The organism is Pseudomonas serbiensis (genome assembly GCF_030580745.1).
GTDB classification, from domain to species: domain Bacteria; phylum Pseudomonadota; class Gammaproteobacteria; order Pseudomonadales; family Pseudomonadaceae; genus Aquipseudomonas; species Aquipseudomonas serbiensis.
In genome coordinates, this window is sequence record NZ_JAUQOO010000009.1 from 1 (window position 1) to 112,950 (window position 112,950).

Sequence of the window (112,950 nt, forward strand, 5' to 3'; positions counted from 1 at the left end):
CAACATTTCCATGCTGATCACCCTGTGTTCTCCTGCTCAAAAAGTGAGCAGAAGCAGTTGAACACCTGGGTCAGTTTTCAGTCGGCAGAACAGCCTCTACTGGGTCAGTTTTCGGTCAGCGGCAACACCGCGTTTTCCGATCCTGATCGAAGAGATAAAAAACTACGTGGAGCAACATGCGGAGGCGCGACCTCCTTCGTCAAACCAGTTGAATCTTCTCGCACGCCAAAAAAGTCGCGCTATGCGTGATCGGATCGAGCAAGTCGCTAAGCAGCGCGACCACCTCGCGAGTTTATTGAGCGAAGCGGATGCGAAAATTATTGAGCTGTATGACCGTATCGCAGAACTTGAGCAGCAGTTGCCTGCGTCCAACATAATCTCGTTAGATCCACGTGGGCCAAAAAGGCTCTAGGAGCAAGCCTACTGCCAGCAGCTTCTCGAGCTGCCTGCCTCAATTCAGACTTTACGGCCTTGCTCGTCAATAACAACTTGGCCGTCCTCTTTGACGAAGCGTCCGCGCTGATCCTGTGAGAGCAGGTCGAGCACGGTTTCTGAAGGGCGACACAAACGTGTGCCCAAAGGCGTCACAACGATGGGGCGATTAATCAAGATGGGGTGGGCCATCATGGCGTCGATGAGCTGTTCATCTGTGAGTGTGGAGTCCGCCAGTCCTAGCTCTTCGTATGGCGTGCCTTTGATGCGAAGCAATGCTCGCACTTCGATACCCATATCCCCGATCAGACTGACAAGCGTGGCGCGGTCGGGCGGTGTTTTCAGATACTCGATAACCGTTGGCTCTTCTCCGCTGTTGCGGATCAGTTCCAGGGTGTTGCGAGAGGTGCCGCACTGCGGGTTGTGGTAAATGGTGATCTGACTCATACGATGAAGCCTCGCAGAAGGAATGCGTTAAATAGAGCGTTGGTTTACCCGCTTAGATAGCTCTTCAGCGGACTCCTTGCGCTCGGAATAACGGTCAACCAGGTAATCTTGACGATCACGTAACAGCAGCGTGAACTTCATCAGCTCTTCCATCACGTCCACGAGACGGTCGTAGTACGAGGACGGTTTCATTCGGCCTGCCTCGTCGAATTCGGTAAATGCCTTGGCAACAGATGACTGGTTCGGGATGGTGAACATCCGCATCCATCTACCCAGCACACGCAGTTGATTGACTACGTTGAACGATTGCGAGCCTCCACAAACCTGCATCACCGCGAGCGTCTTGCCCTGGGTGGGGCGTACGGCGCCTATAGCTAAAGGAACCCAGTCAATCTGCGCTTTGAACACGGCACTCATGGAGCCGTGGCGCTCCGGGGAACACCACACCTGGCCCTCAGACCATTGCATAAGATCCCGCAATTCCGCGACCTTTGGGTGGGTGTCAGGAGCGTCGTCAGGTAGGGGGAGCCCAGAGGGATCGAACACTCTGGTTTCGGCTCCAAACTCTTCCAGTAAGCGAGCTGCCTCCTGAGTTACCAGGCGGCTAAATGAGCGCTCTCGGGTGGATCCATAGAGGAGAAGAATTCGAGGCTTGTGCAGTGACCGTGTGTGCGGCTCCAACTGCCCCAACGATGGAATGTCGACTAGGTCGGCATGAACGTTTGGCAAGGTATCTTGCATATTAACTCCTACTGCGATGCCGCGCGGACACCGCCTTTGTTGAGCGTCAAAGCGTACCGATACGGTTCAATTGCGCTTTAAGTTCTTCAGCACCCATGGTCTTTAGCGGCAGCTCAAGAAAAGCGCTTACACGTTCACGAATTTTGGCGAGCGTGGCTTCAAACGCGGCTGTAATTTCAGCCTCAGATCCTGAGGCTTCCGAAGGGTCGGCCAAGCCCCAATGCGCCTTCAGCGCAGGCCCGAAAAAGATGGGGCATGCTTCTCCCGCAGCTCGATCACAGACGGTAATCACGATATCGGGAGGCGAACCTTCAAAAGCGTCAGACGCTTTGCTGCTCAAGCCGGCCGTAGCGATGCCCGCTGCCTCCAGTGTTTGTAGCGCCCGTGGATTAACACGGCCACTTGGAAAGCTTCCTGAGCTGACTGCCTCAACTCCTTCAGGAGCAAGATGGTTGAACAGCCCCTCGGAAAGGATGCTGCGGCAGCTGTTGTGTGTGCACATGAATAAGACTTTCATCAGGCGATCCTTGATTCAAAAACTGAGGCGTATAGCTAGGGCGCAGAGGGTGACGACGAGAATAGGCAAGGTCAGCACGATCCCGGTTTTGAAGTAGTAACCCCAGCTGATCTTGATGTCCTTCTTGGCTAGCACGTGCAGCCACAACAAGGTGGCTAAGCTGCCAATAGGTGTGATCTTCGGGCCTAGGTCACAGCCGATGATGTTGGCGTACACCATGGCTTGCTGGACGACGCCTTCGACTCCAGAGGCGTGAATAGACAGGGCGCCTACCAGGACGGTCGGCATGTTGTTCATGATCGAGGAAAGGAACGCGGTCAGAATCCCTGTGCCGAGTGAGGCTCCCCAGATGCCGTGGCCCGCGAATACGTTGAGAATTTGCGCAATGTGATCCGTCAGGCCCGCATTTTTTAACCCGTAGATGACCAGGTACATCCCCAAAGAGAAAACCACTACCTGCCACGGCGCGCCTTTGAGCACTTTGCCGGTGTCGATGGCATGACCACGAGCTGCGATCACATACAGGATGACCGCACAGACCGCCGCTACCGCGCTGATCGGAACACCCAGTGGCTCAATTACGAAGAAACCCACCAACAGCACCGCAAGGATCCACCAACCGGCGATGAACGTCGGGCGGTCGCGGATGGCTTCTTCCGGGTGATGCAGTTGTGCAATGTCGTAGGTTCTGGGTAATTCCTTTCGGAAGAACCACATCAGCATGCCCAGCGTCGCCGCCACACTAACCAGATTCACCGGCACCATGACGGATGCGTACTCGCTGAAACCAATGTTGAAGTAGTCGGCAGAAACGATGTTGACCAGGTTCGATACCACCAAGGGCAAGCTCGCGGTATCGGCAATAAATCCTGCTGCCATCACGAACGCCAAGGTTGCGGCGGGGGAGAATCGCAGTGCTAACAGCATCGCAATCACGATGGGCGTGAGAATCAAGGCCGCACCGTCATTCGCGAATAGTGCCGACACAGCGGCGCCGAGCAGGATGATAAAAGCGAACAGCTTGCGCGTGCTGCCTTTCCCCCAGCGCGCAACATGCAGCGCCGCCCATTCAAAGAACCCGGCTTCATCGAGCAGAAGGCTGATTATGATCACGGCGATAAACGTCGCCGTGGCGTTCCATACGATGTGCCAAACCTCGGGTATGTCGCCCAGTGTGACTACGCCAGTCAGCAGGGCGAGGACAGCGCCAAAGGTGGCGCTCCAGCCCACGCCTAGACCTCTAGGCTGCCAAATAACCAGGACGATAGTGGCGATGAAGATCAACACGGCAATAAGCATTTCGGTAATCCAGATAGGAAGTGAATCAGTTGCAGACAGCTCGACTGCTAGGACGACCATCCATGCTGCATAAGCGCTTGGCCTCGGTCTGAAGCCAGTGCTGATTGGCGTCCACAACGTCTTTTAAAACGGCGGTCACCCACGCGGGCAGTTCAGGATGCAGTCGGTAGTAAACCCATTGACCTTGGCGGCGATCCATTAACAAACCGGCCGAGCGAAGTAGCGCTAGGTGGCGTGAAATCTTTGGCTGACTCAGGTCGAGAGCGGCGGTTAACTCGCACACACACAGCTCTCCTTCGCTCACAACGAGGAGGGTGATCTTGGTGCGTGTGTCATCCGCCAGGCACTTGAACAATGCGGTGGGGGTCATGAGTTCTGTCATAGATTCTCCGTGATCCACTAACATATGGATAATCGAATATATGACTTTGCGGATATTCAGTAAAGCAAATATGGTGCTGTGAGCGTCTTCTCGCGCCGGCGAGGTGCTTAGGACAAGGGTTAAGGAGGCGGTGTGACAATCCAGGCAATACCAGTTGCTCAAGGGCGATGGCCGCGTCTTCGAGACGCGTTGAAATCCAGCAATTTACCTTCGGACGATATCGAGCTTCCGGGCCGAACCTTTTTTGAGTTCCAGCAAGACGGTCTGACAGTTGGGTGGGGTGGTTTTGAGAAGCACGGTGCTGACGGATTACTACGATCCCTGGTCGTCGAGACAACCCTCCGGTCGAAGGGGATCGGTGTGGCAGCGCTTCAGCTCATTGAACGGATCGCTTCCGAACATGGAATTGATCGACTGCACCTGCTGACGACTACAGCTCCAGGCTTTTTCCAGCGCTCCGGGTATGAGGTTTATGAGCGCGGCTCCGAGCCTGTGCTGATCTCGAAAACCGAGCAGTTCATGCGGCTTTGTCCGGGTTCTGCTTGTTACATGAGTAAGCTGCTCCATATCGTCTGACATGGCAAAAAGCGCAAAATATGAGCCGTGGTCGCATTGTCTGGCATGGCGATCATTACGCTTGCCCCTCGTGCCTAAGGGGGCACTGTGATTTCTTAACCACTCCAATTTTCCTGAGTATGGACGTGACCACAAATAAGCTGCTATTTGCGGAGGTTGCCATGGACGCGAACCTATCCCTTCGAGCCCAGAGTTATGTAAGCCCCAATCGATGTCCATGGGTTGACATCTTTCCCTTACATCGATGAAGCATTCGCAGATCTGACCGGTATCCCGGGCGATTTGACAGTCTTTGGCAGACAGATCCGGGCCACGGTGAATCGTACTACGGGCATCCCTGTGGGTGTGGGTATTGCCCATACAAAGACATTGGCCAAGCTGGCCAACCACACCGCGAAACGTCTGCAGACGCACACCGGTGGTGTTGTCGACATCTGTGACTCAGCCAAGCGGGACTGGGTGCTGCGCAACACCGATGTCAGTGAGGTATGGGGAATCGGGCGGCGTATGACAATTCACCTGGAAGGGTTGAAAATTAAAACAGCAATGGACCTAGCCCGGGCCGACCCATCGATGCTCAGGCAGAAATTCAGCGTCGTGATCGAGAAAACAGCACGTGAACTCGCAGGTGCTTCATGCCTTGAGCTGGACGAGCCGGATCCCCCCAAACAGGAGATCTGCTGTAGTCGCATGTTCGGTAAGCGCTTAAGCGACGCTCAATCCATCAAAGAGGCTGTGGCCACATACATGATGCGTGCCTCGGAGAAGCTTCGTGCTCAAAAATCGCTCTGCAAAAAAATCCGTGTCAGCATCCGCACTGGGATGTTTAATCCCGACGAAGCGAAGTATGCGAATGGGGCCATCGTTGAATTGCCTTACCCAACGGATGATGTCCGGTTGATGACGAAGATGGCAACTGAGGCGGTTGATCGGATATTTCGTCCGGGTTACCGATACAGCAAAGCTGAGGTACTACTCCTTGGGCTTTGCCAGCATGGCGAGTACACCGATGACTTATTTGCAGAATCTCAGCCCGAAGCCTCACAGCGCGTGATGAGGGTTCTTGATAGCATCAATGGCCGCTGGGGTAGAGGAACTCTGCGTACAGCAAGCGTGCCGGCCAGCCCTGACTGGCATATGAGACGAGATCTCATGAGTCAGAGCTACACGACACGACTGGATCAACTCTGGAAAGTCTCCTGCAGTTAACCGATCAGACTGATAGCCGTTTGTGTTCTTGAGTCGAGCAAAGGGGAGACAGAGCAAGAAGAGCCCTTCACTCATTGATACGGTTCAACTGTTTGTACTCATCCCAGGGAATGCCCAATGTGTCAGCCATTCTGCGATGGTTCTCCAAGCGCCATGCGTGGGCCTGCTCTGGCGACTCGGCCATCAAACGAATCACGAACTCACCGATCTCCAAGCCACGCGCCTTAGCGGCTTCCGCAAAAATGCGATGGCGTTCAGTCTGCCTCCACTCTTCCATCGTAATACCAAGATGTTCAATCATCTTCTGACTAACTGATTCGATCTCGGCCACAGCTTGTGGGTTATTGCCAAAATACTTTTCATACGCAGCTTGGTATCGACTTCTCATATCTATCAGTTTTTCCTGCTCAAAAATGCCAGCGCCAATGCTGGTCGTATAAGCCATTCTATTCGCGTTTAAAGACGTCTAAAACCCTACGGGGTTCAAAAACGGTTTAGTGCTGCATCCCAAAATAGCTTCTGCGAAGGTGCCTCAGGAGGACCTGCTGACAGCGGATTGGTAGCTGATCAAGTATCACCCCGCACAGCAGGAAGGAAGAGAAACTCCTCGTGAGATAGCTGAGGCGAATTCCATAGCCTTGGCGCGCACAAACTATTTAGACGTGGAGAACACTAACCAATGCAGCGTAATAGCCTTAAGCACTACTGGCATGTAGAAGTACTCGGCGGCCTTGATAAACCTTTTTCTTGGATTCGGCTATACCGTAGGATTCGCAGAAGTCGGCAAAGCCATTATTTATTCTGGTTTCGACTGGCCGATCATTTGTCCCGCACTAAAAATCGTACTTTGAAATCGTTGGCAAAAGGGATAAACAACAACCTTATCAGTCAGCATGGAACAGAAATAATGTTAGGTGCTGATATTGATGAGGGCCTGATGGTTGGCCATGGCCTTGGAATTGTGATTTCAAAAAGAGTAAAGATTGGCAAAAATTTTTCAATTCGCCAGAACACCACCATTGGCATTGACCACAAAGGCGATGCACCAATAACTATCGGTGACAATGTAGACGTGGGTGCCAACAGTTGCATCATTGGTACGGGATTAAATATTGGCGACAATGTAACAATAGGCGCGATGAGTTTTATTAACAAAGATATCCCCGCAGATCATACTTACATCACAGAAAAACGCTCCAGACACATCAAAAAATCAATGGCACCTGCCTCAAGCATTCTCGACCAGCCTGACCTGGGAAAATCATGAATGGATCGTCCACTGAGTATCGTACTCGCTGACGCCTTTGATAGCGCAGCACATGATGTTTTCGTTGCTCCGCAGGTCCATGCCGCCTGTGGAGATCTGGCTCCGACTGCATGGGATAACTGGGTGTACTGGTGCCGAGGGTTTGTAGCTGGGCTTGCCGGTGACAACGACTCAAAGCCTCTTTTGATGCGAATATCAACTCTCCTGAGCAATATCCTCGATCCCCCGCCATGACCAAAACCTCCTGAATTAAAACCCCATTTGATTCAAAAACGGTTTACTGCTGCGTCCCCGAATATCTTCTGCGAAGGTGCCTCACATCATGAGTGAGGTCCTCCATGAAGCTGCCATTACACCCATCATTATCACCTGCAAATGCTTGGAAAATCCTCGGTGCCTTGGGCATCGTCGGCATGTTCGGCTTCTTGCAGTTCCAGATTTACAAGGTCAACGGCGGGCTATCTCAAACAGCCGACAAAGAAAGCATTAACAGCTTTGCACAGCGCATCAGTCGGGTTGAGGAACGCCTGGATGAGAAAGCAGACCTAAAGCTGGTAAGCATGGACGATTTTAGGGCAAGCCAGCAGGCAATGTCGAAGCGGCTAGATGATGCTCAAGCACAGATAAAGCAGATCGCGCAAAGCATACCTGTAGCGGTATCGATGTCAGATGTTGTCGCGCTTGACGCAAAGATAGAAAGCCTACAGGTGGCCCTGCAGGAGATCCGCAAAGCACATGTGGCGACCCCATCCTCTCCTGCGCCTGTAAAAATCAAAACACCCGCTGCCCCGCGTAAAGCTGAAGCCATTGCCAAACCCATCGAGAGCACTCCGCCCTTCACTGTGATCGGTGTTGAGTACCGGGGCGGTGAGCGGTTTCTATCTGTGGCTCCTCCTGGAAGCACACAACTCAGCCAGCTCAACCTTGTACGCCCCGGCGACAGCATTGCGGGGAGTAATTGGCGGCTCAATAGCCTCGACGAATCACGAGCGTTGTTCAGCATCAACGGCACACAACGAACCGTCTCACTCAAACCTTAGGGTGCTCCATGCTCAACAAACTTCTACACATTGCCCTGGCGTTGGCGGGCATTTTCATTACCACGGTGCAAGCTGCTGAACCAGGCTCCCTGACATACCGCAACTCTGCGAATGCTGGCCTCAACACTCAGAATGTCCCCAGTGAGGCACGTGCACGAGAATGGAATCTGGATGAGAAAGAATGGGACCGGTATCAAAGCCTGATGCAGGGCTCTCGCGGCATCTATTCACCCGGCCTCGATCCGCTTACAGCGCTCGGCATTGAAGCCCGCACAGACGAAGAGCGCCGGCGCTATGCCGAACTGCAGGTGAAAGCCGAGGCACAAAGAACAGCCAAAGAACTGGCCTATCAACGGGCTTATGACGATGCCTTTAAACGTCTATACCCCAATCTGCTCCCTATTCAACCTGATGGAAGCGTTGATACTGGGTCTTCCGCCGGTGTGAAAGCTGCAGTGCGAGGGAATGGCCGTCTGGCAGTGTTTGTGAAGGATGGCTGTTCAGAGTGCTCGATCCGGATCAAGTCGTTGCTGTCACAGAACCAAGAGTTTGACGTGTACATGATCGGCAGCCAGGGAGATGACGCACGGATCCGCAACTGGGCAATCCAGGCTGGCGTGGACGTGGCGGTTGTTCGCAAGCGTCAGGTCACCCTGAACCACGATGCCGGCCGCTGGCTGAGTCTCGGCCTCGGAGGTGAGTTGCCGGCAGTCGTACGTGAGGTCAACGGTCAATGGCTGCGTCAGTGACGACACGGCTGATGTCGGCTCTTTTCGGGACGTGCCTGCCTTTGCTGAGTCAGGCCGTTGAGATTCCACCTCCCGCATACCAGCTCGCGGCCTATGCAGCAGGCATTCCCTCCGAAGTGCTCTACTCCGTCGCACTGCAGGAGAGCGGGACGTTCCTCCGGGGACAGAAAAAACAGCTTGTGCCGTGGCCCTGGTCATTGAACGTAGCAGGGGCAACTTATCGATTCGCTACACGCGACGATGCGTGCAAAGCACTCGTTCTCGCAATCGCCAAAGTTGGTCGTAAGCAAGTTGATGTGGGCCTTGGCCAAGTCAATATGGGCTGGAACGGTCATCGCTTTTCTTTCCCCTGCGAAGCGCTAAACCCCTACAAAAACCTCCAGGTAACATCACAGATCCTTGTCGAAGAACGCGCTAAATCCAAGGACTGGATAACCGCAGCCGGCCGCTATCACCGTCCTGCTGGTGGCGCTCCGGCCGAGCGCTATCGAAAGCTGTTCGCCAAACACCTCAGCCGTGTAACCGGCATCAACCAACTGGTAGCTGATAATCCATGACCACTGTACTAATTCGAGTCCTGGGCATCTTGCTCAGTTTGATGGTGCTGCCTGCCTACGCGGCGCAAATAATTGTCGTCGATGATAAGGGTGGAGCCTCAGCACTTCCCTATTACCGCTCGCTCAACCCTCAACCGCAAGCTGCTACAGCGCCACTCATAGCGCCAGATCCTCGCGCTGCTGAAGGCTTGCCTATCCGATCCAAAAATCTCACACCCGGGCAGATCCAAGGCCGCGTCATCAACGCACCCGGTTTGCAGCCATTGTTCATTGTTGGAGACGACGAAGCCTCCCGCCTTTGGCTGCTGAAGCACAGCGACCAACTTAGAAATATTCAAGCCGTTGGACTGATCGTGAATGTTGCATCGCACGAGCGCCTGGCGGTGATTCGGAGCTGGGTGGAGGGTGTAGTTATGTCTCCGGCGTCAGGTGACGATTTGGTACAGCGCCTGGGGCTGAATCACTACCCGGCCCTGATCACCGCAACCGCTATCGAACAATAGGGTGGCTTGATGTCGAGCGAATACGCGATTGAATCTCTCCTCCGGCCGGCAGTGGAGCTCTATACCGTACTGGTCTGTGCTGTTGGCGCGTTTCTATGTGTTTTTGCCCCCTGGGCGTTCGCGTTGACCCCTCTGTTTGGGGCTGTGAGTGCTCTGGGTTTTCTGGTACTCGGGTGGATAAGGCTGAAGCAGGCATGGCGGGTACTTCGGTACCGACGAAATATCCGGCGATTGCCTCATTACAAGATGACCAGCAAAGAAGTCCCTGTCAGCAATGAAAGGCTGTTCATCGGTCTTGGATTCCGCTGGCAGCAACGGCACACGCAGCGCCTGATGGACACCTACCTGCCCAAATATGCAGGTTACATCGAGCCCACACCGTTGTTTCGTGCAGCTCGCAAGTTCGAGGAAAGAACAGAGTTTGCAGCTTGGCCGGTCAAGGTACTTGCCCGGGCAACGAGCTGGGATGTGCCGATCAATCCTCTCCGGCCACTCCCGCCAGTCGGCGGGTTACCGCGATTGCACGGCATCGAGCCCTACGAAGAGAACGTCTCTTTGCCGCTTGGAGAGCGGGTGGGACACTCTATTGTGCTGGGCACAACCCGAGTAGGAAAAACGCGCCTGGCTGAATTGTTCATCACGCAAGACATTCGTCGCAAGCGCAATGGCCAACATGAGGTCGTCATTGTATTTGACCCCAAAGGCGATGCCGACTTGCTGAAGCGTATGTATGTGGAAGCGAAACGCGCTGGTCGTCTCGGCGAGTTCTACGTGTTCCATCTCGGATGGCCGGATCACTCGGCACGTTACAACGCTGTGGGACGATTTGGTCGGATCTCGGAAGTGGCAACACGCATCGCTGGCCAGCTCTCCGGTGAAGGCAACAGCGCGGCGTTCCGCGAGTTCGCTTGGCGCTTCGTCAACATCATTGCCCGAGGCCTTGTTGCTCTGGGCCGTCGCCCCGATTACGCGCAGATCCAGACACACGTGATCAACATTGAAGGCCTGTTTCTTGAGTACGCGCAAAAATACTTCGCAGAGCATGATCCTAAGGCCTGGGAAACAATCGTTGCGATTGAAGGCAAGCTGAACGACAAAAACATCCCATTCAACATGAAGGGTCGCCCTCTTCGTGTGATTGCCATCGATCAATACCTGTCGTCCACACGAGTCGCTGACCCGGTCATGGATGGCCTGCGCTCAGCAGTACGCTACGACAAGACCTACTTCGACAAGATCGTCGCCTCCCTGTTGCCGTTGCTGGAAAAGCTCACCACCGGCCGTATGGCCGAGCTGATCTCACCGGACTACCAGGACGTTAACGACCCAAGGCCGATCTTCGACTGGATGCAGGTCGTCCGTAAACGTGCTGTCGTCTATGTCGGGCTGGATGCTCTTTCTGACACCGAAGTGGCTGCTGCCGTCGGTAACTCGATGTTCTCTGATCTGGTGTCGGTTGCTGGCCACATCTACAAGTTTGGTGTTGACGATGGATTGCCCGGTGCCGTGGCCGGCTCAAAAATCGCAATCAACCTGCATGCGGATGAGTTCAACGAACTGATGGGTGAAGAGTTCATCCCGATGATCAACAAAGGTGGCGGTGCCGGCATGCAAGTGACTGCCTACACACAGACCTTGAGCGACATCGAGGCGAAGATCGGTAACAAGGCAAAAGCTGGCCAGGTGATCGGTAACTTCAATAACCTGTTCATGCTGCGTGTACGCGAAACGTCAACAGCCGAGCTGCTGACCAATCAGTTACCTAAAGTTCAGGTCTTCACCTCGACCCCGGCCAGTGCGGCCACAGACTCGGTATCCGGCAATACCGCATTCACATCCAACACACACGACCAGGTAAATGCCGTCAGTGTGCCAATGATTGAGCCAGCCCACGTGGTCGGGCTACCCAAGGGGCAATGCTTCGCCCTGATCGAGGGTGGGAACCTGTGGAAGGTGCGTATGCCACTGCCTGCCAATGACCCTGATGAAGTTCTGCCTGCAGATCTGCAAGAACTCGCTGAGAGCATGAGACAGACCTACCAGGTAGGAAAAGTCGGTGACACTGGATGGTGGGAGGCACCTGGTTATCGCGCCTTGAATGAGTCACTGCCAGCAGATCTGGTAGAGGGTTTCCAACAGATCGCAACGTCATCAGACGTGGCATGAGGAGATGCTGACTCATGGCCGACGTCGCTGATAAAGCCAAACAGCAACAAGAGAAGGAGCAAGGCTGGTTCGGCTCGATGCTGACCCTCCCCTTTCGGTTTATCGCGATCATGTTTCTGTCGCTGGGCGGGGCGATCATCGTTGAATGGATCTGCATGTACTTTTTCTGGCCTGAAGCAGGATGGAAGCATGCACAAGGCATGCTTGATCATGAGCTTGGATGGCTGTCACAGGGCTTCATGCAAAGCGTGATTGTCCAGGAACCTGGAAAAACAGCAACTTGGCTGGTCCAGAGCACATATGACTGGCTGGTAGTAAAAACCGGGATGCTCGACTGGATAGGCGCAATGCAGATCCAGGCCGCACGAGGCCCGCGCAACGGCGTAGATCTGAGCTACCAACTTGCATGGGCATTTACGAAGTTCCAGGACTATGGCCTCGCTGCCCTATACACGCTGTTGGTGTTCTGTGTTCGCCTCGTGATTCTAACGTTGACGATACCTCTATTTGCCATGGCCGCGTTTGTGGGGTTCGTCGACGGACTTGTCAGGCGTGATCTGCGTAAATTCGGCGCGGGCCGTGAGTCGAGCTATCTGTACCACAAGGCACGCTCGACGATGATGCCTTTAGTGATCATGCCCTGGACGCTTTACCTGGCTCTGCCATTCAGCGTCAGCCCTTTACTTGTGCTTCTCCCCTGCGCTGCCCTGCTCGGCATCTCGGTGAGCATTACAGCATCCAGTTTCAAAAAATATCTGTAGGTATCAGCATGCAATGGACTCACGAACAGTCTCCGGCGATTCAATCTGTCGCCAAGAAAATATTGGTCCAGGCCTTTGCCGGCACCGGTAAAACCACAACGTTGGTCGGCTATGCCGAACATCACTCTCGGTTGAAGATCCTTTACCTCTGCTACAACAAGGCCGTAGAAATGATGGCCAAAAACCGGTTTCCACGTAACGTGACGTGCAAGACAGCGCAAGGCCTTGCTTACGCAGTCTACGGATCCCAGTACCAGCACAAGCAGGCTGGCAATCTTCGTCTGACCGATATAGCCAGGACGATTAACACGCAGGATTGGGAGCTCGCACGCGACGTTGTGAATATCTTGAATGCATTTATGGCCAGCAATGACTATGAAATCGGCCAGGGTCATTTGGGACGCTTCCAAAGCAACAGCATGCTGACATCTGCCCAACAGCAATACCTGGTAAAAACTCTACGCCTGGCGGGAGTTGTCTGGTTGCGAATGGTTGACCTCAGTGACCGGCAAGTGCCCATGACCCATGACGGATACTTGAAGCTCTATCAATTGAGCCGGCCAGATCTGAGCCAGCGCTTCGACGCTATATTGCTTGATGAGGGACAAGACGTGAATCCGGTGATAGCTGATCTGGTCCAGATGCAGACAATTACTCAGGTGACCGTTGGCGATCGCCACCAACAGCTTTATAGGTTCCGGGGTGCAGTGGATGCATTGAGCAGTGAATGGATGGATGATGCTCAACGACATTATCTGACCCAGAGCTTTCGTTTCGGCCCAGCTGTAGCCCACGTGGCCAACATCATTTTGTCGTTCAAAGGCGAAAAGATTCCGCTGCTTGGCCTGGGACCACAGACTCAGGTCAAGCGGGCGTTACCTGACAACCTGCCACACCGCACCTACTTGCATCGCACAGTCAGCGGAGTCATCGAGAATGCGCTGCGCCTGGTTGTCGATAAACATCGCATTCACTGGATCGGTGGCATAGACAGCTACTCGCTGCGCGACCTGGAAGATCTCTACTACTTCAGCCGTAGCAGAAAAGAGGAAGTGCAAAATCGAAAACTGCTCAACGATTACCGGGACTACGACCAATATGTTGAGATAGCCAAGGCAACGCAAGACTCCGAGATGCTTCGCTCGATCAAGATCGTCGAGGCATATCCAGATCTGCCGGCACGAATTGATGAGCTCCGTCGCAGCTCCGTCAGTTCTGAACTCGATGCCACTGTAACGCTCACGACGGCACACCGAGCCAAGGGGCTGGAATGGGATTTCGTCTGCTTGTCTGAAGACTTCACTTCAGATCCACTATCACCTGAGATCGATCCTGGGGCACGGGACGATGAGCTCAATCTGCTTTATGTCGCAGTGACGCGAGCCATGAAAATTCTGGCTTTGAACTCGTTGGTCATCGATATCATGATGCGGTTCAAAAACAGCAAAGCGGTGATTAATTATCCGGAAATTCCTGCTTGATGGATCGTTGAACCATGAATCATTTTGAATACACACAGGCTTTCGTACCCCTTCCTTACAGAACCAGAACTGCAGGGCTGCTGTTCAAGTCCACAAATGACACAGCCGAACCAGACATAGATACATTCCTGAACTCGGCGCAAGCGCTTGGCGTGATGAATCAGCACGGCCGCGAAGGCTGGGAACTGGTGAGTGTTCAGCAGATCTTTCGTGGCCACGACCAGGTAGGGAACCAGAATGCTCAGAGCCTGGCGTATGTCTACACCTTGAGCATGGGCTTTTTGTTGTTCTTCAAACGCTCAATAGCGGCCGCACAACCGATGCTGTAAGCCATCTTGAAACCCTGTCAGACCTGATAAGGGTTTACTGCTGAATCCAGCCGCCCCTCTGGGCATGCTGTGGACATTGCCTCCACAGTACCCAGGGCCGTGAAGTGAACACGAATCTCCCCGCGAAGAAGAATACGTCCTCCCTGAGGTTGATCAGGCATCTGGTCGCCTCGGCTCTATGTAGCCTCCTGATCGCTGCTCCCGTGTATGCCGCCGGAACCGCTTCTGAACGGACGAACGTCGAAATCATGGTTCGCGAGCTCAACGCCCTGGAAGCAGTGGCACGCCGCAGTGCGGAGTTGCCAAGTGATGACGCTCAGCGCTATCGCTTCGACTACACGCGCCTGGCAGGCGATATCGCACGCATTCGCCAAGGCCTGCAGGACTACTTGTCCCCATCGCGGGCACAGCCGCGTGACGCGACCGATATCTCGGGCAGCTATAGCAGCGACAGTCACCCATGACGATGACATCTGATCAATCCAGTGCATTTCAGACTGCCGGAGGATTCTCGGTGGCTGAAAGCAGCACGCTCTGGATTGGGGTGGCAGTCGTGCTCCTGACGCTCTGGGGGGTATGGACCTTTCAAAGCATCTATCGAGGGTGGGCTACCCAGAAACTCGATAGAGCAGCAGCAACCGGTGGGGTCATCCGCTGGACTGTCCTGTTCATGATCATGACTTTCATGCTTCTACATTGATCCTCAAGGAGATGCACCCATGTTGTTCCGTACCCAGTCAATTACACCACTGGCATTACTCGCTGTGCTGCCAAGCCGTGGATTTGCCGCACTTCCCAGCGCACAAGCACCAACACGCGGAGCTGGCAACAGTTACATGCAAACATTCCAAAACTATGCATTTGACGGTTTCACACTTCTCGGTTTGATCCTCTGTGCTTTCGCTCTGGTCATGGTCGGACGTCACGCGCTTGGGGTTTATCACGAGATTCATGTCGGGAAAGCGAAATGGGCAGATCTGGGCGCTACGGCTGTAGTCGGAGTAAGTCTGATCGGCATCACGATTTACCTGGTGACCCAAGCGTCCACAATTCTCTAACAGGATTTCAGTGATGAGTGACCAGCAGGATCAGTTTGAAGACGGAACACTTCGCTTCCTCCCAAGCCGCCTTAATACACAACCCGTCGTCATCGGTGGACTCACTGCTGATGAAATGTGGATGACTATCTCGGGCTGTGCCGGCACTGGGTTCATCGTAGGCATACCGTTGGCATTTTTCACAACACCGGCAATGCCAGTAATTCTCGCATTGGCAGGTGGCACCGTGGGGCTGCTTGTGGCCGCACGGATACTTCGGCGCTGGAAGCGCGGTCGACCAGAAACCTGGCTGTACCGGCAGGCGCAATGGTTGATCGCGCAACACGGTCCAAGGGCCTTGAACGCCGGGAAGCTGGTCGTCAGGTCAGGAGCCTGGACAAGCAAACGCATGGTGCAACGATGAGCAGATTCTGGAAACAAACAGAGGCGCAGCGGGCTCATATTCTGAGCCTCCGCATTGCCTTAATTCTCATTGGCTTACTCTGCTTTTTGTTTGCTTACGGCTGGTGGTCGGCCCCAAGAGATCTGAATGTCCATGTGCCCCCAGACCTACGATCAGGTAGCACGAGGAAATGGTGGGACGTTCCTCCTGAGTCGGTATACACGTTCGGCTTTTACATTTTTCAGCAAATAAACCGCTGGCCCGTGGATGGTGAAGCAGATTACGAGCGCAACTTGTTTGCGCTCGCAAGCTACCTCACGCCCTCATGTGCAGCCTACCTGCAGAGAGATTTTGAAGTCCGGCGGAACAGCGGCGAGCTACGCAGACGAGTGCGTGGGGTATATGAGATCCCGGGCAGTGGGTATGGCGATGCTCCAACGCTACGTGTTGTTCAGCTGTCACTGAATGACTGGACGGTGAACCTGGACATCACTGCAGACGAATATTTGGGCGGAGAGCGCGTGAAGCGAGCATTAGCGCGCTACCCACTTCACATTATTCGCCAGGACTTTGACCCTGAAAAAAATCCCTTTGGGCTCGCATGGGATTGCTACAGCGGGACACCTCAGCGAATTGAAGCCCCCGATCTCCCAGGCATCCAGGGAGAGGCAAAATGACAAGGGCAATCCAGCTCACTCTCGCACTGATCACCAGCCTCTACTGCTCAATGTCCTCAGCGATTGAGATTATGCGTTGGGTACGTCTGCCGCTGCCCGTGCCATTGGTGGTGGACCAGGAACGAATAATTTTCATTGACCAGAATATCCGCGTTGGTCTGCCTCAGTCGCTGAAAGAGAAGCTGCGGGTGCAAAGTATTGCCGGCGCGATCTACTTGCTTGCAAAAGAGCCAATCGAGCCGACTCGCCTACAACTGCAGAATGCTGAGACTGGGGAGATCATTCTGGTTGATATCGCGGCACAGCCAGCCCAGAAGGATCAAGTTGCGTTGGAGCCGGTGAGGATAGTTCCAGGAGAGACTACCTCCACGCAATATGGAAGCAAAAGCATAGCGGCATCGAGCACCACAGAAAGAGACGCCGCTAACAACGAGGAGTCCGAAGAGGATGAGGCTCCGAAGAAACGTGAAACTCCCATACCGGTCGTGTTAACGAGATACGCAGCACAAATGCTGTATGCCCCTCTACGCACAGTAGAACCCGTGGAAGGCATCACCCAAGTCAAACTGGATCGCCGAACCGATTTATCCACTCTGCTCCCAACATTGCCCATTGAGGTTTCAGCGCTTGGGGCCTGGCGGCTGGAAGACTTTTGGGTGACTGCTGTGAAATTGCGCAACCAGACACAACAGCGCATCACACTGGACCCTCGGGAGCTGATCGGGGACTTCCTCACAGCGACCTTCATGCATCCGTACATTGGGGCCAGGGGCGATGCAACGGATACAACAACCATCTACCTCGTGACTCGAGGGCATAGCCTTAGCCAGGCAGTGATCCCAAGCATAGGTCAAGCAGATCCACGTGCGACCAAGAAGGGGCCAGCGAATGAAAGGTAATCCTCTTCTGAAATTTCTGGTCATCCCGGCTGTAATCCTTGCTGTGGTTATGGGCATCAAGCTTTTTGGTGGCCAACCAAAGCCCGAAGCAACACAGGGGGACCCCGTTGCCCCGAAACTCAGCACAGAACAGGCAAAGGCCTTGGGTGTTACAGGTGATACAGCAAGCGATACTTTACGCACCATGGCCGCTGAAGGCCGGGAACTCAAGCTTCAAATCGCCCAGGTAATCGCCGAGAACAAAACCCAAAAACAGGAAAATGACACACTCAAGAACAAGCTGAGTACGATTGATCAGACCGTCGAAGCGCGTTTAGAGGCAGCTCGAATCAAGCTTGAGCAGGAAACAACCAAAAAACAGCAAGGCCTTCAGGATCTGCTGAAAGACAAGCTCGACCAGCTGTCCAAGTTGGGCACCCCAAATGCAGTTGGGGGAAACAACGAAATGCCTATCGGGTTTGGTGTACAGTCTGGTGACGGCCAAGAGTTCAAGAATGCCCAGGACGACATCATATGGGTCGAGCCGCGTGACGCAAAGTCAGCGCCACCAGGCAGCACCGGTGCCGGACTGGGGACCGATGTCACATTCCCATCGTCATTTGGCAATGCGATAGAGAAAGGACAGAAAGCTCTCAGCGCCGGCACACAGCAAGCCAGCGCTGCAATCAGCCCCCAGCAAGAAGCCAAGAAAGTACGCCGTGTCTACACGCTTCCTCAGAACTCAACTTTGATGGGATCTGTGTCCATGTCAGCCCTCGTAGGCCGTGTCCCCGTCGATGGCACGGTCAACGACCCCTACCCGTTCAAGGTATTGATCGGCCCCGACAACCTGACTGCCAATGGCATCGACTTGCCTGACGTCGCCGGCGCTGTCGCATCCGGGACTGCATCGGGGGACTGGACCCTCTCGTGCGTGAGAGGGCAAGTCAAAAGCCTGACCTTCGTATTCACTGACGGCACGGTTAGAACACTACCCGCACCGGCAAAAGACGGACAGCAGAACAACAGCAACCAAAACCAGAACCAGACCTCAGGTGAAAATCAGCCTGTACAAGGTGGAATGGGCTGGATCAGCGATCCCTACGGTATCCCGTGCATCGCAGGTGAGCGCCGTAGCAATGCAGCGGAATACATCGGCTCCCAAGCACTGGTAACGGCCGCTGGAGCAGGTGCTGCATCGCTTATCAAATCAGATAGCACGAGCTCTTCATACGTATCGACCTCAAGCGGAACTCTGGGCACGACAGGTATCAGTGGTAACCAGGCCATGGGCCAAATCTTGAACCAAGGTGTCAGCGATATTTCAACCTGGGTGAACAAGCTCTACGGTCAGGCCTTTGCGGCCGTGTATGTGCAGCCCGGTGCAAAGGTCGCCCTGCATCTGGACCAGGAGCTCGCGATTGATTACGAAATCAAAGGCCGGAAGGTCAACTACGGCACAACTGGAGCACGTCATGCTGCCAACCTGGATTGATTCACGCATCACGATTATCAGTCTTCTACTGATCATGTCGGGCTGCTCGACCGATAAGGAAAAGCTTCTACCTCATGGGGAAAACACCATGATGGATGTCTGGGACAATGGCACGTCAGGTTCTGGCGGTAGCGCAAGCAATCGACAAATGCTCGATGCTCGCGCTCAATTGCGTCGCCCCGTGGATCCGCTTTCACAGTCGGTTATGCACGAGAGCAAAACCTACACGCGAACAGCGCAGAACGAGATTTACAGCCAATTCAAACGGCTTCCCAACCCAGATCTGGTTATGTACGTGTTCCCCCACTTGGCCGGGTCCGAGCCAGCACCAATTCCGGGCTATACAACCGTCTTCCCCTTCTACCAGCGCGTGCAATACGCGATGCCGGGTGAACGAGTGGAGGATTACTGATGGGACTCCTGGAAAGCTTGAAGCAACCGCAAACCTTTTCTTCTGAGTCAGTTCCAGAGTCTTCAAAGATCGCAGCAACCGAACCAATCGCGTCCCGGCAAGAGCCTGTCCAGGCCGACGCAAGACCCTTTGATGAAGGCATGGAGCGTTACCTTGCGCGCCTGGCTGAACAAGGCATACCCGCTCCTGGGCATTGGCAGAACAGTAATAGCAAACCGGCGACCGTCGCAAACGTTGCTGCGCTCTATGATGTGAACCCAAGCTTTGTGGATCTACTGCCCTGGGTAGAATATCTGCCCGATGAGCAAGCCATGCTGCTTGAAGATGGAAAGTCGCTGGCCGCATTTTTTGAAATCATCCCGATCGGCACAGAGGGCAGAGATCCCGAATGGCTGCGAAAAACCCGGGATGCACTTGAAAATGCCCTGCAGGACAGCTTCGATGAGCTTGATGAGTCGCCCTGGGTCGTTCAGTTCTATGCAAAAGACGAAACCAGTTGGGATGACTACTTGCAGCAACTGCAAGACTACATTCAGCCTCGGGCTCAAGGCACCGCGTTTTCAGAAATGTATCTGCAGTTGTTCAAACACCACCTGGCTGCGATATCCAAGCCCGGTGGGCTGTTTGAAGACACCAAAGTATCGCAACTACCATGGCGCGGCCAGCAACGCCGTGTCCGGATGGTCGTCTACCGACGCAGCACTGGTGCTGGAGACGGAAGCTTCCGAGGACAAACACCGTCGATGTATTTGCGCAACATCTGTGAGCGCCTGGTCGGGGGCTTGGCTAACGCCGGCATTAAGACCAAGCGTATGGATGGCCATGACATTCGTGACTGGCTTCTACACTGGTTCAACCCACATGCAGATCATCTCGGCACGACGCGCAAGGACATTGACCGCTTTTTCGAGCTGGTGAATGCGCGCCCAGACGTTCCAGAAGAAGATGAACTCCCGCTGGCCAGCGGGGGGGACTTCTCCCAGGGGCTGTTTTATCGGGAGCCACGATCCAATGCAGAGAAAGGCTTGTGGTACTTCGACGGGCTACCACACAGAGTTGTTGTGCTCGACAGGCTTCGAGAGTCACCGAAAACAGGTCACTTGACCGGTGAAACACGTAAAGGTGGCGATGCTCTACATGCGCTTTTCGACAAGCTGCCCGAAGACACCGTGCTCAACATCACTCTGGTCATTACGCCACAAGACGTGCTTGAGGCCCACCTCGAAAAACTCGCCCGTAAATCAGTGGGTGACAATCAGGCGTCGGCCCTGACCAGAGAAGCCGTGGATGACGCCCGAAAACTGATCGGACGCAAGCACAAGCTCTACCGCGGCAGCGTTGCGTTCTATATGAGCGGCCGGGACGAGGAAGAGCTCAATAAACGCAGTATGGAGCTGAGCAACGCCTTGCTTGGGGCCGGTATGGAACCGGTTTCGCCCAGCGACGAAGTCGCGCCGCTCAATAGCTATCTGCGCTGGCTGCCGGCCAATTTTGATGTGAACCAGAAACACGCTCTGGACTGGTACGCGCAGATGATGCTCGCCCAGCACGTCGCCAATCTGTCGCCAGTCTGGGGGCGCTCCAGCGGCACAGGGCATCCAGGGTTGACGCTGTTCAATCGCGGTGGGGCTCCACTGACCGTAGACCCTCTCAACAAGCTCGACAGGCAGATGAATGCCCACATGTTCATCTTCGGCCCAACCGGTGCCGGCAAGTCAGCCACACTCAATAATCTGATCAATCAATTGATCGCCATTTACCGACCGAGGCTTTTTATTGTTGAGGCTGGGAACAGCTTTGGCCTGCTCGGTGACTTTGCTCGCAAACTTGGTCTTACAGTTAACCGCCTCAAGCTGGCACCGGGCTCAGGGGTGAGCCTTGCGCCATTCGCTGATGCAATTCGCCTGGTTGAAAGCCCTGACAAGGTCAAAACACTGGATGCTGATGACATTGAGGTTTCAGACGAACATACGGCTGATGCAGCGGATGAAGAAGGTGAACGTGATGTCCTGGGCGAAATGGAGATTGTCGCCAGGCTGATGATCACGGGTGGAGAAGAGAAAGAAGATGCTCGACTCACCCGCGCCGACCGGAGTGCCATTCGACATTGCATTCTTGCAGCGGCTCGGACCTGTGCTGCTGCAAGACGCACGGTCCTGACCCAAGATGTCCGTGATGCATTAGCTGAAGCAGGAAAGAATGATTCGATCCCGGAAAAGCGCCGTGAACGCATGCTTGAAATGGCTGAAGCCATGGATATGTTCTGCATGGGGGCCGACGGGGAGATGTTCAACCGTGAGGGCACTCCATGGCCCGAGGCAGATGTGACCATTGTCGATCTGGCCACCTATGCGCGTGAAGGCTACAACGCCCAGCTCTCTATCGCATACATCTCCCTGATCAATACGGTCAACAACATCGCAGAGCGTGACCAGTTCAAGGGGCGGCCTATCGTCAACATTACTGACGAAGGACACATTGTTACCAAGAACCCACTGCTCTCCCCCTACATCATCAAGATCACAAAGATGTGGCGAAAACTGGGAGCCTGGTTCTGGCTCGCCACTCAAAACATCGATGACTTACCACCTGCAGCAGCTCCGATGCTCAACATGATCGAATGGTGGATTTGCCTGAACATGCCACCAGATGAAGTAGAGAAAATCGCCAAGTTCCGTGAGCTTACGCCGGCACAGAAATCATTGATGCTCTCTGCACGCAAAGAAAGCGGCAAGTTCACCGAGGGCGTCATTCTCTCAAAGTCCATGGAAGTGTTGTTCCGGGCGGTACCGCCGAGCCTCTACCTGGCGTTGGCCATGACTGAGCCTGAAGAAAAGAAACATCGCTACGACTTGATGCAATCGCTTGGAGTTGACGAACTCGGTGCCGCATTAGCTGTAGCAGAAGATCTTGATCGAAAACGCGGGATTGAACCGCCAAAATTATCGTTTCCGGAGAACCAGGCATGAGAGCCATGGACGCACTGACCCAAAGCCTTATCGATCATCTCACTCAACTATTGCATTCGCCCCAGGAAGACTCACTGGCAACACTGCAGATCTGCGCACCAGTGCTGATCGAAAATCTGAGAGTTGTGAAAGACAGTGCAGTTGATCGGCGGGAAATCGTTCAGCAATTGCGAAAGGCGGTAGACAAATGGCTGGCACAGCATCCACAACCGGATACCGCTCAGCAGGATCTGCTTGTGGTACTGGAGCGTGAACTACTCGGAAAGTCGGCATCATGAGGTATCTGAAGCTGATCGCGGTAGCTTGGCTTGCGATTTTGGCAGTTGCATTTCTCGTTATGGAACGTTTTGTGGATGCTCCCCAGGTTGAGGGGCCATGGATTTATGGCTCTAGCCATGCTCGCTTCACACTCACCGAATATGCAGATCTGGAATGTCCCTACTGCAGAGAGTACTTCCCTCTCCTCAAAAGCTGGATAGATCGGAACCCCGAGGCAAACCTGAAGTGGCACCACCTGCCGCTATCGATCCATGAACCAGCAGCGAGCAAGAATGCTCAACTGGTGGAGTGCATCGGAGCGAGAAACGGGAACAACGACTTCTGGAAGACAGTGGAACTGGTTTACCAGCAAACACGTGGGAATGGTGCTGGTCTTGCGGGAAAACTGAATGTATCAAGGCCAGATGAGCAGCGACTATTGGGCGCTGTGGAGCAATGCATGACCTTCAATGAACAAGCTGCAGAACGGGTTAGAGAGCAGGCTCAGCAGGCTGCTGTTCTTGGGATCAATACGACCCCAACGATTGTTATCACCGACAATAAAACCGGACGTTCGGTCAAACTCTCAGGACAAGCTGATGACAATGCGCTGTTGTCTGCAGTAGATTGGCTTGCAAGCCAGTAGACCTTCGGTACGGGTGGACACCACGGCGGTGTCCCTCTCCGGCCTTGGCCCCAGTTTTGGGGACTTATTCCCTCATATCATCATCCGCCTCATCACGAGGTCTTTTTTGCGCAGGTGCCTCCACAATATAAACCACATCATCCCAGAGCGTTTCGCACATATAGTTAACCCCATATGGATCATCGCTCTTTTTTTGCGCGAGCGCCTTCTCGACATTAAGTCTAACCGTAGCAAGCAGCTCCTCCATACGGTACTTTGTAGGTATTCTATCCTTACTTCCCTTACCCTGAGCAACCATATACCAGGTCATAGTTGCTTTTTTACCGCTATCTTTGTCCGCCTTGAATAAATGATCATCATATTTGACCGCCTCTGGTTTCAAAGGCCAAGCATCAACAACAACCCACTTGCTCGGATCATCCTTCCCGTCGCCTAATAATTTAGTAGTTTTAATGGGACCAATAATACAGAACGCATGTCCCATAACAGAATCAGACTCAACGCCAACCCAAGCTGAAAAATACTCTGGGCTTAAATATTGCCGGCACAGCACATAAGCAATTGCACCTAAATGATCGCAAACACCTGCTCCAGTTGCATCAACGACTTCAAGAACCCGCCGAGGCCGAGACGAAGGTAGATTTTTTCCCAAACCAATATATTTCATGCCCTTATCTGGATCTACACGCCCTAAAGCACGATTATCCCGATACTCCTTGGTCCATTTAGACTTTAGTTCTTTCTCCCACGCCTTTCCGTGCTCAGCGAGAGCATAATCAGTTTGTGCAGACGTCAACTTTATAGTTTTAGCAGCTTTACCACTCGCTATAAAATTATTACCGGCCCCCACTGATCGTAACTGTAAGACCTGTGCAATTACAGCATTCCCAACCAATAACATATGCCAGATATCGGCAGACACCACAACATCCCTGGGCATAAAAGCTCCTTCTTTAGGTTTACTCAGAAAACTCAAAAGGCAAAAACAGACGAGGAACAGCCAAGATTCGTCTCTCTCTTACTGCTCGAAAAGGCTGGTCGGCATGTTTGGCGAGTTCTCGAAGTCGATGCTTACATCGGGAAGTTTTTTCAGGTCTGAGACGTTGGCCAGCTCGCTTACAACCTCCCTTGCATCGCCGTTCGCGGCTACCCACAAACCGTCTCGCTCCAGCCAAGCGCTGGCTGGAGCGTTATTTTCCTTGAAGCGGCACGCCCCCCAGCGCTTACCGTTGATTTCCTCGATTTTGCATTTCACGTATCGACCTGTCCTATCGCTAACGCGCTCGAGCGCATACACGTCTTTGTTCAGCATGTCGTATGTGAATAGCGCCGCCAGGACAACGGCTACTGAGACGCAGATTATCTTGTGCTTGGCTTTCATACTGCGCGGAGCTCCTTTTGGTTTTGGTTAAATTGCTCAGCATAGCAAAAAGCCAGCCTATTAACTGAAACCCACTATTACCTGGTAATGGTTTCTGGCTGACGTACTGATCCTTATAACGTCTTCTGTAGCTGAATCCCCTATCAGGTACAGCCTTATGGCACTCCCATCTCTGCCCTGGCCACGTCAATCAGCTTGTGGCCCGTGCTTCCTAATGCTTATAGCCTCAATGGCACCGATGCTGGCATTTGCCGATATCTGGGTCATCACCGACTCCCATCACCCAATTCAAACACGCCCGGGTGCCAGGGTGATCCTCCTCGATGACACACAGCGCCTGCAGGAAAAACTTTCAGACGGGCTTCCGGCTGATCCTCAGCAGGCTATGGCCATCGTCAAACAACGTATGCAATCCAAGGATGGCCAGCGACTGCAGAAAGAGCTCGTCGATGCGCAACAAGGCGTAGCTGACAGTTGGTCGCTCGGTATCACAAAACTGCCGGCAGTCGTTGTCGATCGCAAGTACGTTATCTACGGTGAACCGGATGTCGACGCGGCCGAACGACGAATTGCCCGGTACCGGGAGAGCAATCAATGACTACGCTCCCGAAACGCAAGCTGCGGCTACGGGTACTGGCTCTCACACTGGCGACTTCCATGCCAGCATTCGCAGCCGTGAATACAGCCACCATTGTCGCTTCGACGCTTTCACCTGAATGCCTGGAATACAAGGTGGTCGGCATCTGCTACTGGCTTCTGTGCACACCCTTTGGCTGCAAAGTGAAAACCTCAGCAAAGGTCCGCCATTTTGTACCCGACGCCGTTGTGTCGAGCTATTCCAATACCGGTGAGACCCCCTGGATCGAAGTTGCACCAATGAGCGCCTCTACAACCTTCGCACAGTCAGGAGGGGATGGAACCACAAACCACAACAATGAAAACAACATGGCCAAATTCAAAAATGCTGACGTGATCGGCCATCCAGGTGGTGCAACCTTCAGCCAGTTTGCAAGTGGGTCCGGATATGTCTGCAAAGGCGCAGCGACCCCCTTGATGCCCTACATGCTCAGCACGCTCGACACCATCGCCTGGCGATACGGAGTACCTGAATCTGTCTATCCGGAAGCCCTCATACCAGGGCACAGGGAAATCGGCAGCATGGCCAGCGCCAACCTCTGGGGCAGCGTCTACCCACGAAACGGTTTCCTGCATCAAAGCGACGACTACAAGGCCGGTGCCGTTGTCGCTCAGCGGGCTGGCGATGTGGTGACCCGCTCCGGGCAGCTCCATGTTTACCAGTCATTGCTTGCACAACCGGAAGACGGTTACTGGCCGGCGGGTGAGCTGGTTGAAGGCGATGCATCGACCGGCAAGTGGCAAGAACTCACTCCGACCCTCAGCCAAAGCTGTGCGGTGTTCCCAAATGATTCCCCCCGTGTCCAAGCCCAAGACGCTGGCTATGCATGGGCACTGTGGCGGCCGTATTCATGCTGCAAGCGCGAAGGCCAAACATTTATCGGCAGCACGGATTTCCAATGATGAATATCAGGAGCTCAACCATGCATCGCGTACTTGCAACAACCTTGTTTGGCATGCTGCTCAGTACTGCAGCATCTGCTGCGGACACAGCAATCAACGCTTCCACGTCAGGCAGCGTCATTGGGGATGATGTGCTGTACAGCGTCGGCGGGGGCAATGCCGTGACCATGGGCAGTGCCGGCAATATGGATAGCATCGAGATCGGCGGTGGCTGGAACAGTAATCTCATCTGCGGAAACATGAGCCTCAATAACACACTGCAAAACCAGCTAAACGGTGCCAGTCAGGGGTTTCAAACCATCATGGGCTCGATGCTGACGAACGCAACAGCCGCCGTTTCATCACTGCCCGGACTGATCCTGCAGCGCTCCAACCCTGCCCTCTACAACTTGCTCACCAACGGCATCCTGCAGGGACGTCTGGACTTTGATCGGTCCAAAGCAACATGCAGGGCAATCGCAGACAAGATGGTCGACGTCGCGGGTGGGCAAGTCGGCTGGAACAAGATTGCGGAAGGCCAGGCAATGACTGAAGCCGTCGCAAATAACACCGATGCTGTAACAGCTATCTCCAACGTAGAGAAGAAAAACGGCAATGACGGCATCACCTGGGTAGGTGGCAACAAGGCCGGTGGCTCTGGCCAGCAACCGATCAAGGTCGTGGGTGATGTGACAAAAGCGGGCTACAACTTGCTGAATGGCAGAAAACCTACCGACACGTCATCGATCAGCGCATCGAGCTGTGGTAACGGCATGGTATGTGGAACCTGGGCCTCGCCGCAGGCTGCAACAAGCTTTGCAAATCGTGTGATAGGGGAACAGCAGCAGCAAACCTGCGAAAGCTGCACAAAGACCACATCCAGTGCCGGCACCGGGTTAACACCGGTTATCCAGGAGACCTATGACACCAAACTGAAAGCGCTGAATGAGCTCATATCCGGCAGCAAGTCATTGACCGCTGAAAATCTTGCGTTGGCCAGCAGTGATTCATTGCCGGTCACCCGGGGCGTTGTAGAGGCTTTGCGCACTGAACATGACCAAGACGTGCTTGCGAAAAGGCTTGCGTCCGAAGTCGCACTTTCCGACGTGCTCGGTAAAGCGTTGCTGCTCCAGCGAACACTGATTACTGGCAGCAAAGAGCCGAACGTAGCGGCAAACAGTGTGGCTACACAGGCAATCAGCGAGGCAAACAACGGCCTGCAACAGGAGATCAACAATCTGAAGACAGAGCTGGAACTTCGCCGCAGCCTGGCAAGCAACTCTCCAACGCAGATCATCGAGCGTGCAAGCATACGCCGTGAGGGATCAAAAGCGGTTTACCAGGGCGATCCTGTACAAAATCGCCTTGACCGGCTTCAGAACTCTGGCTCAGGGCAATGACCATGGTGACCTTCAAGTCAACAACGCAACTTGTGCGCAGATCCGTGGTGGCCACGTGGTCTTTCTCATGGCCGTTTCTGATGGCCCTGGTGCTGGCCATCACCCTCATTTGGGTTGTGAAAGCGGTATTCGGAGACTTTGAAAAGCTCAAGGCCTGGCAGGAAAGTCATTACGGTTACCTGCTGGCCTGGCGCTTACTGATTTACGTACTTATCGGCTTCGGCTGGCTCAGGCTGTGCTCTCGTCTCATGAAGGCCTCTGACGGAGAACAAGCACGTCCACCGATCCGGCGCTGTGAAGTTATGGCCATCGCCATGGTGCTCATGTTTGAAATCAGCCACTCGGGATTACTGGGGAGCTCGTCATGACATTGCACACCAACGATTACCTTGAGTATTACCTGACCCTGGTTGGCTGGATCATCAACAGTGGCATCTGGGAGATAATTTCGGGCACAGGACTCTTCGCTATTCCTTTCGCCGCAATCGTCGTCCAGGAGTGGCTGAAGGCTCGTGGCGAAGGTGCTGACGAGGGCAACAAAGGTGTGCTGGCACTTGCCCGGGTTGAGAACCGACTCTACGTGGCCATTTTCGTGATTTTTCTGGGCTGCATGCCTTTAGCGACTGTGAGCTTTGACACCTTGTCATTCGACAGAACACGATCGTCTCAATGCCAGTACTCAGTGCCTCAGCCCTCTGAGACGGGTTGGAATACGTCCTTCAGCACCTTGAACGGCAAAAGCGCCACAGTGCCGGTCTGGTGGCTGCTGGTTCATTCCCTTTCAAAAGCGGTGACCGCTGCCTCAATCGTATCGATCCCTTGCGGTGTAGATCTGCAACAGGTCCGCATGGAAGTAAACAGCAACCGCATCAACAACCCGCTCCTCGCCCAGGAGGTTTCTGATTTCACAAGCGACTGCTACGGCCGGGCAAGAGCAAAGCTGTTCATGACCCAACCACAACTCAGTGAAGAGCAATTGAACGATGTGAACTGGATCGGCTCAACGTTCTTCCTCAACACGTCGGGGTACTACAGCGATGGGTTCTCAGGCTTCCGGTCACATACGCCCAGGACGGCATGGCCGTATGACACAACCAGGGATGCAGGCCTGGCTCAGACAACGGGCGGCGGCGGTTACCCGACTTGTACGCAGTGGTGGAGTGACTTGAGCATAGGTCTGCGCGCTCGGTTGCTTGAACAGGTGGATCCGGATCTGCTGACCAAAATCGCTGCATGGGCAAAGTTCATGACGCAAAACCAGGTCAACGACGCGATCATCAGAGACCTGGTGTCGCCTCGCAAGCAATTGCTGACTCAGGGTCAAGTCTATGGAGACTACGGTGGCCAAGTCGATGGTTCAGTTGCGAATGGAATCACACGGGTTGCTGCAACAGTTGGCCAAGCCGTTGGGTCACTTGCGATGTACCCAGCGATAGATAGCGTCAGGCAGGCCCTGCCAATGGTCATGGCTTTTTTGAAGATGGCTCTGATCATCTCGATTCCCTTCGTGCTGACCATCGGCACGTTCGACCTGAAGGTGGCAATGACGATCACGTTCGCGCAATTCGCATTGATCTTCGTCGACTTCTGGTTCCAGCTCGCACGCTGGGTGGACAGCACGATCCTGGATGCACTCTACGGTAATGGCATAGGGAGTAACGTACCGCACAGCAACTTCGATCCCGTATTCGGTGCGATTAACACCCAAGGAGACCTACTGTTGGACTTTGTGATGGGTACGATGTTCATCATCCTGCCAAGCTTTTGGGTTCTCGCCTTAGGATGGACCGGAATGAAGTTCGGAAGTTTGGTAAACGGTCTGACTACGGGTACAAGCTCTGCACAAGATGCAGGTGGAAAAGGATCACAAGCGATAATATCTGCAGTAGCGTCTAAAGGAAAATAACAAAATAAAAAGGTACCAGGCATACCTAATGCTTGGTACTTCTTTAGTCTACACGCTGACCACGTATATAAGTCCCGAACCCTTCCAAACCTTCACGCAACTCAGGTTTTCCGTTAGTTGAGTAAAAATCATTGTCCCGTGCCATCGCCTCATTCAATACATCTTCAGCAGACACATGATTTGCAACACCAATCAAAACCGCCATAAAAACCACGACTGGAACAACATAAAGTGCTCCCCAGAGTGCAAGGACGGCCGCGCCTAAACGAGCCGCCCACTTCAAAGCGGTAACTACCACTGCTGGCATACCAGCCTTGGACACACCAGCCCATAGAGCACGCTCCATACGCAACATGCCAGCGGCACCGCGACCCAGCGTTTGCCCGAGGCGCATTGCGAAGCTACCTTGCTTGGTTGTATTGGTAGTCATGGTCACCTCCTTTGACACCGACAAGATGTCGTTCTGATGTTATTTATAAACCCAACTCATGAAACTTTCAACTCACTTTACACTTCCAGACACATAACCGACGAGATGCACAATTTAATTTATGCCTCACCCAATTAACCAATCCTCAACAACTATATCTGGAACATAACTGAATGCTTTATCACTCGTAACCACAACAGCACCGACACTTACGCCATGAGCAGCAATAAGCAGATCCAGTGTGCCCGGTGTTTTACCATTAGATTCTGCCTCAGCACGAATGCGGCCATACGTTTCAGCAACATCACTGTCCCAGGGTAGTACATCAACGCGCTTCAGGAACTCGGTAACCAGGCCTTTAAGTTTGAGCGCTTGCGGACGCCTAGCCAGCCCATACTTCAATTCTGCCTCAGTAATTGCAGAGATACATACTGCTGACATCGGCACTTGCTGAACACGGTTGATGACGTTGGGATGTCCTCTCAAGAGCTGGCTCACGGTATTGGTGTCCAAGAGATATTGACTCACTCCTCGATCCCCGCCAGAGGATCACGAGCACCTGCCTCAGCATGATATCGCTCATCCCCACCCAGGAAGTCATCAGGCACCTCAGTGTCTTGCACCAGGCTCAAGAAGCCCTCCCAGGACTCAGGCTTGCTTGAAAGGATCACGTCACCGGTTAGCGGGTCACGACGGATGAACACCTCGTTGGAGTCGAACCTGAACGATGCCGGCAGACGTACAGCCTGGCTCCGGCCATTCAGGAAAACCTTGGCAGTTTGGCTCATATCTCATGCTCCCTCGGAAAGGTATATACCAAAGTTTATACCATCCCCAACTGGTTGAGTAGCCACCCCGATCCACCCCACGCTAAAAGGGACAAATGGCTCAAGCAAAGGGGTTGGAAGGGTTTGAATGGAATGGGGGTTCAAGGGTAAGTGCCTTACCAGAAAGGGGCCTGCGGCTGCCAAAGGGGATAGAGCGGCGAAGCCCTAAAGCGCTCAATCATTCAGATACGATCGAACTGACAAACATCAGGCCCAAAGCAGACTCACTGGCTATCAAAGAATTTAACCACGCAACAGATTCATACTTTCCGACGACGACAACTGAGAGCTGACCACAGTAGGAATTTATTCGGTAACAGACACCCCCGCAACCTAAAGCTACTATCGGTTTACCAACGAGCAAAGCTCGCTTGAAAATTCGTTTACCTGACGTAACACAAAGACCAAACCCTTCTAACTGATCGGAAGTGTCAACATCAGAAAAGCGCGCATGTTTTTTTTACATTAGCGACCTTGGTAATTATTCGCAAATTATGTTCGACATGTAGGCCACAGACATTTTTTGCCTGAATCGGAACGATGTGATCCACTTCATGCTTAACACCAGTTTCCAAAGTAAGCCTACGAGCCTCCTTGTAAAAAGCACGGATAGCTTTTTTATTGCGCCATTGAGGGCTTGCGAGACTGAGTGCAGACGAACGTTTTGCATGGCCCCATTGGAGTACTTCGAGACGGCGATCAACACGTAACTGAGCGTCTGGATCACCGGCAGCAGCCTTAGCTATGTCATCTATTTCAAACTGCCGCATAGCTAATGAGCCTCATATATTCTTGAAAACAGTAAAACATTAGAAATATTGATAAAGCAGACCAAAATCATTCACTTGACTTCAAACAGTAAAACCCAATAACGAAAGCATAGTCGACGTATTGAAAAATTAGTATACTTTCAACGTAAAGAATCCGACACCCACAGTTACCCAAGATAATGATTTTGGTAGCCATCTCAGTTATAATCGTCTTGCACCACAGTCTCGATATATAGCGAAGCGAACCATCTAAAAGGAATGAGTAGAAATGCTAAGTCTGATTACAAAGCTATTTCAAAAAATCACCGACAAAAAAACAAAACCGACTGAAATCGAAAAGTTCATGTCGGATCATGCAATGACATTTCACGGGTACGGCGGCCTTAATATCAACCGGCTAGTTGTTCACGAGTTTGGGTATCTCATCAGATACCTCACGGATAAAAAACTGGATTCGTTCCGTGACTTCAGAGCTATTTCAAAAAGCGCCTTAGCGATTAACCAAGAAATTAATGCCGAGCTATCGAAGGAAATACTCCGAGAGTCTGAAGCCCTCGGCGTGTCTCGTGAGACTGCCGTTGGAAACATGCAGAGGCTTCAGGGCATAATCAACACAATAGCTCAGTATACGGCTCTCTGCGACAGACTAAATGTTGATTTGTATGCTGCAAGAGACTTGCAAGGTAAAGCATGACTATCTAAAAACTTCAAGGGCACCTGCTTTTGTGATGCCCTTGAAAAACACGCCTTTCCGCCTGAATGATTACCGAATCAAAGACAAATTCTTCTTATCCGGCAGGCAAAAAGAAGCCCGCACCGTGGGCTTCTTGGAGTTTCAGGGCAAACCTCAGGGCAACTTTGCGATCACCAGCTTTTGAGCCTCCACCGCCTGGCGCGCGTGATAAACCGCGTCACGCAGTCTCCGGCCTTCTTCTTCGTGCATCTGGTCTTGGCGCATGCTGCCGTCGCTGCGATGGTAGTCATAATCCTGCCAGTCTGCTAGGTCCTTTTCGGCTGCTGCCAGGATCTGCTCCAACTCCAGCAGACGAGCGATCGCTGCTTTTTTCTCGGGTGAATCGGACATAACGACTCCTTGGCTGCGCGTCTGCGCATAGGTATTCCACTTCAGGCCAGGCTCTCACGCCTGGACACGGTATATATACCCCTGACCTTCAGGTGTAAAGCGTAAGAGTCACTCTACAGACACAGGGGCCTGTGCTGGAGCTGTAGCAGATGCCTGCTCCACAATCCCCAGCTCGGCGTAGTAGTTGACCAGTTAAGTCCTGCTGCTCTTGCTCGTATTACTAGGAAATATCCTAAATCGATTCAATTTCACGTGATTTGCGCTCGAAATTATGGCGAATGTCTTCTATGGCCATGTCGGTAATATGGTCAGATAGCTCTTCTGCCAGCAGGTCTGCATATGCCATTTCGTCGTATACCGAACCGGAAACCCAAACGGCTCCGTACTCACTGGCAAGCGCGTTCACTTCGGCTAGGAATTTTTTGCGAGCGACTTCATCATCAGGCAACATGAAAACTTGTGTCGTGATCTTGTTCGCGCTCATGTGGTAACTCCTTGATCCGTGATTCAGTTAGTGATGTAGCAGGCCTGCATCAACTTTCCGCAAAGTGTTACGCAAACCACCAACCCAGCAGCTCGGAAGGAAACCCGGGAGATTCCGAACCATATGTACTGAGGTTACTGAGGTAGTCTGACCGATTAGCTTTGTTTGAAAACAGCAGCGCAACTCGATTTCCAGTCCTATACAACCCGCGATTGCAGCCACCTATTTCAGCCCCGATATCGAAGCCGTAATGTTGCAATTGGTGCTCGCATACGGCGTCTCTAGCGAAGCTGATTTGGCCTTTCGTAGATATCACAACATAAAAACTAAGAGCTGCTGCATGATCGGTCATTGAAGAGCCTTAGCTCTTTTCAACTGATCGGTGAGCTGCGTGGGCAAGTTTTTGATTACAAGCGTACCCGCATCCTCGTCGTACTCAATCTTGTCACTGAGCAGGTGAGCTTCAAAGCTGATCGACAGTCCCTCAGCGCGGCCAGTAAAACGGCGGAACTGGTTCAGGGTGCGCTTGTCTGCCGGGATCTCCGGCGACAGGCCGTAATCCTTGTTGCGGATGTGATCGTAGAACGCACGCGGGCGGTCTTCGTCGATCAGCTCGGACAGCTCTTCCAGGCCCATGGGCTCGCCCAGTTTGCTCTGGCTGCTGGCGTAATCCACCAGGGTCTTGGTTTTCTCCCGTGCCGACTCTTCCGGCAGGTCTTCACTTTCCACGAAGTCGCTGAACGCCTTGAGCAGAGTGCGGGTCTCGCCGGGGCCGTCCACGCCTTCCTGGCAGCCGATGAAGTCGCGGAAGTACTCCGAGACTTTCTTGCCGTTCTTGCCCTTGATGAAAGAGATGTACTGCTTGGACTGCTTGTTGTTCTGCCATTCCGAGATGTTGATCCGGGCAGCCAGGTGCAACTGGCCCAGATCCAGATGGCGTGATGGTGTCACGTCCAATTCGTCATTCACCGCCACGCCTTCGCTGTGGTGCAGCAGGGCGATGGCCAGGTAATCGGTCATGCCTTGCTGGTAGTGCGCAAACAGCACATGACCGCCCACCGACAGGTTGGATTCTTCCATCAGCTTTTGCAGATGTTCCACCGACACACGAGAGAACGCCGTGAAGTCGTTTGCGCCGTCCAGGTATTCCTTCAGCCAGCCGCTGAAAGGGTGCGCGCCGGATTCGGCATGGAACAGTCCCCAGGCCTTGCCCTGTTTGGCGTTATAGCTCTCGTTGAGGTCCGCGAGCATGTTCTCGATGGCCTGGGACTCGGCGAGTTCGGTATCGCGAGCATGGAGAACAGCGGGCGTACCGTCGGGTTTCTTGTCGATCAGGTGGACGATGCAATGACGAATCGGCATTTGGCATTACTCATGAATGTGGCTTGTGGAGTCGATCATGCCCAACGATGCTCCAAGCAGTCCCTTACAAACCCTTCCCCAATCGAAAATGGTTAGCTACTGACTGACCCAGCCGCCTTAGGGAATGCTCTTTCCTTTCTCACAGGAGAGTAAGTATGCCCACACCCAACGGCAGCTCTGTACCAGATGAAGTGAAGATTCTTTGCAAGATTGGCCCCAGCACACGCACTATTCTTCCTGAGATCGAACAATGGGCTGATGCGGTCGCAAACAACGTGAGAACAAGCACCACTGGAACTGTCACAGCGTTGATCTGGCCCTACAGACAAGGCATGACCGAATACCTCTCAGTTGATATCAATGGCGCAACTGGCTCTTGGAGCCTGACCATCACAACTGGTTTGCCTCACGACTTCGGCACATCAGACCTCCAAGCTCCGGATATGACTGAGGCGTTGGCAATGACTTTAGTTTTACTGAGCAAGATTAGAGCTGAAGTGAATTTTCTAGTATGACAAACACTTCAACCATTAGCTTACAGGCCAGGACAACCCGTAGCCCTCGGCATTCCCGGAATGACAGGCCGGGCTTACACACTCGAATCGGATTTTTCTTGACCTTTAAAATAAAGAGTGCAATATAGATAAAAACTGAAGGTGCATTAATGAACAAAATCATATACAACTTTCAGCACTCGCTTAACGGCCTATTTAGAGAGTATATTCTGGGTTTGGCGACCCATGACATTGGCATACAACTTCTTCAGAAAGACCGTAGCGCATCAATTTCAATAAAGCTCTCTGGTGACTCCCAATCAGAGCCGATTTATGCCTCTGAACTTTTCGACAAACGAATAGCCGTTCGCAACGCAGTTTCCGAGCTTTTTCAAGCAAAGGCTGTGGCGGTATGGGCTGACCTGCTTCAGGACATATATCGCGCCCTTGTAAATGAACACGTTACAGGCGTAAGAAAGCATCACTTACCGAAGAGCAAAAGCTTTGCATATGACTTCTCCTCTACAGAAACCGCTGAAGCTCAAGTAGTAAGAAATGCTGTGAATGGGTTTAGCTTTCTACCTTATAAGGAGAAGTATAAAATCATTTGCAAATTACTAAAATTGCAAGCGATGACTTCCCAAGCAGATTTTATACATAAGCATGTAGAGATTAGAAATGCATTTCAACATCATGGAGGTAAGATTCACAGTGGGGGCCTAGACGCGCTAAACCTCTCAAGCATAACCATTCTTGATGACGATAGCCGCCCCTATATGATTAGACTTGGGGATGAAATCCACCTTTCATCTATTGAGATTGACATTCTTAAGTCAAATCTTTTTGTACTCACCAGTTTTATGGAGAAAAGCTTTGAAAAGAATTAAACTCGAAGTTATTCCAAGCCCAAAAAACGGAACCGCATCAGTTATAGCCGCCAAACCTTCCTTTATAAAAATCAACCCTTATGTTTGCATTAAAAGCTATGATTTCGATGGTTCAGATTATCTTTGTGGCGCTTGCGGTGTTATCTTAGCAGAAAGTACTAACCGCGGCCGCATTTCTAATTTAGTTATCAAATGTTCAAGTTGTGGATGTCATAATTCAGTAAGAGGTAGCTGAATCAGCTAATACTCAAGGGATAACCTCAAGTAGTCCGAATCTTTATTACCCTGAGAAATTACGGATCCAATCGCATCCCACAACAGAGTCTGTAAACCGAATAGAGGCATTCCTTCAGATACCGTATAGCTTCCTAAAATATAACTGTTGCCAGGCTATGAATGACGGCGTTGACTTTGATCAACCCTTTGGAGGTCAATTATCGTTTAACCATTGCCATCAAGAATAAGAGAAGGGAAAAGACATCCCTATGACCTTCTCATGGGCAATGCCATGCTTTCTTTTCTTCGACGCAAACCAACAAAAACCAAATCATCCGGAACAAATATTGAGGGCTTCATACCTCCCGAGTCCTCAGATAGCCTACTTAGTACCCCGAGGAGGCGGAGCCTGCTCGAAAATATATGGCAACGAACATCCCTGTCACGCAAGCAGTTCGGCGCACTGTATCTCACCCCACTGCAACGCTATGCCTCGCTCGTGCAACAACTGCCGGCATCCGAAAATCATCACCATGCCTATCCTGGAGGAATGCTGGACCACGGCCTAGAAATTGTCGCTTACGCTTTAAAAGTTCGTCAGACATACCTTCTCCCGATCGGGGCACCGCCTGAGTCGCAAGCAGCCCAAGCTGAAGCCTGGTCAGCTGCTGCCGCATATGGCGCGCTGATGCATGACTTGGGGAAAATCGCGGTCGATGTGAGAGTGGAGTTGCAGGACGGAAAAGCGTGGCATCCTTGGTACGGCCCCCTGACACAGCCCTACAGATTTCGGTATGTGAAAGGCCGAGATTACCGATTGCATGGTGCGGCCTCTTCACTGCTTTACGCACAGGTGCTTCCCAATGAAGCTTTGGACTGGCTCAGTGGGTTTCCCGAGTTGTGGGCACAGTTGATCTACACCCTGGCCGGTCAATACGAACATGCCGGCATCCTGGGAGAAATCGTCACTCAGGCCGACCAGTCATCTGTCGCACAAGAGCTGGGCGGAAATCCCGAACGAGCGATGTCAGCACCAAAACAATCTCTGCAACGTCAGTTGGTCGACGCATTGCGGATGTTGGTGAAAGAGAAATTTAAACTGAACCAACCAGACGGACCTTCAGATGGATGGCTGACCCAGGACGCCTTGTGGCTGGTAAGCAAGCCCACGACTGATCAACTCAGAGCTGCGCTACTGACCCAGGGCATTGAGGGAATTCCTAACTCTAATGCTCCGATGTTCAACATGCTTCAGGACCAGGCCATCATCCAGACCAACGTCCAGGACAAGGCTATCTGGAGTGTCACAATCGACAATGGGCAAGGATGGGTAAAGACATTCACAGTATTGAAAGTCGCCCCTGCCCTCGTTTGGCCTCAGGCAGACCAGCGCCCACCGAGCTACAGCGGCACTCTGACGGTAGACGCAGCGCCGGCAGAAGATAATGCTGCTACCGATCAAGGTGCTGATACTCAGAATAGCGGTTTAGACACATCGCCCAATAGCATAATGCTATCTAAATCAAGCACTCCGACTCAGAATGCTCTGCCATCCACACAGAAAACCACGCAGAGCGACACAGATCACATGGACGATTTGCTATCTCTATTTGAAGACATACCCCAAGGCAAAATCACTGTTTCTACCAGCACTGAGGAAGATGTATCTGTTCCACCGGTGGCCACACAGAAACCAAACAAGCTGAGACAACCCAAGCCGCAACCGGCTTCTGAGACAGATCTGAATGTCCCCCTTCCGGCGGAGCAAGAAGATTACGGTACCGAGTTTCTTTCATGGCTCAGGGAAGGTGTGCTCTCACACAAACTCGTAATTAATGACGCTAAAGCTCGAGTTCACACAGTTGATGGAACTGCGTTTCTAGTGAGTCCTGATATATTCAAACGCTACGCGCTAGAACATCCAGACATCCAAACAGCGGCAAAAGCCAAGGATTTGGAGCCTTGGCAGTTGGTGCAGCGAGCGTTTGAAAAGTTGAAATTGCACCGCAAGACCAGCGCGAATCTCAACATTTTCACATGCGAGGTAAAAGGCCCACGCAAATCCAAGGAACTGAGAGGGTATCTGTTGAAATCACCAACGACTGTGTTCAATGAAGTCCCATACGACAACGCAATTGTGAAGCTGGTCGGTGCGGATGCTAAGGACGCAACAGAATGATGACCATTTTGGAACTGACCAAAGAGTATGTCAGTGCACACAACTTGCGTCCCGCTTCGGTGAGCATTTACAACGCAGCAACCCGGGCTTTGATTCGGCATTTTGGTGACGGTCCAGCCAACGAGATTGACGCCCGACAGGTTCTTTTGTGGCGCAAGTCACAGCTCGAACGTGGACTGTCAAAGCGAAGCTGGAATACGTACTCCAGCCACCTTAGGACAATTTTCGGATTCGCCGTCAAACACGGGATTGGAAATCTGGCCATCAACCCTTTCAGTCGCACCCAGGTGATTCCTCCGAAAAAACCTAAGAAGACAGTGGTCGTTGATGCGATATCACGGGGTAGGAGCTGGTTGCTGGCTCTCATTGACGAGGAACAGAAAAACCAGAGACGAGCGAAGATCACACCGGCCTGGTTCTGGTTAACCGTGTACGAGACGTTTTACTACACCGGCGTTCGGCTGAATGCATTGCTCTGCGTGCAGCTCTCTGATGTTGATCTGAAAAAACGCCTGATCCGTGTTCAGGGTGATCTGGAGAAAACACACCGGGAGTTCATGATCCCGATCCCTGACGGGCTTATGCCTTATCTAATGACACTGATGCAGTCAGCTGAAGCCCTACGCTTTGCCAAAACGGATCAGTTGTTCAACGTGAACCGCTTTTCGGTGTACTACCGGAGCAAATACATGAACTCAGATCAAGTCGAATCGATGTACAAGAAGCTTACAAAAGAGACCGGTGTGAGGATGACCCCACACCGCTTCAGACACACGATTGCAACTGATCTGATGAAGCAGCCAGAAAGGAACATCCACGTCACAAAAACGCTGCTCAACCACACCAATATTGCGACGACCATGGATTACATCGAGCCCGATTACGAATTCATGCGAGTTGTCTTGAATGAGCGCAGCCAGGCTCCCGCGCAGATTTCACACAAAGCGCGCATCGATCTGGGCACGGTTTTGCACAGGCTGTCAGATCACACTACTGCGATGATCGAATCTGCTCGTGAAAAACCGGTGCTGCAAAAAATCGACATGACTCCACCGGTACAACCAGTTACTCGATGCGAGATCCTGTCTGCAGAAAACCACTCTCCCAGATCCAGCAGATTTGAGGATGAGCACATTGAAGACGCAATTGTGATCAGGCCCGAGAAAATCTACCAAGCAGAGCTGTATCCACGTGAAGAGATCACTGCAGAAGACATGGATAGCCTCCTAGAGCACCTGCAGGATTGGTTGAAGCAAAGAAAAGGAAAAGGCTCAACGTCGGTTTCAGCTAATGCGCACGACCGGAAAATTACAGATCAGCTAAATGACCTGGTTCAAAACTCACCACGAGCGCTCAACTGGAACAGGTGAAACAGCAAGACCAGCCTAGGGATTCATGAGATGAGGTAGAGGGACGTGATGCGAAGGATCGCTGACCAACAGCGTTGTTGGAAACAGAAAAGTCATGTTCCAATTTGACATCACATCAGGACAAGGATATGTTTCGCTGCAGACGGCTGCTTGCTCTGGATGTTGATCACCTCAGGTTACAAGCTCCGCTTTTTTGCTGATGCTAACTCATCATACTTGATCACCTTCAGCTTCGATCTCTGAACACATGAGTTCAGACACAGAACGAATTGATGGATTCGATCAAGAGAAAAGCTTCAAAAAGCTATTTGAAGCTAGAAAATGGTGGGTCGTGTAGGATTCGAACCTACGACCAATTGGTTAAAAGCCAACTGCTCTACCAACTGAGCTAACGACCCTCTGTTGTGTGGCGCGTATATTACTGATTTTTATCAGTAATTCAACACCTTTCTGTAAAAAAATTAAAAATAACGTGTCGGGTCCGCTACACCGGCGGCTGCGAAGCCTTCTGCACGCAGGCGGCAGCTGTCGCATTTACCGCATGCGCGGCCTTCATCATCAGCCTGATAGCACGAAACGGTGAGCGCATAATCGACGCCCAGAGCCACGCCAGCCTTGACGATGTCTGACTTGCTGAGGTTTTGCAGCGGCGCACGGATGGTGAACCCCTGCCCCTCAACACCCGCCTTGGTCGCCAGATTGGCCATGCGCTCGAACGACTCGACGAACTCGGGGCGGCAATCCGGATAGCCTGAATAATCCACGGCATTGACGCCGATAAAGATATCGCGGGCTTCCAGCACCTCTGCCCAGCCAAGAGCAAGGGACAGGAACACGGTATTGCGTGCAGGTACGTAAGTAACCGGAATGCCTTCAGTCGGCGACTCAGGGACAGCGATGGAGCTGTCGGTCAATGCAGAACCACCAATCCCGTTGAGGTTGAGGCCGATAACCTTGTGCTCGATGGCGCCCAGATCCCGTGCAACACGTGCAGCAGCGTTCAGCTCGGCACGATGGCGCTGCCCATAGTCGAAACTCATGGTGTAGCAGGCGTAGCCTTCGGCTCGGGCCATGGCAACTACAGTGGCTGAATCAAGGCCGCCGGACAGCAGGATTACGGCTCGTTTTTCGGTCATGGTCAATTCACTCATTTCAGCGCCCCGGCTCGTCATCCCAAAGAATTTTGTGCAATTGCATCTGCAAGCGGACAGGCAGGTTGTCTGCAACGATCCAGTCCGCCAGGTCCCGCCCTTTCAATTCATGGTGGCTGGCAGAGAACAGTACTTCGCCAGCCCGCTTGTCCAGCCCGTACTGGATCAGCTTGGAAACCGCCCAGTCGTAGTCGTCCCTGGAGCAGATCACAAACTTGACCTGATCGTTGGGAGTCAGCAATTCCATGTTTTCGTAGCGGTTGCGCGCGACTTCCTTGGAGCCCGGAGTCTTCAAGTCGACCACGCGGCTGACACGAGAATCGACAGCCGATATGTCCAGGGCACCACTGGTTTCCAGCGAAACCTGATAACCGGCATCGCACAGGCGCTCAAGCAAGGGAATCGCATTGGGCTGGGCAAGCGGTTCACCACCGGTCACACAGACATAGCGCGGGTGATAGGCAGCGACCTGCTCAAGGATGTCATCCAGCGTATGGATCTTTCCACCGCTGAAAGCATAGGCACTGTCGCAATACTGGCAGCGCAGGGGGCAACCAGTGAGGCGCACGAATACGGTGGGCAGCCCAGCCGTACGGGTTTCACCCTGTAACGAGTAAAATATTTCGGTGATGCGTAATGTGTCTTGCATATAAGCCACGGGCGTAACAGCTAAACAGGCCGTCCGCCTCCGTCAGGCACTTCAAAGCACCCTGCAATCGCAGAATCCAGCGAAGCGTAATAATTACCGGAATTTCGGGTGCGAAATTCTAACGAAAAAAGCCGCGACAAGCGCGGCTTTCTTGAATAACGGGTCTGCGCATCAGAGACGCTGAAGATCCCGCTGTGCCAATTGTGCAGCGGAACTGCCCGGATATTGGGCAACGACTTGCTGCAAAATGCCTTTGACCTTGTCTGTGTGACCGAGGCGACGCTCAACATCGGCCAGCTTATAAAGCGAATCAGGCACCTTGGAATGCTTCGGGTACAACTGGCTGACCTTGGCAAATGCCTGGCCAGCGCCCTGAAGGTCACCCTTGGCCAGATTCACTTCGCCCAGCCAGTATTGGGCATTGCCCGCATACGAGCTGTTTGGGTACTTGCGCAGGAAAGCGGTAAAAGCCTGACTGGCCTTATCGAAATCCTTGGCTTTGATCAAATCGAAGGCCGCTTCGTAATAGAGCTTTTCCTTCGCCGGATCAGGAGGCTCTGTGCCTGCTGCCGGAGCCTGGGCCGCTGGGGCCGAAGGCGTCCCGCTGGCGTCGATACTGCCGCCAGAAGGTTGGGAATTATTGGTAGCTGCAGCGGCTGCGCCACTGGAGATACGAGAATCCAGATCCTGATAACGCTCCAGCGCTTCCTGCTTCATGCGCTGAATATCGTTCTGCTGGACTTCAACGAGACCACGCAAGCGCGCGATTTCTTCCTGCATTTGCTGCAATTGCATGAACAGCTGACCATTTGCCGAGGTCGGGGTCGAAACCCCTCCCCCGGCATAGGCGCCGGACGTGCCATAACCCGCTGGCGGATAACTGCTGCTACCAGAGCCAGAATTGTCATCGACCACAGGAACCGCACCCCACGCTGAAAGCGGGAGGGTGAGGGCCAAAACGGTTAAAGCACGTCGGCACGTTCGCATGTCAAATTACTTACGCAGTTCGACGCGACGGTTTTGAGCCCAGGACTGCTCGTCGTTGCCGGTAGCAACTGGACGCTCTTCGCCGTAGGAAACCAGCTCCAGCTGAGCTGGGGAAACGCCTTGCAGAACCAGGTAGCGCTGAACGGCTTTCGCACGACGCTCGCCCAGGGCGATGTTGTACTCACGAGTACCACGCTCGTCGGTGTTGCCTTCCAGAACGACGCGAGCGCCGTTTGCTTTCAGGTCTTTAGCATGCACGTCCAGGGAGCGCAGTGCTTCTGGCTTCAGATCCGAACTGTCGTATTCGAAGTAGAAGGTGGTGATTGCACGCAGAGCAGCTTCTTCGCTCAGGCTGCCATCTACAGCGCCAGTGTTGGCACCGTAACCAGCGTTAGGGTCAACAGCGCCAGCGCCAGCATTATCACCGCCTTTGGACGAGCAACCAACAGCTACAGCCATGGCCAGAGCCAGCGCAGCAAACTTACCAAACTTCAACATTTCCATCTTGAAACTCCTAATGAACCCCAGTGTGTTAAGCAAATCGTGTAGCGCCGCGTCAGTTCAGGTAAGGGGACCAGGAAGGTTCTCTGACTTCGCCTTGAGCGGTAGGAAGCGGGAGCCTTACGCGTCCGTTAATGGACACGAGCATCAAGACTCCCCGGCCCTGCTGGCGGGTGGCGTAGATTACCATGGTGCCGTTGGGCGCAACAGTAGGCGACTCATCAAGGTTGCTATCTGTGAGGATTTTTACACTTCCGCGAGCCAAATCCTGCACTGCGACCTTGAAATTAGTGAAGCCGTCCTGCCGGTGAATCATTACCAGCGTCTTTTCATCAGCTGACAATTTCGGGTTGGCATTGTAGTTACCCACGAACGTCACACGCTCGGCACCACCGCCATTGATGTTTGTCTTGTAGATCTGTGGCTTGCCGCCACGGTCCGACGTGAAGTACAGCGTAGAGCCATCCTTGCCGAAAAACGGTTCGGTATCGATGGACGAATCGTTGGTCACGCGGCTCAGCTGACGAGTCGCCAGGTTCATCACGTAAACCTCAGGGTTGCCGTCCTTGGACAGCACGAACGCCAGCCTGCTGCCATCAGGCGACCATGCAGGCGCGCCGTTGAGGCCTTCGAAGTTGGTGATCTGCTCACGGCGACCGGTATCGATATGCTGAACGAAGATACGTGGGCGTCTCTGCTCGAACGATACATAGGCGATGCGCTTGCCATCAGGAGCAAAGCGTGGCGACAGGATCGGCTCGCGCGATTGCAGCAGCGTCACGGCACGGGCACCGTCGTAGTCCGAACGTTGCAGGGTGTAACGGGTGTTGCTTTCCGAGAAGCGCTCGGCAGTCACGTACAGCATGCGGGTGGAGAACGCGCCCTTGATGCCGGTCAGTTTCTCGAACGACTGGTCGGCAATGTAGTGCGCCATGTCCCGCAACTGGTCGTTGGTACCCGACACGCTACCGGTCAGAACCTGCTGCTCGGTGGCAACGTTGAACAGCGCGTACTGGATCTGCAGACGACCGCCCGCCGGGACAATGTTGCCGACCATGACGTATTGCGCATTCAGGGCCTTCCAGTCACGGAAAATGATTTCGCTGGCCTGGGTCGGCAGGCTGATCATGTTCTGTTTGGGAATCGGCGAGTAGTAACCCGAGTTACGCAGGTCGTTACTGACGATATCGGCCATGTCTTCCGGCAGCACGTTGCCGCCCTGCCAGCCAAAAGGCACGACAGCAATCGGAGTGGCGCGGTCACTTCCGCTGGTGACCATGATGTTCTTTTCTTCTGCAACGGCTAAGCCCGCCGCGCAGCAAAGAACCAAAAGCAGTCCTCGAAGAAGGTTAATCACAAGGCTAGATCCTCAGGTGTGAATGTCATCTTGAATGAACGATAGGGAGCGAAGTCCGCTGGCTTCAAACCCTGCATTTCTGTCAAACGACCAATATTCTTGACCGCTGCCACTGCCGAACTGTCGAACGGACCGTCACCACTAGACTTGGAAACAGTCACCGAAGTCACTGTACCGTCCGGCAACATGCCGATCTGCAATACCACTGCCATGCCCTTGCGCGCCGATGGTGGGCGAGCCCAGCCTTCGGATGCACGCAGACGAATCAGGTCATCGAAGTTACCCGCAGTCTCGTCGCCAAGTTCATCGGCCAGAGCCTGTTGCCGCTGTGGCTTGTCGGAAAGCAGGTCGGCCAGGGCCTGTGCCTTCTTGTCCTCTGCAGCCTTGCGTGCAGCTTCCTGTGCTTTTTTCGCAGAGTCGGCAGCAGCTTTCTTCTTGGCGTCCTCGGCAGCCTTTTTCTTCGCGTCTTCAGCCGCTTTTTTCTTCGCTTCATCGGCAGCCTGTTTCTTGGCTTCCTCGGCGGCGGCTTTCTTCGCGTCTTCCTCGGCTTTCTTCTTCGCTTCTTCTTCGGCTTTCTTCTTGGCTATATCAGCCAATTGTTTCTCTTCAGCCTTTTTCGCATCGGCAGCCTTCTTGGCCTCATCGGCCTTTTTGGCTTCCTCGGCTTTCTGCTCGGCCTTTTTCGCCTCGTCAGCAGCTTTCTGCTCTTCGGCCTTCTGTTCTTCGGCTTTTTGAGCAGCCTCTTCTTTCTTTTGTTCCGCAGCCTTTACAGCTTCCTGTTTCTGCTGCTCGATCTTCTTCTGCTCCAGCTGCTCGACTTCAGTCTGTCGTGCAGCGGCTTTCTTTGCCTCGCCCGCAATCTTCTGGTTGGTCTGGGTCGTCGCCTGGCTCTTGGACTTGAGTTGGTACAGCGTAGCCTGAACAACAGGTTTAGCCTCCGGCAACTCAGGTGTCATGGCAAAGCTCACGAAAAGCATGCCAAAAATCAGGATATGCAGCGCCACAGCCCAGACAGAGGGCCAGAAGTAGCTTTCCGAGGCAGACGGCTCTCGAATCGGCTGCATCAGGGGGCCTCAGTAATCAAGCCAACATTTCCTACCCCAGCCTTCTGCAGCCCGCCCATCGTGCCCATCACAGAACCGTAATCAACGGTCTTGTCGCCACGAATGAAAACCTGCGTCTGCTTGCCGGCATCACGACCGGCTGCGACGATCTTGGTCACGGCTGCAGTCAGTTGAGGCAGTGTCATTGCCTTGTCCATCTGCTTTTCGGTATCGACTTCGCTGCCAAGGTTCCAGTAGTAGGTCTTGTCAGCCTTGATCGAAATGGTCAGGACCTGATTGTTGTTGTCTTGCGGCAAAGCCTCGCTGGAGACCTTGGGCAAGTCGACTTTCACGCCCTGGTTGATCATGGGAGCGGTCACCATGAAGATGACGAGCAGCACCAACATCACGTCGATGTATGGCACTACGTTCATTTCGGCGACCGGCTTGCGTTTTCTGCGACGATCTCGAGCGATTAAAGCCATGGGGAATTACCTGCTCACTCTTCGCTGGTATGCACTTTACGGTGCAGGATCGCCTGGAACTCATCAGCGAACGTGTAGTAACGGCCGATCAGAGTCTCGCTGCGAGCGGCAAAACGGTTGTAAGCGATAACCGCAGGGATTGCCGCGAACAGACCGATAGCCGTTGCAATCAGGGCCTCGGCAATACCGGGAGCTACAGTGGCCAGGGTCGCCTGCTGCGCAGTCGCCAGACCGCGGAAGGAGTTCATGATCCCCCAGACCGTACCGAACAGGCCGATATAAGGACTGGTGGAACCCACGGTTGCCAGATACGGCAGACCGGCTTCCAGTTTTTCTTCTTCACGGGAAATGGCAACGCGCATGGCACGAGCCACGCCTTCCATCACCGCATCTGGATCGACGCCAGCCTGCTGACGCAGACGGGAGAACTCCTTGAAGCCGGCACGGAAGATCTGCTCGACGCCGGAGTCCGGGTCAGGGTTGCTGCCCGCCTGACGATAGAGCTTGGAAAGATCGATACCGGACCAGAAACGCTCCTCGAAGCTGTCCAGGGCACGCCGACCGGCACGCAGCATGTTGCCGCGCTGAAAGATCACGATCCACGAAGTGACTGAAGCAGCCACAAGCATCAGCATGACCAACTGAACAACAATGCTGGCATTGCTGACCAAACTCCACATGGAGGAATGGTCGACGACGTTAGCTTCCACGCTTTATCTCCTGCTCTGAATGTATGCCCGCGCCGCTCTGGTCGGCAAAGGCCGCTCGCAAAGCTTCGGGAATGGCCCGGGGTTTCAAACTATCGGCGCGTACACACGCCACCAAAAACTGCCCCTCACAGAGCAGCGTTGCATCCGCAGCCAGCCTGACCTGCTGTTTGAAACGCAGGCTGACACGGTTCAATTCGATTACTTCAGCGCTTACCAGCAGCTCATCGTCCAGTCGCGCCGGCTTGTGATAACGAGCCTCACTGGAATGCACGACGAACAGCAGGTCCTCCTTCGCCAGCTCGGACTGGGCAAAACCCAGCGCTCGCAGCTGCTCGGTACGAGCCCGCTCCATGAATTTCAAATAGTTGACGTAGTAGACGATGCCGCCTGCATCGGTGTCTTCGTAATAAACGCGACAGCGATGTGCGAACGACGGAGCCCCGTTTTGCGCGCGCATACTCTAGTGCTTACTCCTCAGGTTGCCAATCGGGTCAGGCAACTGTTTTTCATGGTTTTGCCACTTATTGATGGCTTCAGCCATCACGCTGGCAATCTGACCACCAAAACTACAAATAAATCGGCGGTGGCCACTATTAATCGGTCGAGTCATCCACGAAATCCTCCGACGCAGACATCTCGCTCATTCTCGAAGGAATGTTCAGCCCAAAGTGCAGGTAGGCGTGCCGGGTAACGACTCGTCCACGCGGCGTACGCATGATATAGCCTTGCTGGATCAAATAGGGTTCCAGCACGTCTTCAATGGTGTGCCGCTCCTCACTGATGGCCGCAGCCAGGCTGTCTATGCCAACAGGACCGCCATCGAACTTCTCGATCATGGTCAGCAGAAGACGCCGGTCCTGATGGTCGAAACCATGTTCGTCGACATCCAGCAGGTTCAGTGCCTTGTCTGCCGTTTGCCGGGTGATCTGGCCATTACCGCGTACCTGGGCAAAATCCCGTACGCGCCGCAGCAAGCGGTTGGCAATACGCGGCGTTCCACGAGCACGACGGGCTATTTCAAAGGCCCCCTCAGGCTCGATGACCAGCCCGAGAATACCGGCGGAGCGCGACACGATAGTCGACAGGTCGGCCGTGCTGTAGAACTCAAGGCGCTGAACGATGCCGAAACGGTCGCGCAACGGATTGGTCAGCATGCCAGCGCGGGTCGTCGCCCCCACCAGCGTGAAAGGCGGCAGATCAAGCTTGATCGAGCGAGCGGCAGGCCCCTCACCAATCATGATGTCGAGCTGAAAGTCTTCCATCGCCGGGTACAGAACTTCTTCGACGATAGGCGACAACCGATGGATTTCATCGATGAACAGCACATCATGGGGTTCGAGGTTGGTCAGGATCGCGGCCAGATCCCCGGGACGCTCCAGCACGGGGCCGGACGTGCTTTTGATCGAAACCGACATTTCCTGGGCAATGATATTGGCCAGCGTGGTCTTGCCCAGCCCCGGCGGGCCGAAGATCAAGGTGTGATCCAGCGATTCATTGCGCCCACGGGCGGCCTGGATGAACAACTCCATCTGCTCGCGCACGGTCGGCTGACCAATGTAGTCAGCCAGACTCAGAGGGCGAATGGCGCGGTCCAGTTGTTCTTCACGATCACGACCACTGCTGGCGGTAATCAGGCGATCAGCTTCAATCACTTACGCCATCCCCTTCAAAGCACGTCGGATCAGATCTGCACTGCTCAAGCCTTTTTCCTTGATCGCAGAGACGGCCTTGCTCGCCTCTTGAGGTTTATAGCCCAGGGAAATCAGCGCGCTGACCGCATCGGACTCGGCAGACGCCACCGGCTCGGGCTGATTCGGGCCACTGGATACCAGCGTAAATGTGCCAGGCAGAGCCTCCCAGGCCTTGAAGCGGTCCTTGAGTTCGACCAACAGACGCTCGGCAGTCTTCTTGCCGACCCCCGGAATCCGGGTCAGGGCCGAAGTATCCTGCGCCTGAACACAGCGCACCAGCTCATCGACCTCAAGGCCCGACATCAAGGCAAGAGCCAGCTTAGGGCCGACACCATTGAGGCGAATCAGCTCACGAAACAGCTCACGCTCGCGTTTCTCGTAAAAACCATAGAGCAAATGCGCATCTTCGCGAACCACCAGATGGGTATGCAAGGTCACTGGCTCACCCACATGCGGCAAGCGGTAAAGCGTCGTCATGGGTACTTCCAGCTCATAGCCGACGCCATTGACGTCCAGCACCAGATGCGGTGGCTGTTTCTCGGCGAGAAAGCCACGTAAACGTCCAATCACGTATCAGTTCCTTTCGTCTTGCCCATCGTTGGCATCGCCAGCGCGAAAAATATGAACACCATCATCACAGGAGTCGCCAGACCTGCAAGTAAAAATATGCATGCGAATGATGCAGTCAGAGACGCAACCGGCCACCGCGGCTGCGCGCAGTCCCCAGACCATGTGGAATCAGGCTTGAACGTGTGTGCGCATGACACAGCGCAATTGCCAGGGCGTCGGATGCATCGATCTGGGGTTTCTGGGTCAGCTTGAGCAAATGCATGACCATCATCATCACCTGCTCCTTGTTGGCGCCACCGGTTCCGGCCACCGCCTGCTTGACCTGAGTTGCCGTGTACTCGGCGATCTCCAGCCCTTCCTCGGCACCCGCCACAATGGCCGCCCCCCTGGCCTGCCCCAGCTTCAGTGCAGAGTCGGCATTGCGGGCCATGAAGACCTTTTCGATTCCCATGGTGACCGGGCCATAGGTCTGGATGACCTCCCGCACACCGCGAAACACAATCTGCAACCGCTCCTGCAACTCGCCAGCCCCCGTGCGAATGCAGCCCGAAGCCACATAGACACAACCACGCCCGGTATCACGCACAACGCCATAACCGGTGATTCGCGAACCGGGGTCGATACCAAGAATAAGAGTCATAACACCCGCAGCTTGAGAACTAACGCAAAACAATGAATGCAGCATAAAGGCAGAAGCCGGAGGCCGATAGCGGCGTGATGATCACCGCTTCCTGCCCCCGGCCTCCAATGTACAACCGACAACCCTTGATCAGCCAAGCTGTTCCAGGACGTCATCGGGAATTTCCGCATTGGAATAGACGTTCTGCACGTCATCCAGGTCTTCAAGCATGTCGATCAGCTTGAGAACCTTTTCTGCGGTTTCCAGATCGAGCACCGCACTGGTCGTCGGCAACATGACGATTTCTGCGTCGGATGCCTTGAAACCAGCTGCTTCCAGCGCATTGCGAACCGCGTAGAAACCGGCGAACGACGTAAACACGTCGATGGAGCCATCTTCATTGCTCACGACGTCATCGGCATCAGCCTCCATCGCCGCTTCGATCAGTGCATCTTCATCGACACCGGCAGCAAACGAGATCTGCCCCTTGCGATCGAACAGATAAGCTACGGAACCGTCAGTACCCAGGTTGCCGCCACACTTGGTAAAGGCATGACGAACGGCAGCGGCGGTACGGTTACGGTTGTCGGTCATGGCCTCGACCATGATAGCGACACCGCCAGGACCATAGCCCTCGTAACCCAGCTCCTCGACATCATTGCCATCGTCCGCACCGACACCACGCGCAACAGCACGGTCGATGGTGTCACGGGTCATGTTGGCGCCAAGGGCCTTGTCCAGCGCCAGACGCAGACGCGGGTTGGAACCTGGATCACCGCCACCCTGACGGGCAGCGACAGTCAGTTCACGAATCCACTTGGTGAAGATCTTGCCTTTCTTGGCATCCTGACGCTCTTTGCGGTGCTTGATGTTCGCCCACTTAGAATGACCTGCCATTTCTCGCTCCAGATTCTTTTTGAAACACCTTCACCTTTCACCCGCACACACGGGCAAAAGGCTTTTTACTCGACAAGGCACAGCCTGGAAAACCTGCAATGCGGGACGCATCAAGAATGCGCCCCGCCCCGCATCACTCGGCCTTCTGCTGCTCGCGCAGACGAATGTGCAGCTCACGCAGAGCCTTGGCATCCACGACACCAGGAGCCTGGGTCATGACGTCGGCAGCGCTCTGGGTTTTCGGGAAGGCGATCACTTCACGGATCGACTGGGCACCTGTCATCAGCATCACCAGACGGTCCAGGCCGAAAGCCAGACCGCCATGAGGTGGTGCGCCGTACTTCAAAGCGTCGAGCAGGAAGCCGAACTTCTCTTGCTGCTCGTCTTCCTTGATGCCCAGCAGACGGAATACCGCTTGCTGCATTTCCTTGCGGTGGATACGGATCGAACCACCGCCCAGTTCGGTACCGTTGAGCACCATGTCGTAAGCGCGGGACAGCGCCTTGCCAGGGTTGGCTTCCAGCTCTTCAGGGGTACACTTTGGTGCCGTGAAGGGGTGGTGCAACGCGCTGAAGCTGCCGTCGTCGTTCTCTTCGAACATCGGGAAGTCGACGACCCACATCGGAGCCCACTCGCAGGTGTGCAGCTTGAAATCGTTACCAACCTTGATACGCAGCGCACCCAGGGCCTCGCTGACGATCTTGGCCTTGTCCGCGCCGAAGAACACGATATCGCCATCAACCGCGCCAACGCGATCGAGGATCACATTGAGGTTGGCTTCCGGGATGTTCTTGACGATTGGCGATTGCAGGCCATCAACGCCATTGGCGCGCTCGTTGACCTTGATGTACGCCAGGCCCTTGGCACCGTAGATGCTGACGAACTTTGTATAATCGTCGATCTGTTTACGCGGAATACTTGCACCGCCTGGAACGCGCAATGCGGCAATCCGGCACTTCGGATCGTTGGCAGGACCGCTGAAAACCTTGAACTCGACTTCCTTGAGCTGATCGGCAACATCGACCAGTTCCAGAGGGTTGCGCAGGTCCGGCTTGTCGGAGCCATAGCGACGCATGGCTTCTTCAAAGGTCATGTGCGGGAATTCACCGAATTCCAGATCCAGCACTTCCTTGAACAGCTGACGAACCATTTTCTCGGTCAGACCGATGATGTCTTCTTCATTGAGGAAGCTGGTCTCGATGTCGATCTGAGTGAACTCAGGCTGACGGTCGGCACGCAGGTCTTCGTCACGGAAGCATTTGGCGATCTGGTAGTAACGGTCGAAGCCAGCCACCATCAGCAACTGCTTGAACAGTTGAGGCGATTGCGGCAGGGCAAAGAAACTGCCCGGGTGTGTGCGGCTTGGCACCAGATAGTCGCGAGCGCCTTCAGGCGTGGCGCGAGTCAGGATAGGCGTCTCGACGTCCAGGAAGCCGTTGTCGTCGAGATAGCGACGGATGCTGGTGGTGATGCGCGAGCGCAGACGCAGCTTCTCGGCCATTTCCGGGCGACGCAGATCGATGAAGCGATAACGCAGGCGCGTCTCTTCGCCGACATCGGAATATTCGTTCAGCGGGAACGGCGGAGTCTCAGATTCGTTCAGGACTTCCAGCTCGTAACCCAGCACTTCAATGGCACCGGAGGCCATATTGGCGTTGACGGCACCCGCCGGGCGGGCACGCACCTTGCCGACGACCTTGACGACATATTCGCTGCGCACACGGTCGGCAGCGGCAAAGGTATCGGCACGATCCGGATCGAACACCACCTGGGCCATGCCTTCACGGTCGCGGATATCGAGGAAGATAACGCCCCCGTGGTCACGACGACGGTGGACCCATCCGCAAAGGGTAATTTCCTGACCTTCCAGACTTTCGTTCAGTTGGCCGCAATAATGGCTGCGCATCATGATGGTGTGTTCACTTCTCGTAATTCGAAATTCGGTGGGGCATTCGCTCCTGGCCTGCGCTCGATAGTGCAATGCACCGGCACCCGGTTCAAGCCAGACCCTGCAACGCAGAGCCATGCCCGCCAGCAAGGCGAAGGATTATATAGAGTTAATCGAGGCCGTGCAGCCGAACGAACTCATCCTGTCTGGATAAGTTCGTATTCGTGCCGGGCAACAGGCTTGCGACACCGCTCGAAAGGCCCGCCAGAGGCGAACCCGAAGAAACATCAGGCCTGAGCCTCAAGACGATCGGCCTTCAAAAGGTGAGCGACGCAGACAACGCGGATCAGCCCGCTAAAGTTCTTTACACCGCCGTAACGCAAGTGAACCTCCCTGTCGATATAGGAGAGCACTGCATTCACGGAGCAATTATTGGATCGGGCAATCGCCGACAGTATGTTCCAGTAGACCTTTTCCAGACGCAGGCAGGTCGCCAACCCATTAAGCCGCACCGATTTGGAGTGCGGCTGTGCCAGATTCATATTGAAGTCTTCGACAAAAGGATCATTGCGTATAGACGAATGCCTGCTTAAATCTTTGACCTCACGTTCAACACCTCTAACCATGGCCGATCCACCTTCTAAAAAATCAACTCGAACACTAATAAGAAACATTTAAAAATAAATAAATGCGACTCCTATAAGGCCCGATTAAAGATCTTATATCCAGTAGAACCAACACCTTGACGTTGTAGGAGATGACTACAAGAGAACAAGGAAGAAAGAATTCAAGACAGCGCTATAACTTAAGTGCGACAACCAAATGCGTTTAATATTTATATTTTACATTTGCATAACAAGCGACGAGAACACACGGCGCAGGGTTGGCCAAAGGCCCGATACAGGCCGAATGCCCTGACAGAATGATCGCCGCAAGACGCGCGTCGCCATCTGCAAAAACGGCAACGCGCCCTGAGACGAGCAGCAGGCAGGCGCTGCTGCTCTTCAGCTGTTACCTGGACTCAAGCATCGAACGCAACATCCACGCAGTTTTCTCGTGAACCTGCATGCGCTGTGTCAGCAAGTCGGCAGTAGGCTCGTCACTGGCTGTCTCCAGCAGAGGAAAAAGGCTACGTGCTGTGCGGACAACAGCCTCTTGGCCCTGAACCAGACTTTTGATCATATCTTCAGCACTTGGCACACCTTCTTCTTCCTTGATCGAAGACAGGCGAGCATAAGTCGAATACGTGCCCGGCGCCGGGAACCCGAGAGCACGAATACGTTCAGCGATGGAGTCTACCGCCAGTGCCAACTCGTTATATTGCTCTTCAAACATCAGGTGCAGTGTGCGAAACATCGGCCCACTGACATTCCAGTGAAAGTTGTGAGTCTTGAGGTAAAGTACATAAGTATCTGCAAGCAGATGCGAAAGACCGTCTACGATCGATTTGCGATCCTCTTCACTGATACCGATATCGATTGCCATGTTTCATGCCCTTTTAGATGAGGATTGGAAAGCAGTAACAGCGCTACTTTATCAAGAGACGCCAACGGGCGCAGCCTTCTATTGGTGCACTCGCTCAAATAGGCACATCCATACAGGAAAGTAGCACCTGAATCGTCAAGCCTGTCTGACTCCCTGACGGCAAAACGAGTTCCATGAATTCGCCAGAACCCGGCCAGAGGCTCTATCTCAAGGCTATCGAAGAGGACGCTTTATTGGCGCCAACAAAGCAGCAAGGCCGCACAGGTACTTGATTTGAGTAGACTTCGGCTTTGCTGTTAAATACACAACGTGTCGCTACCGATCCTGCCATCCGGCTGTAGCGCATAGGCTGGACCATCGCTCGTGCATCACGCCTCCACTTTTTCAGAAGCGTACCGGGCGCTACCAGCTATTTCCTTGTGATCCTTCTTAATGTGAGCTTTTTAAAATGTTGAAAATCGTCCACCTGGTAACGGGAGCAGCAGCCTTGCTGCTTTCCTTCATACCCAGCCTGCGCAGTGAAATGCTGCAACCCGATGCGCTTTATCTGGCTTTCTTCGGGCTTCTCAACCTGGTGCTTGCTCCAGTGATTCCCTATTGGAACCGGGGACCACGTCACAACCTGCAAAATCTGGTCAGTGCACTGCTTGTTCTTGCCGTCATCATACAAATCCTTACCCTGCTCGTTCCGCTCGATAAAATCGCTGGTCAACCGGCAATCATCATCAGCCTGATTGTCGCCATAGTTGCCGTTGCACTTCATCTGGGAGTCAGCTTCTACAGATCCTCGCCTTCACCGGCACCTCAAAGCCACGACCTGGGCAATCGCGATACAGGCACCGTGAAGTGGTTCAATACCTCCAAGGGCTTCGGTTTCATCTCGCGCGATTCCGGCGACGATATCTTCGTACACTTTCGTGCCATCCGCGGTGAAGGTCACCGCGTACTCGTCGAAGGTCAGCGCGTAGAGTTCTCCGTGATGAACCGCGACAAAGGCCTGCAAGCCGAAGACGTCATCGCCGCATTGCCGCGCCGCTGATTTCTGCCGCCCCATAAAAAACCGCGCCTTCCTCAGGGAAAGCGCGGTTTTTTTATTGCTGCAAACATCAGTAATGAGGCGGCGGAGCGTCCTCTACGAACGTATCGAACTGGCTACCCATTTCTTCCTGACGCTTGAGCATCGCGGTCATTTGCAACTGCAATCGATCCAGCTCACGTCGCTGTATCACCAGCACATCATTCAACGCCTGAAGCGTATCCTCCTGAAAAGTCAGGCGGCTTTCCAACTCCATGACTCGCTCATCAAGGTTCATGATCACTCACCCTCAAATCGGAAATCTTGCGTCAATACCGGCCTCAATCGCTCGAGAACGGCTGCGAACTGTTCGTCTGTATAAGGAAGGGCCGGATGCTTGCCCCACACAGGCGCGGGCCAGGCTGCATCATCACGCTTGCGAACGATGACATGCATGTGAAGCTGACTGACGACATTACCCAGCGCCGCAACATTGAGTTTATCAGCGTCGAATGCACTCTTCAGGATTTGAGACAGAGCGGTGGTTTCCTGCCACAACTGCAATTGATCCTGAGCCTCAAGCTGAAAGACTTCGCTGATATCAGCGCGACGCGGCACCAGGATGAACCATGGGTAGCGCGAGTCATTGGACAATAAAAGCCTGCACAACGGGAAATCACCGACAGGCAAAGAGTCCTGCTTGAGACGCGAATCCAGAACGAACACGATAAAACCCCCGATTTGCCAGGTTGAATGTCTAACCTGCCCCGCAAGAGTGCGGCGCCTCGTATAGCCCGGCAGGATACGCAGGATCGGACAGCGCTTCACCCTTCTGAGCATATTTCATCACGATCCGCCGATACGCCCCCCGGCAAACCGGCGCACCACCCTGCCCCACCTCCAATGAAAACCGCACCAGTTTGATACCGGAAGCCACTCGTCAGCCGGCGAGGCACTTGCAGGTGAAGGCAGAAGAAAACCGGCAAAAACCGGCACATGAACATAAAAATGAAACAACGTCGTGCCAACCCTATTGGCAGGCAAAGACCGGGATCCATGTTATGGCAGCCTTTCGGAGCGGCGCACCAAAACGAAACACTTTGGTATACCAAAAAGAGCGCTGATCTGCGATTTACTCAAATCCCGGTGCAGTCAGTAACATTTCCTGACTTCCCGACACCTCAACCGGTCATTGATCGGTCCGCAAAGCCCGTTTTTCACAGAAAAAATAAATCAATCAAAATCATATGCTTACGACAAAAACCCCAAGTAAAAACTGAAATCTCACATTTTTTTTCAAATATTTTGAACTTTGTGCACGCTTGTTGCTTCAACACTCACACGACCTGAATGACTCTGGCGGAAAACAGGGACATCAGGACCAAGGGAATAGCAGTTCACAGCTTTGAGCACCTATCCTGAAAAGCGATCTGTAGCTGGATCATTTCAACGCGGATACAAGGGCCTGAAGATAGCAAAGCTGGATACATGATAAGGAAATGATGCATTTGCGACCTGCGTGAAACTTTTAGCGACAACGCCATAAAGATTCTGGAAAGACAGGGCAGCAACTATCGTAACTACCGTCAGCGTGAGATAGATTTTCGCCGACAAAAAAAGAAAGAGCCGCCCAGATAAAAAAACAGGTGGGACGGCCTGAATCTTCTTAAAACCAAAGGAGCAATCACGATGAGAGTGATGAAGTGGAGCGCAATCGCACTGGCAATTACTGCAGCCAGCGCCCAAATGGCAACAGCAGCACCGTTCGTCAGTGACCAGTCTGAAGCCAAGGGCTTTGTAGATGGCAGCACTCTTGACCTGAAGTTGCGCAACTACTATTACAACCGCGACAAGAAAGAAACCTCTGTCGACGATCGTGACTGGACCCAAGGCCTCTGGGCTAACTACAGCTCTGGTTACACCCAAGGCACAGTTGGTGTCGGCGTTGATGCATTCGGCTATTTTGGCCTGAAACTCTGGGGTCCTGACAGATACTCGGGCTCAGGCAACCTGGTAACCGACAGCCAGGACAGAAACGAAAACACCCAGGGCAAACTCGGTGGTGCAGTCAAATTCCGCATTTCCAAGACCGAGTTGAAAGTCGGCGACATGCAACCTACCAGCCCGGTGTTTGCAGTTGGTGGTAGCCGCCTTCTGCCTCAGACCGCCAGCGGCATCAGCTTGCAAAGCAGCGAAATCAAAGGCTTGGATCTGGAAGCAGGTCATTACTACTCCGGTACCAGTCAGGATGACACCAACCGCAGCGGCAAGATTTTCGCGAACTACGCCAGAAATGGTAATGGCGTAGAATCCAATAGCGCAGACTTCGTTGGTGGCAAATATGCAATCACCGATAGCCTGGGTGTTGCATTCTATGGTGCCAAGCTGGAAGACATCTGGAACCAGTACTACGCCAACGTGAACTATGCCTTGCCTCTAGGCGGCGACCAGTCCCTGGCCTTCGATGGCAACATCTACCGCACTACAGATGAAGGCAGCGCTCAAGCAGGTTCGATCAATAACACCACAGCTTCCGGCTCCGTCGCATACTCCTTCGCAGCAGCCCACACCGTGACTCTGGCCTTCCAGAAAGTCGACGGTAACACTCCGTTCGACTACATCGGTATCGGCGATAACAACCGCGGTGGCGACTCGATCTTCCTGAACAACTCCGTTCAGTACTCCGACTTCAACGCCCCTAACGAGAAGTCCTGGCAGGTTCGTTACGACCTGAACATGACTCCTTATGGCGTTCCTGGCCTGAGCTTCATGACTCGCCACGTTCGTGGTTATGACATTGATGGCACCAAGACTCCAACTGGCAGCGCATATGCTGGCATGTATGGTGACAACGGCAAACATCAGGAAACTGACTTTGAAGCCAAGTACGTGCTGCAAAGCGGCCCGGCCAAAGACCTGTCGTTCCGTCTGCGTCAAGCATGGCACCGTGCTAACGCAGGCAACAGCTATGACGGCGACGTCAACGAGTTCCGCCTGATCGTCGACTACCCGATTTCGGTCCTGTAATCACAGGCCGGTCTCTGCTACTTGAAAAAGCCCGGCTCGATTGCCGGGTTTTTTCATATCGCCACAAAAGTACTACCCTGAGACTCACCGCCAGCCGTGCGCTGTACGCGACCGGCACACCACCGTACAATGCCGGGTCATTTCCAGTCCCAGCAACAGACAACGGCCAACCATGCGCACCAGTCAATTTTTGCTCGCCACACAGAAAGAAACCCCTTCAGATGCAGTCGTGGTCAGCCATCAGCTGATGCTGCGTGCTGGCATGATCCGCAAGCTGGCTTCCGGCCTCTACACCTGGCTGCCCATGGGCCTGCGCGTATTGCGCAAGGTAGAAGCCATCGTTCGTGAAGAAATGGACGCTGCCGGCGCACTCGAAATACTGATGCCGGGTATCCAGCCCGCAGAACTGTGGCAGGAATCCGGTCGCTGGGAGCAATACGGCCCCGAGCTGATGCGCCTGGTAGATCGCCACAACCGTGATTTCTGCCTGGGCCCGACCCACGAAGAGGTCATTACCGATCTGGCACGCAACGAGCTCAACAGCTACAAGCAGTTGCCGATCAACATGTACCAGATCCAGACCAAGTTCCGCGACGAGATCCGCCCACGCTTCGGCTTGATGCGCGGTCGCGAATTCGTCATGAAGGACGCCTATTCGTTCCACGCCGATCATGCTTCGCTGCAGGAAACCTACGACCGCATGCATCTGGCCTACAGCAACGTATTCACCCGTCTGGGCCTGAAGTTCCGCCCTGTCGAGGCCGATAACGGCTCCATCGGCGGCGCTGGCTCCCACGAATTCCACGTGCTGGCAGACTCCGGTGAAGACGACATCGTCTTCAGCAATGGCTCCGATTACGCAGCCAACATCGAGAAGGCCGAAGCAATACCACGCGAGAAGTCCCGCGGTGCTGCAACTGAAGAGCTGCGACTGGTCGACACCCCGGATGCAAAGACCATCGCGCAACTGGTCGAAGGCTTCAACCTGCCAATCGAAAAGACCGTCAAGACACTGGTCGTCCACGCTGCCGAAGAAGGCAAGCTGGTCGCGCTGATCATTCGTGGCGACCACGAACTCAACGAGATCAAGGCCGCCAACCTGGAACAGGTCGCCAGCCCGCTGGTGATGGCATCCGAAGCCGAACTGCGTGACGCCATCGGCGCAGGCGCAGGCTCCCTGGGCCCACTGAATCTGCCACTGCCCTGCATCATCGACCGCTCTGTCGAGCTGATGAGCGACTTTGCCGTTGGCGCCAACATCGACGACAAGCACTACTTTGGCGTCAACTGGGAACGCGACCTGCCTGTACCTGCCGTTGCCGACCTGCGCAACGTTGTCGCCGGCGACCCGAGCCCGGACGGCAAAGGCACGCTTGAAATCAAGCGCGGCATTGAAGTCGGCCATATCTTCCAGCTGGGCACCAAGTACAGCGAAGCGATGAAGTGCCAGGTACTGGGCGAAAACGGCAAGCCAGTCAACCTGACCATGGGTTGCTACGGTATCGGCGTTTCCCGCGTTGTCGCAGCTGCCATCGAGCAGAACAGCGATGAAAACGGGATCATCTGGAACGACACCCTGACGCCTTTCCATATTGCACTGGTTCCATTGCGCTATGAGACGGAAGCCGTTCGTGAAGCGACAGACAAGCTGTATGCCGAGCTGACCGCCGCGGGCTTTGAAGTACTGCTCGATGACCGCGACAAGAAAACCAGCCCAGGCATCAAGTTCGCCGACATGGAGCTGATCGGTATTCCGCATCGCATCGTGGTCAGTGATCGTGGTCTGGCCGAAGGCAATCTGGAATACAAGAGCCGAATCGAGTCGCAACCACAAGCCATTGCGGTCGCCGACGTGCTGTCGTTCATCCAGGGCCGTGTGAAGCGCTGAGTCACAGGTGCGCCCGTTCATGCGGGCGCGCCACTCATCACATGCCCAATCCGCATCAAGAGATCCCATGTTCAGACGAAGCACCCTAAGCCTCGGCAGCGCCGTTCTATGCGGTACTTTCCTCGTCAGCGGTTGTGCCAATCAGTTGTCACAACGCAGCGAGCACGAAGAACGCATAGAGCGCAAACTGCTGGAACACACTCTGCAGATCGATATCGGCGAGCCCAAGACGCTTGAGCTGCCACAACGCCGGGTGCGGATTCACGAGCATAAGTCCTTTGAAGTCACTGACTTTGAAGTGACCCGTCATTACGACCGCTACACCCCCTATCAACCCTGGCGGGAAATCTACGAAATTCCGCTGGGAGCCGTTGCCGTGGTGGCTGGCATCGGCGCCAACGTGGTCAATGTCTTCGCTCTCGGCACACTGCCCGACAGCGTGACCAAAGACTGGATCAATTACGGCGTTGCCGGCCTCAATCCGTTCATGAACGCACCGTCCCATGGCCGGGCGCAGCAGAACCTGGCCAGCATCGATGAAGTCCAGAAGGACAAGAGAATCGAGAACTCCACCCTGCCCTGGAACGAACGCCCGGTCATGGTGAAGGCAGGCAACGAAACCCACGAGCTGAACACGGATCGCAATGGGGTTCTGCGCCTCAACCTGCTCGACAGCCCGTTTGCCGAACAGGATCTGAGCCGCGTCACTCGCCTGTACCTCAATATCGAGGATGATCAGGACAACGCGCATGCCAATGCCAGCCTGCCTATCAGCCAGTCACTGCGGGGCAAGCTGCTGGAAGCTCATGAGCTGATCTACGACGATCTGGAAGACGATGAAGTCAAACAGTGGGTCCATCGGGTCAAGCGTCTTTCGGAACTGGGCCTTGAAGAAGAAGCCAGCGAGCTGGAGCAGAGCCTGATCGAGCTGACACGCAACGATCCTCAACTGCAAAACGAGTTTCTCAAGTCCCTGGCCAAGGATGCTGGCCGCCTTGTGGCACCTGCCACAGACCCGGATAGCGAATGACGAACAGGCTCCTTGCAAGGAGCCTGCAACTATCAGGTAAACAGCTCCAACTGCTCATGAGCGCCGCGCAAATCATGCAGGCGCACACCGATCCCCAGCAATCGCACCGGCTTGGCGCCACGCGCAAAAGCCTGGGTCAGCAATTGCTCATAACTGCCCAGATCCCGCCCGGCTCCCGACTGCTCCAGTGTGGTCTGGGTAAAGTCATGGAACTTCACTTTGACGAACGGCTTGCCGGGACGATATTGACCGGCCATTCGCTCCATGCGTACGCCCAGGGTTTCCAGTAAGGCTGGCAATTTCTCCAGGCAACTGGCCAGATCGGGCAAATCCGTGTCGTAGGTATTTTCGACACTCACAGACTGGCGCCTGCTGTCATTCTGCACCGGACGATCATCGATCCCGAACGCCAGATTCCAGAGCCGCTCGCCAAAACTGCCGAACTCACGTACCAGCGCCAGCTTGCTCCAGCGACGCAAGTCCATACAACTGAGGATGCCCAGCCTCCCCAGCTTGTCAGCGGTTACCTTGCCGACACCGTGCAGCTTGCTGACCGGCAGCGAGGCGACAAAATCCTCGACCTGATCGGGCGTTATCACAAATAGCCCGTTGGGTTTCTTCCAGTCACTGGCGATCTTGGCCAGAAACTTGTTGGGTGCTACGCCAGCCGAAACCGTGATGTGCAACTGGTTCGAGACCCTGCGCCGGATATCCTGAGCGATACGAGTCGCACTACCGGAGAAATGGCTGGCATCGGACACATCCAGAAAAGCCTCGTCCAGCGATAGCGGTTCGATAAGGTCGGTGTAATCGCGAAAAATGCCCTGGATTTCCCGAGAAGCTTCTTTATAGGCATCCATGCGCGGCTTGACGATGTTCAGGTCCGGGCACAGCGTCAAAGCGTGACGCGAGGACATCGCCGAACGCACCCCATAAGCACGGGCTTCATAGTTGCAGGTCGCAATCACCCCTCTCTTGTCCGGCGACCCACCGACAGCCAGCGGCTTGCTGGCAAGGCTCGGGTCGTCTCGCATTTCGATGGCTGCATAAAAGCAGTCACAGTCGATATGGATGATTTTGCGCTGAGTCATGAAAGGCGATTTTGCAATCAATGGCCGTGCAGTATCGCATTGGTGTCAGGAAGTGACACTCATGATGCCAAATCAATGCATCGGAAAAGCGGCCCCACACTGGCACACAGAGCTTTCAGCCCGTCAGACAAGCCTCCATATCCGATGTACCGCAAGCCTTGCATCGCTAACCATTTGAAGAAAAAAGCATTTTTTGAAACTAATGATTGACAGCCATGCGTTCCCCTGTAGAATGCCGCCCTATCAGACGCGGGATGGAGCAGCCTGGTAGCTCGTCGGGCTCATAACCCGAAGGTCGTCGGTTCAAATCCGGCTCCCGCAACCATATGCAGTACCGTAAAAGGCCCGCCCACAAAGCGGGCCTTTTGCATTGCGGCATCAGTGTGTTTTGCAGTTAGCAAGCTAACGCCCGTTAACTGGCAGCAAACAGGATTAATTTTCGGGTTTTCTGCATTAAAGGTTGACACATCTGGATTCGGCTGTAGAATGCCGCCACACAGACGCGGGATGGAGCAGCCTGGTAGCTCGTCGGGCTCATAACCCGAAGGTCGTCGGTTCAAATCCGGCTCCCGCAACCAAACATCAAAAGAGGCTAATCGAAAGATTGGCCTTTTTTGTGCCTGATGAAAAAGCATGCGACCAACGATGCTAACTGTCTGACAAAAAAAGACTATTTCTCCCGCCCCCTGAAACCCTATCATCACGTACGTAACGTAATATTTCCGTGTCCGACAGTTTTTCTATGTGCTGCCGATAGAATCATTACGAGACGCTGTAGGAAAAATCGGCTACGGCACGCTTCAATGCGGCATGACACAACGTAGTCATTTTTGTTACATACGCCTAAGCTGAATCAAAGCTGAACGGCACCCGCTCAAGCCATTCGCAGTTCGCCCATGAGACGTTGACGCGATAACATCTCGAAATATTTTTTGCGTAGGGATTGGTAACTTGGCTGCATACCTCCATCCTGTCGCGCACGATCCAAGGAGTGATTGATGCGCGACAACCCGTCAGATACCAACGAAGCAGTTGCTGCAAATAGTTCGATAAAAACTGTCCGCTTCCGCTGGCTGGAACTGCTCAGCAAGTACCGACAACCCATAGGGTTGGCAGTCATGCTGATACTGTTCGGCATGGCCTTGATCGCCTGTCGCCACATGCTGATCGAGATGGACTTCTTTGCTCTGCGCGACTCGCTGTTCGCAGTGCCCCTGCCCTCTTTGGGCGGCGCTCTGCTGGCTGCTGTAATCGGCTTCGTCATTCTGATGGGCTACGAGCTGTCCGCCAGCCGCTATGCAAACGTCAACCTGCCGACCCGCACCTTGTTACTCGGCGGCTTTACCTCATTTGCAATTGGCAATGCCGTAGGCCTGTCAATGCTCTCGGGCGGCTCGGTACGTTACCGGCTGTATTCTCGCCATGGCATCGGAGCGATGGAAATCGCCCGCATGACCCTGTTCGCCAGCCTGTCGCTGGGCTGCGCCTTGCCTCCCCTGGCGGCAGTAGCGACCCTGAGCAACTTGTCCGGCGCTTCCCTGGCACTGAAACTTCCAACCGATGTACTGGCAGTTATCGCTACCGCAGTCCTGGTCGGTAGCGTCTTGCTGGCGATTGCGGTCTATCGCCGTCGCCTGCCGGAACAGACCATCCCGCACAATATTCTGGTCAGAGCCGGCCGACGCACCTTGCGTCTTCCAGACCTGCGCCTGACGCTGATCCAACTGGTCATTACCGCTCTGGACGTGGTCGCCGCAGCAATGGTGCTTTACCTGCTGCTGCCGTCAGCACCGCCACTGGGCGCTTTCATACTCATTTACCTGCTGGCCCTGGCCGCAGGCGTACTGAGCCATGTACCGGGCGGCGTAGGGGTTTTCGAGGCGATTCTACTGGCAGCTTTCGCCAACGAACTGGGCGCCGCGCCATTGGCAGCGGCCTTGCTGCTGTATCGCCTGATTTATGTGGTGCTGCCTCTGCTGCTGGCCTGCCTGACACTACTGTTTACCGAAGCCCAGCGCCTGCTGCCCACCCGCCAGGCCATGCGCGTAGCTTCGGGGCTGGCCGCACCGATCCTGGCGCTGCTGGTGTTCCTGTCCGGTGTGGTCTTGCTGTTCTCAGGTGCCACACCGGAAATCGACACCCGCCTGGAAAACGTCGGCTTCATGATTCCACATCGCCTGATCAATGCCTCGCACTTTGGCGCCAGCCTGGTAGGCGTGCTTTGCCTGTTATTGGCCCAAGGCCTGCGGCGGCGATTGTCGGCGGCGTGGATGCTGACGGTCATTCTGCTGCTTGTGGGCGCAGTCCTGTCGATGCTCAAGGGCTTCGACTGGGAGGAAGCAAGCCTGCTGCTGCTGACGGCAGGCCTTCTGGCCACCTTCCGCCGTTCGTTCTATCGCCCAAGCCGTCTGCTTGAGCTGCCCTTCTCGCCGCTTTACCTGATTGCCAGCGCCTGCGTTGTAGGGGCATCGATCTGGTTGCTGCTGTTTGCCTATCAAGACGTACCTTATAGTCACCAGCTCTGGTGGCAATTCACCCTCGACGCCGATGCGCCACGGGGCCTGCGCTCCGCACTGGGCAGCGCGGTGCTGCTGGTGGTGGTTTCCCTGACCTGGCTGCTGCGCACGGCACGTCCGGTCATCAAGTTGCCGAACGCCGCAGAGCTGGACAAAGCCGCTGCAATCCTCAAGGCCTCCAGCCAGCCCGACGGCGGGCTGGTCCTGACCGGTGACAAGGCGATTCTGTTCCACCCGAACGACAACGCCTTCCTGATGTATTCCCATCGCGGACGCAGCCTTGTTGCGCTGTATGACCCGATCGGTCCGACCCAGCAACGCGCCGAACTGATCTGGCAATTCCGTGACCTGTGCGACGTCCACCACGCCCGCCCAGTGTTCTATCAGGTACGTGCAGAAAACCTGCCGTACTACATGGACATCGGCCTGACAGCGATCAAGCTGGGCGAGGAAGCTCGGGTAGACCTGCGGCGTTTCGATATCGACGCCAAGGGCAAGGAGATGAAGGACCTGCGCTACACCTGGAACCGGGGTGGTCGCGATGGCCTGTCGCTGGAGATCCACGAAGCAGGCCAGGCGCCGCTGGATGAACTCAAAGCCATTTCCGATGCCTGGCTGACCGGCAAGAATGTCCGCGAAAAAGGCTTCTCTCTTGGCCGTTTCAGCCCTGAGTACCTGAAGTATTTCCGCATTGCCATCATCCACTTCGAGGGTAAGCCGGTGGCTTTTGCCAACCTGCTGGAAACCAACAGCCTCGAACTCGCCAGCCTGGACCTGATGCGCTCGCACCCGGATGCACCGAAGCTGACCATGGAATTCATGATGGTCGGCCTGATCCTGCATTACAAACAGCAAGGCTATGCACGCTTCAGCCTGGGCATGGTGCCGTTGTCAGGCCTGCAGCCACGACGCGGTGCGCCTTTGACACAGCGTCTGGGGTCAATGGTGTTCCGCCGCGGCGAACAGCTTTACAACTTCCAGGGCCTGCGCCGCTTCAAGGACAAGTTCCAACCGGACTGGGAACCTCGCTATATGGCCGTGCCTGCCGGACTCGATCCGCTCGTGGCACTGGCTGACACCGCCGCCCTGATTGCGGGCGGCCTGACTGGATTGGTGAAACGCTGATGATTCGACGCTTTTCGCGCTATTTGCTCGCTGCCCTGGGTGTTGTGCTTCTGGTAGCACTCGGACTCTGGTTATGGAATCGCCCCGCTCCACCTGCCAGCCTTGAACGCCTGAGCCTTGACGATGGCACGCCACTGATCAGCGTGACACCGGCGACCAAGGTCAAGACCCGGATAGCCCTTGCCGTTACCGCCGAAGAGCTGTTGAGCGACAAACAACTTCTGGCTATCAGCAAGGACGCCTCGGCGCGTATCGTCCAGGTGGTCCTGCCAAAGGATGACTGCGTTCTGCAACAGAAGACCTTTCAGGCCGCTCTGCAAAAACTCGATGGTGCGCCTCTGGTCGTAGGCGGCATTGGCCCGGGCGCCACCCTGGCATGGCGCTGGCTGGCCGAACAGAAGGATGACAAGGCCCAGGCCATTTCGGTCGGTTTTGCCCTGGAGCATGTTTCCAACCCTCCTCCGGTGGTGGAGCAGGATGAAACCCCGCCACAGATCTGCGATGTTCCACTGCCGCAAAAGGCGCCACACGGTCACTGGCTGGCCGCCTGGAACGACGCCCCGGACGATCCGAGCGCCGCTTTCGTACGCGATCAGACGAACGCCGAAACCAGCATCAGCGATTACGACATCTCCCTGCCTCAAGTGCTCAACACCGAGCTTCGCCACCTGCTGCTCGGTGAAAACGACGCAGGCGGCCTGGGCATCCCGACGGTTGAAGTGCCTGTGGCCGCCAACCAGAGCGCCGACACCGTGACCCTGTTCATGTCCGGCGACGGCGGCTGGCGCGATCTGGACAAGGTCGTGGCGGGCGATATGGCGAAGATGGGTTATCCGGTGGTCGGCATTGATGTGCTGCGCTACTACTGGGAACACAAGACCCCGGAACAGACCGCCATCGACCTCACCGACCTGATGAATCACTACCGTCAGAAATGGGGTACCAAGCGCTTCATTCTGGCCGGTTACTCCTTTGGAGCCGATGTCATGCCTGCGGTCTATAACCGCTTGGCACCGGAAGATCAGAACCGCATCGACGGGATCATTCTGCTGGCCTTCGCACGCTCCGGCAGCTTCGAGATTCACGTAGACGGCTGGCTCGGCAATGCAGGCAAGGAAGCGACTACAGGCCAGGAAATGGCCAAGCTGCCAGCTTCCAAAGTGCTGTGCGTCTATGGCCTGGAAGAGAAGAAAACCAGCGGCTGTACCGATACCACCGCGGTCGGTGAAGTGATCGAACTACCGGGCGGCCATCACTTCGATGAAAACTACCCGGCACTGGCCAAGCGCCTGATCAATGCGATCAACAAGTGGCAAGGCAAGCCTGCCGCTCAATAAGCACTGATCTGTAGAAATGAAAAATCCCGGCACCGCGAGGTGACCGGGATTTTTTGTACGCCAGGAGAAACGCTACATCTCGACCTGGGTTCCCAGTTCGATCACCCGGTTATAGGGCAGCTTGAAGAAGCGCAGGTTGCCGTTGGCGTTCTTGAGCATGAAAGCGAACAGCGCTTCACGCCAGCGCGCCATGCCCACCATCTTGGAAGGAATGACTGTTTCACGACTGAGGAAGTAAGTGGTGCGCATCGGGCTGAAATCCAGATCATCCAGATGACACAGCGTCAGCGCAGCCGGGACATCCGGCTCGTCGATGAAACCGAAGTGCAGGATCACCCTGTAGAAACCTTCTCCGTAACACTCGACCTCGAAACGCTCATGGGATGGCACACGCGGCCGGTCCTCATAAACCACTGTCAGCAATACCACCTGCTCATGCAGCACCTGGTTGTGCAACATGTTATGCAGCAGCGCATGAGGCACAGCGTCGCTGCGTGCGGTCAGGAACACGGCGGTGCCCTGAACCCGGTGAGGCGGCTGCACGCGAATGCTGCCAATGAAGATCGGCAATGGCAGGCCACCTTCATCGATACGGTCGGCCAGCAACTGTTTGCCACGCTTCCAGGTCGTCATCAGGATGAACAGCGCCGCGCCCGCCAGCACCGGGAAAGCACCGCCCTGCACGACCTTCGGCACGTTGGCGGCAAAGAACAGACCATCCACCAGCAGCAGCCCCAGCAGCAAGGGGACCGCCAGCACCGCCGGCCACTTCCATAGCAGAAGCATTACCGACGACACCAGAATCGTGGTGCAGAGCATGGTGCCAGTCACGGCAACGCCATAAGCCGAAGCCAGCGCGCCGGAAGACTCGAAGCCGATCACCAGCATGACAACGCCCACCATCAACGCCCAGTTCACGGCACCGATGTAGATCTGGCCTTGCGCATCACTGGAGGTGTGCTGGATATACATGCGCGGTATGTAGCCCAGTTGAATCGCCTGCAAGGTCATGGAGAACGCACCGGAGATGACCGCCTGGGAAGCAATGACTGTCGCCAGTGTCGACAGGCCGATCAGCGGCAACAGCGCCCAGCCCGGCGCCAGCAGGTAGAACGGGTTACGCACTGCTTCGGGGTTTTCCAGCACCAATGCGCCCTGCCCGAAGTAGTTAAGGAGCAGCGCTGGCAACACCAGAATGAACCAGGCCCTTGAGATAGGCTTGCGCCCGAAGTGCCCCATGTCGGCGTACAGCGCTTCGGCACCGGTCAGCGCCAGCACGACCGCACCGAGAATCGCGACACCGATTCCGGGATGCAGGATGAAGAAACGGATCGCCCACATCGGGTTCACCGCATTCAGCACCTCAGGCGAATGCATGATGCCATAGACACCCAGCGCGCCCAGCACCACGAACCAGGTGACCATTACCGGACCGAACAGCACACCGATACGGGCCGTACCGTGCTTCTGGATCAGGAACAGGCCAACCAGCACAATCAGCGCCATCGGCACGATCCAGTGCTCAAGCCCGTCAAAGGCAAGCTCCAGCCCTTCCATCGCTGAAAGCACCGAAACAGCGGGGGTAATCATGCTGTCGCCATAAAACAGAGCGGCACCAAACAGCCCGAAAACCACCATCAGCATCTGCAACCTGGGGTATTTGGTCGTCGCACGCCTGGCCAGTGCCGTCAGGGCCATGATCCCGCCCTCGCCCTGGTTGTCGGCGCGCAGGATAAAGGCCATGTACTTGAACGACACCACCCAGATCAGCGACCAGAAAATCAGCGACAGGATGCCAAGTATCGCGTCATGGGTGACTTCAACCCCATACCCTCCGTGAAACACTTCCTTGAGCGTATACAGCGGGCTCGTACCGATATCCCCATACACCACGCCCACGGCCGCGATCAGCAAACCCAGAGGTTTTGCAGTGCTTCCAGTCTCAGCATGACTGCTTGCTTGACTCATCCAATACTCCTGAAACCAGACTTGAGGTTCAAAGCACTTTGAACTTCACACCACGTAACAATTCAGATCGCACCAATTATTGACATGCGTTGGCGCAACGCCGCGAAGCATAGCGCAGCACTCGTCGTAATTCTCTGTTTAACACTGGTCATCGCACTCACTCATCGCCAGGGCTGCGCTTTTTTGACCAGACACACAGCACGCGCCCAACTGGCACTTGCGCCTATTGAGCAGCACCTTTTGCCTATCGCCACAACACCTGAGGCCCCTGATCAGGTTGCTCATATTTGAGCAACGGCCTAGAATTCAGCTACGCCAATGACGCACCCAAGGGATTGCATGATCTTCATCGAAACGCCGATATTTACCTCGGACCTGAAAGAGCATTTGAACGATGAAGAATACAGAGCACTTCAGCAGCATCTAGCTCAGCAACCGGATACCGGTGCCCTTATCGAGGACACTGGAGGTTTGAGAAAAATCCGCTGGGGCGCGCATGGCAAAGGTAAGAGCGGTGGAGTACGAGTGATCTACTATCACCTGATCTCCGCAAGCCAGATACGACTGATATTGATCTATCGGAAAGGGATCATGGATACCTTGACCGATAAACAGAAGGCTCAGCTTCGAGCACTCAACAAAGGGTGGAAATGATGGAAAAGGATCTCTTCAATCGTCTTGTGGAAAGCATGACTCAAATGGATGAGATTGATCGTGGTGAGCGTCAGCCATCGCGTGAATTCCACATTGATGCGCTTCAGGTCAAAAAGATCCGTCAGGCAACGGGGCTCTCTCAGGCCTCCTTCGCCAAGCGCATTGATGTTGCAGTTGGAACTCTACGCAACTGGGAACAGGGTCGCCGTGAGCCTGAAGGTCCGGCTCGTGCGCTACTGCGTGCGATACACAACGATCCTGAACACGTGCTTGCCGCATTGAGCTGATATTTTCAGCGTGCAACGGCGCGCAGCACTCGTCGTAATTCTCTGTTTAACACTGGTCATCGCACTCACTCATCGCTAGAATTGCGCACTTTTTGATCAGAGGCGCACCAAGCGCCCAACCGGTGCCCGCGTATTGAGCCAGGCACCCTTCACGCCGAGGTTTGCCATGTCCACCGTCACCACGCCGTCCGCCCCCAAGGTAGGCTTCGTTTCCCTGGGTTGCCCGAAAGCCCTGGTCGATTCCGAGCGCATCCTGACCCAACTGCGCATGGAAGGTTACGAAGTCGTTCCGACCTATCAGGATGCGGACGTCGTTGTCGTCAACACCTGCGGTTTCATCGATACCGCCAAGGCTGAATCGCTGGAAGTGATTGGCGAAGCCATTGCCGAAAACGGCAAGGTGATCGTGACCGGCTGCATGGGCGTTGACGAAAACGTTATCCGTAACGTACACCCGAGCGTGCTGTCGGTCACCGGGCCGCAGCAGTACGAGCAAGTGGTCAATGCGGTACACGAAGTCGTGCCACCGAAGCTGGACCACAACCCGCTGATCGATCTGGTACCGCCACAAGGCATCAAGCTGACGCCACGTCACTATGCCTATCTGAAGATTTCCGAAGGCTGCAACCACAGTTGCAGCTTCTGCATCATCCCGTCGATGCGCGGCAAGCTGGTCAGCCGTCCGGTAGGCGATGTGCTCGATGAAGCCCAGCGTCTGGTCAAATCCGGCGTGAAAGAGCTGCTGGTGATTTCCCAGGACACCAGCGCCTACGGTGTCGACATCAAGTACCGCACCGGCTTCTGGAACGGTCAGCCGGTCAAGACCCGCATGACCGAACTGTGTCAGGCTCTCAGTTCGCTGGGCGTCTGGGTTCGCTTGCACTATGTCTATCCGTACCCGCACGTCGATGAGCTGATCCCGCTGATGGCCGCAGGGAAAATCCTGCCGTACCTGGATATTCCGTTCCAGCACGCCAGCCCCAAGGTGCTCAAGAACATGAAGCGCCCGGCCTTTGAAGACAAGACTCTGGCGCGTATCAAGAACTGGCGCGAACAGTGCCCGGACCTGATCATCCGCTCCACCTTCATCGTCGGCTTCCCGGGCGAAACAGAAGAAGACTTCCAGTATCTGCTGGACTGGCTGACCGAAGCCCAGCTCGACCGCGTCGGCTGCTTCCAGTACTCGCCGGTCGAAGGCGCGCCAGCCAACCTGCTGGATGCCGAGATCGTGCCGGACGACGTCAAGCAGGATCGCTGGGATCGCTTCATGGCCCATCAACAGGCCATCAGCGCCGCCCGTCTGCAGATGAAGATCGGCAAGGAAATCGAAGTTCTGATCGATGAAGTCGACGAACGCGGTGCCGTGGGTCGTTGCTTCTTCGACGCACCGGAAATCGACGGCAACGTCTATATCGGCCTCGAAGACGACAGCCCGGTCAAACCCGGCGACAAGATCATGTGCCGCGTGACCGATGCGGACGAATACGATCTGTGGGCAGAAATCATCGACTGAGGTCGAAGTTAAAGCCAGATCAGCCCCGCCCTTGAAAACGGCGGGGCTTTTTTATCTGCCTGGGTTGTCTACTCATGCACATCACGCAAAAGAGCCCATCGAAATGGACCTGTACACGCCAGACCAAAACGATTTTCAAGAACTGGCCAATCTCTGGGAACGCTCGGTACGTGCGACCCACGACTTCCTGCCGGATACTTACATCGCCACGCTCAAGGACCTGCTGTTCACGCATTATCTGGGTTCGGTCACCCTGTTCTGCACCCGCGATGAGCAACTGAACATCACCGGCTTCGCTGGCGTCAGCCGATACAAGCTGGAAATGCTGTTCATCGCACCCGAACAGCGTGGCCAGGGCCAGGGCAAGCAGCTACTCGAACACGCCATCGCGCATTTCCACATCAGCGAACTGGACGTCAACGAACAAAACCCGCAGGCCCTGGGGTTTTATCTCAAGCATGGTTTCGAGATCATCCACCGCAGCGAACTCGACGGGCTGGGGCATCCTTATCCGATCCTGAGAATGCGACTGCCATCTCGCGAATGAATTCGCGCCCTGATGCTGATCAGTCAAGGTCATGAATTACTTTGTGGGAGGCAGCTTGCTGGCGACTTCACCTTGACTGATCGGCATTGCCCCTGCACCCGATGGTGTGAACCCGTTAATTATTCGCACCGATTATCAGGCGTGCGCAGGTACAATGGCGCCTTTCCCATCAGTAACGGCTTCTTTTCATGACAGACCCCATTCGCCTTTCCAAACGCCTTATCGAACTGGTCGGCTGCTCCCGTCGGGAGGCTGAACTGTATATCGAGGGCGGCTGGGTGACCGTGGATGGCGAGGTGGTCGAAGAGCCGCAATTCAAGGTAGGGAACCAGAAGGTCGAACTCAGCCCCGACGCCAGGGCCGAAACCCCTGAGGCAGTCACGATCATTCTGCACAAGCCCGCCTCGGCCAGTGTCGAAAGCGCCCTGCAACTGATTACTCCCGGCACCCTTTCCCAGGAACACAGCTTCGGCAAGCGCCCGCTCAAGGGCCACTTCCTGCGACTTGAAGCGATCTCGACCTTGCAAGCCAATGCCAGCGGCCTGATGGTGTTCAGCCAGGACTGGAAAATCCTGCGCAAGCTCACCGACGACCGCAGCAAGATAGAGCAGGAATATATCGTGGAAATCTCTGGCGAGATGGTTGCCCATGGCCTGAATCGCCTGAACCACGGCCTGACCTACAAAGGCAAGGAACTGCCCGCCGTCAAAGCCAGCTGGCAGAATGAGAACCGCCTGCGCTTTGCCATGAAAAACCCGCAACCCGGCATCATCGCCCAATTGTGCGAAGCCGTCGGCCTGAAGATCGTTTCGATCCGGCGCATCCGCATCGGTGGCGTCTCCATGGGCAAGTTGCCTGAAGGCCAGTGGCGCTACATGACCGCCAAGGAAAAATTCTAACCCTCCTTTTTGCAGCGCACGACACGACTCGTGCGCCGTTACAACGACTTACCAGGACTCACGCCTCATGATGAACAACGATGTACTGCGCAGCGTGCGCTATATGCTGGATATCAGTGACAGCAAGATTGTCGAAGTCACCCGGCTCACCGGCTTCGAGATCACTAAAAACGATGTGATCGCCTTTACCAAAAAGGAAGAGGAAGAAGGCTACCTCGATTGCAGCGATGAAATCATGGCGCACTTCCTCGATGGCCTGGTGATCTTCAAGCGCGGCAAGGACGACAGCCGTCCACCGCAACCCATTGAATTACCGATCACCAACAACATCGTCCTCAAGAAGCTGCGCGTCGCCTTCGAACTCAAGGAAGACGACATGCACGCCATCCTCAAATCCGTGAACTTCCCGGTATCCAAACCGGAACTCAGCGCCCTGTTTCGCAAGGTTGGCCACAACAACTACCGCGAATGCGGCGACCAGTTGCTGCGTAACTTCCTCAAGGGCCTGACCTTGCGCGTGCGCGGCTGATTCGTGACTTACAACGTCTCCCCTGTCGGGTTCGTGCGTTCCTGCTTCAAGGAAAAATTCGCGATCCCGCGCCAGCCACAACTGGCACCCGCCGCCCGTGGCTGCCTGGAGCTGGTTGCCCCTTTTGATCAGGGCGATGCGGTACAGGGGCTGGAACAGGTCAGTCATGTCTGGTTGCTGTTCCTGTTCCATCAGGCACTGGAAGACAAGCCACGGCTCAAGGTGCGTCCGCCACGCCTGGGCGGCAACCAATCCATGGGCGTGTTCGCCACACGTGCGACGCATCGCCCCAATGGTATCGGGCAATCGGTGGTCAGGCTGGACAAGGTCGAGGCTGGCAAGCTCTGGATCTCCGGCATCGATCTGCTGGACGGCACGCCGGTGCTGGATATCAAGCCCTACGTGCCTTACGCCGACGCCCTCGCGGATGCAACCAACCTCATCGCAAGCGCAGCACCGGAACTGATCCCCGTCCACTGGCAGGACAGCGCATTGGCGCAAGCCCGCCAACACGGGCAGCGTCTGGGCGAGCCTCTGGTCGAACTGATCGAACAATGCCTGGCCCAGGACCCGCGCCCGGCCTATCAGGTGCCTGCGCCGGAACGTCGCTATGGCGCGCAGTTCTGGGATATGGATGTGCGCTGGCACTACCCGCAACCGGGGCTGATCCGGGTGCTTGAGGTTGTTCCGGCAACAAATCCCGCCCAATAAAAAACCGCCTCGCTCATGAAGAGGGAGGCGGTTTTAATCAAACCGGCTTACTTCTCGACGAATGCACGCTCGATCAGGTAATCGCCTGGCTCACGCATACGCGGAGACACCGTCAGGCCGAAGCTGTTGAGCACTTCGCTGGTTTCATCGAGCATGCTCGGGCTGCCGCACAGCATGGCGCGGTCGTCCTGAGGATTGATCGGCGGCAGACCGATGTCGCTGAACAGCTTGCCGCTGCGCATCAGGTCGGTCAGGCGGCCTTCGTTCTCGAAAGGCTCACGAGTAACGGTTGGGTAGTAGATCAGTTTTTCGCGCAGCGCTTCACCGAAGAACTCGTTCTGCGGCAGGTGCTCGGTGATGAATTCGCGGTAGGCGACTTCGTTCACGTAACGTACGCCGTGGCACAGGATGACCTTCTCGAAACGCTCGTAGGTTTCCGGGTCCTGAATGACGCTCATGAACGGCGCCAGGCCAGTGCCGGTGCTCAGCAGGTACAGATGCTTGCCAGGCTTGAGGTCGTCCAGCACCAGAGTACCCGTAGGCTTCTTGCTGATGATGATCTCGTCGCCTTCCTTCAGGTGCTGCAACTGCGAGGTCAGCGGGCCATCAGGCACCTTGATGCTGAAGAATTCCAGATGCTCTTCCCAGTTAGGGCTGGCAATCGAATACGCACGCATGAGCGGGCGACCGTTAGGCTGCTGCAGACCGATCATCACGAATTGACCGTTCTCGAAACGCAGACCTGGGTCGCGGGTGCACTTGAAACTGAAGAGAGTGTCGTTCCAATGATGGACGCTGAGGACACGCTCGTGGTTCATGTTGCTCATGTACGTGGGAACTCCTGAAAAATTCGTCTGCGCTGGGCATAAGCGCTATTGCGCGACATTCTAGTGGCAGACACAATATCTGTTAAATTAATTATCAAGATATGGGTTATCGGTTATATAGATATGCGATTTACTCTCCGTCAGCTTCAAGTCTTCGTCGCCGTTGCCCAGCAGGAAAGCGTGTCCCGTGCGGCCGTCATGCTTTCGCTCTCGCAATCGGCAGCCAGCACCTCTATCACCGAACTGGAGCGTCAATCCAGTTGCCAGTTGTTCGATCGTGCCGGCAAGCGATTGAGCCTCAACGCGACCGGACGCCAGCTATTACCTCAGGCCGTTGCCCTGCTCGATCAGGCCAAGGAAATCGAAGACCTGCTCAATGGCAAGTCCGGCTTCGGCTCGCTGGCGGTCGGCGCCACGCTGACCATCGGCAATTATCTGGCGACCCTGCTGATCGGTGGTTTCATGCAGCGTCACCCGGAAAGCCAGGTCAAGCTGCATGTCCAGAACACAGCGCATATCGTGCAGCAGGTGGCGCATTACGAAATTGATCTGGGTCTGATCGAGGGTGATTGCAGCCATCCCGATATCGAAGTGCAGTCGTGGGTCGAAGATGAGCTGGTGGTGTTCTGCGCACCTCAGCATCCCCTGGCCAAACGGGGTCACGCCAGCCTGAAGGAACTGACTCATGAAGCCTGGATTCTGCGCGAGCAAGGCTCAGGTACACGCCTGACCTTCGATCAGGCCATGCGTCATCACCGTAACGGATTGAATGTGCGTCTTGAGCTGGAACACACCGAAGCCATCAAGCGGGCGGTGGAATCGGGGCTGGGCATCGGCTGTATTTCCCGGCTGGCCCTGCGCGATGCGTTTCGGCGTGGCAGCCTTGTGGCTCTGGATACGCCGGAGCTGGATCTGTCGCGGCAGTTCTACTTCATCTGGCACAAGCAGAAGTACCAGACCTCTGCCATGCGTGAGTTTCTTGAGCTGTGCCGCGCTTTTACCGCCGGGGTCCAGCGCAGCGACGAGATCGTGATACCGAGCCTTTATTGAATATTGCGGCGGGCTCAGCCCAACAGGATCAGCCCCCAGACCACCGCGATGATGGCCAGCGCGACAAGCTGCGCGGCGCTGCCCATATCCTTGGCATTCTTGGACAGGGGGTGCAGATCGAGAGAAATGCGGTCAATGGCCGCTTCAACCGCCGAGTTGAGCAATTCGACGATCAGTGCCAGCAGACATACGGCAATCAACAAGGCTTGCTCGGCCCTGCTGACGTTGACCACGAAAGACAACGGGATCAGCACGACATTGAGCAGCACCAGTTGACGGAAAGCCGCTTCGCCCTTGAAAGCAGCCGTCAGACCGTCAAGAGAATAACCAGCAGCATTGAGGATACGTTTCAGGCCAGTCTGGCCCTTGAAGGGTGAAGGCATGGATAGACTACTGTGTCGAAAAGATGAGGAAAGCTAAGGCAAGACAGGTCAAAAAAGCGTGAACCCGATTAATTGGCTGAAACAGACTCCAGCTGTTGCAGCAACAACGCAGCCTGGGTTCGTGTGCGGACCCCCAGCTTGCGGAAAATCGCCGTGACATGCGCCTTGATCGTTGCTTCAGAGACACTGAGCTCATAGGCGATCTGCTTGTTCAACAAGCCTTCACAGACCATGGTCAATACACGGAACTGCTGTGGCGTCAGGCTGGCAAGGCCGGCACTGGCCGCCTTGGCTTCATCCGACACACTGACCACTTCGTTGACTTGCGGCGGCCACCAGACATCGCCATCAAGAACAGTACGCACTGCCTGCTGAATGGTTTCCAGAGAGCTGGACTTGGGAATGAAGCCACTGGCGCCGAACTCACGGGAGCGCACCACGATTGAGGCTTCTTCCTGAGCGGAGATCATGACCACCGGGATTTGCGGATACTGACCCCGCAGCAATACCAGCCCGGAAAAACCGTAGGCCCCCGGCATGTTCAGATCCAGAAGGACAAGATCCCAGTCGGTCTTCTGCGCCAGATGAGATTCGATCTGGGCAATGCTCTCCGCCTCGACCAGCCGTGCATCAGGCCCAAGGCCAATGCTCAACGCCTGATGCAACGCGCTACGAAACAGCGGGTGATCATCGGCGATCAGGATGTCGTAGGTCATTTTTTGATCCTGTTTTTATAGTGCGAGCCGACAGGGCAGATTCACGCCAAGCCAACAAGTTCAGCGCTCAAGCGGCGCCAAGCATGCCCAGCCAGGCAAGAGCGGTCAAGCTTGATACGGCCTTGATTCCAATCTGAACTGGCAATCAGCCTCTATCTGGAGCGCAGACTCCTGCGCCATCAAAGAAAAGCCTTCAGATAACTGTGGGCCGCATCATCCGGGTCGATTGGCCTTTGGAACTTGGCCCCGAGATAGTGGGCGCTGAATACATCCAGATAAGCATCCAGCACACTACTGGCGCTGGTATCTTCAGCCAGTTCCAGGCACAACGCAGCAACCTCGGCCGTACAGAAATGGTCATCGCGCCGGGAACGGCGCAGCCGATAACGCGAGATCTGCTCCGGCTCCAGACTCAAAACCGGGAACCGCTCAAGATACGGGCTCTTGCGGAACATTTTGCGCGCTTCCGTCCAGGTCGCATCCAGCAGAATGAACAACGGACGCTTGCCTTCTTCACGCGCAACCCGGGTTACAACCCGCTCCCTGGCGACGAATTCACCCGGAAACACAATATAAGGCTGCCACTGCGGGTCATCCAGCAAAGCCAGCAGTTGCTCGTCGACTTCGATCCGCGACCAGCCAAAGGCGTGGGTATCCTGAATGACATCGGCGATCAGCCAGCCGGTATTGGTCGGCTTCAGCGGCTCGGTGTCATACATCAACAGGCACATGCCAGACGTTGCAGCGACCTTGGGCCGCCAGGCACACAGGCAATAGCTGGATATCACCCGGCAATCCGTACAGCGCGGCGCTCGGGAACCACGGGCAATGAAAGGCTTGGTGCTACGGGCCAGGCGCTGATCGCGCAGGCGGGAAACAGCATGGCTCATTGAAAGACACGCCCGCTGAAGAAAGGCATCGACACAGCAAAAACTCGACAGGGGTAAAAAGTCTGCGCAGTTTACCAGAGCCCTGCCGGTTCAACCTGCTTTCGAGCCAGTTGGTCCTGACCTATACTGGCGCGCCACTGGAAACGCGCCGTGGGCGGGTTATTCTGAACACACGTTGAAGTTGCTGGTCAAACCGGCCAGCCACTGAATCAGGAGAGTTTGATGCTGCGCCTCATCGCCCCAACCCTTACGCTTTTACTCGTCGCCCCGTTGTGCGCGCAGGCAGCGTCAAAGCAGGAATTCGAGCTCAGCAGCATGCTGGAAAAAGTAGCCAAGGAAAGCAGTATCGGAACGCCAAGGGCAATCAACGAAGACATTCTGGACCAGGGCTACACCGTCAACGGCAAGGAGCTGATCAACCACCTGAGCGTGCGCGAAGGTCAGGCCCGGCAAATGCGCGCCAACCCGGACGCCGTACGCAGCCAGTTGGGTAACAGCGTTTGCCACAACAACGGCTACCGCCAACTGATGACCAAGGGTGCCGTACTCAAATACCAGTTCACCGAGTACAAGACCAACCGCCCGATCATCAGCCAGACCTTCCAGGCCTCGGACTGCGCAGTAAAGAAATCTGGCAAATAAGCAGCATCCCTCGCTTCACCACGCGCCGTCACTCAGGCGGCGCGCTCCTCTTTGTATCCCTCCTCCCAGCCCTTGAGCAGATAGATAATCGATAGCCTTTTAGAGGAAAGCGAGACATTTTCGGGCCATCATATAACCTGAAGAAAGCTTCTATCATCGGCAAAGTACGATGTTTTGTGATCCTGACGGGAGTCTCGCCCGGATCAAGCCATTCTGCAGGAGGAGAAATCTTGAATGCCGTATGTACCTAACGATGTTCTATCGCAACATTTTCAGAGCAATGGCCTGGATATCACCAGCAAGATCGAGGAGCACATCAATCAGGTCGCTCCTGACAGCCCCAACCTGCCTTTGTACCGAGACATGATCCTGACCGTCCTGCGCATGGCCGAAGATGGCCGTAACCGCTGGGACGCCAAGATAACGCTGCAAACACTGCGCGAGCTGGACAGAGCATTCCGGGTGCTGGAGCGTTTCAAGGGACGCCGTAAAGTGACGGTGTTCGGCTCGGCCCGTACGCCAGTGGAACACCCTCTTTATGCGCAGGCCAGGGATCTTGGGGGAAAACTGGCTCGCTCCGACATGATGGTCATCACCGGTGCAGGTGGCGGCATCATGGCTGCTGCACACGAAGGGGCCGGTCGTAACAACAGCCTGGGCTTCAATATCACCCTTCCCTTCGAGCAGCATGCCAATGCGACCGTGGAAGGGACTGAAAACCTCCTGCCATTCCACTTCTTCTTTACCCGCAAGCTGTTCTTCGTCAAGGAGGCCAATGCTCTGGTGCTATGCCCTGGAGGCTTCGGAACACTGGACGAAGCCCTGGAAGTACTGACACTGATCCAGACCGGCAAAAGCCCGCTGGTGCCTATCGTGCTGCTGGATACGCCGGGCGGAAACTTCTGGCAGAGCGCACTGGACTTCATCAAGAACCAGTTGGAGGCCAACCACTACATTCTGCCAGCCGATATGAAACTGATGCGGCTGGTTTACAGCACCGACGAGGCTGTCGAAGAAATCAACAGGTTCTACAGTAACTTTCACTCCAGCCGCTGGCTGAAGAACAAGTTCGTGATTCGCATGCATCACCCGCTCAACGAGCAGGCACTGGCGCACATCCAGAAAGCCTTTGCCGATATCTGCAGCAGCGAAGACTTCCATCAGCACACTTATCAGGGAGAAGAACACGACGAAGCGCAATTCAGTGACCTGACACGCCTTGCATTTTCATTTACAGGGCGTAATCAAGGCCGGCTTCGCGAGTTGATCGACTACATCAACCTGCCAGAGAACCTTGTCAGGAAAGCCTGATATCCGCACTGGATACCTGGCTAATCATCCTCGCCACGGCCGCTCAACAAGCGGCCGATCATATCCAGCGGATACCCGCGATAGCTCAGGAAACGGCCTTGCTGGGCGCGCTCGCGTGCATCGGCAGGCAACCTGCCGGCAAATTTGCGCTGCCAGGTTTCGTACAGACGGGCTTGCCAGTCGACACCGCACTCCCTGAGCGCTTCTTCAATATCGCCTCGCTGCAAGCCACGCTGCCCCAGCTCTTCACGAATACGCAAAGGGCCATAGCCCGAACGTGCCCTGGAGGAAACGAAGCTTTCAAGATAGCGGGATTCAGAGAGCAGCCCTTCCTCGACCAGACGGTCAAGGGCGGACTCGATATGCTCGGGAGAAGCGCCGCGCTGACGCAGCTTGCGCGTCAGCTCGACTCGACCATGCTCGCGTCGCGCGAGCAGGTCCATTGCGGTTCGTCGTACGGCGACAGTGGTATCGAGCACAACAGGCATGAGGCTTGATCAGATATCTGCGTCGATTTCAGCCATGTCATCGGCATCGGCCGATTCACGGGAGCCAACAGCCTTGGTGTCGACACCTGGAGTCAGAAGTTTGTCGCGGATCTGCTTCTCAAGTGCAGCGCCGATTTCCGGGTTATCCGCCAGGAACTTCGCCGAGTTGGCTTTACCCTGACCGATCTTGCTGCCTTGGTAGCTGTACCACGCGCCGGACTTCTCGACAAAGCCATGCAACACAGCCAGGTCGATGATCTCACCGTTGAGGTAGATGCCCTTGCCGTAAAGAATCTGGAACTCTGCCTGACGGAACGGCGGAGCCACCTTGTTCTTCACGATCTTGACGCGGGTTTCACTACCCACCACTTCATCGCCTTCTTTCACGGCGCCGGTGCGGCGAATATCCAGACGTACCGAGGCGTAGAACTTCAGAGCGTTACCACCGGTGGTGGTTTCAGGGCTGCCGAACATCACGCCGATTTTCATACGGATCTGGTTGATGAAGATGACCAGACAGTTGGCGTTCTTGATGTTACCGGTGATCTTGCGCAGCGCCTGAGACATCAGACGTGCTTGCAGACCAACGTGCATGTCACCCATTTCGCCTTCGATTTCGGCCTTGGGTACCAATGCGGCAACGGAGTCGACGACGATGACGTCGACGGCATTGGAGCGCACCAGCATGTCGGTGATTTCCAGGGCCTGCTCACCGGTGTCCGGCTGCGAAACCAGCAGGTCGTCGACATTGACGCCCAGCTTGCCGGCGTATTCAGGGTCCAGTGCGTGCTCGGCATCGACGAACGCACAGGTTGCGCCTGCTTTCTGGGCTTGAGCGATGACCGAAAGGGTCAGCGTGGTTTTACCCGAAGACTCGGGACCGTAGATTTCAACGATCCGGCCTTTAGGCAAGCCGCCGATACCCAGTGCGATATCCAGACCCAGCGAACCGGTAGAAATAGAAGGAATAGCCTGACGATCATGGTCACCCATGCGCATTACGGCACCTTTACCGAATTGACGCTCGATCTGACCCAAGGCCGCAGCCAAGGCTTTCTTCTTGTTGTCGTCCATTGAAGTCCTCACGTAATCAAATTCAATTTAGGGCCTGAGCGATCAGAACACCTGTATAAGTAGACAGTATTATTCCACAGCGATGAGCGCTCGCCTACCCCTGTTTTGGCATTTCTCCAACAGCAAGCTGTATCAGCCCCTCTAGCGCGGCCTTAACCGTTTGTCGGCGCACTTCATCGCGGTCGCCGTCGAACTGTCGACGCTGAGCGACAAGCGTCTCTCCCATGCCCCAGGACAGCCATACCGTGCCGACCGGCTTTTCAACCGAACCACCGCCAGGCCCTGCCACGCCACTGACGGCAACGGCGAAACGAGCGCCACTTTTCTCCTGCGCACCACGCACCATGGCTTCCACGACGGGCTGGCTGACTGCTCCGTGTGTCACAAACAGCTCGGCAGGCACATCGAGCTGCCGGGTTTTCTGAGTATTGGAATAGGTCACATAGCCTGCTTCGAACCAGGCAGAGCTGCCACCAATGCGGGTAATGGCTTCGGCAATCCCGCCGCCCGTACAGGACTCTGCGGTAGTGACCTGAGCATTGATGGCTTTTAGATGCTTGCCGAGCGATTCGGCAAGCCGGGTAATTTCATCCACGATCTTTTCCTGTAACAACCGAACGGAGCGAGCCAAAGCGGCCACCTGAGCAGCCGCTCGCTCATGGGGCAACTATGACTCTTTTTTCTTCGGACAGGGTTTGCGGATCGTCTCAACGGTTGTTTCTTTCGGGCGGCGCCTGGCCTCTTCGACAGGAATGAAGCGCCCGCTACCAGAATCCCGTGCTCGTTTGTTCGCCATATAAAAATCCTTTTTTATAAGGTGCCGCCCGTCATTGGGCGACAACGATGAAAGTCTATACAGCCGATCCACATCACGGGTCGTCTGGAAACCTTCGGTGACGAAACAGGAAGTGTCGGCCATGCCTGCGCTATGAGGGTGTGCGTGGTAACCTTGCGCCCATCGCAAAAACACGGCAGACAGCCCTCGGCACGAGAGGGGTTACATGTCACACCCTGAAATTTGCCCCACCCTTCCAACGAACTTGCCTAACCTACTGATGAATAAAGCAATTTCCGATCTCTCTTCGCACACCCCCATGATGCAGCAGTACTGGAAGCTGAAGAACCAGCATCCCGATCAGCTGATGTTCTATCGCATGGGCGACTTCTATGAAATCTTCTACGAAGACGCCAAAAAAGCCGCCAGGCTGCTGGATATCACCCTGACTGCGCGTGGCCAGTCGGCCGGTCAAAGTATCCCCATGTGCGGCATTCCGTACCATGCAGCCGAAGGGTATCTGGCCAAGCTGGTAAAACTGGGCGAATCGGTGGTGATCTGCGAACAGATCGGCGACCCGGCGACCAGCAAAGGGCCGGTAGAGCGTCAGGTCGTGCGTATCATCACACCGGGCACCATCAGTGACGAAGCCTTCCTTGACGAGCGCCGGGACAACCTGCTCGCGGCGGTCCTGGGTGACGAGCGTCTGTTTGGTCTGGCGGTCCTGGATATCACCAGCGGCAACTTCAGCGTGCTTGAAATCAAGGGCTGGGAAAACCTGCTGGCAGAGCTGGAACGTATCAACCCTGTCGAGCTGCTGATTCCCGACGACTGGCCTCAGGGCCTTCCGGCAGAAAAGCGCCGCGGCTCGCGTCGTCGTGCGCCTTGGGATTTCGAGCGCGATTCAGCGCATAAAAGCCTGTGCCAGCAATTCGCGACTCAGGATCTCAAAGGCTTTGGCTGCGAAAACCTGACACTGGCCATTGGTGCCGCAGGCTGTCTGCTGAGCTATGCCAAGGAAACCCAGCGCACCGCATTGCCGCACTTGCGCAGCCTGCGCCACGAGCGCCTGGACGACACCGTGGTGCTGGATGCCGCCAGCCGCCGCAACCTTGAGCTGGACACGAACCTGGCTGGCGGACGCGACAACACGCTGCAATCGGTCATGGACCGCTGCCAGACAGCCATGGGCACGCGCTTGCTGACCCGCTGGCTCAATCGCCCACTGCGCGACCTGACAGTTCTCCAGGCCCGACAGACTTCGATCGGCTGCTTCCTGGAAAGCTACCGCTTCGAGAGCCTGCAACCGCAGCTCAAGGAAATCGGTGACATCGAGCGCATCCTGGCGCGTATCGGCCTGCGCAACGCCCGTCCGCGGGACCTTGCACGCCTGCGTGACGCTCTGGGCGCGCTGCCGGAGCTGCAACAGGCAATGACCAGCCTGGAAGCACCGCATCTGCAACAGTTGGCCCGGACCACAAGCACCTACCCGGAACTTGCAGACCTGCTGCAACGGGCGATCATCGATAACCCGCCCGCCGTGATTCGCGACGGCGGCGTGCTGAAGACCGGCTACGATGCCGAGCTGGACGAGTTGCAGTCGCTGAGCGAGAACGCCGGCCAGTTCCTTATCGACCTGGAGGCACGGGAAAAGGCCCGTACCGGCCTTGCCAACCTGAAAGTCGGCTATAACCGCGTACACGGCTACTTCATCGAGCTGCCCAGCAAGCAGGCCGAGCAGGCGCCAGCCGACTATATCCGTCGCCAGACCCTCAAAGGCGCAGAGCGCTTCATTACGCCCGAACTGAAAGAGTTCGAGGACAAGGCGCTGTCAGCCAAGAGCCGCGCCCTGGCACGAGAAAAAATGCTCTACGAGGCCTTGCTGGAAGACCTGATCGGTCATCTGGCACCGCTGCAGGACACCGCTGCGGCTCTGGCCGAGCTGGACGTCTTGAGCAACCTGGCCGAACGCGCACTGAATCTGGATCTCAATTGCCCGCGCTTCTCAAGCGAACCGTGCATGCGCATCGATCAGGGCCGTCATCCGGTGGTCGAGCAAGTATTGTCCACACCGTTCGTGGCCAACGACCTGTCTCTGGATGAAAACACCCGCATGCTGGTGATTACCGGCCCGAACATGGGCGGTAAATCGACCTACATGCGCCAGACCGCATTGATCGTATTGCTCGCTCACATTGGCAGCTTTGTTCCGGCCGCCAGTTGCGAACTGTCTCTGGTCGACAGGATCTTCACCCGTATCGGCTCCAGCGATGATCTGGCGGGCGGACGCTCGACATTCATGGTGGAAATGAGCGAAACCGCAAACATCCTGCATAACGCAACCGACCGCAGCCTGGTGCTGATGGACGAAGTCGGACGCGGTACCAGCACATTCGACGGTCTTTCGCTGGCCTGGGCTGCGGCAGAATGTCTCGCCCAGTTACGCGCCTACACCTTGTTCGCCACCCACTATTTCGAACTGACGGTGCTGCCCGAGAGCGAGCCGCTGGTGAGCAACGTGCACCTGAACGCGACCGAGCACAACGAACGGATTGTCTTCCTGCACCGGGTTCTTCCCGGGCCGGCAAGCCAGAGCTATGGCCTGGCAGTGGCACAACTGGCGGGGGTTCCAGCCAAAGTGATCACGCGCGCCAAGGAACATTTGCTACGACTGGAAACCACCAGCCTGCCCCATGAGCAACCCCGACCAAAACCCGGAAAACCGGCAGCGCCCATGCAAAGCGACATGTTTGCAAGCCTGCCCCATCCGGTACTGGAAGAGCTGTCGAAGGTAAAAGTCGACGACCTTACACCTCGTCAGGCACTAGAGTTGCTGTATTCATTGCAAACTCGGGTCTGACGCGAAGCGTTACAAGCTGTTAGAATCCCGCGCGGTTTGGGATGCTCCCAGCTTTTAGCCTGGTTGGGCAGCTATCGAGCCGCGTGAAAACGCAGCGAACCAAGGGTCGAGCGGCAGGCAATGCAGTCCATCTGCCTCAAGGCCGCTCACTCCATGCACGTGTTTTCATAAGGCCGGGAAACGCCCCGAACCTGGCAATCCCTATCTGGAAGGGCAATGCCGCAGCCGCCTGAGGAGAGAATTAGAAATGACCTTCGTCGTCACCGACAACTGCATCAAGTGCAAGTACACCGACTGCGTAGAAGTCTGTCCGGTGGACTGCTTTTACGAAGGCCCGAACTTCCTGGTGATTCACCCGGATGAGTGCATCGATTGCGCGCTTTGTGAGCCTGAATGCCCTGCTCAAGCCATCTTCTCCGAAGATGAGATTCCTGCTGGCATGGAAAACTTCATCGAGCTCAACGCCGAACTCGCAGAAGTGTGGCCCAACATCACAGAAAGAAAAGATGCCCTGCCCGACGCAGAAGAATGGGACGGCAAGACAGGCAAGATCGCAGATCTGGAACGCTGAGTTCCAGGATTGCCAGAAAGGCCCTTCGGGGCTTTTTTTGTGAGCGCAAAACAGGTTTTACAGGCAAAAAAAAGGGGCGGTATGACCCGCCCACATTTTTTCCCTAGTCCCTGTAATCCTTTTCATCATCCTGATGAATCGCTTCTTGCGATGTCCTTGACGGTCCTCCTTGACTGCCTGTGCCTGTCCGTTGGCACAGTTCCGATATTAGTGATTTTCAGGCCGTGGGCAACACCTGAAAATACGCCAGAAAATTTCTTACCTTGCTGTTTAAAAAATAAAATGCCTTTCAATTCATTCAGTTAAAAAATTGCAGTGCAGAAAAATCTTTTATCCCGCCCAATAAGCCCCTGATAGCTTACGAAACGGGTAAGCAAAGGCTTACGTATCGCGCACATATCACCGCCAAAAAAGTCTGTCAGGAATTTCAGACATGCGCAGCCGACTTTATAAGATGGTGATCATGTAAAAGGCCGATGTAAACATTTGATGTTTACATCGGCCTTTCGCACGCAGGGGGGATGCTTATTGGAAGAGGGACTCGCTCGAAAGACCATTCTTTTCGAGGATTTCACGGAGACGTTTCAGACCTTCGACCTGAATCTGGCGAACACGCTCACGGGTAAGGCCAATTTCAAGCCCTACGTCCTCAAGCGTACTGCTTTCATGCCCGCGTAAACCGAAGCGGCGTATCACCACTTCACGCTGCTTGTCGGTCAGCTCGGACAGCCATTGGTCGATACTCTGGGAAAGATCATCATCCTGCAGAAGCTCGCAAGGGTCTGTAGGACGATCATCCGTCAGGGTATCGAGCAGCGTCTTGTCCGAATCAGGCCCCAGAGAGACATCAACCGAAGAAACACGCTCGTTGAGCCCAAGCATGCGCTTGACCTCGCAGACGGGTTTTTCCAGCAGATTTGCAATCTCTTCAGGAGAAGGTTCGTGATCAAGCTTCTGCGTCAACTCACGAGCGGCACGCAGATAGACATTCAGTTCCTTGACGACATGAATCGGCAACCGGATGGTCCGGGTCTGATTCATGATGGCACGCTCAATGGTCTGACGAATCCACCATGTCGCGTAGGTCGAGAAACGGAAACCGCGTTCCGGATCGAACTTTTCGACAGCCCGGATCAAGCCCAGGTTGCCTTCTTCGATCAAATCAAGCAATGACAACCCACGATTGACATAGCGCCTGGCGATTTTAACCACCAGCCGCAGATTGCTTTCAATCATGCGCTTGCGTCCAGCCGGATCCCCACGTTGCGACAATCTCGCAAAGTGGACCTCCTCTTCCGGGGACAACAGGGGAGAAAACCCTATTTCATTGAGATACAACTGGGTGGCATCGAGCGCCCGAGTGTAATCAATATATTTATGTTGTTTGAGCGATGAGTTGTGCTTGGCCTTGGTTCGATCCGAGGCGGCAGTAGACGGCTGCCTCTCGTTCGAGTTGTCCTCCAGGACAATGCCGGTTTCCATGAGGAGCACTTCATCATCGATGTCAAACTCCGGCGCTTCGCTGCTAAGAGCCATTGTTATAGTCCTTTGGTGAGTTCGACCTCAAGCTCAGCGTCGCCTATATCCATGGCAACGTTTGAGCCCATTCCCTCTGCGTCAGGAACAGGCTGACAACTATCAGCGACGTGGCAAAAACTGCAGCGGATCTACAGGCTTTCCTTGTCGGCGAATCTCAAAATGCAGCTTCACCCTGTCAGTTCCTGTTGACCCCATCTCGGCAATTGTCTGCCCCGCCTTGACTTGTTGCCCCTCCCGAACCAAGAGCCTGCGGTTGTGACCGTAGGCGCTGACGTAGGTATCGCTGTGTTTGATGATTATCAATTCGCCGTAGCCCCGCAATCCACTTCCGGCGTATACAACTGATCCATCAGACGCTGCCAAAACAGGCTGTCCCAAATCACCTGCGATATCAATTCCTTTATTCAAACTGCCGTTTGAGGAAAATTTTCCTATCAAAGTGCCACTTGCAGGCCATGCCCAACCTGTAGGGGACTTCCCGGCAGCGCCCGCAGAAGTATCGCCAGCGGGAGGTATTACCACAGGTGTAACTGCGACCGGCCTGGAAATGAGAGTGGTCTTGACCGAGCCGGAGGCGCTTGTACGGGTGGATGTAGTGGCGGTAGCCGGGGCCGGTTGTACTACGACTGGAGCGGAAGCCACAGAGTCGGATGTTGAATTTGAACGCCCGTCAAAGCGAATCGTCTGACCGGGTTTAATCGTGTAGGGCTCTGGGATCTGGTTGCGCGAAGCCAGTGCTTTCCAGTCCCAGCCGTAACGAAATGCAATGGAAAACAGGGTATCGCCACGTCGCACGACATATTGTCCGGTCGTGACCGCAGGACGTTGTGACGTTACGTTACCGTTGCGATCAACGACACGAACACCGCCCGAAGGAGAACTGGCGCAGCCGACCAAGAGGACACTGAGTGCAATGCCAATCACCAGACGCTGATAACTTGCTGAAAACTTTAGCTGCCGAATGACTGTGTGACTCACCCGCCACTCCCTTTACTGGTGACTGAATTCGAAAGATGCCTATTGTGCCGCAAGAACGGCGGGCAGCCAGTGATTAACTGTGCAAAGCCCTCATCATGCATGAATCATGTATGCGAAATGATGCCATGCTGCCACATATCGCCCTGATCAGCAGGGTGAGTAGACCGATGAGTGCGGTCAGAATTCACTTGAAGCTCCATTTACATGTCAGGCCAGAGGCCCGTTGAGCAATGGCACAAATCGCACGGCACCCAGCACATGCCGGGAAAATCCATTTTCTTCACGAACGATCAACATCAGTTGCTGCACTTCTCCGGAACCGACCGGGATGACCAGCCTTCCGCCGGGAGCCAGTTGATCGAGCAACGCTTGCGGTACATCAGTCGCCACGGCTGTCACGATGATCCCGTTGTAAGGCGCCAGCGCAGGCCAGCCTTCCCAGCCATCGCCCCAGCGAAAGACCACGTTGCGCAGGTTCAACTCGACCAGACGCTCCTTGGCACGGTCCTGCAGCACCTTGATGCGCTCTACCGAGAATACGCGCTCCACAAGCTGGGCCAGCACAGCCGTCTGATAACCCGACCCGGTGCCGATCTCCAGCACCTTGTCCAGCGGACCAGCCGCCAGCAGCAGTTCACTCATGCGAGCGACCATATAAGGCTGGGAAATGGTCTGGTTATGGCCGATCGGCAAGGCCGTGTCTTCGTAGGCACGGTGCGCGAGGGCTTCATCGACGAACAGATGCCGGGGCGTCTTGCGAATGACGTCCAGCACACGGGTATTGGACAGGCCTTCTTCGTACAGGCGCTGTATCAGTCGCTCGCGAGTACGCTGCGAGGTCATGCCGATGCCGCGACGTAACAGATCATCTTGCTCGCGTGACATCAGATCAGCCCCTCCAGCCAGGTGTTCAGGCTACTGAAACCGTCCTGATAAGTTCGATCCAGTTGCAACGGGGTAATCGATACATAACCCTGCATGACCGCATGAAAATCCGTACCGGCACCACCGTCCTCCGCATCGCCAGCAGCAGCGATCCAGTAACCGGCGCGACCACGGGGATCGACGATTTTCACCGGCGCAGCGGCGCGGGCGCGATGGCCCAGGCGGGTCAGTTGAATCCCGCGAATATGATCAAGCGGCAGATTCGGGATATTGACGTTCAGCACTGTGCGCGGCGGCAGGTCCAGTTGCTCGTGGGCCTCAACCAGCAGGCGCGCATAATGCGCCGCGGTCGCGAGGTTGTCCGGCTGACGCGACAGAAACGAAAAGGCAAACGAAGGCCGCTGTAGAAACCGCCCTTCGAGCGCGGCAGCAACCGTGCCGGAATACAGCACATCGTCCCCGAGATTGGCGCCCAGGTTGATGCCCGAGACCACCATGTCCGGCTCGTACTCCAGAAGGCCATTGAGCCCCAGATGCACGCAGTCGGTCGGCGTGCCATTGAGGCCGATGAAGCCATTGGGCAGCGTATGCGGGTGCAACGGCCGGTCGAGCGTCAACGAGCTGCTGGCGCCGCTTTTATCTTGATCGGGAGCGATAACCGCACAGTCGGCATAATCCGCCAGCGCCGCATACAGCGCCGCGAGACCGGGTGCAGTTACCCCATCATCGTTTGAAATCAGAATACGCATGGGCTGTCCGTCTGCCCAACCGGCACCAGATCAACGAGTTCGCGCACCAATACAGTGGCAAAGCATCCGGGCGGAAGGACGAATTCCAGTTGCAAAATGTCAGGCTCGGGATAATGCCACGTCAAACGGCCAATGGGCAGCCGCAGTATGCGACGTTCGTGCTCCATTGCGGCCTTTATCAGCCATTCGCACAGCACCGACTGCTCGGCGGCAATGCGGTTTTCCAGTTCAGCGGTCGCGCCGGACGCCGGAGAAGCCCCTTCACCCCACTGCGGACCGGTCGGATGCAGGTCCAGAATATCGAGCCTGGGATCACTGCATTCGGCAACACCGGCCGGGAAAAAACTGCGGCTATCGGTAAAGGCCAGCAGATCGCCTGGCTGAGCACGCTCCCAACTGCCATCGGCTACACGTGCAGCCAGCACGCGGTTGAACAGATAGCTGCGGGCCGTCGATAACAGCCGCGAACGGACATTGCGCTGCTCCGGCAAGGCCTTGCGCTCGGCGTAAGCGCGAGCCTCACCCAGATTGCCACCTTGGTAGCCAAAGCGCTGGGCACCGAAATAATTGGGGACTCCCTTGCGGGCGATGGACTCCAGACGCTGATTCAGCGCGTCATGATCGGCATTCAATTGGGTCAGACGCAAGGTGAAGCCATTGGCCGCATGGGCGCCGCGCTGCAACTTGCGCTTGTGGCGGCTGCTCTTGAGGATTTGCAGCGTATCGTCCTGCGCCGCCGAAAGATCGGGATCGGCCTTGCCCGGCAATTGCAGGCTGAACCACTGCCGCGTGAGGGCCTGACGATCCTTCAGGCCGGCATAGCTGACGGTGCGCAACGGCACGCCAGCGGCACGAGCCAGACGACGGGCCGCTTCCTCGGTGTTGAGACCGCGTTTCTCGACCCACAGCCACAGATGCTCGCCATCCCCGGACAGCGGAATATCGAGCACTTCATCGACCTGGAAGTCTTCAGCCGTTGCCTTGAGAACAGCGCTGCCCAGCGCCTCACCATAGGCCCGCTGGCCCAGAAGCTCCAGTTCAGTCATGCGCGCAGCAACAGCGCGACGGCATGCACCGCGATGCCTTCTTCACGGCCGACAAAGCCGAGTTTTTCAGTAGTCGTGGCTTTTACGTTCACCTGATCCAGCTCAACCTGAAGATCTGCGGCAATCAGAGCCCGCATGGCATCGATGTGCGGAGCCATCTTCGGCGCCTGGGCCACAATGGTGGCGTCGACATTGCCGACCTTCCAGCCTTTGCCTTGAACCTGCTTGAGCACATGGCGCAGCAGTACACGGCTGTCCGCCCCCTTGAATTGCGGATCAGTGTCTGGAAAGTGCTTGCCGATATCGCCCAGTGCAGCAGCTCCCAGCAAGGCGTCGCTCAGCGCATGCAGCAGAACGTCGCCATCGGAGTGAGCCAGGAGGCCGAAACCGTGTGCAATCCGCACGCCGCCCAAGGTAATGAAATCGCCCTCAGCGAAACGGTGCACATCATAGCCATGGCCAATACGCATAGAAAAACGCCCTGAAAAAAGTCAGGGCGTGATTCTACCTGCTTTGGCGCAAGTTAGGGCCTGTCAGAAATGTCCGAAAAGCGGACAGTCATTCGCTCAGGGCCGCTGCATGGTGGCGCAAGTGATCTTCAATGAAACTGGCAATGAAAAAGTAGCTGTGATCATAGCCAGGCTGCATCCTCAAGGTCAGCGGATGCTGCGCAGTCCTGGCGGCCTGAACCAGGGCTTCGGGCTTGAGTTGATTGACCAGGAAATCATCCCGGTCGCCCTGATCCACCAGGATCGGCAGTTTTTCAGTCGCCTCGGCAATCAGCACCGTGGCATCCCACTCACGCCAGCGTGAACGGTCCTCTCCCAGATAGTGGGAAAAGGCCTTCTGCCCCCAAGGGCAATCGATCGGATTGCTGATCGGCGAAAACGCCGAAACCGACCGGTAGCGCCCCGGATTGCGCAAGGCACAGACCAGAGCCCCGTGACCGCCCATGGAATGGCCGCTGATCCCACGGGCCTGAGAAGCAGGAAAATGCTCCTCGACCAGAGCCGGCAGCTCATCGACCACGTAGTCGTGCATCCGATAGTGCTTGGCCCAGGGTTGCGCGGTGGCATTCAGGTAAAACCCGGCCCCCAGCCCAAAGTCCCAGGCGCCATCGGGATCATCGGGTACATCCGCGCCACGCGGGCTGGTATCAGGTGCAACCAGGATCAACCCCAGTTCGGCGGCAACCCTTTGGGCCGCCGCTTTCTGCATGAAGTTTTCGTCGTTGCAGGTCAGGCCGGACAACCAGTACAGCACAGGTAACTTGCCGCCCTGCTCCGCCTGTGGCGGCAGGTAAACCGCAAACACCATGTCGCAACCCAGCACCGCAGAGTGATGCTTGTAACGCTTGAGCCAGCCGCCGAAGCTTTTCTGGCAGGAAATATTTTCCAGAGTCATAGTCGCACGCTCCTGAGCTTCAAGTTTCAAGCTTTAAGCTGCAAGAAGAGGCCGTACGCTCACTTGCAGCTTTTAGCTTTCAGCTTGAAGCTGCCCCTCAAAAATGAATGACAGAACGAATGCTTTTGCCTTCGTGCATCAGGTCGAATGCCTTGTTGATGTCTTCCAGACCCATGGTGTGGGTGATGAAGGTGTCCAGCGGGATTTCGCCGGTTTGCGACATGTCGACGTAGCTTGGCAACTCGGTACGACCACGTACGCCACCAAATGCCGAACCGCGCCAGACGCGGCCGGTCACCAGCTGGAATGGACGGGTGGAGATTTCCTGGCCGGCACCGGCCACGCCGATGATGACCGACTCCCCCCAGCCCTTGTGGCAGCATTCCAGGGCTGCACGCATCAGTTGCACATTGCCGATGCACTCGAAGGAGAAGTCCACACCGCCATCGGTCATGTCGACGATCACTTCCTGGATCGGACGATCGAAGTCTTTCGGATTGACGCAATCGGTTGCACCCAGCTGTTTGGCGATTTCGAACTTGGCCGGGTTGATGTCGATGGCAATGATGCGCGCAGCCTTGGCCTTGACCGCACCGATAACCGCCGAAAGGCCAATGCCGCCCAGGCCGAAGATCGCTACGGTGTCACCCGGTTTTACCTTCGCGGTATTGAGTACCGCACCGATCCCGGTGGTGACGCCGCAACCCAGCAGGCAGACTTTTTCCAGCGGTGCTTCTTTCTGGATTTTGGCTACCGAGATTTCCGGCAGGACTGTGTATTCGGAAAAGGTCGATGTGCCCATGTAGTGGAAAATCGGCTGACCTTTGTAGGAAAAGCGTGCAGTACCATCCGGCATCAGGCCTTTGCCTTGAGTCGCACGGATCGACTGGCAGAGGTTGGTTTTACCCGACAGACAGAATTTGCACTGGCGGCATTCCGGGGTGTACAGCGGGATCACATGATCACCCACGGCAACCGACGTCACACCTTCACCGATGGCTTCGACAATGGCGCCGCCTTCATGGCCCAGAATCGCCGGGAAGATGCCTTCCGGGTCAGCACCGGAGAGCGTGTAGGCATCGGTGTGGCAAACGCCGGAAGCCACGACACGCAGCAGCACTTCTCCCGCCTTGGGCATGGCGACATCGACTTCAACGATTTCCAATGGCTTCTTGGCTTCAAAGGCAACAGCAGCACGCGACTTGATCATCGATCTTCTCCAGCGAGATAAAAACAAGGTCTGGAGTGTAGTACAGTGCCGTTCAGTTAATAATCCAGACAAAAGCAAAACATTATTGCTGCACAGGGATAATCGATGTACACGAATCGCTGGGAAGGTCTGGATGAATTTGTCGCGGTAGCGGAATGCGGGCAGTTCACTGCGGCAGCCCAACGCCTTGGCGTCTCCTCCTCGCACATCAGTCGCCAGATCGTGCGTCTTGAAGAACGCCTGCAAACCCGTTTGCTGTACCGCAGCACAAGACGTGTAGCCTTGACCGAGGCCGGTCAGACATTTCTGCATCATTGCCAGCGCCTGCAGGATGGGCGTGAAGAAGCACTGCGCGCCGTGGGCGATCTGACCAGCGAGCCGAAAGGCCTGTTACGCATGACGTGCGCCGTGGCCTACGGCGAGCGCTTCATCACACCGCTGGTCACACGCTTCATGGACCTGTATCCGCAACTGCGTGTCGATATCGAGCTGAGCAATGACACCCTGGACCTGGTTCACGAAGGGATGGATCTGGCCATTCGCCTGGGCCGACTACAGGACTCGCGACTTGTCGCCGTGCGGCTTGCGCCACGGCGCATGTACCTGTGCGCGTCGCCGTCTTATCTGGAACGTTACGGTCGGCCTCATAGCCTGTCGGAATTGAGCCGCCATAACTGCCTGATTGGCAGCAGCGACACCTGGCTGCTACAGCAGAACGGGAGAGAGTTTTCGCAACGCATTCAGGGAAACTGGCGCTGCAATAGCGGGCAGGCCGTGCTGAACGCAGCGCTGCATGGCGTCGGCCTGTGTCAGCTTCCGGATTACTACGTGCAGGAACATCTTAAAAGCGGCAGCCTGATTTCCCTGCTGGAAGCGCATCAACCACCCAACACCGCCGTCTGGGCGCTTTACCCGCAGCAGCGCCACCTGTCACCCAAGGTGCGCAAGCTGGTCGATTATTTGAAGGAAGGGTTGGCGATGCGTGAGGAATACAACGCCTAATTGCCCATGGGCCTGCGCTGACGCAACCATTCAAGGTCTTCGGGGCGCGTAACCTTGATGTTATCGGACCGCCCTTCGATCAGACGCGGCGACTGTCCTGCCCACTCGATGGCCGAAGCTTCATCGGTAATGCTGACATTCGACACCTTGCTGTCGGCCAGCGCCCGATGCAAGGCACCCAGCCGAAACATCTGTGGCGTGTAGGCCTGCCAGATCAGGCTACGATCAACGGTTTGCGCGACACGACCATGCTCATCCGCACGCTTGAGGGTATCGCGAGCCGGCACCGCCAGCAGGCCACCCACCGGATCGTCCGCCAGTTCGCCCAGCAGGTTGTCCAGATCGCTGCGCGCAAGGTTCGGGCGCGCTGCATCGTGGACCAGTACCCAGTCGTCATCGCTGGCTCCCTGGGCATGCAGGTGCAACAAGGCATTGAGTACCGAGTCCGACCGTTCCTTGCCGCCATCCACCCGCTGGATACGGGAATCCAGCGCACACGGCAAGGTTGGCCAGTATGGATCGTCCACAGCCAGGCTGATCACCATGCCCTTGAGGCGTGGGTGATCGAGGAAACAAAGCAGGCTGTGTTCAAGAATAGTGAGGCCGCCCAGTTGCAGGTATTGCTTGGGACGGTCTGCTGCCATGCGAGCACCAACGCCCGCCGCAGGAATCACTGCCCAGAAGGCAGGAAGAGAATCTTTCATTGCACCAACGTCATTGCGCCAACTGATAGAGGGTTTCGCCATCCTTGACCATGCCAAGCTCATGGCGGGCACGTTCTTCAACGGTTTCAAGGCCCTTTTTCAGTTCCATGACCTCAGCATCCAGAACGCGGTTTCGTTCAAGCAGAACTTCGTTTTCGGCATGCTGCTCTGCAATTTGCTCGGTCAGGCTGGCCACTTGCGCCAGACTTCCATTACCCACCCACAGGCGATACTGAAGACCACCTAGCAGCAGGATCAGGATGAGGAACAACCAGTTAGGACTGCGCATGAAATATCAGGTACCCAGTAAAAAAGACTGCAGAGCCAACAATATGAACAATCGACTGAGGGCATTGAGCCTGACATAAGCCAGGCTCAATCACTCCTGATTACAGCGGAGCGTCCGCATCAGGGCTGCAAATATGTCGGCATGGCCGGCTTTTTCTACAGCACCCGCTGTCTTTTACCATCTACGACTCAGCCGCGAAACTCTGCACGACCACGGTAAACGGCCTTGCTGCCCAGTTGCTCTTCGATACGCAGCAACTGGTTGTACTTGGAAACGCGGTCGGAGCGGCACAGCGAGCCGGTCTTGATCTGACCAGCCGAAGTACCGACGGCCAGATCGGCAATGGTCGAATCTTCGGTTTCGCCGGAACGGTGCGAGATCACGGCAGTGTAACCGGCAGCCTTGGCCATCTGGATGGCTTCCAGGGTTTCGGTCAGGGTGCCGATCTGGTTGAACTTGATCAGGATCGAGTTGGCGATCTTCTTGTCGATGCCTTCTTTCAGGATCTTGGTGTTGGTCACGAACAGGTCGTCACCGACCAGTTGAACCTTGTCGCCGATCTTGTCGGTCAGGATTTTCCAGCCAGCCCAGTCGGACTCGTCCAGACCGTCTTCGATGGAGATGATCGGGTAACGGTTGGCCAGGCCAGCCAGGTAGTCTGCAAAACCGGCTGCGTCGAAGGAGTGACCTTCGCCCGACAGGTTGTATTTGCCGTCTTCGTAGAACTCGCTCGCTGCACAGTCCAGCGCCAGGGTCACGTCGGTGCCCAGTTTGTAACCGGCATTGGCCACAGCTTCGGAGATGGCGCCCAGGGCGTCTTCGTTGGAAGCCAGGTTAGGTGCGAAACCACCCTCGTCGCCGACTGCAGTGTTCAGGCCACGGGCCTTCAGAACAGCCTTGAGGTGGTGGAAGATCTCGGTGCCCATGCGCAGCGCGTCGGAGAAGGTCTTGGCGCCAACCGGCTGAACCATGAACTCCTGGATGTCGATGTTGTTATCGGCGTGCTCGCCACCGTTGATGATGTTCATCATCGGAACCGGCATCGAGTAGACGCCCGGTGTGCCGTTGAGGTTGGCGATGTGAGCGTAGAGCGGCAGATCCTGATCCTGCGCAGCGGCCTTGGCGGCAGCCAGGGAAACAGCGAGGATGGCGTTGGCGCCCAGGCTTGCCTTGTTCTCGGTACCGTCCAGCGCGATCATCGCCTGATCCAGTGCCTTCTGGTCAACCGGGTCCTTGCCCAGCAGCAGTTCGCGGATCGGACCATTGATGTTGGCTACGGCCTTGAGAACGCCCTTGCCCAGGTAACGGCTCTTGTCGCCATCACGCAGCTCAAGCGCCTCGCGCGAGCCGGTTGAAGCACCCGACGGCGCACAGGCGGTGCCGATGATGCCGTTATCGAGGAGCACATCTGCTTCCACGGTGGGATTGCCACGGGAGTCGAGAACTTCACGACCTTTGATGTCGACGATTTTTGCCATTGTTGTAAACACTCCAAGATTGACGAAAACGACGCAGCTGGGAAAAAACGATTACCGCTGTCAGGCAAGAAACGAGGCAGGCCTGAATGAGACAACCCCCGACACATGGACGGGGGAACGGCACTTTACCGGAGATCCGGACTCAAGCGGTCTCGACTGTCGGAAAACTTTTGACCAGTTCATCCAGAGCCTTGAGCTGAGCCAGAAACGGCTCCAGCTTGTCCAGGCGCAAGGCACAGGGGCCATCGCACTTGGCGTTGTCAGGATCGGGATGCGCTTCAAGGAACAGCCCGGCCAGATTCTGGCTGATGCCGGCCTTGGCCAGCTCCAGAACCTGGGCACGACGGCCACCGGCGGAATCGGCGCGACCACCCGGCATCTGCAGGGAGTGGGTCACGTCGAAGAACACAGGGTAGTCGAACTGTTTCATGATGCCGAAACCGAGCATGTCCACGACCAGGTTGTTGTAACCGAAGCTGGAACCACGCTCGCACAGGATCAACTGATCGTTACCGGCCTCTTCGCACTTGGTCAGGATATGTTTCATTTCCTGAGGCGCAAGGAACTGGGCTTTCTTGATATTGATCACTGCACCGGTCCTGGCCATCGCGACGACCAGATCGGTCTGGCGCGACAGGAAGGCCGGCAACTGGATGATGTCGCAGACTTCGGCAACCACTGCCGCCTGCTCAGGCTCATGCACGTCAGTGATCAGCGGAACATTGAAGGTCTTCTTGATCTCTTCGAAGATCCGCATGCCCGCTTCCAGGCCCGGCCCACGGTAGGACGTTACCGAAGAGCGGTTGGCCTTGTCGAAGCTGGCCTTGAACACGTAAGGGATACCGAGCTTTTCGGTAACCCGTACATATTCCTCACAGACCTGCATGGCCATGTCCCGTGACTCAAGCACGTTCATGCCGCCAAACAAGACCATTGGCTTGTCGTTGGCAATCTCGATGGAGCCTACGCGGATGATTTTCTGAGCCATGTTCTGATATCCCTGTCAGGCGTTCTTCTGATGTTGAGCCAGTGCGGCCTTGACGAAGCCACTGAACAGCGGATGGCCGTCGCGAGGCGTCGAAGTGAACTCCGGGTGGAACTGGCAAGCCACGAACCATGGATGATCCGGTGCTTCAACCACTTCGACCAGCGCGCCGTCACCGGAGCGGCCGGAAATTCTCAGGCCGGCTTCGATCAATTGCGGCAGCAGCTTGTTGTTCACTTCATAACGATGGCGATGGCGCTCGACGATGACGTCTTTGGCATAGCAATCGTGAACCAGGGAGCCGGCTTCAAGCTGGCATTCCTGCGCGCCCAGACGCATGGTGCCGCCCAGGTCGGAAGTTTCGGTACGGGTTTCCACAGCACCGGTAGCATCTTCCCATTCGGTAATCAGACCGACGACAGCGTGAGCGCTGGTGCGGTCGAACTCGGTGGAGTTGGCGTCTTTCCAGCCCAGCACGTTACGGGCGAACTCGATGACGGCCACTTGCATGCCCAGGCAGATACCCAGGTAAGGAACCTTGTTCTCGCGAGCGAACTGCACGGCAGTGATCTTGCCTTCGACACCACGCAGACCGAAACCGCCAGGAACCAGAATCGCGTCCACGCCTTCGAGCAGGCTGGTGCCCTGGTTCTCGATGTCTTCGGAGTCGATGTAACGCAGGTTGACCTTGGTGCGGTTGGTGATACCGGCGTGGCTCATGGCTTCGATCAACGACTTGTAGGCGTCGAGCAGTTCCATGTACTTGCCGACCATCGCGATGGTGACTTCGTGCTCCGGGTTGAGCTTGGCATCGACCACCTTGTCCCATTCGGACAGGTCGGCACCGTTGCATTGCAGGCCGAAACGCTCGACGACGAAATCGTCCAGGCCCTGGGCGTGCAGCATGCCCGGGATCTTGTAGATGGTGTCGGCGTCTTCCAGGGAAATGACCGCACGCTCTTCAACGTTGGTGAACAGCGCGATCTTGCGACGCGAGGACACATCGACGTGATGGTCGGAGCGGCAGATCAGCACGTCAGGCTGCAGGCCGATGGAGCGCAGTTCCTTGACCGAGTGCTGGGTCGGCTTGGTCTTGGTTTCGCCGGCAGTGGCGATGTAGGGAACCAGCGTCAGGTGCATCAACATGGCGCGCTTGGCACCGATCTCGACGCGCAACTGGCGGATGGCTTCCAGGAAAGGTTGCGATTCGATGTCACCCACGGTGCCGCCGATCTCGACCAGCGCGACGTCGGCATCACCGGCGCCCTTGATGATACGGCGCTTGATTTCGTCGGTGATGTGCGGAATGACCTGAATGGTCGCGCCCAGATAATCACCACGGCGCTCTTTGCGCAGGACGTGTTCGTACACACGGCCAGTGGTGAAGTTGTTGTTCTGGGTCATGGTAGTGCGGATGAACCGCTCATAGTGGCCAAGGTCCAGGTCGGTTTCGGCGCCGTCGTGGGTAACGAACACTTCACCGTGCTGGAAAGGACTCATGGTCCCTGGGTCCACGTTGATGTAGGGGTCCAGCTTGAGCATGGTGACCTTAAGTCCCCTCGCCTCCAGGATGGCCGCCAATGAAGCCGAGGCAATGCCTTTCCCCAATGAAGAAACAACACCGCCCGTGACGAAGATGTAGCGCGTCATGAAAAACCCTAGAAGTCTGCGTTAAAGCGGTCAGAGCCGCCGGGGAAAGCGAAGGAAGGCCGAAGCCCCCGATTACCGACAAAATTCACGGTGCACTCCCGAAACTGCTGCGTTTGAACCGACATGCCAGAAGCTTGTCCATTGGCGCCACATTTTAAGAATCGCCCAGTAAACACTGGTTGGTAACCGGCAACTTGCGTTGGTTCAAAAGAGCCAACAGAAGCTGTATCAAGAAGGGAGCGTAGTCTACCTGAAAGGGCCTTTCAGCTCAAACATTGGTCGCTCGTCGGTGCAATCCAGTGCAATCGCCAGTTTCCATGGGACGCGCCGTCCAGCCCCGGCAGGTTGGCGACGGCCAACAATTGATCATTACGATAGAGCAGCGGCAATCTGCCGCGCACGAACAGCGGCACGCCACGTTCATTGAGCAAGCGCTTGAGATCGCGATGGCCACGGCCTTGTAGCTGCATGATTTCACCGCCCTGGCGATAGCGGATCTGCAGAGGACCAAGGGGGCTGTCGCCTTCGATACTGACGTGACCGTTACCGGGCAGACTCAATGAACCGGATGCATCAAACCAGAGCGGCATCGCCTCAGGAGATTGCAACCAGCTCCCCGACAGCCACCAGATATGCCCTTCGGCCCGATGCAACTCACCGTCGGCCAGTCGCCATGAGGGTCGTGCGCCTTCCGCCGCATTGCACAAGGTTTCCCAGCCAGCCCAGTGATCGGTATCCGGCAGACGAGTCAGCGGCGCAAGCCAGTGGCGAAGCGCATTGCGCTGCCGGGCGACGGACAAATCGGCCAGAGGCCCCAGGGCCAATACCGGCATACCCAGCCACGCAAAGGATGTGGTTGGCCGGGCACTGGCCAGATCCTGCTCCGCCAGCTCTCCCAGCAACTGCTCCGCCTCACCCATATGCTCGGCGGTACGCGCCATACTCGTGGACACTTGCGGCCAGCGCGAAGCCAGCAACGGCATGACCTGCTTGCGCAGGAAATTTCGGGAGAGTTGCTGATCCTCGTTACTCGGATCTTCAACCCAGCTCAGGCCATGCTGTTGCGCATAGCCTTCCAGTTCGGCACGGGAAACCGACAGCAGCGGCCGCAACATCTGCCCTTTACCGACGGCCCGATGCAACGGCATGCAGGCAAGCCCCCGAACACCGGCACCTCGCAACAGACGAAACATCAATGTTTCGGCCTGATCGTCACGATGCTGCGCCGTCAGCAACAGATCGCCCTCGCCCAGTAACTCAATGAAAGCGGCATAGCGTGCCTCACGGGCCGCCTGCTCGATGCTTGCGCCAGGCTTCACCTGCACCGCCACACTCTGAAAGGGAACGCCCAGTTTCAGGCACACTTGCCGACAATGCTCCGGCCACACATCGGCAGCCTCTTGCAGGCCGTGGTGAACATGAATGGCATTAAGTGGCGGCAAGTTCGCGCGCGTGGCGAGTTCAGCCAGCAGATGCAGCAATACAGTGGAATCCAGACCGCCGGAGAAACCGACATGCCAGACAGGCGCGTGACGCCAGGGGGCCAGGACTTGAAGCAGTCTGGCGGGGAGATCGTGACCGTCATGCTTGTACACAGAAAGGTCGCAGCCCTGTAGGAGCGGATTTATCCGCGAAAGAGCAGCATTCCCGATACGACGCTTTTCGCGAATGAATTCGCTCCTGCGGGAAACAGGAGCGGATTCATCCGCAAAGAAAGCAACGCTATATCAGAGGCCGTAGCTCATCAGGCGCTCATAACGACGTGCCAACAGGGCATCGTTATCCAGCTTCTTGAGCATCGCCAACTGGCTGCTCAACTCTGCACGAATGGTGGCAGACGCAGCAGCCGGGTCGCGGTGCGCGCCGCCCAGAGGCTCGCTGATCACTTTATCAACGATACCCAGGCCTTTCAGGCGCTCAGCGGTGATGCCCATGGCCTCGGCAGCATCCGGAGCCTTCTCGGCAGTCTTCCACAGGATCGACGCACAGCCTTCCGGGGAAATAACCGCATAGGTCGAATATTGCAGCATGTTCAACTGGTCGCAGACACCAATGGCCAGCGCACCACCGGAACCGCCTTCACCGATAACGGTAGCGATGATCGGCGTCTTCAGACGCGCCATGACACGCAGGTTCCAGGCAATGGCTTCGCTCTGGTTGCGCTCTTCGGCGTCGATGCCCGGATAGGCACCCGGTGTGTCGATGAAGGTCAGGATCGGCATCTTGAAACGCTCGGCCATTTCCATCAGACGGCAGGCCTTGCGATAGCCTTCAGGACGCGGCATACCGAAGTTGCGGCGCACCTTTTCACGGACTTCACGGCCTTTCTGGTGACCGATCACCATGACAGGCTGGTCTTCCAGGCGAGCAATACCACCAACAATGGCAGCGTCATCGGAGAAGTGACGATCACCGTGCAACTCATCGAACTCGGTGAAGATGTGTTCGATGTAGTCCAGGGTGTAAGGACGACGTGGGTGACGCGCCATACGCGCAATCTGCCAACTGGTCAGATTTCCGAAAATGCTTTCGGTGAGCGTATTGCTCTTGTCTTGCAGCCGGGAGATTTCATCGCTGATGTTCAGCGAGTTGTCATTACCGACCAAGCGCAGTTCTTCGATCTTGGCTTGCAAGTCAGCGATAGGCTGTTCGAAATCAAGAAAATTCGGGTTCATAGGCATCCGTCTTGGGTCGACGGCCAAGAGGCCGGCCGGTTGTCCGTCAGCGCCCTGCTCCGTGGAAAGGGCGCATTCCGGTCGAGATTAAAAGTTCAGGCTGAGCCTAGTCGTTCAGCGATACTGGAGAAAGACGTTCTCACGTCCGAACTGGTCACGCAGAGCTTGAATCAAGCTATCTGCCGGATCAATTCGCCACTCCTCGCCAAACTGCAATAATGCCTTGGCATCAGGCCCCGTGTAGTCCAGCGTGATAGGGCACGCTCCCCGGTGACGCTTGCACAGATCACCGAGCCAGCGCAGCCGGTCGCCCTTGAGCGCATCGCAATGCACGGTCAGGCGCAGGCTTTCTGCCAGGTTAGTACGCGCATCCTCGATGCTCATGACCCGCTTGGCACGCAGGCGCAGACCACCGGAAAAATCGTCATTGCTGATTTCGCCTTCGACTACCACCATAGCATCGGTCTGCAAAAGCGATTGCGCCGAATGGAACGCTTCGGCGAACAGTGAAGCTTCAATACGCGCAGAGCGGTCGTCCAGGGTAATGAACCCCATCTTGTCGCCCTTCTTGTTCTTCATGACCCGCAGGGCAATGATCAGCCCCGCTATCGTCTGAGTATCGCGTGCCGGCTTGAGGTCGATGATCCGCTGGCGGGCGAAACGTCGAATCTCGCCTTCGTATTCATCGATAGGATGCCCGGTCAGGTAAAGCCCCAGGGTTTCCTTCTCGCCACGCAACCGGTCCTTGAGGCTAAGCTCGCGGGTCTTGCGATGGTTGGCATAGACATCGGCATCTTCTTCGACGAACAGGCCGCCGAACAGGTCCGAGTGCCCGCTGTCACGGCTGCGCGCAGTCTGCTCGGCAGCCTGTATCGCCTCTTCGAGGGCCGCCAGCAACACCGAACGGTTACGATCGATATTGGCCTGATAGGCCTTGGGTTCCTGCTCGAAATAGGGACCGAGACGATCCAGCGCACCACTGCGAATCAGGCCGTCCAGAGTCCGCTTGTTGACGCGCTTGAGGTCGACGCGAGCACAGAAATCGAACAGGTCCTTGAACGGCCCCGCCGCACGGGCCTCGGTAATGGCCTCGACCGGCCCTTCACCCACGCCCTTGATCGCACCCAGCCCGTACAGAATCCGGCCATCGTCGCTGACCGTGAACTTGAACTCCGAAATGTTCACGTCCGGCGCATCGAGGCGCAATTTCATGGTCCGCACTTCTTCGATCAAGGTCACGACCTTGTCGGTGTTGTGCATATCCGCAGACAACACGGCCGCCATGAAAGGCGCCGGGTAGTGGGTCTTCAGCCATGCGGTCTGATACGATACAAGGCCGTAGGCAGCGGAGTGGGACTTGTTGAAACCGTAACCGGCGAATTTTTCCACCAGGTCGAAAATGTTACCCGCAAGGTCCGGGTCGATATTGTTGGTCTTGCAACCTTCAATGAAGCCGCCGCGCTGCTTGGCCATTTCCTCGGGTTTCTTCTTACCCATCGCACGACGCAGCATGTCTGCACCACCGAGGGTATAACCCGCCATGACCTGAGCGATCTGCATCACCTGTTCCTGATACAGGATGATGCCGTAGGTGGGCGCCAGTACCGGCTTGAGGCCTTCATACTGGTAATCGACGTGGGGGTAGGACAACTCCGCACGACCGTGTTTACGGTTGATGAAGTCATCCACCATCCCGGACTGCAAAGGCCCCGGACGGAACAGGGCCACCAGTGCGATCAAGTCTTCCAGGCAGTCGGGCTTGAGCTTCTTGATCAGCTCTTTCATGCCGCGGGATTCAAGCTGGAATACCGCAGTGGTCTCTGCCCGCTGCAACAGCTGGTAGGTCGGCATGTCATCGAGCGGGATGAAAGCGATGTCCAGCGGCTCTTCGTTGACCTTGGCGCGGTCACGGTTGATGGTCTTGAGCGCCCAGTCGATGATGGTCAGGGTCCGCAGACCGAGGAAGTCGAACTTCACCAGCCCCGCAGCCTCGACATCGTCCTTGTCGAACTGGGTTACCAGACCGTCGCCCGCCTCGTCGCAATAGATCGGCGAGAAGTCGGTCAGCTTGGTCGGTGCAATAACCACGCCCCCGGCGTGCTTGCCGACGTTACGCACAACGCCTTCAAGCTTGAGGGCCATCTCCCAGATTTCAGCCGCTTCTTCATCGACCTTGAGGAAGTCGCGCAGGATCTCTTCCTGCTCGAAAGCTTTCTCCAGTGTCATGCCGACTTCAAACGGAATCATTTTCGACAGACGATCAGCCAGGCCGTAGGACTTGCCCTGCACCCGCGCCACGTCACGCACCACAGCCTTGGCGGCCATGGAACCGAAGGTAATGATCTGGCTTACTGCATTGCGGCCATATTTCTCGGCCACATAGTCGATCACCCGGTCGCGACCATCCATGCAGAAGTCGACGTCGAAGTCGGGCATCGATACCCGTTCCGGGTTGAGGAAGCGCTCGAACAGCAGGTCGTATTCCAGCGGGTCGAGGTCCGTGATCTTCTGCACATAAGCCACCAGCGACCCGGCACCCGACCCACGTCCCGGACCAACCGGCACGCCGTTGTTCTTGGCCCACTGGATAAAGTCCATAACGATCAGGAAGTAACCGGGGAACCCCATCTGGATAATGATATCCAGCTCGAAATTCAGCCGGTCGACATAGACCTGGCGCTTGGCTTCATAATCTTCGGTCGTGTCCCTGGGGAGCAGAACAGCCAGACGCTCTTCCAGCCCCTCGAACGACACCTTGCGGAAATACTCGTCGATGGTCATGCCATCGGGAATCGGGAAGTTGGGCAGGAAGTGCGTGCCCAGCTTGACGTCGATATTGCAGCGTTTGGCGATTTCTACGGTGTTTTCCAGCGCTTCGGGCAGGTCGCTGAACAGCTCGGTCATTTCCTCGGGGCTTTTCAGATACTGCTGATCGCTGTAGTTGTGCGAACGACGCGGATCATCCAGCGCCCGGCCTTCGCCAATGCATACGCGGGTTTCGTGCGCTTCGAAATCAGTCTGTTTGATGAAGCGCACATCGTTGGTCGCAACCAGTGGTGCGCCGTGACGATCGGCCAGAGCAACGGCAGCATGCAGATGCTCTTCATCGTTGGTGCGGTTGGTGCGCTGCAACTCGACGTAGAAGCGGTCGGGAAACACCGTCATCCACCAGCGCAGCAACTCATCAGCCTCGCCCGGATTACCGCCGAGCAGAGCCATGCCGATCTCACCCTCTTTGGCGGCCGACAGGGCAATCAGCCCTTCATTGGCTTCGGCAACCCATTCACGTTCGACGATGATCAGCCCGTTGCGCTGACCTTCGATAAAGCCTCGGGAAATCAGTTCGGTCAGGTTGCGATAGCCCTGGGGATTCATCACCAACAGGCTGATACGGCTGAGCTGGGCATCTTCGTCCCTGCCTGCCAGCCACAGGTCGGCACCACAGATCGGCTTGATCCCGGCGCCCTGCGCCGCTTTGTAGAACTTGACCAGCGAACACATGTTGTTCTGATCGGTCACCGCCACGGCAGGCATATTCATGCCGGTCAGAGCCTTGATCAGTGGCTTGACCCGGACCAGACCATCGACCAGTGAGTATTCGGTGTGCAGGCGTAGATGAACGAAAGAAGCCGGCATGGTGATCCTATAGCGCGAAAACACAAAAAACGAAGGTCAGGATTGTAGCGAGCCTTGGCCGATACGTCAGTCCTGCAAAAACCCGTTCGGGCGCAAGGACGAAGCGCTCGACAAGACTTCACGCGCTTCCCAGGCGGCACGAACCGGCCCGAAGGAGCGCCGGTGAATCGGCGTCGGCCCAAGGCGGGCCAGGGCTTCCAGATGAACCGGTGTTGGATAGCCTTTGTGCCCGCCCATGCCATAACCGGGATACATCAGCTCGAAAGCGGCCATTTCGCGATCACGGGTGACTTTGGCCAGAATCGATGCAGCGGCAATAGCCGGCACTTTTGCATCGCCCTGAACCACTGGCGCACAGGGGACCGATAATTTCGGGCAACGATTGCCATCGATCAGCGCCAGCCTGGGCGTGATGCTCAGACCTTCCACTGCCCGCTTCATGGCCAGCATGGTCGCATGCAGGATATTAAGCTCGTCGATTTCGTGGACTTCGGCCCGGGCAATGAACCAGCACAGGGCTTTCTCGCGAATCTCGTCGTAAAGCTTCTCGCGACGGGCTTCGGTGAGTTTCTTGGAGTCATTGAGGCCCAGTATCGGACGGGCAGGATCGAGGATGACTGCCGCCGTCACCACGTCGCCGCACAGCGGACCACGGCCGACTTCGTCGACACCCGCAACCAGATCCTCGACCAGATTGAAATCCAAACCTATTTGCATTGATCGAGAACTCACAGTGAAGGCGAATGGCCAAGCAGGCTCAGTACCGCATCGGCAGCCTGATTGGAGGCGTCACGGCGCAGGATACGGTGAATTTCATCAAAGCCCTCGGTCTGCACCTGCCCATTGTCGAGCAGCGGCAGCAACGTCCGGGCCAGCGCCTCGGGGGTTGCGGCATCCTGCAACAACTCAGGCACCAGCAGACGCTGAGCCAGCAGGTTCGGCAGGGAAACGTAAGGACTTTTGACCAGCCGCTTGAGTATCCAGAAAGTCAGCGGCGCCAGACGGTAGGCAACCACCATCGGCCGCTTGTACAACAAGGCTTCCAGAGTCGCGGTACCGGAAGCGATAAGTACCGCATCGCAGGCCGCCAATGCGGTATGGGAGCCGCCATCGAGCAGCGTGACAGGCAGATCACGGCCTTGCAGCAATTGCTCGACCTGCGCCCGCCGCTGAGGGCTCGCGCAAGGCAGGACGAAACGTAAATCGGGACGCTGGGCCAGAAGACGTTCGGCAGTCTCGAAGAACAGGCTTCCCAGGCGACCGACTTCACCGCCACGACTGCCGGGCATAAGCGCAACCACCGGGCCGTCACCCAGGCCAAGTTCGGCGCGGGCAGCCGGACGATCGGACTCAAGAGGGATCGTATCGGCCAGAGGATGCCCGACAAAACGTACCGGCACGCCCTTCTCTTCATAGAAACGGGCTTCAAACGGCAGAAGGGTCAACATCAGATCGCAGCCTTCACGAATCTTCAGGACACGCTTCTGCCGCCAGGCCCATACCGAAGGGCTGACGTAATGCACGGTCTTGATCCCGGCACGCCGTAGCTGGAGTTCGATATTGAGCGTGAAATCAGGTGCATCGATGCCGATGAATACATCAGGCTTTTCTTCGATGAGCGTCTGAACCAGCAGCTTGCGTCGGGCCAGCAACTCTCGCAGACGGCCAAGCACTTCCACCAGCCCCATGACCGACAGGCGTTCCATAGGGAAGCTGGAGACCATGCCCTCGGCTTCCATCAACGGCCCACCGACACCGATGAACTCGACATCGGGATGGCGCGCCTTGATGGCACGCATCAGTCCCGAACCAAGAATGTCGCCGGATGCCTCTCCAGCAACCAGCGCAATGCGTAGTAAGCCAGCCATGGTCAGCGGGTAATGCCGCGGGTCGAAGTCTGGATTGACTGGAGGAAGATCGCGACCTCAGGAAACAACGCGGCTGGCTCGGCCAGCTCGACAATCGCCTGATCCACTGTCAGCCCCTGGCGATAGACCGTCTTGTAGGCCTTGCGCAAAGCATGAATCGCATCCTCGGAGAAACCACGACGACGCATGCCCTCGAAGTTCATGCTGCGCGCTTCGGCAGGGTTGCCAAACACGGTGACAAAGGCCGGAACATCCTTGCCAATCGCCGTCCCCATACCTGAAAAGCTGTGGGCACCGATATGACAGAACTGATGAACCAGGGTGAATCCGGAAAGGATCGCCCAGTCATCCACATGCACATGCCCGGCAAGTGCAGTGTTGTTGACCAGAATGCAGTGATTGCCGATGACGCTGTCATGCCCGATATGGGCATAGGCCATGATCAGGTTATGGTCACCCAGAGTGGTTTCAGCGCGATCCTGAATGGTCCCGCGGTGAATGGTCACCCCTTCGCGAATAACGTTGTGATCACCGATCACCAGACGAGTCGCTTCACCCTTGTACTTGAGATCGGGCGTGTCTTCCCCTACAGAGGAAAACTGGTAGATGCGATTGTGCTTACCAATCCGCGTCGGCCCCTTGAGGATGACATGCGGACCAATAACCGTACCCTCGCCAATTTCCACATCGGCTCCGATGATCGACCAGGGGCCGACCTCAACATCATCGGCCAGGATGGCCGTCGGATCGATGATTGCGCGAGGGTCAATCAAACTCATAGCTTGCGTTCCGCACAAATGATTTCTGCGGAGCATACAGGTTTACCGTCGACCGAGGCCTGACATTCAAACTTCCAGATCTGGCGCTTGCTGCTCAGGAACCTGGCCTCAAGAACCAGTTGGTCGCCCGGAAGCACCGGCTGACGGAAGCGCAGCTTGTCCGAACCCACGAAATAGTAAAGCGTGCCGTCTGCCGGTTTCGAGTCGAGCAGCTTGAATGCCAGGATACCTGCGGCCTGAGCCATCGCTTCGATGATCAGAACACCCGGCATGATTGGATGATCAGGAAAATGGCCGTTGAAAAAAGGCTCGTTGACACTGACATTCTTGTAGGCGCGAATTCTTTTATTCTCGATATCCAGCTCCGTCACACGGTCCACCAGCAGGAACGGGTAACGATGAGGCAGGTATTCGCGAATTTCTTTGATGTCCATCATTTCGAGGGGAAGCCTGTAGTAAAGATTGGGAGTGCGTCGCTACTACGCAACACTCCTCTGCATCAAGGATGGCAGTTTATCGACTGTGATCGCTTGATATGAAAAAGGTATCAGCCATCAGATGAAACATTACCGTTACAGGTCACTGTCTCTACGATCTTTTCCAGCTTCTGAAGTCGCCGCGCCATGTCATCGAGCTTGCGAATCCGGGCTGCGCTCTTGCGCCATTCGGCAGCAGGCTGCATGGCGGTACCGGAAGAATAGGAGCCAGGCTCGGTAATGGAATGGGTAACCATAGTCATACCGGTGATGAAAACGCCATCACATATCTCGATATGCCCCACAAGCCCGACGCCACCGGCCAGCATGCAATGCTTGCCGATTTTCGTGCTTCCCGAAATACCGACACAGGCTGCCATGGCAGTGTGATCGCCGATCTGGACGTTGTGGGCAATCTGGATCTGGTTGTCGAGCTTGACGCCATTACCGATGCGGGTATCAGCCAGGGCACCACGATCGATTGCCGTATTGACGCCGATTTCTACGTCATCACCGATGGTGACACCGCCAATCTGCGCAATCTTTTGCCAGACACCCTTCTCGTTGGCAAAACCGAAGCCTTCCCCGCCGAGCACTGCACCCGACTGAATGACCACACGCTTGCCAATGCGAACATCGTGATAAAGCGTCACGCGAGGAGCGAGCCAGCCGCCCTCACCAATCTCGCAACGAGCACCGATGAAGCAATGAGCGCCGATGGTCACGTTCGCACCAATGCGCGCACCGCTTTCGATCACCGCATAGGCACCGATACTGGCGGTCGGGTCTACCTGGGCGTCATCAGCGATGACAGCCGTGGCATGAACACCGGCAACAGTCTTGGGCTTGGGATCGAACAGATGGGAGATTCGGGCATAGGCCAGATACGGGTCCGGCACCAGCAAGGCATCGCCAGCGTAGCCTTCGGCATCTGCAGGCTTGAGCAACACGGCAGCCGCCTTGGCATCCACAAGGAACTTACGATACTGGGGATTTGCCAGGAAACTGATCTGATCAGGGCCGGCCTCTTGTAAAGTGGCCAGCCCCGTAATGTTCTTGTCCTTGTCGCCACGTAGCGTGGCGCCAAGGAACTCGGCCAACTGGCCGAGCTTGATGATTGTGCTCATGGGTTACTTCAGCTGATTCATGCGCTCGATGACCTGGCGAGTGACGTCATACTGTGGTTTGACATCAATCACTGCACCGCGCTCGAATACCAGGTCAAAGCCGCCTTTCTTGATGACTTCTTCCACTGCCTGATCCAGCTTTGGCTTGAGTTGCTTGAGCATTTCACGGTCAGCAACAGCCTTGGCTTCGTTCAGCTCCTTGGACTGGAACTGGAAATCACGGGCCTTTTGCTTGAATTCAAGCTCCAGACGCTCGCGCTCAGGCTGAGCCATCTTGTCGCCACCACTTACCAAGCGATCCTGGATGCCCTTGGCGCTGCTTTCCAGGGTTTTCAGTTTGGTCAGTTGCGGACCGAATTTCTTTTCGGCATCCACAGCGTATTTCTTCGCAGCATCGGATTCCAGCAACGCCATCTGATAGTTCAGAACAGCGATTTTCATGTCCGCAAATGCAGGGCCAGCGACAAGAACGGTTGCCAGCATTACCAATTGAGTCAACTTACGCACAATACACTCCTACAGAATTCGTTTCGTTATCAAGGATCAGACGCTTAGAACGTCTGGCCCAGGGAGAATTGGAAAACCTGAGTTTCTGCATCGTTGTCTGGCTTCTTGACCGGCATGGCCAGTGCGAAGCTCAGAGGACCGAGAGCAGTGATCCAGGTGACGCCAACACCAACAGAGCTGGCCATACCGGAAAAGTCTACGTTGTTACACTCGACTCTTTGACCATTGAGCGTTCTGCTGGAATCGCAATTTGAGTCAAACACGTTACCCACGTCCCAGAACAGGGAAGTACGCAGGGAACGCTGATCCTTGATGAACGGCAGAGGGAACATGACCTCTACGCCACCCTGGACCAGAACGTTGCCACCGAATGGCAGAGGGTCCTGATCCGGGTCCTCAATAGTGCCAGGACGACCACCGTTGGCTGCGCCAATGCTAGGTGTGCTGCGAGGACCCAGGGTGCTGTCCTTGAAGCCACGAACCGAGTTGAAACCGCCGGCATAGTAGTTTTCATAGAACGGCAGACCGGAGGTCGAACCGTAGCCGTCACCATAACCCAGCTCGGTGTGCAGACGCAGGGTGTAGTTATCGGTGATCGGGTGGAAATACTGTGCGCGGTAGTCCAGTTTGTAGAACGACAGGTCACTGCCCGGCAAGGTGGTTTCAAACACAAGGCTTTGCGAGTGACCACGGGTTGCCAGTACACCTTTGTTCAGGGTGGACTCGGACCAGCCTACTGACCCCTTGAAGTTCAGGAAGCTGTCGCCTTCTCTATCAATAAAATTGAAGATTTCCTCAACGGTGTAGGTACCGGTCTTGAGTTTGTCCTGCTGAACGTTCAGGCCGTAGGTCAGACGCGAAGTCTCGCTGATCGGGTAGCCCAGGTTGATACCGGCACCCAGGCTGTCTACTGCATAGCTCGCCACGTCGACATCGAGGTCGTCATAGTTGGTGGTGCGGTAGAAGGCGCTGTAGCCCAGGCTCACGCCATCTGCGGTCCAGTACGGATCGACATAGCTGAAATTGTAACGGCTCTGGTATTCGCTGCGGGTCAGGCCAATGCTGACGCGGTTACCTGTACCCAGGAAGTTGTTCTGGCTGATGGAACCACCGAGGATCAGACCGGCGCTCTGTGCGAAACCGACACTGGCGGTGATCGAACCGGAAGCCTGCTCTTCCACGGCGTAGTTGACGTCCACCTGATCGTCGGTGCCCGGAACAGCTGGCGTTTCGACGTTCACTTCCTTGAAGAAGCCCAGGCGGTCCAGACGGGTTTTCGACTGGTCGATCAGGTAGGTCGAAGCCCAGCCACCTTCCATCTGACGCATTTCGCGACGCAGCACTTCGTCCGCAGACTTGGTGTTGCCACGGAAGTTGATACGGTTGACGTAGGCACGCTTGCCCGGATCGACCACGAAAGTGATGTCTACGGTATGGTCCTGGTCGTTCGGAGTCGGTACGCCGTTGACGTTGGCGAAGGTATAGCCTTCGTTACCCAGACGACGGGTGATCAACTCGGAAGTCGTGGTCATGACCTTGCGCGAGAACACCTGGCCCGGCTGAATCAGCAACAGGGACTCAACCTGATCTTCAGGCACTTTCAGGTCACCGCTGAGCTTGACCGACTTGACGCTGTATTTTTCGCCTTCATTGACGTTGACCGTGATGTACACGTTCTTCTTGTCAGGCGTGATCGAAACCTGGGTCGAGGCGATATCCATATTGATATAGCCGCGGTCCAGGTAATAGGAACGCAGACGCTCAAGGTCGCCGGAGAGTTTTTCACGGGCGTACTTGTCGTCGTTCTTGAAGAAGGAAAGCCAGTTGGTGGTCTTGAGCTCGAACAGGTCGATCAGGTCTTCATCGGGGAAAACCGAGTTACCCACCACGTTGATGTGCTGAATGGCAGCAACGGTGCCTTCATTGATGTTGATCTTCAGACCGACACGGTTGCGCGGCTGAGGCACGACCTCGGCAGCAACCTCGGCAGAGTAACGGCCTTGTGCAACGTACTGGCGTTGCAACTCGTTACGCACACCTTCAAGGGTCGCACGCTGGAAGATCTCACCTTCGGCCAGACCGGACTGTTTCAGCCCTTTCATCAGGTCTTCGGTAGAAATCGCCTTGTTGCCCTCGATTTCGATGCTCGCAACGGAAGGACGCTCAACGACAGTAATGACAAGAACATTGCCATCACGTCCCAGCTGGATATCTTGAAAGAAACCGGTTTTGAACAACGCACGAGTAGCGTCAACCAGACGACCATCATCCGCCTGCTCGCCCACGTTGAGCGGCAACGCACCAAAGACGCTACCGGCGGACACCCGCTGCAGGCCGTTGACACGGATATCGGAGATGGTGAAGGACTCGGCGTGAACTTCGGCGATCATCAGTACGGCAAGAACCGCAGTTAGCAGCAGACGTTTCATGAAGTCCTTTCTTATTCCAACTGGCAATAAACAAACTGCCGCAAAATGCGGCAGATTTCGCAATACAGCAAGGACTTACAGTCGTCCCAGATCGTTGACCAGCGCGAGCAACATGACGCCCACCACCAGACTGATACCGATCTGAACTCCCCAACCTTGTACCTTTTCCGAAAGGGGGCGACCACGTGCCCACTCGATCAGATAAAACAGCAAATGCCCCCCATCAAGCACAGGGATC

Annotated in this window: 120 protein-coding genes, 3 tRNA genes and 1 pseudogene (1 of these 124 only partly in view); 56 read left to right on the plus strand and 68 right to left on the minus strand. The window is 55.6% G+C overall.

Annotated elements, in window-relative coordinates:
• Positions 1–249, plus strand: a 249-nt coding sequence (locus tag Q6A51_RS13095) for a hypothetical protein (protein WP_304574963.1), incomplete at its 5' end; no start/stop codon positions are given.
• 207 nt (positions 250–456) lie between these two features.
• Here the strand turns inward: Q6A51_RS13095 and arsC are convergent.
• From arsC to Q6A51_RS13120, 5 genes are read right to left on the minus strand one after another with little or no spacing between them, the layout of a single operon-like run.
• Complete coding sequence (gene arsC / locus Q6A51_RS13100; RefSeq protein ID WP_304574964.1) at positions 457–879, minus strand: arsenate reductase (glutaredoxin); 423 nt, start codon at positions 877–879, stop codon at positions 457–459.
• Positions 880–906: 27 nt separating this feature from the next.
• On the minus strand, positions 907–1,620 hold the full coding sequence (gene arsH, locus Q6A51_RS13105; RefSeq protein ID WP_304574965.1) for an arsenical resistance protein ArsH: 714 nt from the start codon (positions 1,618–1,620) through the stop codon (positions 907–909).
• 46 nt (positions 1,621–1,666) lie between these two features.
• Entirely contained in the window at positions 1,667–2,137 is a 471-nt protein-coding gene (locus tag Q6A51_RS13110; RefSeq protein ID WP_304574966.1) for an arsenate reductase ArsC, read from the minus strand.
• A gap of 15 nt (positions 2,138–2,152) precedes the next feature.
• Complete coding sequence (locus tag Q6A51_RS13115; RefSeq protein WP_304574967.1) at positions 2,153–3,436, minus strand: arsenic transporter; 1,284 nt, start codon at positions 3,434–3,436, stop codon at positions 2,153–2,155.
• Between the two features lie 25 nt (positions 3,437–3,461).
• Complete coding sequence (locus Q6A51_RS13120) at positions 3,462–3,818, minus strand: metalloregulator ArsR/SmtB family transcription factor (RefSeq protein ID WP_271196942.1); 357 nt, start codon at positions 3,816–3,818, stop codon at positions 3,462–3,464.
• 132 nt (positions 3,819–3,950) lie between these two features.
• Between Q6A51_RS13120 and arsN2 the strand changes: the two genes are divergently transcribed.
• A complete protein-coding gene (gene arsN2 / locus Q6A51_RS13125) occupies positions 3,951–4,394 on the plus strand; it encodes an arsenic resistance N-acetyltransferase ArsN2 (protein WP_304574968.1) in 444 nt (147 codons plus the stop codon).
• Between the two features lie 222 nt (positions 4,395–4,616).
• Positions 4,617–5,603, plus strand: coding sequence for a DUF4113 domain-containing protein (locus tag Q6A51_RS13130; protein WP_405046144.1), 987 nt, complete (start codon positions 4,617–4,619; stop codon positions 5,601–5,603).
• Positions 5,604–5,670: 67 nt separating this feature from the next.
• On the opposite strand, the gene Q6A51_RS13135 is transcribed toward Q6A51_RS13130, so the two are convergent.
• On the minus strand, positions 5,671–6,048 hold the full coding sequence (locus tag Q6A51_RS13135) for a DUF6388 family protein (protein ID WP_304574969.1): 378 nt from the start codon (positions 6,046–6,048) through the stop codon (positions 5,671–5,673).
• A 234-nt stretch (positions 6,049–6,282) separates the two neighbouring features.
• On the opposite strand from Q6A51_RS13135, the gene Q6A51_RS13140 reads away from it, so the two are divergent.
• The 20 genes from Q6A51_RS13140 (at position 6,283) to Q6A51_RS13235 (ending at position 23,231) form a co-directional block, all read left to right on the plus strand.
• Positions 6,283–6,870, plus strand: a complete 588-nt coding sequence (locus tag Q6A51_RS13140) for a serine acetyltransferase (RefSeq protein WP_304574970.1) — start codon at positions 6,283–6,285, stop codon at positions 6,868–6,870.
• 338 nt (positions 6,871–7,208) lie between these two features.
• Positions 7,209–7,910, plus strand: a complete 702-nt coding sequence (locus Q6A51_RS13145; RefSeq protein ID WP_304574971.1) for a hypothetical protein — start codon at positions 7,209–7,211, stop codon at positions 7,908–7,910.
• Positions 7,911–7,918: 8 nt separating this feature from the next.
• A complete protein-coding gene (locus Q6A51_RS13150; RefSeq protein WP_304574972.1) occupies positions 7,919–8,659 on the plus strand; it encodes a TIGR03759 family integrating conjugative element protein in 741 nt (246 codons plus the stop codon).
• The gene (locus tag Q6A51_RS13155) at positions 8,644–9,216 is read left to right on the plus strand and encodes a lysozyme family protein (RefSeq protein ID WP_198728781.1); all 573 of its coding nucleotides are present in this window, start codon (positions 8,644–8,646) and stop codon (positions 9,214–9,216) included. The genes Q6A51_RS13150 and Q6A51_RS13155 overlap by 16 nt, the downstream gene beginning before the upstream one ends.
• Complete coding sequence (locus Q6A51_RS13160; protein ID WP_405046145.1) at positions 9,213–9,719, plus strand: integrating conjugative element protein; 507 nt, start codon at positions 9,213–9,215, stop codon at positions 9,717–9,719. Before Q6A51_RS13155 ends, Q6A51_RS13160 begins: the two co-directional genes overlap by 4 nt.
• 9 nt (positions 9,720–9,728) lie before the next feature.
• Complete coding sequence (traD, locus tag Q6A51_RS13165) at positions 9,729–11,885, plus strand: type IV conjugative transfer system coupling protein TraD (RefSeq protein WP_304574973.1); 2,157 nt, start codon at positions 9,729–9,731, stop codon at positions 11,883–11,885.
• A gap of 14 nt (positions 11,886–11,899) precedes the next feature.
• Entirely contained in the window at positions 11,900–12,646 is a 747-nt protein-coding gene (locus Q6A51_RS13170) for a TIGR03747 family integrating conjugative element membrane protein (protein WP_304574974.1), read from the plus strand.
• Between the two features lie 8 nt (positions 12,647–12,654).
• On the plus strand, positions 12,655–14,127 hold the full coding sequence (locus Q6A51_RS13175; RefSeq protein ID WP_304574975.1) for a UvrD-helicase domain-containing protein: 1,473 nt from the start codon (positions 12,655–12,657) through the stop codon (positions 14,125–14,127).
• 14 nt (positions 14,128–14,141) lie between these two features.
• Positions 14,142–14,456, plus strand: coding sequence for a DUF4177 domain-containing protein (locus tag Q6A51_RS13180; protein ID WP_198728785.1), 315 nt, complete (start codon positions 14,142–14,144; stop codon positions 14,454–14,456).
• 104 nt (positions 14,457–14,560) lie between these two features.
• A complete protein-coding gene (locus Q6A51_RS13185; RefSeq protein WP_304574976.1) occupies positions 14,561–14,920 on the plus strand; it encodes an integrative conjugative element protein, RAQPRD family in 360 nt (119 codons plus the stop codon).
• A gap of 2 nt (positions 14,921–14,922) precedes the next feature.
• Positions 14,923–15,156, plus strand: coding sequence for a TIGR03758 family integrating conjugative element protein (locus Q6A51_RS13190; RefSeq protein ID WP_232924711.1), 234 nt, complete (start codon positions 14,923–14,925; stop codon positions 15,154–15,156).
• A gap of 19 nt (positions 15,157–15,175) precedes the next feature.
• A complete protein-coding gene (locus Q6A51_RS13195; RefSeq protein ID WP_304574977.1) occupies positions 15,176–15,514 on the plus strand; it encodes a TIGR03745 family integrating conjugative element membrane protein in 339 nt (112 codons plus the stop codon).
• 13 nt (positions 15,515–15,527) lie between these two features.
• Positions 15,528–15,917, plus strand: coding sequence for a TIGR03750 family conjugal transfer protein (locus Q6A51_RS13200; RefSeq protein ID WP_221618924.1), 390 nt, complete (start codon positions 15,528–15,530; stop codon positions 15,915–15,917).
• A complete protein-coding gene (locus tag Q6A51_RS13205) occupies positions 15,914–16,573 on the plus strand; it encodes a PFL_4703 family integrating conjugative element protein (protein ID WP_304574978.1) in 660 nt (219 codons plus the stop codon). Before Q6A51_RS13200 ends, Q6A51_RS13205 begins: the two co-directional genes overlap by 4 nt.
• Positions 16,570–17,472: a TIGR03749 family integrating conjugative element protein gene (locus Q6A51_RS13210; RefSeq protein ID WP_304574979.1), complete on the plus strand. Its 903-nt coding sequence runs from the start codon at positions 16,570–16,572 to the stop codon at positions 17,470–17,472. Before Q6A51_RS13205 ends, Q6A51_RS13210 begins: the two co-directional genes overlap by 4 nt.
• Positions 17,462–18,946: a TIGR03752 family integrating conjugative element protein gene (locus tag Q6A51_RS13215; RefSeq protein ID WP_304574980.1), complete on the plus strand. Its 1,485-nt coding sequence runs from the start codon at positions 17,462–17,464 to the stop codon at positions 18,944–18,946. The genes Q6A51_RS13210 and Q6A51_RS13215 overlap by 11 nt, the downstream gene beginning before the upstream one ends.
• On the plus strand, positions 18,927–19,358 hold the full coding sequence (locus Q6A51_RS13220) for a TIGR03751 family conjugal transfer lipoprotein (protein ID WP_304574981.1): 432 nt from the start codon (positions 18,927–18,929) through the stop codon (positions 19,356–19,358). The genes Q6A51_RS13215 and Q6A51_RS13220 overlap by 20 nt, the downstream gene beginning before the upstream one ends.
• Before the next feature lie 140 nt (positions 19,359–19,498).
• Positions 19,499–22,327: a conjugative transfer ATPase gene (locus Q6A51_RS13225; RefSeq protein ID WP_405046149.1), complete on the plus strand. Its 2,829-nt coding sequence runs from the start codon at positions 19,499–19,501 to the stop codon at positions 22,325–22,327.
• Complete coding sequence (locus Q6A51_RS13230; protein ID WP_304574983.1) at positions 22,324–22,605, plus strand: hypothetical protein; 282 nt, start codon at positions 22,324–22,326, stop codon at positions 22,603–22,605. Before Q6A51_RS13225 ends, Q6A51_RS13230 begins: the two co-directional genes overlap by 4 nt.
• On the plus strand, positions 22,602–23,231 hold the full coding sequence (locus tag Q6A51_RS13235) for a DsbA family protein (protein WP_304574984.1): 630 nt from the start codon (positions 22,602–22,604) through the stop codon (positions 23,229–23,231). The genes Q6A51_RS13230 and Q6A51_RS13235 overlap by 4 nt, the downstream gene beginning before the upstream one ends.
• A 64-nt stretch (positions 23,232–23,295) precedes the next feature.
• On the opposite strand, the gene Q6A51_RS13240 is transcribed toward Q6A51_RS13235, so the two are convergent.
• Together Q6A51_RS13240 and Q6A51_RS13245 are read right to left on the minus strand one after the other, a co-directional pair.
• The gene (locus Q6A51_RS13240) at positions 23,296–24,171 is read right to left on the minus strand and encodes a hypothetical protein (RefSeq protein ID WP_304574985.1); all 876 of its coding nucleotides are present in this window, start codon (positions 24,169–24,171) and stop codon (positions 23,296–23,298) included.
• Positions 24,172–24,249: 78 nt separating this feature from the next.
• Positions 24,250–24,612: a hypothetical protein gene (locus Q6A51_RS13245; protein ID WP_304574986.1), complete on the minus strand. Its 363-nt coding sequence runs from the start codon at positions 24,610–24,612 to the stop codon at positions 24,250–24,252.
• Between the two features lie 229 nt (positions 24,613–24,841).
• Between Q6A51_RS13245 and Q6A51_RS13250 the strand changes: the two genes are divergently transcribed.
• From Q6A51_RS13250 to Q6A51_RS13270, 5 genes are read left to right on the plus strand one after another with little or no spacing between them, the layout of a single operon-like run.
• A complete protein-coding gene (locus Q6A51_RS13250) occupies positions 24,842–25,210 on the plus strand; it encodes a TIGR03757 family integrating conjugative element protein (RefSeq protein WP_304574987.1) in 369 nt (122 codons plus the stop codon).
• A complete protein-coding gene (locus tag Q6A51_RS13255; RefSeq protein WP_405046146.1) occupies positions 25,207–26,151 on the plus strand; it encodes a TIGR03756 family integrating conjugative element protein in 945 nt (314 codons plus the stop codon). Before Q6A51_RS13250 ends, Q6A51_RS13255 begins: the two co-directional genes overlap by 4 nt.
• The gene (locus tag Q6A51_RS13260; RefSeq protein WP_405046147.1) at positions 26,148–27,530 is read left to right on the plus strand and encodes an integrating conjugative element protein; all 1,383 of its coding nucleotides are present in this window, start codon (positions 26,148–26,150) and stop codon (positions 27,528–27,530) included. The genes Q6A51_RS13255 and Q6A51_RS13260 overlap by 4 nt, the downstream gene beginning before the upstream one ends.
• Entirely contained in the window at positions 27,527–27,898 is a 372-nt protein-coding gene (locus Q6A51_RS13265; RefSeq protein ID WP_198729272.1) for a hypothetical protein, read from the plus strand. The genes Q6A51_RS13260 and Q6A51_RS13265 overlap by 4 nt, the downstream gene beginning before the upstream one ends.
• The gene (locus Q6A51_RS13270; protein WP_304574988.1) at positions 27,895–29,436 is read left to right on the plus strand and encodes a conjugal transfer protein TraG N-terminal domain-containing protein; all 1,542 of its coding nucleotides are present in this window, start codon (positions 27,895–27,897) and stop codon (positions 29,434–29,436) included. The genes Q6A51_RS13265 and Q6A51_RS13270 overlap by 4 nt, the downstream gene beginning before the upstream one ends.
• 43 nt (positions 29,437–29,479) lie before the next feature.
• On the opposite strand, the gene Q6A51_RS13275 is transcribed toward Q6A51_RS13270, so the two are convergent.
• The 4 genes from Q6A51_RS13275 to Q6A51_RS13290 form a co-directional block, all read right to left on the minus strand.
• Positions 29,480–29,866 (minus strand): DUF3742 family protein, encoded by a 387-nt coding sequence (locus Q6A51_RS13275; protein ID WP_304574989.1) that lies wholly within the window; start codon positions 29,864–29,866, stop codon positions 29,480–29,482.
• A gap of 126 nt (positions 29,867–29,992) precedes the next feature.
• Positions 29,993–30,379 carry a type II toxin-antitoxin system VapC family toxin gene (locus Q6A51_RS13280; protein ID WP_260410029.1) on the minus strand — a complete coding sequence of 129 codons (387 nt, stop codon included), beginning with the start codon at positions 30,377–30,379 and terminating at the stop codon, positions 29,993–29,995.
• Between the two features lie 11 nt (positions 30,380–30,390).
• Positions 30,391–30,654, minus strand: a complete 264-nt coding sequence (locus tag Q6A51_RS13285) for an antitoxin (protein WP_304574990.1) — start codon at positions 30,652–30,654, stop codon at positions 30,391–30,393.
• A 476-nt stretch (positions 30,655–31,130) separates the two neighbouring features.
• Positions 31,131–31,463, minus strand: coding sequence for a hypothetical protein (locus Q6A51_RS13290; RefSeq protein ID WP_304574991.1), 333 nt, complete (start codon positions 31,461–31,463; stop codon positions 31,131–31,133).
• A gap of 268 nt (positions 31,464–31,731) precedes the next feature.
• On the opposite strand from Q6A51_RS13290, the gene Q6A51_RS13295 reads away from it, so the two are divergent.
• Positions 31,732–32,157 (plus strand): hypothetical protein, encoded by a 426-nt coding sequence (locus tag Q6A51_RS13295; RefSeq protein WP_304574992.1) that lies wholly within the window; start codon positions 31,732–31,734, stop codon positions 32,155–32,157.
• Positions 32,158–32,310: 153 nt separating this feature from the next.
• Here the strand turns inward: Q6A51_RS13295 and Q6A51_RS13300 are convergent, their stop codons facing one another.
• From Q6A51_RS13300 to yejK, 3 genes are all read right to left on the minus strand, one after another.
• Positions 32,311–32,547, minus strand: coding sequence for a hypothetical protein (locus Q6A51_RS13300; protein ID WP_304574993.1), 237 nt, complete (start codon positions 32,545–32,547; stop codon positions 32,311–32,313).
• A 232-nt stretch (positions 32,548–32,779) separates the two neighbouring features.
• Complete coding sequence (locus Q6A51_RS13305) at positions 32,780–33,031, minus strand: hypothetical protein (RefSeq protein ID WP_304574994.1); 252 nt, start codon at positions 33,029–33,031, stop codon at positions 32,780–32,782.
• 348 nt (positions 33,032–33,379) lie between these two features.
• The gene (gene yejK / locus Q6A51_RS13310) at positions 33,380–34,393 is read right to left on the minus strand and encodes a nucleoid-associated protein YejK (RefSeq protein ID WP_304574995.1); all 1,014 of its coding nucleotides are present in this window, start codon (positions 34,391–34,393) and stop codon (positions 33,380–33,382) included.
• A gap of 155 nt (positions 34,394–34,548) precedes the next feature.
• On the opposite strand from yejK, the gene Q6A51_RS13315 reads away from it, so the two are divergent.
• From Q6A51_RS13315 to Q6A51_RS13335, 5 genes are all read left to right on the plus strand, one after another.
• A complete protein-coding gene (locus tag Q6A51_RS13315) occupies positions 34,549–34,908 on the plus strand; it encodes a hypothetical protein (RefSeq protein ID WP_304574996.1) in 360 nt (119 codons plus the stop codon).
• Positions 34,909–35,057: 149 nt separating this feature from the next.
• The gene (locus Q6A51_RS13320) at positions 35,058–35,774 is read left to right on the plus strand and encodes a hypothetical protein (protein ID WP_304574997.1); all 717 of its coding nucleotides are present in this window, start codon (positions 35,058–35,060) and stop codon (positions 35,772–35,774) included.
• Entirely contained in the window at positions 35,761–36,009 is a 249-nt protein-coding gene (locus Q6A51_RS13325; protein WP_304574998.1) for a hypothetical protein, read from the plus strand. Before Q6A51_RS13320 ends, Q6A51_RS13325 begins: the two co-directional genes overlap by 14 nt.
• 261 nt (positions 36,010–36,270) lie before the next feature.
• Positions 36,271–38,169 carry a MobH family relaxase gene (gene mobH / locus Q6A51_RS13330; protein ID WP_304574999.1) on the plus strand — a complete coding sequence of 633 codons (1,899 nt, stop codon included), beginning with the start codon at positions 36,271–36,273 and terminating at the stop codon, positions 38,167–38,169.
• On the plus strand, positions 38,166–39,539 hold the full coding sequence (locus Q6A51_RS13335; RefSeq protein WP_304575000.1) for a site-specific integrase: 1,374 nt from the start codon (positions 38,166–38,168) through the stop codon (positions 39,537–39,539). The genes mobH and Q6A51_RS13335 overlap by 4 nt, the downstream gene beginning before the upstream one ends.
• Positions 39,540–39,861: 322 nt before the next feature.
• Here Q6A51_RS13335 and Q6A51_RS13340 read toward each other — a convergent pair.
• The 17 genes from Q6A51_RS13340 to Q6A51_RS13420 all read right to left on the minus strand — a co-directional run bounded on the left by Q6A51_RS13340 (position 39,862) and on the right by Q6A51_RS13420 (position 53,572).
• Positions 39,862–39,937 (minus strand) — tRNA-Lys (locus Q6A51_RS13340).
• Between the two features lie 63 nt (positions 39,938–40,000).
• Positions 40,001–40,675, minus strand: a complete 675-nt coding sequence (gene queC, locus Q6A51_RS13345) for a 7-cyano-7-deazaguanine synthase QueC (protein WP_201003805.1) — start codon at positions 40,673–40,675, stop codon at positions 40,001–40,003.
• 16 nt (positions 40,676–40,691) lie between these two features.
• Entirely contained in the window at positions 40,692–41,339 is a 648-nt protein-coding gene (gene queE, locus Q6A51_RS13350; RefSeq protein WP_304575001.1) for a 7-carboxy-7-deazaguanine synthase QueE, read from the minus strand.
• Between the two features lie 171 nt (positions 41,340–41,510).
• The gene (ybgF, locus tag Q6A51_RS13355; RefSeq protein ID WP_201003462.1) at positions 41,511–42,326 is read right to left on the minus strand and encodes a tol-pal system protein YbgF; all 816 of its coding nucleotides are present in this window, start codon (positions 42,324–42,326) and stop codon (positions 41,511–41,513) included.
• A gap of 6 nt (positions 42,327–42,332) precedes the next feature.
• Complete coding sequence (gene pal, locus Q6A51_RS13360; protein ID WP_201003464.1) at positions 42,333–42,830, minus strand: peptidoglycan-associated lipoprotein Pal; 498 nt, start codon at positions 42,828–42,830, stop codon at positions 42,333–42,335.
• A gap of 52 nt (positions 42,831–42,882) precedes the next feature.
• Positions 42,883–44,184, minus strand: a complete 1,302-nt coding sequence (gene tolB / locus Q6A51_RS13365; protein WP_201003466.1) for a Tol-Pal system beta propeller repeat protein TolB — start codon at positions 44,182–44,184, stop codon at positions 42,883–42,885.
• A complete protein-coding gene (gene tolA, locus Q6A51_RS13370; protein WP_201003467.1) occupies positions 44,181–45,248 on the minus strand; it encodes a cell envelope integrity protein TolA in 1,068 nt (355 codons plus the stop codon). Before tolA ends, tolB begins: the two co-directional genes overlap by 4 nt.
• Entirely contained in the window at positions 45,248–45,712 is a 465-nt protein-coding gene (tolR, locus tag Q6A51_RS13375; protein WP_374005020.1) for a protein TolR, read from the minus strand. Before tolR ends, tolA begins: the two co-directional genes overlap by 1 nt.
• Before the next feature lie 14 nt (positions 45,713–45,726).
• Complete coding sequence (tolQ, locus tag Q6A51_RS13380) at positions 45,727–46,422, minus strand: protein TolQ (protein ID WP_201003469.1); 696 nt, start codon at positions 46,420–46,422, stop codon at positions 45,727–45,729.
• A complete protein-coding gene (gene ybgC, locus Q6A51_RS13385) occupies positions 46,412–46,879 on the minus strand; it encodes a tol-pal system-associated acyl-CoA thioesterase (protein WP_201003471.1) in 468 nt (155 codons plus the stop codon). Before ybgC ends, tolQ begins: the two co-directional genes overlap by 11 nt.
• A gap of 136 nt (positions 46,880–47,015) precedes the next feature.
• Positions 47,016–48,074, minus strand: coding sequence for a Holliday junction branch migration DNA helicase RuvB (ruvB, locus tag Q6A51_RS13390; RefSeq protein ID WP_304575002.1), 1,059 nt, complete (start codon positions 48,072–48,074; stop codon positions 47,016–47,018).
• Positions 48,075–48,683 (minus strand): Holliday junction branch migration protein RuvA, encoded by a 609-nt coding sequence (gene ruvA / locus Q6A51_RS13395; protein WP_201003474.1) that lies wholly within the window; start codon positions 48,681–48,683, stop codon positions 48,075–48,077.
• Between the two features lie 115 nt (positions 48,684–48,798).
• The gene (gene ruvC / locus Q6A51_RS13400) at positions 48,799–49,323 is read right to left on the minus strand and encodes a crossover junction endodeoxyribonuclease RuvC (RefSeq protein ID WP_201003476.1); all 525 of its coding nucleotides are present in this window, start codon (positions 49,321–49,323) and stop codon (positions 48,799–48,801) included.
• 129 nt (positions 49,324–49,452) lie between these two features.
• On the minus strand, positions 49,453–50,199 hold the full coding sequence (locus tag Q6A51_RS13405) for a YebC/PmpR family DNA-binding transcriptional regulator (protein WP_025259001.1): 747 nt from the start codon (positions 50,197–50,199) through the stop codon (positions 49,453–49,455).
• Between the two features lie 133 nt (positions 50,200–50,332).
• Positions 50,333–52,108 (minus strand): aspartate--tRNA ligase, encoded by a 1,776-nt coding sequence (aspS, locus tag Q6A51_RS13410; protein ID WP_201017857.1) that lies wholly within the window; start codon positions 52,106–52,108, stop codon positions 50,333–50,335.
• A 266-nt stretch (positions 52,109–52,374) separates the two neighbouring features.
• Positions 52,375–52,713 (minus strand): ribbon-helix-helix domain-containing protein, encoded by a 339-nt coding sequence (locus Q6A51_RS13415; protein WP_201003808.1) that lies wholly within the window; start codon positions 52,711–52,713, stop codon positions 52,375–52,377.
• Between the two features lie 385 nt (positions 52,714–53,098).
• Positions 53,099–53,572, minus strand: a complete 474-nt coding sequence (locus Q6A51_RS13420; RefSeq protein ID WP_201003482.1) for a Dps family protein — start codon at positions 53,570–53,572, stop codon at positions 53,099–53,101.
• 448 nt (positions 53,573–54,020) lie between these two features.
• Here Q6A51_RS13420 and Q6A51_RS27500 point away from each other — a divergent pair.
• Both Q6A51_RS27500 and Q6A51_RS27505 read left to right on the plus strand, forming a co-directional pair.
• Positions 54,021–54,281, plus strand: a pseudogene (locus Q6A51_RS27500) (cold shock domain-containing protein membrane protein); the annotation flags it as partial.
• A 108-nt stretch (positions 54,282–54,389) separates the two neighbouring features.
• The gene (locus tag Q6A51_RS27505) at positions 54,390–54,611 is read left to right on the plus strand and encodes a cold shock domain-containing protein (protein ID WP_004667445.1); all 222 of its coding nucleotides are present in this window, start codon (positions 54,390–54,392) and stop codon (positions 54,609–54,611) included.
• A 67-nt stretch (positions 54,612–54,678) separates the two neighbouring features.
• On the opposite strand, the gene Q6A51_RS13430 is transcribed toward Q6A51_RS27505, so the two are convergent.
• On the minus strand, positions 54,679–54,885 hold the full coding sequence (locus tag Q6A51_RS13430; protein ID WP_201003485.1) for a SlyX family protein: 207 nt from the start codon (positions 54,883–54,885) through the stop codon (positions 54,679–54,681).
• 2 nt (positions 54,886–54,887) lie between these two features.
• Entirely contained in the window at positions 54,888–55,313 is a 426-nt protein-coding gene (locus Q6A51_RS13435; protein ID WP_201003487.1) for an HIT domain-containing protein, read from the minus strand.
• A 963-nt stretch (positions 55,314–56,276) separates the two neighbouring features.
• Here Q6A51_RS13435 and Q6A51_RS13440 point away from each other — a divergent pair.
• From Q6A51_RS13440 to Q6A51_RS13450, 3 genes are all read left to right on the plus strand, one after another.
• Entirely contained in the window at positions 56,277–57,614 is a 1,338-nt protein-coding gene (locus Q6A51_RS13440) for an OprD family porin (protein WP_304575003.1), read from the plus strand.
• Positions 57,615–57,786: 172 nt separating this feature from the next.
• Complete coding sequence (locus tag Q6A51_RS13445; RefSeq protein ID WP_201003491.1) at positions 57,787–59,502, plus strand: proline--tRNA ligase; 1,716 nt, start codon at positions 57,787–57,789, stop codon at positions 59,500–59,502.
• A gap of 67 nt (positions 59,503–59,569) precedes the next feature.
• Positions 59,570–60,532 (plus strand): hypothetical protein, encoded by a 963-nt coding sequence (locus tag Q6A51_RS13450; protein ID WP_201003493.1) that lies wholly within the window; start codon positions 59,570–59,572, stop codon positions 60,530–60,532.
• 32 nt (positions 60,533–60,564) lie between these two features.
• Here Q6A51_RS13450 and dinB read toward each other — a convergent pair whose 3' ends face one another.
• Positions 60,565–61,623, minus strand: coding sequence for a DNA polymerase IV (dinB, locus tag Q6A51_RS13455; protein WP_304575004.1), 1,059 nt, complete (start codon positions 61,621–61,623; stop codon positions 60,565–60,567).
• A 248-nt stretch (positions 61,624–61,871) separates the two neighbouring features.
• Here dinB and Q6A51_RS13460 point away from each other — a divergent pair.
• From Q6A51_RS13460 to Q6A51_RS13475, 4 genes are all read left to right on the plus strand, one after another.
• A tRNA-Met gene (locus Q6A51_RS13460) sits at positions 61,872–61,948 on the plus strand.
• Between the two features lie 176 nt (positions 61,949–62,124).
• Positions 62,125–62,201 (plus strand) — tRNA-Met (locus tag Q6A51_RS13465).
• A gap of 420 nt (positions 62,202–62,621) precedes the next feature.
• The gene (mprF, locus tag Q6A51_RS13470) at positions 62,622–65,264 is read left to right on the plus strand and encodes a bifunctional lysylphosphatidylglycerol flippase/synthetase MprF (protein ID WP_304575005.1); all 2,643 of its coding nucleotides are present in this window, start codon (positions 62,622–62,624) and stop codon (positions 65,262–65,264) included.
• Positions 65,264–66,601 carry a virulence factor family protein gene (locus Q6A51_RS13475; protein WP_201017862.1) on the plus strand — a complete coding sequence of 446 codons (1,338 nt, stop codon included), beginning with the start codon at positions 65,264–65,266 and terminating at the stop codon, positions 66,599–66,601. The genes mprF and Q6A51_RS13475 overlap by 1 nt, the downstream gene beginning before the upstream one ends.
• 72 nt (positions 66,602–66,673) lie before the next feature.
• Here the strand turns inward: Q6A51_RS13475 and Q6A51_RS13480 are convergent, their stop codons facing one another.
• Positions 66,674–68,569 (minus strand): potassium transporter Kup, encoded by a 1,896-nt coding sequence (locus Q6A51_RS13480; protein WP_201017863.1) that lies wholly within the window; start codon positions 68,567–68,569, stop codon positions 66,674–66,676.
• Positions 68,570–68,908: 339 nt separating this feature from the next.
• On the opposite strand from Q6A51_RS13480, the gene Q6A51_RS13485 reads away from it, so the two are divergent.
• The 7 genes from Q6A51_RS13485 (at position 68,909) to tsaA (ending at position 73,709) form a co-directional block, all read left to right on the plus strand.
• A complete protein-coding gene (locus Q6A51_RS13485) occupies positions 68,909–69,223 on the plus strand; it encodes a type II toxin-antitoxin system RelE/ParE family toxin (protein ID WP_201017864.1) in 315 nt (104 codons plus the stop codon).
• Positions 69,223–69,510, plus strand: coding sequence for a helix-turn-helix domain-containing protein (locus Q6A51_RS13490; protein WP_201017865.1), 288 nt, complete (start codon positions 69,223–69,225; stop codon positions 69,508–69,510). The genes Q6A51_RS13485 and Q6A51_RS13490 overlap by 1 nt, the downstream gene beginning before the upstream one ends.
• Before the next feature lie 166 nt (positions 69,511–69,676).
• Positions 69,677–71,023 (plus strand): 30S ribosomal protein S12 methylthiotransferase RimO, encoded by a 1,347-nt coding sequence (gene rimO, locus Q6A51_RS13495; protein ID WP_201003507.1) that lies wholly within the window; start codon positions 69,677–69,679, stop codon positions 71,021–71,023.
• A gap of 103 nt (positions 71,024–71,126) precedes the next feature.
• The gene (locus Q6A51_RS13500) at positions 71,127–71,570 is read left to right on the plus strand and encodes a GNAT family N-acetyltransferase (protein WP_201017866.1); all 444 of its coding nucleotides are present in this window, start codon (positions 71,127–71,129) and stop codon (positions 71,568–71,570) included.
• Between the two features lie 188 nt (positions 71,571–71,758).
• Complete coding sequence (locus tag Q6A51_RS13505; protein ID WP_201017867.1) at positions 71,759–72,469, plus strand: rRNA pseudouridine synthase; 711 nt, start codon at positions 71,759–71,761, stop codon at positions 72,467–72,469.
• A gap of 67 nt (positions 72,470–72,536) precedes the next feature.
• Positions 72,537–72,998, plus strand: a complete 462-nt coding sequence (locus Q6A51_RS13510; protein WP_201017868.1) for a YehS family protein — start codon at positions 72,537–72,539, stop codon at positions 72,996–72,998.
• A 3-nt stretch (positions 72,999–73,001) separates the two neighbouring features.
• On the plus strand, positions 73,002–73,709 hold the full coding sequence (gene tsaA / locus Q6A51_RS13515) for a tRNA (N6-threonylcarbamoyladenosine(37)-N6)-methyltransferase TrmO (protein ID WP_201017869.1): 708 nt from the start codon (positions 73,002–73,004) through the stop codon (positions 73,707–73,709).
• A gap of 47 nt (positions 73,710–73,756) precedes the next feature.
• On the opposite strand, the gene fpr is transcribed toward tsaA, so the two are convergent.
• Complete coding sequence (gene fpr / locus Q6A51_RS13520; RefSeq protein ID WP_007923929.1) at positions 73,757–74,536, minus strand: ferredoxin-NADP reductase; 780 nt, start codon at positions 74,534–74,536, stop codon at positions 73,757–73,759.
• Between the two features lie 123 nt (positions 74,537–74,659).
• Between fpr and Q6A51_RS13525 the strand changes: the two genes are divergently transcribed.
• On the plus strand, positions 74,660–75,586 hold the full coding sequence (locus tag Q6A51_RS13525) for a LysR family transcriptional regulator (protein WP_201003517.1): 927 nt from the start codon (positions 74,660–74,662) through the stop codon (positions 75,584–75,586).
• 14 nt (positions 75,587–75,600) lie between these two features.
• Here the strand turns inward: Q6A51_RS13525 and Q6A51_RS13530 are convergent, their stop codons facing one another.
• The 3 genes from Q6A51_RS13530 to Q6A51_RS13540 form a co-directional block, all read right to left on the minus strand.
• Complete coding sequence (locus Q6A51_RS13530; RefSeq protein ID WP_201017870.1) at positions 75,601–75,969, minus strand: diacylglycerol kinase; 369 nt, start codon at positions 75,967–75,969, stop codon at positions 75,601–75,603.
• A 68-nt stretch (positions 75,970–76,037) separates the two neighbouring features.
• The gene (erdR, locus tag Q6A51_RS13535; protein ID WP_201003521.1) at positions 76,038–76,685 is read right to left on the minus strand and encodes a response regulator transcription factor ErdR; all 648 of its coding nucleotides are present in this window, start codon (positions 76,683–76,685) and stop codon (positions 76,038–76,040) included.
• A gap of 179 nt (positions 76,686–76,864) precedes the next feature.
• Positions 76,865–77,575: a tRNA-uridine aminocarboxypropyltransferase gene (locus Q6A51_RS13540; protein WP_201017872.1), complete on the minus strand. Its 711-nt coding sequence runs from the start codon at positions 77,573–77,575 to the stop codon at positions 76,865–76,867.
• 222 nt (positions 77,576–77,797) lie between these two features.
• Here Q6A51_RS13540 and Q6A51_RS13545 point away from each other — a divergent pair, with 222 nt between their 5' ends.
• Positions 77,798–78,217, plus strand: coding sequence for a quorum-sensing-regulated virulence factor family protein (locus tag Q6A51_RS13545; protein ID WP_201017873.1), 420 nt, complete (start codon positions 77,798–77,800; stop codon positions 78,215–78,217).
• 234 nt (positions 78,218–78,451) lie between these two features.
• On the plus strand, positions 78,452–79,528 hold the full coding sequence (locus Q6A51_RS13550; RefSeq protein WP_304575006.1) for an LOG family protein: 1,077 nt from the start codon (positions 78,452–78,454) through the stop codon (positions 79,526–79,528).
• A gap of 20 nt (positions 79,529–79,548) precedes the next feature.
• Here Q6A51_RS13550 and recX read toward each other — a convergent pair whose 3' ends face one another.
• The 4 genes from recX to Q6A51_RS13570 all read right to left on the minus strand — a co-directional run bounded on the left by recX (position 79,549) and on the right by Q6A51_RS13570 (position 82,009).
• A complete protein-coding gene (gene recX, locus Q6A51_RS13555; protein WP_201017875.1) occupies positions 79,549–80,016 on the minus strand; it encodes a recombination regulator RecX in 468 nt (155 codons plus the stop codon).
• Between the two features lie 9 nt (positions 80,017–80,025).
• On the minus strand, positions 80,026–81,090 hold the full coding sequence (gene recA / locus Q6A51_RS13560; RefSeq protein ID WP_201003531.1) for a recombinase RecA: 1,065 nt from the start codon (positions 81,088–81,090) through the stop codon (positions 80,026–80,028).
• A 94-nt stretch (positions 81,091–81,184) separates the two neighbouring features.
• Positions 81,185–81,685 (minus strand): CinA family protein, encoded by a 501-nt coding sequence (locus Q6A51_RS13565; RefSeq protein ID WP_304575049.1) that lies wholly within the window; start codon positions 81,683–81,685, stop codon positions 81,185–81,187.
• A 72-nt stretch (positions 81,686–81,757) separates the two neighbouring features.
• Positions 81,758–82,009 carry a competence protein CinA gene (locus tag Q6A51_RS13570; RefSeq protein WP_304575007.1) on the minus strand — a complete coding sequence of 84 codons (252 nt, stop codon included), beginning with the start codon at positions 82,007–82,009 and terminating at the stop codon, positions 81,758–81,760.
• Positions 82,010–82,157: 148 nt separating this feature from the next.
• Between Q6A51_RS13570 and mutS the strand changes: the two genes are divergently transcribed.
• Both mutS and fdxA read left to right on the plus strand, forming a co-directional pair.
• Complete coding sequence (gene mutS / locus Q6A51_RS13575; RefSeq protein WP_304575050.1) at positions 82,158–84,725, plus strand: DNA mismatch repair protein MutS; 2,568 nt, start codon at positions 82,158–82,160, stop codon at positions 84,723–84,725.
• A 247-nt stretch (positions 84,726–84,972) separates the two neighbouring features.
• Positions 84,973–85,296, plus strand: coding sequence for a ferredoxin FdxA (gene fdxA / locus Q6A51_RS13580; protein ID WP_012270863.1), 324 nt, complete (start codon positions 84,973–84,975; stop codon positions 85,294–85,296).
• A 525-nt stretch (positions 85,297–85,821) separates the two neighbouring features.
• Here fdxA and rpoS read toward each other — a convergent pair.
• The 8 genes from rpoS to Q6A51_RS13620 all read right to left on the minus strand — a co-directional run bounded on the left by rpoS (position 85,822) and on the right by Q6A51_RS13620 (position 93,107).
• Entirely contained in the window at positions 85,822–86,832 is a 1,011-nt protein-coding gene (gene rpoS, locus Q6A51_RS13585) for an RNA polymerase sigma factor RpoS (protein ID WP_201003535.1), read from the minus strand.
• 102 nt (positions 86,833–86,934) lie between these two features.
• Complete coding sequence (locus Q6A51_RS13590; protein ID WP_304575008.1) at positions 86,935–87,813, minus strand: peptidoglycan DD-metalloendopeptidase family protein; 879 nt, start codon at positions 87,811–87,813, stop codon at positions 86,935–86,937.
• A 207-nt stretch (positions 87,814–88,020) separates the two neighbouring features.
• Positions 88,021–88,656 carry a protein-L-isoaspartate(D-aspartate) O-methyltransferase gene (locus Q6A51_RS13595; RefSeq protein ID WP_176767549.1) on the minus strand — a complete coding sequence of 212 codons (636 nt, stop codon included), beginning with the start codon at positions 88,654–88,656 and terminating at the stop codon, positions 88,021–88,023.
• Between the two features lie 41 nt (positions 88,657–88,697).
• The gene (gene surE, locus Q6A51_RS13600) at positions 88,698–89,447 is read right to left on the minus strand and encodes a 5'/3'-nucleotidase SurE (protein WP_201017877.1); all 750 of its coding nucleotides are present in this window, start codon (positions 89,445–89,447) and stop codon (positions 88,698–88,700) included.
• Positions 89,435–90,493: a tRNA pseudouridine(13) synthase TruD gene (gene truD / locus Q6A51_RS13605; protein WP_201017878.1), complete on the minus strand. Its 1,059-nt coding sequence runs from the start codon at positions 90,491–90,493 to the stop codon at positions 89,435–89,437. The genes surE and truD overlap by 13 nt, the downstream gene beginning before the upstream one ends.
• On the minus strand, positions 90,490–90,963 hold the full coding sequence (ispF, locus tag Q6A51_RS13610; RefSeq protein WP_025258969.1) for a 2-C-methyl-D-erythritol 2,4-cyclodiphosphate synthase: 474 nt from the start codon (positions 90,961–90,963) through the stop codon (positions 90,490–90,492). Before ispF ends, truD begins: the two co-directional genes overlap by 4 nt.
• An 88-nt stretch (positions 90,964–91,051) precedes the next feature.
• The gene (gene fghA, locus Q6A51_RS13615; protein ID WP_201017879.1) at positions 91,052–91,897 is read right to left on the minus strand and encodes an S-formylglutathione hydrolase; all 846 of its coding nucleotides are present in this window, start codon (positions 91,895–91,897) and stop codon (positions 91,052–91,054) included.
• A 97-nt stretch (positions 91,898–91,994) separates the two neighbouring features.
• Positions 91,995–93,107: an S-(hydroxymethyl)glutathione dehydrogenase/class III alcohol dehydrogenase gene (locus Q6A51_RS13620; RefSeq protein WP_201017880.1), complete on the minus strand. Its 1,113-nt coding sequence runs from the start codon at positions 93,105–93,107 to the stop codon at positions 91,995–91,997.
• Positions 93,108–93,212: 105 nt separating this feature from the next.
• Between Q6A51_RS13620 and Q6A51_RS13625 the strand changes: the two genes are divergently transcribed.
• A complete protein-coding gene (locus tag Q6A51_RS13625) occupies positions 93,213–94,109 on the plus strand; it encodes a LysR substrate-binding domain-containing protein (RefSeq protein WP_201003549.1) in 897 nt (298 codons plus the stop codon).
• On the opposite strand, the gene ispD is transcribed toward Q6A51_RS13625, so the two are convergent.
• From ispD to rseP, 16 genes are all read right to left on the minus strand, one after another.
• On the minus strand, positions 94,106–94,813 hold the full coding sequence (gene ispD / locus Q6A51_RS13630) for a 2-C-methyl-D-erythritol 4-phosphate cytidylyltransferase (protein ID WP_201017881.1): 708 nt from the start codon (positions 94,811–94,813) through the stop codon (positions 94,106–94,108). The two genes, Q6A51_RS13625 and ispD, sit on opposite strands and share 4 nt — an antisense overlap.
• A 10-nt stretch (positions 94,814–94,823) precedes the next feature.
• The gene (gene ftsB, locus Q6A51_RS13635; protein ID WP_025258964.1) at positions 94,824–95,102 is read right to left on the minus strand and encodes a cell division protein FtsB; all 279 of its coding nucleotides are present in this window, start codon (positions 95,100–95,102) and stop codon (positions 94,824–94,826) included.
• 188 nt (positions 95,103–95,290) lie between these two features.
• Entirely contained in the window at positions 95,291–96,580 is a 1,290-nt protein-coding gene (gene eno / locus Q6A51_RS13640) for a phosphopyruvate hydratase (RefSeq protein ID WP_201003553.1), read from the minus strand.
• A gap of 142 nt (positions 96,581–96,722) precedes the next feature.
• Complete coding sequence (gene kdsA / locus Q6A51_RS13645; protein WP_201003555.1) at positions 96,723–97,568, minus strand: 3-deoxy-8-phosphooctulonate synthase; 846 nt, start codon at positions 97,566–97,568, stop codon at positions 96,723–96,725.
• 15 nt (positions 97,569–97,583) lie between these two features.
• On the minus strand, positions 97,584–99,215 hold the full coding sequence (locus Q6A51_RS13650) for a CTP synthase (protein WP_201017882.1): 1,632 nt from the start codon (positions 99,213–99,215) through the stop codon (positions 97,584–97,586).
• A 263-nt stretch (positions 99,216–99,478) separates the two neighbouring features.
• Positions 99,479–100,810: a tRNA lysidine(34) synthetase TilS gene (tilS, locus tag Q6A51_RS13655; RefSeq protein ID WP_304575009.1), complete on the minus strand. Its 1,332-nt coding sequence runs from the start codon at positions 100,808–100,810 to the stop codon at positions 99,479–99,481.
• Between the two features lie 132 nt (positions 100,811–100,942).
• Positions 100,943–101,890 (minus strand): acetyl-CoA carboxylase carboxyltransferase subunit alpha, encoded by a 948-nt coding sequence (locus Q6A51_RS13660; protein ID WP_201003561.1) that lies wholly within the window; start codon positions 101,888–101,890, stop codon positions 100,943–100,945.
• A gap of 114 nt (positions 101,891–102,004) precedes the next feature.
• Positions 102,005–105,526 carry a DNA polymerase III subunit alpha gene (gene dnaE, locus Q6A51_RS13665; RefSeq protein WP_304575010.1) on the minus strand — a complete coding sequence of 1,174 codons (3,522 nt, stop codon included), beginning with the start codon at positions 105,524–105,526 and terminating at the stop codon, positions 102,005–102,007.
• A gap of 66 nt (positions 105,527–105,592) precedes the next feature.
• Positions 105,593–106,243 carry a ribonuclease HII gene (gene rnhB, locus Q6A51_RS13670; protein WP_201017885.1) on the minus strand — a complete coding sequence of 217 codons (651 nt, stop codon included), beginning with the start codon at positions 106,241–106,243 and terminating at the stop codon, positions 105,593–105,595.
• Positions 106,244–106,254: 11 nt separating this feature from the next.
• The gene (gene lpxB / locus Q6A51_RS13675; protein WP_201017886.1) at positions 106,255–107,394 is read right to left on the minus strand and encodes a lipid-A-disaccharide synthase; all 1,140 of its coding nucleotides are present in this window, start codon (positions 107,392–107,394) and stop codon (positions 106,255–106,257) included.
• Positions 107,395–107,396: 2 nt separating this feature from the next.
• Complete coding sequence (gene lpxA, locus Q6A51_RS13680; RefSeq protein ID WP_201003569.1) at positions 107,397–108,173, minus strand: acyl-ACP--UDP-N-acetylglucosamine O-acyltransferase; 777 nt, start codon at positions 108,171–108,173, stop codon at positions 107,397–107,399.
• On the minus strand, positions 108,170–108,610 hold the full coding sequence (gene fabZ / locus Q6A51_RS13685; protein ID WP_201003571.1) for a 3-hydroxyacyl-ACP dehydratase FabZ: 441 nt from the start codon (positions 108,608–108,610) through the stop codon (positions 108,170–108,172). Before fabZ ends, lpxA begins: the two co-directional genes overlap by 4 nt.
• A 110-nt stretch (positions 108,611–108,720) precedes the next feature.
• A complete protein-coding gene (lpxD, locus tag Q6A51_RS13690; RefSeq protein WP_304575011.1) occupies positions 108,721–109,776 on the minus strand; it encodes a UDP-3-O-(3-hydroxymyristoyl)glucosamine N-acyltransferase in 1,056 nt (351 codons plus the stop codon).
• Positions 109,777–109,779: 3 nt separating this feature from the next.
• The gene (locus tag Q6A51_RS13695) at positions 109,780–110,283 is read right to left on the minus strand and encodes an OmpH/Skp family outer membrane protein (protein WP_025258953.1); all 504 of its coding nucleotides are present in this window, start codon (positions 110,281–110,283) and stop codon (positions 109,780–109,782) included.
• 44 nt (positions 110,284–110,327) lie between these two features.
• On the minus strand, positions 110,328–112,712 hold the full coding sequence (gene bamA, locus Q6A51_RS13700; RefSeq protein ID WP_304575012.1) for an outer membrane protein assembly factor BamA: 2,385 nt from the start codon (positions 112,710–112,712) through the stop codon (positions 110,328–110,330).
• 75 nt (positions 112,713–112,787) lie between these two features.
• On the minus strand, positions 112,788–112,950 hold the 3' portion of the coding sequence (gene rseP, locus Q6A51_RS13705; protein WP_201017889.1) for a sigma E protease regulator RseP. Its footprint extends 1,190 nt past the window's final position; the window shows 163 of its 1,353 coding nt (coding positions 1,191–1,353); its start codon lies off the right edge, out of view — the gene reads right to left on this strand; it ends in the stop codon at positions 112,788–112,790.

What these genes read in the sequence shown, in the direction of transcription:
- Q6A51_RS13170 (WP_304574974.1), top strand. Translation starts at nt 11,900, where the DNA reads ATGGCCGACGTCGCTGATAAAGCCAAACAGCAACAAGAGAAGGAGCAA.
- Q6A51_RS13525 (WP_201003517.1), top strand. Translation starts at nt 74,660, where the DNA reads ATGCGATTTACTCTCCGTCAGCTTCAAGTCTTCGTCGCCGTTGCCCAG.
- Q6A51_RS13120 (WP_271196942.1), bottom strand. Translation starts at nt 3,818, where the DNA reads ATGACAGAACTCATGACCCCCACCGCATTGTTCAAGTGCCTGGCGGAT.
- Q6A51_RS13230 (WP_304574983.1), top strand. Translation starts at nt 22,324, where the DNA reads ATGAGAGCCATGGACGCACTGACCCAAAGCCTTATCGATCATCTCACT.
- Q6A51_RS13405 (WP_025259001.1), bottom strand. Translation starts at nt 50,199, where the DNA reads ATGGCAGGTCATTCTAAGTGGGCGAACATCAAGCACCGCAAAGAGCGT.
- Q6A51_RS13315 (WP_304574996.1), top strand. Translation starts at nt 34,549, where the DNA reads ATGCCCACACCCAACGGCAGCTCTGTACCAGATGAAGTGAAGATTCTT.
- Q6A51_RS13450 (WP_201003493.1), top strand. Translation starts at nt 59,570, where the DNA reads ATGTTCAGACGAAGCACCCTAAGCCTCGGCAGCGCCGTTCTATGCGGT.
- Q6A51_RS13260 (WP_405046147.1), top strand. Translation starts at nt 26,148, where the DNA reads ATGATGAATATCAGGAGCTCAACCATGCATCGCGTACTTGCAACAACC.
- dnaE (WP_304575010.1), bottom strand. Translation starts at nt 105,526, where the DNA reads ATGCCGGCTTCTTTCGTTCATCTACGCCTGCACACCGAATACTCACTG.
- Q6A51_RS13530 (WP_201017870.1), bottom strand. Translation starts at nt 75,969, where the DNA reads ATGCCTTCACCCTTCAAGGGCCAGACTGGCCTGAAACGTATCCTCAAT.
- Q6A51_RS13285 (WP_304574990.1), bottom strand. Translation starts at nt 30,654, where the DNA reads ATGAGCCAAACTGCCAAGGTTTTCCTGAATGGCCGGAGCCAGGCTGTA.
- Q6A51_RS13245 (WP_304574986.1), bottom strand. Translation starts at nt 24,612, where the DNA reads ATGAAAGCCAAGCACAAGATAATCTGCGTCTCAGTAGCCGTTGTCCTG.
- tolR (WP_374005020.1), bottom strand. Translation starts at nt 45,712, where the DNA reads ATGGCTTTAATCGCTCGAGATCGTCGCAGAAAACGCAAGCCGGTCGCC.
- Q6A51_RS13190 (WP_232924711.1), top strand. Translation starts at nt 14,923, where the DNA reads ATGACATCTGATCAATCCAGTGCATTTCAGACTGCCGGAGGATTCTCG.
- Q6A51_RS13235 (WP_304574984.1), top strand. Translation starts at nt 22,602, where the DNA reads ATGAGGTATCTGAAGCTGATCGCGGTAGCTTGGCTTGCGATTTTGGCA.
- Q6A51_RS13650 (WP_201017882.1), bottom strand. Translation starts at nt 99,215, where the DNA reads ATGACGCGCTACATCTTCGTCACGGGCGGTGTTGTTTCTTCATTGGGG.
- mobH (WP_304574999.1), top strand. Translation starts at nt 36,271, where the DNA reads ATGGGCAATGCCATGCTTTCTTTTCTTCGACGCAAACCAACAAAAACC.
- rimO (WP_201003507.1), top strand. Translation starts at nt 69,677, where the DNA reads ATGTCCACCGTCACCACGCCGTCCGCCCCCAAGGTAGGCTTCGTTTCC.
- Q6A51_RS13145 (WP_304574971.1), top strand. Translation starts at nt 7,209, where the DNA reads ATGAAGCTGCCATTACACCCATCATTATCACCTGCAAATGCTTGGAAA.
- ftsB (WP_025258964.1), bottom strand. Translation starts at nt 95,102, where the DNA reads ATGCGCAGTCCTAACTGGTTGTTCCTCATCCTGATCCTGCTGCTAGGT.
- Q6A51_RS13110 (WP_304574966.1), bottom strand. Translation starts at nt 2,137, where the DNA reads ATGAAAGTCTTATTCATGTGCACACACAACAGCTGCCGCAGCATCCTT.
- Q6A51_RS13475 (WP_201017862.1), top strand. Translation starts at nt 65,264, where the DNA reads ATGATTCGACGCTTTTCGCGCTATTTGCTCGCTGCCCTGGGTGTTGTG.
- fghA (WP_201017879.1), bottom strand. Translation starts at nt 91,897, where the DNA reads ATGACTCTGGAAAATATTTCCTGCCAGAAAAGCTTCGGCGGCTGGCTC.
- Q6A51_RS13240 (WP_304574985.1), bottom strand. Translation starts at nt 24,171, where the DNA reads ATGCCCAGGGATGTTGTGGTGTCTGCCGATATCTGGCATATGTTATTG.
- Q6A51_RS13440 (WP_304575003.1), top strand. Translation starts at nt 56,277, where the DNA reads ATGAGAGTGATGAAGTGGAGCGCAATCGCACTGGCAATTACTGCAGCC.
- Q6A51_RS13300 (WP_304574993.1), bottom strand. Translation starts at nt 32,547, where the DNA reads ATGTCCGATTCACCCGAGAAAAAAGCAGCGATCGCTCGTCTGCTGGAG.
- Q6A51_RS13445 (WP_201003491.1), top strand. Translation starts at nt 57,787, where the DNA reads ATGCGCACCAGTCAATTTTTGCTCGCCACACAGAAAGAAACCCCTTCA.
- arsH (WP_304574965.1), bottom strand. Translation starts at nt 1,620, where the DNA reads ATGCAAGATACCTTGCCAAACGTTCATGCCGACCTAGTCGACATTCCA.
- fpr (WP_007923929.1), bottom strand. Translation starts at nt 74,536, where the DNA reads ATGAGCAACATGAACCACGAGCGTGTCCTCAGCGTCCATCATTGGAAC.
- ybgF (WP_201003462.1), bottom strand. Translation starts at nt 42,326, where the DNA reads ATGCGAACGTGCCGACGTGCTTTAACCGTTTTGGCCCTCACCCTCCCG.
- Q6A51_RS13480 (WP_201017863.1), bottom strand. Translation starts at nt 68,569, where the DNA reads ATGAGTCAAGCAAGCAGTCATGCTGAGACTGGAAGCACTGCAAAACCT.
- ispF (WP_025258969.1), bottom strand. Translation starts at nt 90,963, where the DNA reads ATGCGTATTGGCCATGGCTATGATGTGCACCGTTTCGCTGAGGGCGAT.
- Q6A51_RS13505 (WP_201017867.1), top strand. Translation starts at nt 71,759, where the DNA reads ATGACAGACCCCATTCGCCTTTCCAAACGCCTTATCGAACTGGTCGGC.
- lpxB (WP_201017886.1), bottom strand. Translation starts at nt 107,394, where the DNA reads ATGGCTGGCTTACTACGCATTGCGCTGGTTGCTGGAGAGGCATCCGGC.
- Q6A51_RS13180 (WP_198728785.1), top strand. Translation starts at nt 14,142, where the DNA reads ATGAATCATTTTGAATACACACAGGCTTTCGTACCCCTTCCTTACAGA.
- Q6A51_RS13595 (WP_176767549.1), bottom strand. Translation starts at nt 88,656, where the DNA reads ATGACCTCGCAGCGTACTCGCGAGCGACTGATACAGCGCCTGTACGAA.
- recX (WP_201017875.1), bottom strand. Translation starts at nt 80,016, where the DNA reads ATGCCTGTTGTGCTCGATACCACTGTCGCCGTACGACGAACCGCAATG.
- Q6A51_RS13510 (WP_201017868.1), top strand. Translation starts at nt 72,537, where the DNA reads ATGATGAACAACGATGTACTGCGCAGCGTGCGCTATATGCTGGATATC.
- Q6A51_RS13540 (WP_201017872.1), bottom strand. Translation starts at nt 77,575, where the DNA reads ATGAGCCATGCTGTTTCCCGCCTGCGCGATCAGCGCCTGGCCCGTAGC.
- tolA (WP_201003467.1), bottom strand. Translation starts at nt 45,248, where the DNA reads ATGCAGCCGATTCGAGAGCCGTCTGCCTCGGAAAGCTACTTCTGGCCC.
- Q6A51_RS13620 (WP_201017880.1), bottom strand. Translation starts at nt 93,107, where the DNA reads ATGATCAAGTCGCGTGCTGCTGTTGCCTTTGAAGCCAAGAAGCCATTG.
- Q6A51_RS13335 (WP_304575000.1), top strand. Translation starts at nt 38,166, where the DNA reads ATGATGACCATTTTGGAACTGACCAAAGAGTATGTCAGTGCACACAAC.
- bamA (WP_304575012.1), bottom strand. Translation starts at nt 112,712, where the DNA reads ATGAAACGTCTGCTGCTAACTGCGGTTCTTGCCGTACTGATGATCGCC.
- Q6A51_RS13155 (WP_198728781.1), top strand. Translation starts at nt 8,644, where the DNA reads ATGGCTGCGTCAGTGACGACACGGCTGATGTCGGCTCTTTTCGGGACG.
- Q6A51_RS13570 (WP_304575007.1), bottom strand. Translation starts at nt 82,009, where the DNA reads ATGGCCGACACTTCCTGTTTCGTCACCGAAGGTTTCCAGACGACCCGT.
- lpxD (WP_304575011.1), bottom strand. Translation starts at nt 109,776, where the DNA reads ATGAGCACAATCATCAAGCTCGGCCAGTTGGCCGAGTTCCTTGGCGCC.
- Q6A51_RS13500 (WP_201017866.1), top strand. Translation starts at nt 71,127, where the DNA reads ATGGACCTGTACACGCCAGACCAAAACGATTTTCAAGAACTGGCCAAT.
- aspS (WP_201017857.1), bottom strand. Translation starts at nt 52,108, where the DNA reads ATGATGCGCAGCCATTATTGCGGCCAACTGAACGAAAGTCTGGAAGGT.
- Q6A51_RS13135 (WP_304574969.1), bottom strand. Translation starts at nt 6,048, where the DNA reads ATGGCTTATACGACCAGCATTGGCGCTGGCATTTTTGAGCAGGAAAAA.
- surE (WP_201017877.1), bottom strand. Translation starts at nt 89,447, where the DNA reads ATGCGTATTCTGATTTCAAACGATGATGGGGTAACTGCACCCGGTCTC.
- Q6A51_RS13200 (WP_221618924.1), top strand. Translation starts at nt 15,528, where the DNA reads ATGAGTGACCAGCAGGATCAGTTTGAAGACGGAACACTTCGCTTCCTC.
- ruvC (WP_201003476.1), bottom strand. Translation starts at nt 49,323, where the DNA reads ATGACTCTTATTCTTGGTATCGACCCCGGTTCGCGAATCACCGGTTAT.
- Q6A51_RS13430 (WP_201003485.1), bottom strand. Translation starts at nt 54,885, where the DNA reads ATGAACCTTGATGAGCGAGTCATGGAGTTGGAAAGCCGCCTGACTTTT.
- Q6A51_RS13290 (WP_304574991.1), bottom strand. Translation starts at nt 31,463, where the DNA reads ATGCGGCAGTTTGAAATAGATGACATAGCTAAGGCTGCTGCCGGTGAT.
- Q6A51_RS13490 (WP_201017865.1), top strand. Translation starts at nt 69,223, where the DNA reads ATGGAAAAGGATCTCTTCAATCGTCTTGTGGAAAGCATGACTCAAATG.
- Q6A51_RS13320 (WP_304574997.1), top strand. Translation starts at nt 35,058, where the DNA reads ATGAACAAAATCATATACAACTTTCAGCACTCGCTTAACGGCCTATTT.
- Q6A51_RS13305 (WP_304574994.1), bottom strand. Translation starts at nt 33,031, where the DNA reads ATGAGCGCGAACAAGATCACGACACAAGTTTTCATGTTGCCTGATGAT.
- arsC (WP_304574964.1), bottom strand. Translation starts at nt 879, where the DNA reads ATGAGTCAGATCACCATTTACCACAACCCGCAGTGCGGCACCTCTCGC.
- Q6A51_RS13115 (WP_304574967.1), bottom strand. Translation starts at nt 3,436, where the DNA reads ATGCTTATTGCCGTGTTGATCTTCATCGCCACTATCGTCCTGGTTATT.
- erdR (WP_201003521.1), bottom strand. Translation starts at nt 76,685, where the DNA reads ATGACCTACGACATCCTGATCGCCGATGATCACCCGCTGTTTCGTAGC.
- ybgC (WP_201003471.1), bottom strand. Translation starts at nt 46,879, where the DNA reads ATGCGCGCGCAAAACGGGGCTCCGTCGTTCGCACATCGCTGTCGCGTT.
- Q6A51_RS13150 (WP_304574972.1), top strand. Translation starts at nt 7,919, where the DNA reads ATGCTCAACAAACTTCTACACATTGCCCTGGCGTTGGCGGGCATTTTC.
- Q6A51_RS13140 (WP_304574970.1), top strand. Translation starts at nt 6,283, where the DNA reads ATGCAGCGTAATAGCCTTAAGCACTACTGGCATGTAGAAGTACTCGGC.
- yejK (WP_304574995.1), bottom strand. Translation starts at nt 34,393, where the DNA reads ATGCCGATTCGTCATTGCATCGTCCACCTGATCGACAAGAAACCCGAC.
- fdxA (WP_012270863.1), top strand. Translation starts at nt 84,973, where the DNA reads ATGACCTTCGTCGTCACCGACAACTGCATCAAGTGCAAGTACACCGAC.
- Q6A51_RS13195 (WP_304574977.1), top strand. Translation starts at nt 15,176, where the DNA reads ATGTTGTTCCGTACCCAGTCAATTACACCACTGGCATTACTCGCTGTG.
- Q6A51_RS13205 (WP_304574978.1), top strand. Translation starts at nt 15,914, where the DNA reads ATGAGCAGATTCTGGAAACAAACAGAGGCGCAGCGGGCTCATATTCTG.
- Q6A51_RS13420 (WP_201003482.1), bottom strand. Translation starts at nt 53,572, where the DNA reads ATGGCAATCGATATCGGTATCAGTGAAGAGGATCGCAAATCGATCGTA.
- queC (WP_201003805.1), bottom strand. Translation starts at nt 40,675, where the DNA reads ATGACCGAAAAACGAGCCGTAATCCTGCTGTCCGGCGGCCTTGATTCA.
- Q6A51_RS13545 (WP_201017873.1), top strand. Translation starts at nt 77,798, where the DNA reads ATGCTGCGCCTCATCGCCCCAACCCTTACGCTTTTACTCGTCGCCCCG.
- Q6A51_RS13275 (WP_304574989.1), bottom strand. Translation starts at nt 29,866, where the DNA reads ATGACTACCAATACAACCAAGCAAGGTAGCTTCGCAATGCGCCTCGGG.
- Q6A51_RS13270 (WP_304574988.1), top strand. Translation starts at nt 27,895, where the DNA reads ATGACATTGCACACCAACGATTACCTTGAGTATTACCTGACCCTGGTT.
- Q6A51_RS13625 (WP_201003549.1), top strand. Translation starts at nt 93,213, where the DNA reads ATGTACACGAATCGCTGGGAAGGTCTGGATGAATTTGTCGCGGTAGCG.
- Q6A51_RS13295 (WP_304574992.1), top strand. Translation starts at nt 31,732, where the DNA reads ATGCTAAGTCTGATTACAAAGCTATTTCAAAAAATCACCGACAAAAAA.
- pal (WP_201003464.1), bottom strand. Translation starts at nt 42,830, where the DNA reads ATGGAAATGTTGAAGTTTGGTAAGTTTGCTGCGCTGGCTCTGGCCATG.
- Q6A51_RS13255 (WP_405046146.1), top strand. Translation starts at nt 25,207, where the DNA reads ATGACTACGCTCCCGAAACGCAAGCTGCGGCTACGGGTACTGGCTCTC.
- Q6A51_RS13210 (WP_304574979.1), top strand. Translation starts at nt 16,570, where the DNA reads ATGACAAGGGCAATCCAGCTCACTCTCGCACTGATCACCAGCCTCTAC.
- Q6A51_RS13485 (WP_201017864.1), top strand. Translation starts at nt 68,909, where the DNA reads ATGATCTTCATCGAAACGCCGATATTTACCTCGGACCTGAAAGAGCAT.
- Q6A51_RS13265 (WP_198729272.1), top strand. Translation starts at nt 27,527, where the DNA reads ATGACCATGGTGACCTTCAAGTCAACAACGCAACTTGTGCGCAGATCC.
- Q6A51_RS13215 (WP_304574980.1), top strand. Translation starts at nt 17,462, where the DNA reads ATGAAAGGTAATCCTCTTCTGAAATTTCTGGTCATCCCGGCTGTAATC.
- recA (WP_201003531.1), bottom strand. Translation starts at nt 81,090, where the DNA reads ATGGACGACAACAAGAAGAAAGCCTTGGCTGCGGCCTTGGGTCAGATC.
- lpxA (WP_201003569.1), bottom strand. Translation starts at nt 108,173, where the DNA reads ATGAGTTTGATTGACCCTCGCGCAATCATCGATCCGACGGCCATCCTG.
- truD (WP_201017878.1), bottom strand. Translation starts at nt 90,493, where the DNA reads ATGACTGAACTGGAGCTTCTGGGCCAGCGGGCCTATGGTGAGGCGCTG.
- Q6A51_RS13160 (WP_405046145.1), top strand. Translation starts at nt 9,213, where the DNA reads ATGACCACTGTACTAATTCGAGTCCTGGGCATCTTGCTCAGTTTGATG.
- Q6A51_RS13660 (WP_201003561.1), bottom strand. Translation starts at nt 101,890, where the DNA reads ATGAACCCGAATTTTCTTGATTTCGAACAGCCTATCGCTGACTTGCAA.
- rnhB (WP_201017885.1), bottom strand. Translation starts at nt 106,243, where the DNA reads ATGCAAATAGGTTTGGATTTCAATCTGGTCGAGGATCTGGTTGCGGGT.
- rpoS (WP_201003535.1), bottom strand. Translation starts at nt 86,832, where the DNA reads ATGGCTCTTAGCAGCGAAGCGCCGGAGTTTGACATCGATGATGAAGTG.
- fabZ (WP_201003571.1), bottom strand. Translation starts at nt 108,610, where the DNA reads ATGATGGACATCAAAGAAATTCGCGAATACCTGCCTCATCGTTACCCG.
- Q6A51_RS13220 (WP_304574981.1), top strand. Translation starts at nt 18,927, where the DNA reads ATGCTGCCAACCTGGATTGATTCACGCATCACGATTATCAGTCTTCTA.
- Q6A51_RS13225 (WP_405046149.1), top strand. Translation starts at nt 19,499, where the DNA reads ATGGAGCGTTACCTTGCGCGCCTGGCTGAACAAGGCATACCCGCTCCT.
- Q6A51_RS13415 (WP_201003808.1), bottom strand. Translation starts at nt 52,713, where the DNA reads ATGGTTAGAGGTGTTGAACGTGAGGTCAAAGATTTAAGCAGGCATTCG.
- dinB (WP_304575004.1), bottom strand. Translation starts at nt 61,623, where the DNA reads ATGACTCAGCGCAAAATCATCCATATCGACTGTGACTGCTTTTATGCA.
- Q6A51_RS13250 (WP_304574987.1), top strand. Translation starts at nt 24,842, where the DNA reads ATGGCACCGATGCTGGCATTTGCCGATATCTGGGTCATCACCGACTCC.
- eno (WP_201003553.1), bottom strand. Translation starts at nt 96,580, where the DNA reads ATGGCAAAAATCGTCGACATCAAAGGTCGTGAAGTTCTCGACTCCCGT.
- kdsA (WP_201003555.1), bottom strand. Translation starts at nt 97,568, where the DNA reads ATGGCTCAGAAAATCATCCGCGTAGGCTCCATCGAGATTGCCAACGAC.
- Q6A51_RS13175 (WP_304574975.1), top strand. Translation starts at nt 12,655, where the DNA reads ATGCAATGGACTCACGAACAGTCTCCGGCGATTCAATCTGTCGCCAAG.
- queE (WP_304575001.1), bottom strand. Translation starts at nt 41,339, where the DNA reads ATGCAAGACACATTACGCATCACCGAAATATTTTACTCGTTACAGGGT.
- traD (WP_304574973.1), top strand. Translation starts at nt 9,729, where the DNA reads ATGTCGAGCGAATACGCGATTGAATCTCTCCTCCGGCCGGCAGTGGAG.
- ispD (WP_201017881.1), bottom strand. Translation starts at nt 94,813, where the DNA reads ATGAAAGATTCTCTTCCTGCCTTCTGGGCAGTGATTCCTGCGGCGGGC.
- Q6A51_RS13550 (WP_304575006.1), top strand. Translation starts at nt 78,452, where the DNA reads ATGCCGTATGTACCTAACGATGTTCTATCGCAACATTTTCAGAGCAAT.
- mprF (WP_304575005.1), top strand. Translation starts at nt 62,622, where the DNA reads ATGCGCGACAACCCGTCAGATACCAACGAAGCAGTTGCTGCAAATAGT.